General features: G+C 63.2%; 70 protein-coding genes and 4 pseudogenes. 36 read left to right on the forward strand and 38 right to left on the reverse strand.

Annotated elements, in window-relative coordinates; translation table 11 throughout:
* The 9 genes and pseudogenes from AB4Y36_RS34870 to tssB all read right to left on the reverse strand — a co-directional run.
* Positions 1-1,336 (reverse strand): annotated as a pseudogene (locus AB4Y36_RS34870) (type VI secretion protein VasK); the annotation flags it as partial.
* A 41-nt stretch (positions 1,337-1,377) separates the two neighbouring features.
* Positions 1,378-2,613: a hypothetical protein gene (locus AB4Y36_RS34875; RefSeq protein ID WP_368685398.1), complete on the reverse strand. Its 1,236-nt coding sequence runs from the start codon at positions 2,611-2,613 to the stop codon at positions 1,378-1,380.
* Positions 2,614-2,623: 10 nt separating this feature from the next.
* Positions 2,624-2,875, reverse strand: coding sequence for a PAAR domain-containing protein (locus tag AB4Y36_RS34880; protein ID WP_368685399.1), 252 nt, complete (start codon positions 2,873-2,875; stop codon positions 2,624-2,626).
* Positions 2,876-2,977: 102 nt separating this feature from the next.
* The gene (locus AB4Y36_RS34885; RefSeq protein ID WP_368685400.1) at positions 2,978-3,709 is read right to left on the reverse strand and encodes a putative type VI secretion system effector; all 732 of its coding nucleotides are present in this window, start codon (positions 3,707-3,709) and stop codon (positions 2,978-2,980) included.
* A 4-nt stretch (positions 3,710-3,713) separates the two neighbouring features.
* Positions 3,714-6,575, reverse strand: a complete 2,862-nt coding sequence (locus AB4Y36_RS34890) for a T6SS effector BTH_I2691 family protein (RefSeq protein WP_368685401.1) — start codon at positions 6,573-6,575, stop codon at positions 3,714-3,716.
* Position 6,576: 1 nt separating this feature from the next.
* Positions 6,577-7,560, reverse strand: a complete 984-nt coding sequence (locus AB4Y36_RS34895) for a DUF4123 domain-containing protein (protein WP_368685402.1) — start codon at positions 7,558-7,560, stop codon at positions 6,577-6,579.
* Positions 7,561-7,585: 25 nt separating this feature from the next.
* Complete coding sequence (locus tag AB4Y36_RS34900) at positions 7,586-9,943, reverse strand: type VI secretion system Vgr family protein (protein ID WP_368685403.1); 2,358 nt, start codon at positions 9,941-9,943, stop codon at positions 7,586-7,588.
* A 96-nt stretch (positions 9,944-10,039) separates the two neighbouring features.
* Positions 10,040-11,572: a type VI secretion system contractile sheath large subunit gene (gene tssC / locus AB4Y36_RS34905; RefSeq protein ID WP_368602583.1), complete on the reverse strand. Its 1,533-nt coding sequence runs from the start codon at positions 11,570-11,572 to the stop codon at positions 10,040-10,042.
* 73 nt (positions 11,573-11,645) lie between these two features.
* Positions 11,646-12,158: a type VI secretion system contractile sheath small subunit gene (tssB, locus tag AB4Y36_RS34910; RefSeq protein WP_368602582.1), complete on the reverse strand. Its 513-nt coding sequence runs from the start codon at positions 12,156-12,158 to the stop codon at positions 11,646-11,648.
* A 508-nt stretch (positions 12,159-12,666) separates the two neighbouring features.
* Between tssB and tssK the strand changes: the two genes are divergently transcribed.
* From tssK to AB4Y36_RS34945, 7 genes are all read left to right on the forward strand, one after another.
* The gene (gene tssK, locus AB4Y36_RS34915; RefSeq protein ID WP_368685404.1) at positions 12,667-14,019 is read left to right on the forward strand and encodes a type VI secretion system baseplate subunit TssK; all 1,353 of its coding nucleotides are present in this window, start codon (positions 12,667-12,669) and stop codon (positions 14,017-14,019) included.
* Positions 14,016-14,744, forward strand: a complete 729-nt coding sequence (locus AB4Y36_RS34920) for a DotU family type IV/VI secretion system protein (protein WP_368685405.1) — start codon at positions 14,016-14,018, stop codon at positions 14,742-14,744. Before tssK ends, AB4Y36_RS34920 begins: the two co-directional genes overlap by 4 nt.
* On the forward strand, positions 14,741-16,516 hold the full coding sequence (locus AB4Y36_RS34925; RefSeq protein WP_368685406.1) for an OmpA family protein: 1,776 nt from the start codon (positions 14,741-14,743) through the stop codon (positions 16,514-16,516). The genes AB4Y36_RS34920 and AB4Y36_RS34925 overlap by 4 nt, the downstream gene beginning before the upstream one ends.
* Positions 16,517-16,610: 94 nt before the next feature.
* The gene (locus AB4Y36_RS34930) at positions 16,611-17,096 is read left to right on the forward strand and encodes an Hcp family type VI secretion system effector (protein WP_368602578.1); all 486 of its coding nucleotides are present in this window, start codon (positions 16,611-16,613) and stop codon (positions 17,094-17,096) included.
* A gap of 151 nt (positions 17,097-17,247) precedes the next feature.
* A complete protein-coding gene (gene tssH / locus AB4Y36_RS34935) occupies positions 17,248-19,974 on the forward strand; it encodes a type VI secretion system ATPase TssH (protein ID WP_368685407.1) in 2,727 nt (908 codons plus the stop codon).
* Between the two features lie 13 nt (positions 19,975-19,987).
* Positions 19,988-20,419 (forward strand): type VI secretion system baseplate subunit TssE, encoded by a 432-nt coding sequence (tssE, locus tag AB4Y36_RS34940; RefSeq protein WP_368685408.1) that lies wholly within the window; start codon positions 19,988-19,990, stop codon positions 20,417-20,419.
* A gap of 178 nt (positions 20,420-20,597) precedes the next feature.
* The gene (locus AB4Y36_RS34945) at positions 20,598-20,936 is read left to right on the forward strand and encodes a DUF2322 family protein (RefSeq protein WP_342949096.1); all 339 of its coding nucleotides are present in this window, start codon (positions 20,598-20,600) and stop codon (positions 20,934-20,936) included.
* 49 nt (positions 20,937-20,985) lie between these two features.
* On the opposite strand, the gene AB4Y36_RS34950 is transcribed toward AB4Y36_RS34945, so the two are convergent.
* From AB4Y36_RS34950 to AB4Y36_RS34960, 3 genes are all read right to left on the reverse strand, one after another.
* The gene (locus AB4Y36_RS34950) at positions 20,986-22,425 is read right to left on the reverse strand and encodes an MFS transporter (RefSeq protein WP_368685409.1); all 1,440 of its coding nucleotides are present in this window, start codon (positions 22,423-22,425) and stop codon (positions 20,986-20,988) included.
* A gap of 163 nt (positions 22,426-22,588) precedes the next feature.
* Positions 22,589-23,740: a CaiB/BaiF CoA-transferase family protein gene (locus AB4Y36_RS34955; protein WP_342948884.1), complete on the reverse strand. Its 1,152-nt coding sequence runs from the start codon at positions 23,738-23,740 to the stop codon at positions 22,589-22,591.
* 16 nt (positions 23,741-23,756) lie between these two features.
* Complete coding sequence (locus tag AB4Y36_RS34960; RefSeq protein ID WP_368685410.1) at positions 23,757-24,707, reverse strand: hydroxymethylglutaryl-CoA lyase; 951 nt, start codon at positions 24,705-24,707, stop codon at positions 23,757-23,759.
* A 127-nt stretch (positions 24,708-24,834) separates the two neighbouring features.
* On the opposite strand from AB4Y36_RS34960, the gene AB4Y36_RS34965 reads away from it, so the two are divergent.
* Entirely contained in the window at positions 24,835-25,764 is a 930-nt protein-coding gene (locus tag AB4Y36_RS34965) for a LysR family transcriptional regulator (RefSeq protein ID WP_368618657.1), read from the forward strand.
* A 20-nt stretch (positions 25,765-25,784) separates the two neighbouring features.
* On the opposite strand, the gene AB4Y36_RS34970 is transcribed toward AB4Y36_RS34965, so the two are convergent.
* The gene (locus tag AB4Y36_RS34970; protein ID WP_069263667.1) at positions 25,785-26,732 is read right to left on the reverse strand and encodes a LysR substrate-binding domain-containing protein; all 948 of its coding nucleotides are present in this window, start codon (positions 26,730-26,732) and stop codon (positions 25,785-25,787) included.
* Positions 26,733-26,912: 180 nt separating this feature from the next.
* On the opposite strand from AB4Y36_RS34970, the gene AB4Y36_RS34975 reads away from it, so the two are divergent.
* The 10 genes from AB4Y36_RS34975 (at position 26,913) to AB4Y36_RS35020 (ending at position 36,119) form a co-directional block, all read left to right on the forward strand.
* The gene (locus tag AB4Y36_RS34975) at positions 26,913-27,980 is read left to right on the forward strand and encodes an ABC transporter substrate-binding protein (protein WP_368685411.1); all 1,068 of its coding nucleotides are present in this window, start codon (positions 26,913-26,915) and stop codon (positions 27,978-27,980) included.
* A gap of 49 nt (positions 27,981-28,029) precedes the next feature.
* A complete protein-coding gene (locus AB4Y36_RS34980; RefSeq protein ID WP_368685412.1) occupies positions 28,030-29,100 on the forward strand; it encodes an ABC transporter ATP-binding protein in 1,071 nt (356 codons plus the stop codon).
* Positions 29,087-29,959 (forward strand): ABC transporter permease, encoded by an 873-nt coding sequence (locus tag AB4Y36_RS34985; RefSeq protein WP_069263661.1) that lies wholly within the window; start codon positions 29,087-29,089, stop codon positions 29,957-29,959. The genes AB4Y36_RS34980 and AB4Y36_RS34985 overlap by 14 nt, the downstream gene beginning before the upstream one ends.
* Positions 29,960-29,971: 12 nt before the next feature.
* Positions 29,972-30,769: an ABC transporter permease gene (locus AB4Y36_RS34990; protein WP_342948888.1), complete on the forward strand. Its 798-nt coding sequence runs from the start codon at positions 29,972-29,974 to the stop codon at positions 30,767-30,769.
* Positions 30,766-31,908 (forward strand): FAD-binding oxidoreductase, encoded by a 1,143-nt coding sequence (locus AB4Y36_RS34995; RefSeq protein ID WP_069263657.1) that lies wholly within the window; start codon positions 30,766-30,768, stop codon positions 31,906-31,908. The genes AB4Y36_RS34990 and AB4Y36_RS34995 overlap by 4 nt, the downstream gene beginning before the upstream one ends.
* Positions 31,909-31,915: 7 nt before the next feature.
* Positions 31,916-32,290: a (2Fe-2S)-binding protein gene (locus AB4Y36_RS35000; protein ID WP_133179410.1), complete on the forward strand. Its 375-nt coding sequence runs from the start codon at positions 31,916-31,918 to the stop codon at positions 32,288-32,290.
* The gene (locus tag AB4Y36_RS35005; protein ID WP_368685413.1) at positions 32,280-33,710 is read left to right on the forward strand and encodes an FAD-dependent oxidoreductase; all 1,431 of its coding nucleotides are present in this window, start codon (positions 32,280-32,282) and stop codon (positions 33,708-33,710) included. Before AB4Y36_RS35000 ends, AB4Y36_RS35005 begins: the two co-directional genes overlap by 11 nt.
* The gene (locus AB4Y36_RS35010) at positions 33,703-34,884 is read left to right on the forward strand and encodes an NAD(P)/FAD-dependent oxidoreductase (protein ID WP_368685414.1); all 1,182 of its coding nucleotides are present in this window, start codon (positions 33,703-33,705) and stop codon (positions 34,882-34,884) included. The genes AB4Y36_RS35005 and AB4Y36_RS35010 overlap by 8 nt, the downstream gene beginning before the upstream one ends.
* 55 nt (positions 34,885-34,939) lie before the next feature.
* Entirely contained in the window at positions 34,940-35,293 is a 354-nt protein-coding gene (locus AB4Y36_RS35015) for a RidA family protein (RefSeq protein ID WP_368685415.1), read from the forward strand.
* Between the two features lie 160 nt (positions 35,294-35,453).
* On the forward strand, positions 35,454-36,119 hold the full coding sequence (locus AB4Y36_RS35020) for a DUF2278 family protein (RefSeq protein WP_342948893.1): 666 nt from the start codon (positions 35,454-35,456) through the stop codon (positions 36,117-36,119).
* 63 nt (positions 36,120-36,182) lie between these two features.
* On the opposite strand, the gene AB4Y36_RS35025 is transcribed toward AB4Y36_RS35020, so the two are convergent.
* Positions 36,183-38,393, reverse strand: coding sequence for a TonB-dependent siderophore receptor (locus AB4Y36_RS35025; protein WP_368685416.1), 2,211 nt, complete (start codon positions 38,391-38,393; stop codon positions 36,183-36,185).
* 350 nt (positions 38,394-38,743) lie between these two features.
* On the opposite strand from AB4Y36_RS35025, the gene AB4Y36_RS35030 reads away from it, so the two are divergent.
* The gene (locus AB4Y36_RS35030) at positions 38,744-39,055 is read left to right on the forward strand and encodes a hypothetical protein (protein ID WP_368685417.1); all 312 of its coding nucleotides are present in this window, start codon (positions 38,744-38,746) and stop codon (positions 39,053-39,055) included.
* Between the two features lie 129 nt (positions 39,056-39,184).
* Here AB4Y36_RS35030 and AB4Y36_RS35035 read toward each other — a convergent pair whose 3' ends face one another.
* The 3 genes and pseudogenes from AB4Y36_RS35035 to AB4Y36_RS35045 form a co-directional block, all read right to left on the reverse strand.
* The gene (locus AB4Y36_RS35035; RefSeq protein ID WP_368685418.1) at positions 39,185-39,667 is read right to left on the reverse strand and encodes a hypothetical protein; all 483 of its coding nucleotides are present in this window, start codon (positions 39,665-39,667) and stop codon (positions 39,185-39,187) included.
* A 127-nt stretch (positions 39,668-39,794) separates the two neighbouring features.
* Positions 39,795-39,899 (reverse strand): annotated as a pseudogene (locus tag AB4Y36_RS35040) (choloylglycine hydrolase); the annotation flags it as partial.
* Positions 39,900-40,050: 151 nt separating this feature from the next.
* Positions 40,051-40,476, reverse strand: a complete 426-nt coding sequence (locus tag AB4Y36_RS35045) for a VOC family protein (protein ID WP_368685419.1) — start codon at positions 40,474-40,476, stop codon at positions 40,051-40,053.
* Positions 40,477-40,578: 102 nt separating this feature from the next.
* Here AB4Y36_RS35045 and AB4Y36_RS35050 point away from each other — a divergent pair, with 102 nt between their 5' ends.
* The 12 genes from AB4Y36_RS35050 (at position 40,579) to AB4Y36_RS35105 (ending at position 51,367) form a co-directional block, all read left to right on the forward strand.
* On the forward strand, positions 40,579-41,472 hold the full coding sequence (locus AB4Y36_RS35050) for a LysR family transcriptional regulator (RefSeq protein WP_368685420.1): 894 nt from the start codon (positions 40,579-40,581) through the stop codon (positions 41,470-41,472).
* A 56-nt stretch (positions 41,473-41,528) separates the two neighbouring features.
* On the forward strand, positions 41,529-41,888 hold the full coding sequence (locus tag AB4Y36_RS35055; protein WP_368610299.1) for an alpha/beta fold hydrolase: 360 nt from the start codon (positions 41,529-41,531) through the stop codon (positions 41,886-41,888).
* Positions 41,889-42,022: 134 nt separating this feature from the next.
* Complete coding sequence (alr, locus tag AB4Y36_RS35060) at positions 42,023-43,144, forward strand: alanine racemase (RefSeq protein WP_368685421.1); 1,122 nt, start codon at positions 42,023-42,025, stop codon at positions 43,142-43,144.
* A gap of 140 nt (positions 43,145-43,284) precedes the next feature.
* Positions 43,285-44,355, forward strand: a complete 1,071-nt coding sequence (locus AB4Y36_RS35065) for a fatty acid desaturase family protein (RefSeq protein ID WP_368685422.1) — start codon at positions 43,285-43,287, stop codon at positions 44,353-44,355.
* A gap of 43 nt (positions 44,356-44,398) precedes the next feature.
* Positions 44,399-44,707 (forward strand): non-heme iron oxygenase ferredoxin subunit, encoded by a 309-nt coding sequence (locus tag AB4Y36_RS35070; RefSeq protein ID WP_368685423.1) that lies wholly within the window; start codon positions 44,399-44,401, stop codon positions 44,705-44,707.
* 177 nt (positions 44,708-44,884) lie between these two features.
* On the forward strand, positions 44,885-46,117 hold the full coding sequence (locus AB4Y36_RS35075; protein ID WP_368685424.1) for a SpoIIE family protein phosphatase: 1,233 nt from the start codon (positions 44,885-44,887) through the stop codon (positions 46,115-46,117).
* Between the two features lie 14 nt (positions 46,118-46,131).
* On the forward strand, positions 46,132-46,695 hold the full coding sequence (locus tag AB4Y36_RS35080) for a SiaB family protein kinase (protein WP_368685425.1): 564 nt from the start codon (positions 46,132-46,134) through the stop codon (positions 46,693-46,695).
* Positions 46,696-46,713: 18 nt separating this feature from the next.
* Positions 46,714-47,100, forward strand: coding sequence for a DUF1987 domain-containing protein (locus AB4Y36_RS35085; RefSeq protein WP_368618670.1), 387 nt, complete (start codon positions 46,714-46,716; stop codon positions 47,098-47,100).
* A 49-nt stretch (positions 47,101-47,149) separates the two neighbouring features.
* Positions 47,150-47,863, forward strand: a complete 714-nt coding sequence (locus AB4Y36_RS35090) for a GGDEF domain-containing protein (protein ID WP_368602602.1) — start codon at positions 47,150-47,152, stop codon at positions 47,861-47,863.
* 143 nt (positions 47,864-48,006) lie between these two features.
* Positions 48,007-49,137 (forward strand): patatin-like phospholipase family protein, encoded by a 1,131-nt coding sequence (locus AB4Y36_RS35095; protein WP_342948903.1) that lies wholly within the window; start codon positions 48,007-48,009, stop codon positions 49,135-49,137.
* Between the two features lie 227 nt (positions 49,138-49,364).
* Positions 49,365-50,156 (forward strand): DeoR/GlpR family DNA-binding transcription regulator, encoded by a 792-nt coding sequence (locus AB4Y36_RS35100; protein ID WP_368602556.1) that lies wholly within the window; start codon positions 49,365-49,367, stop codon positions 50,154-50,156.
* Positions 50,129-51,367, forward strand: coding sequence for an MFS transporter (locus tag AB4Y36_RS35105; protein WP_368685426.1), 1,239 nt, complete (start codon positions 50,129-50,131; stop codon positions 51,365-51,367). The genes AB4Y36_RS35100 and AB4Y36_RS35105 overlap by 28 nt, the downstream gene beginning before the upstream one ends.
* Positions 51,368-51,506: 139 nt before the next feature.
* Here AB4Y36_RS35105 and AB4Y36_RS35110 read toward each other — a convergent pair whose 3' ends face one another.
* The 6 genes from AB4Y36_RS35110 to AB4Y36_RS35135 all read right to left on the reverse strand — a co-directional run bounded on the left by AB4Y36_RS35110 (position 51,507) and on the right by AB4Y36_RS35135 (position 61,962).
* Positions 51,507-55,154 carry an ImcF-related family protein gene (locus tag AB4Y36_RS35110; protein WP_368685427.1) on the reverse strand — a complete coding sequence of 1,216 codons (3,648 nt, stop codon included), beginning with the start codon at positions 55,152-55,154 and terminating at the stop codon, positions 51,507-51,509.
* Positions 55,135-56,331, reverse strand: a complete 1,197-nt coding sequence (locus tag AB4Y36_RS35115; RefSeq protein ID WP_368685428.1) for a hypothetical protein — start codon at positions 56,329-56,331, stop codon at positions 55,135-55,137. Before AB4Y36_RS35115 ends, AB4Y36_RS35110 begins: the two co-directional genes overlap by 20 nt.
* 83 nt (positions 56,332-56,414) lie before the next feature.
* On the reverse strand, positions 56,415-56,675 hold the full coding sequence (locus AB4Y36_RS35120; RefSeq protein WP_368685429.1) for a PAAR domain-containing protein: 261 nt from the start codon (positions 56,673-56,675) through the stop codon (positions 56,415-56,417).
* A 25-nt stretch (positions 56,676-56,700) separates the two neighbouring features.
* Positions 56,701-57,174, reverse strand: a complete 474-nt coding sequence (locus tag AB4Y36_RS35125; RefSeq protein WP_368685430.1) for a hypothetical protein — start codon at positions 57,172-57,174, stop codon at positions 56,701-56,703.
* Entirely contained in the window at positions 57,171-59,585 is a 2,415-nt protein-coding gene (locus AB4Y36_RS35130) for a hypothetical protein (RefSeq protein ID WP_368685431.1), read from the reverse strand. The genes AB4Y36_RS35125 and AB4Y36_RS35130 overlap by 4 nt, the downstream gene beginning before the upstream one ends.
* A 4-nt stretch (positions 59,586-59,589) precedes the next feature.
* Entirely contained in the window at positions 59,590-61,962 is a 2,373-nt protein-coding gene (locus AB4Y36_RS35135; RefSeq protein WP_368685432.1) for a type VI secretion system Vgr family protein, read from the reverse strand.
* A gap of 602 nt (positions 61,963-62,564) precedes the next feature.
* Here AB4Y36_RS35135 and AB4Y36_RS35140 point away from each other — a divergent pair.
* A pseudogene (locus tag AB4Y36_RS35140) lies at positions 62,565-62,897 on the forward strand (transposase); the annotation flags it as partial.
* Positions 62,898-63,041: 144 nt separating this feature from the next.
* On the opposite strand, the gene AB4Y36_RS35145 reads toward AB4Y36_RS35140, so the two are convergent.
* Positions 63,042-64,139 carry a lactonase family protein gene (locus tag AB4Y36_RS35145; protein WP_368685433.1) on the reverse strand — a complete coding sequence of 366 codons (1,098 nt, stop codon included), beginning with the start codon at positions 64,137-64,139 and terminating at the stop codon, positions 63,042-63,044.
* 53 nt (positions 64,140-64,192) lie between these two features.
* Positions 64,193-65,752, reverse strand: a complete 1,560-nt coding sequence (locus AB4Y36_RS35150; protein WP_368685434.1) for a methyl-accepting chemotaxis protein — start codon at positions 65,750-65,752, stop codon at positions 64,193-64,195.
* Positions 65,753-66,169: 417 nt separating this feature from the next.
* Between AB4Y36_RS35150 and AB4Y36_RS35155 the strand changes: the two genes are divergently transcribed.
* Positions 66,170-67,525 (forward strand): MFS transporter, encoded by a 1,356-nt coding sequence (locus AB4Y36_RS35155; RefSeq protein ID WP_342948908.1) that lies wholly within the window; start codon positions 66,170-66,172, stop codon positions 67,523-67,525.
* 42 nt (positions 67,526-67,567) lie between these two features.
* Here the strand turns inward: AB4Y36_RS35155 and AB4Y36_RS35160 are convergent, their stop codons facing one another.
* Positions 67,568-68,791, reverse strand: a complete 1,224-nt coding sequence (locus tag AB4Y36_RS35160; RefSeq protein WP_342948909.1) for an MFS transporter — start codon at positions 68,789-68,791, stop codon at positions 67,568-67,570.
* Between the two features lie 14 nt (positions 68,792-68,805).
* On the reverse strand, positions 68,806-69,258 hold the full coding sequence (locus tag AB4Y36_RS35165) for a MarR family transcriptional regulator (RefSeq protein WP_342948910.1): 453 nt from the start codon (positions 69,256-69,258) through the stop codon (positions 68,806-68,808).
* An 865-nt stretch (positions 69,259-70,123) separates the two neighbouring features.
* Between AB4Y36_RS35165 and AB4Y36_RS35170 the strand changes: the two genes are divergently transcribed.
* Positions 70,124-73,555, forward strand: a complete 3,432-nt coding sequence (locus AB4Y36_RS35170) for an autotransporter outer membrane beta-barrel domain-containing protein (protein WP_368685435.1) — start codon at positions 70,124-70,126, stop codon at positions 73,553-73,555.
* 76 nt (positions 73,556-73,631) lie between these two features.
* Here the strand turns inward: AB4Y36_RS35170 and AB4Y36_RS35175 are convergent, their stop codons facing one another.
* The 10 genes from AB4Y36_RS35175 to msuE form a co-directional block, all read right to left on the reverse strand.
* Complete coding sequence (locus AB4Y36_RS35175) at positions 73,632-74,237, reverse strand: HD-GYP domain-containing protein (protein ID WP_368685436.1); 606 nt, start codon at positions 74,235-74,237, stop codon at positions 73,632-73,634.
* Positions 74,238-74,382: 145 nt separating this feature from the next.
* Positions 74,383-75,723, reverse strand: a complete 1,341-nt coding sequence (locus AB4Y36_RS35180) for a LuxR C-terminal-related transcriptional regulator (RefSeq protein WP_368685437.1) — start codon at positions 75,721-75,723, stop codon at positions 74,383-74,385.
* 130 nt (positions 75,724-75,853) lie between these two features.
* Entirely contained in the window at positions 75,854-76,774 is a 921-nt protein-coding gene (locus AB4Y36_RS35185) for an aldo/keto reductase family oxidoreductase (RefSeq protein WP_368685438.1), read from the reverse strand.
* A 175-nt stretch (positions 76,775-76,949) separates the two neighbouring features.
* Positions 76,950-77,750 carry an ABC transporter ATP-binding protein gene (locus AB4Y36_RS35190; protein ID WP_069268633.1) on the reverse strand — a complete coding sequence of 267 codons (801 nt, stop codon included), beginning with the start codon at positions 77,748-77,750 and terminating at the stop codon, positions 76,950-76,952.
* A gap of 1 nt (position 77,751) precedes the next feature.
* Positions 77,752-79,116 (reverse strand): ABC transporter substrate-binding protein, encoded by a 1,365-nt coding sequence (locus AB4Y36_RS35195; RefSeq protein WP_368685439.1) that lies wholly within the window; start codon positions 79,114-79,116, stop codon positions 77,752-77,754.
* A 54-nt stretch (positions 79,117-79,170) separates the two neighbouring features.
* Complete coding sequence (locus AB4Y36_RS35200; RefSeq protein WP_368685440.1) at positions 79,171-80,205, reverse strand: branched-chain amino acid ABC transporter permease; 1,035 nt, start codon at positions 80,203-80,205, stop codon at positions 79,171-79,173.
* A 10-nt stretch (positions 80,206-80,215) separates the two neighbouring features.
* Positions 80,216-81,097, reverse strand: a complete 882-nt coding sequence (locus AB4Y36_RS35205; protein ID WP_368685441.1) for a branched-chain amino acid ABC transporter permease — start codon at positions 81,095-81,097, stop codon at positions 80,216-80,218.
* A gap of 11 nt (positions 81,098-81,108) precedes the next feature.
* A complete protein-coding gene (locus AB4Y36_RS35210) occupies positions 81,109-81,888 on the reverse strand; it encodes an ABC transporter ATP-binding protein (protein ID WP_368685442.1) in 780 nt (259 codons plus the stop codon).
* A 99-nt stretch (positions 81,889-81,987) separates the two neighbouring features.
* On the reverse strand, positions 81,988-83,091 hold the full coding sequence (gene sfnG, locus AB4Y36_RS35215) for a dimethylsulfone monooxygenase SfnG (RefSeq protein WP_368685443.1): 1,104 nt from the start codon (positions 83,089-83,091) through the stop codon (positions 81,988-81,990).
* A gap of 26 nt (positions 83,092-83,117) precedes the next feature.
* On the reverse strand, positions 83,118-83,687 hold the full coding sequence (gene msuE / locus AB4Y36_RS35220; RefSeq protein ID WP_368685444.1) for an FMN reductase: 570 nt from the start codon (positions 83,685-83,687) through the stop codon (positions 83,118-83,120).
* 436 nt (positions 83,688-84,123) lie between these two features.
* On the opposite strand from msuE, the gene AB4Y36_RS35225 reads away from it, so the two are divergent.
* Together AB4Y36_RS35225 and AB4Y36_RS35230 are read left to right on the forward strand one after the other, a co-directional pair.
* Positions 84,124-85,350 (forward strand): acyl-CoA dehydrogenase family protein, encoded by a 1,227-nt coding sequence (locus AB4Y36_RS35225; RefSeq protein ID WP_368685445.1) that lies wholly within the window; start codon positions 84,124-84,126, stop codon positions 85,348-85,350.
* Entirely contained in the window at positions 85,347-86,453 is a 1,107-nt protein-coding gene (locus AB4Y36_RS35230; protein WP_069268640.1) for a sigma-54-dependent Fis family transcriptional regulator, read from the forward strand. The genes AB4Y36_RS35225 and AB4Y36_RS35230 overlap by 4 nt, the downstream gene beginning before the upstream one ends.
* Before the next feature lie 36 nt (positions 86,454-86,489).
* Here the strand turns inward: AB4Y36_RS35230 and AB4Y36_RS35235 are convergent.
* A pseudogene (locus tag AB4Y36_RS35235) lies at positions 86,490-87,017 on the reverse strand (monooxygenase); the annotation flags it as partial.

Consider the following 87,017-nt stretch of genomic DNA (forward strand, 5'->3'; position numbering starts at 1 on the left):
CCTCATAGCCGGGCCACAGCACAGCGAGCACGGCGCTGTCGCGATTCAGACCGAAGCGCGCGGTCCAGGGCGCGCCGTCGCGCTGACGGCTCTCGAGCGTATCAATCTGCTTGTCGAGACTGTCGAGCGTCTGCATGCCTTGCCCCGGGCTAAGGGTTCCCGACAGTTTCGCGAGCGTGTCCTGCGCTGCACCGATCGTTGCGCGGTTTGTGAAACCCGATGCCATCGTGCCGACGATCCAGAGGCCAATCGCAGCCGTTGTGATCCAGGCGGCGATCGTGGAAAACGAAAGGCCGACACGGCGGCCGTGAATCTTGCGGCTGTGGTCGGCAACGGTCTGCCAGATCGTGCGCGGTTGCAGCGTAACGGCATCGCCTTCTCCTGCGTCCGCCGGATCTTCCGTGGCTGCGGGTCGCGCCAGTTCCTGCGCCTTGAAAAGTGGTGCAAACAGCAGCCCGTGCACGGCATGGCGCCAGTAGCGCGAGCGGGACGTCTGCAACACGAGTCCCGACAGCGCGCTACCCAGCGCCTCGATGTGCTGCGACAGCAAGGCAGCATAGCGATCGGCCTTGTCGTGGGCGATACGCACGACGCCTGTGTCCGCAAGGTTGTGGCCGAGGTTTCGTAGCGACGCGTCTATTTCGCCGGCACTCACGCGCGAGTTCGACCAGGTGAACCCAATGGCGTCATCAGGACTATCGTATCCGGTGCCGAATTCTGTCACGTTCAGAAGATAGACTGGTGCCGCCCAACGCAAGGAACGGGCGTGTCGTGCGAGCCGCCGGGAGAGGTTGTCGGTGTCGAACGGCGTGCTGCCCGCGCTGCGGTTGCGTGTTACCGCCACGACTGCATCGACCGGACGACGGCTGCGCAAACGGCGAATCTCGTCGAGCCAGTCGGTATCGAGCTTGTCGGTAGTCTGATGCGCGTAGAGCAGAACCGTATCGCCCGCGATCGCATAGCCAATATCCGCGAGCCCCGGCGCCAGGCGTTTGACGAGCGGTTCGTCGCCGGCGACAAGCACCCATCGGTCGGCGTAACGCCAGCGCCAGCCATGCCGATCCTGGAGCGTCGCCTTCAGTGAATCCCGGCGATCCGCATACAGATCGATCCCCGGTTTCTTTTCCCCGTCGACGCGGGCGAGCAGGTCACGGTCGTATTTTTTCGCATCCCGGTGAGGCGCGTGGCGCGAGACGAATCGCCATGCCGCAGTGATCGGTCCGCGGCAAGTCAGCAGGAGGATCCCGATCACCATGACGAAGAAGACCCGACGCCACGGCGACGGATCGAACTGCGCACCGAAAAACCACGCAAGGATGGCGACGAGCGCCGTCAATGCTATGACAAGAATCCAGTATCCGGAGAGCTTGGGCCACTTCATGTGTTCGAATCCGTATTGCCGGTTTGAGCACCAGATTGCACGACGGCATATCGAAGGGTTCCTTCGCACCATGCAGCCAGTTGCGGATGTTTGTTCTGTTTCGTGTGCTCGACCGCCAACGCAAGCGCAAGCCATCCTGCCACGCTTCCCGGGTGACCCAGTGCAGTGTCGATGTCGTGAATTCCGGACAGGCTATCGGTTTTCGAGACCCCGACCGAAAGGTCGGACAGGCTGTTCGTCACCGTCCCCTTGTCCGCGCCTGCAAGTCCGGCCTGCCACAGGTCGCTGACCTTGTCGCCGGTCGTGCGGCCCCACAGCAGGGCCGTAGAGACTGCCGCATCGTTGCTGCCCGCATTGGCTTCGACCGGACGATGCAGATGCGCGACGAACGGAATGTGGCGCCGACCCACAAGCGGAGCCCACCCGAGGACCATGGCGACCGCAGCCTCGGCGCTGTTCTGGGGAGGTGTGTCATGCAACTGGACGCCGACGATCAGCAGGCACTTTTGCAGTGACGGACCGCCCCGGTTATCGAGCCATTCGTCGAGCGCCATGACGCCCTGCCCAGCCGGTAACAAAACTGCCCGGGCGCGGCGCATCTTTTCATCGTCCCAGCAGGTCTGCCATGTCTGCAGCAACGCCTGCTGTTCCGCAGCATCGGGCAACTGCAGCCGCACGCCGAACGGTATATCCAGTGGAATGGTGGCAACAACGGGCTTTATCGCGGTGATCAGATTCTCAAAGCAGCTTTGATAACGGCTCGAGTCCGCACCTACATCAAGCGCGAGTGTGGAGTGCCGCACGCCCTCGCTACCATCCTGCGAAGTCTGTGCTTCCAGCGAAATCGAACCCTCGACAACGCTGGATGCGACGTTACTTGTCCCCGCTCCGCTCAGGTAGGTGTACCCCACCACCGCCAGTGGCTCGCTCGCGAACAGCACCGCGTTTTCGCGGTCTTCACGCAGCGTTTCGTTGTCCGCATCGATGCGGTCACTCTCCTGCTCGAAATAGCAGAGTCTCAGGCCAAAGCAGATACCCCACCCGACAGGCGCAGCGACGAGCAGACAAATCCAGAACAACGCCGTTCCCGTCGGCTCGTTCTTTGGCCAGGCGAGCAGCGTGCTCACCACACCGATGACCACAACCACGATCAGCAGGCCAAGCCAGACGACCGCGCGGGGAGGTGTCGGGCGAGGCTCCGGCGACTGCGAAGGGGGAAGCTTGACCGGCATCGTGACGGTGTCAGTTCAGGCTGGAAATCAGGTGGCAGCCGCACATCGCGCGGTAGCCCTGGCGGGCCACAGGGACGCCGTCGTCGGTCATCGAATCATCACCGTCGATGATCAGGTTGGGCCTGACGTCGGGATGCTTCGGGCAGGACACCTCGTCACCCTTTCGGGCAACAAAGCGGCGATCAAAGCGCATGGTCTTTGATGCGGTGATCACCTTGCCACCATGATCGGTCGAGTCGCCAAGACGGATAAGATCAATCATCAACACACCCCTCTAAATGTAAAACTTATTATGGACTACCACACTTGAAACAGAGTTCATGCCTTTAGCAAACAACCCATGCTCGGCGCATCAGCCGAGACGTCACTTGTAGCGGAAGTACAGCCTGCCGTAGTTGGGCAATTTATTCTCACGGCGGTGCTCACGCGAAGTCTTGCGCAGGTCAATATTTTCAACGTCCGGCCAGCCGTAGGTTCGGAATATCGCCTCGGCCATGTACACGAAACCCATCATCTTCCTTGTCGCCCGATAAAACAGGATCCCAAACAGGGCGAGTCCACCAATCAATGACAAGCCCTCAAATATCAAATCTGCTTCGAGATTAGTAATCTTTTCGCCCCAATACAGACAGATCGTTACAATCGAATAAATAACGAAGAATGACCAAAGCATGAGCTTGGTCATGTATCTATAGTGAGCCTTTCTGCCAACCGTCGCGTGTGGGTAGACAGCCACGATCTCGTCTCCGTCGCGCTTGACGGCGTAAGCGATGTAGCGCTCGTCCCCTATCCGCTCGGCAACTATCTCGACCGTATCGCCATTGCGCATCGGCATTAGCCACATCCAGCCCTGCATCTGCTTGCCGTCCAGTTCGAACTCAACCCATTCGGCTTCCTCGTCTGAGTTCATCGCCATATTGGCAAGGCTAATGCCTGCGGCCCCCATTCCCAACGCAGCCGCGCCGACGGCTGTCGCTCCTACTGCGTGCTGTTGAACCTCTGAAAGAATGAAGTCGTGGCTGCGCTTCTCACGTTTAAGATTCGCTATCGTCCCACGCAAAAGTACCGCACCCCGGAAGGGTTCTATATTTGTCATAGTCTTAGCTCACCTTTGCCATGGCATCAATGAACTCCTTGCTCTGCGTAGCCGCATCCTTGTACTGCTCCACATCGTGATCTTGGATCCGGAACGTAGTCTCGCGACCCGTGCCAAACGCACATCGAGAACACCACGATTCCAGTGCGTTTGGCGTAAGCCAGTCGGCGAGCGCCTGTAAGATGATCAGTCCAATTGTTGCTTCCCAACCGATCAACATACCAACAGCCCGTACGCCGGCAATCACCGCGATCCGTTCCGCAAACGCTTCGACGGCGGCCATTACGGCTTCTGTCCCATACCGGGATGCCAGCTTCTTCAGCAAAGGTGCAGCCGAACTGATCGCGTCGATGAAAATCGCTGTACCAGACAGACCGCCCAGGAGAGCTTTTAATCGCAAAGCATAAGCTACGTCATACTGACCTTTTGCGCGTTCGTCCTTGGCCTTCTCCACATCCATCCAAGCCGAAATCAGGACGCCAACGCTACTCAGTGCACCGCCTGTCAGCTTCCAGCCTTGCGACCGGACCGACGCCTTCAATACCGCCTGATACGGAACTATCGCGATCGTAATCACGGACGAGCACAACGAGGCTCCCGAACTCACCAGTTTGAGCCTCGTATCCTTGTCGGGCGCGCCGGCCAGCAGTTTTAAGAAGTTGACCGTTTCAACCAGCAAGGTCACCACCGCGATCCGTCCAAGACGAAGCTGTTTGGCGCCATCACCTTCCACCCTGGTCTTGTCCCACACCTCATACAGCTCCCTGGTGGGAGAAGGTGCTCCCTGAGGTATCGGGCTACGCAGGAACTTACGGGCTACGCGAACACGGTCGATGATCTCGATGCGACTGAGATTTTCCAATACGGCCTGCTTCCGGACGAGGGTAATCGCATCTTCATAGGGGATCCCGGCACGCTGCAGAAAAAGAGTCTGGATGATCTTTTCACCTACGAAGTCGGCCATATTCGCTACGCGGAACTTCTCGAAAATTGCGTCACCGACGGTCATGCCGAATTTGTCGATCTCGAAGCGCTTCAGTAGTGTGCCGATCGGTGTGATCTTCTTCGAATCGGTCTCCAGTGCCAGCGTTGAGAGTTTCTTGTAGTAGCCAGTAAGGGATTTTGTCGAAGCCGCAACTCCGACGACCAGATCACCGATCTTGTCTAGTGGTGTGTTCTTCTTCTCCTGCGCACTCTTGAGCAATCGCCCCAGTTCCTTGCGTGCGTCCATCTGGTTCATCGCCATCACGCGCCAGATCAAACTCCCCTGCTGGGTCGGATCCCATTGCGTAATCAGGCTGTCGACGACGGCCTTACCCTTGGGGGTGGACGTCAGCCCAAACAAGCCCTCCGAGACAATGATCTCGAAGGTAAGGCTGGCACAGAAGTCCGGTGAATGGCAGTCCTCCAGCGTATCCAGCAGCAGCGGGGCCTTGACCCACTGTCCGACGTCGCCGCTACGATCCTCCTGGAGCTGGTACACGGCCGATTGAAGGGCTACGTAGTTCTTCCGGAATGTGTCGATGTCATTGGGACGAAGACGTGCCTTGTACGTCGACCAGTCGTAAGCCGTCATCTCGTTGAGGTTCCTGTCATGGGCGCCAGGCTGCGCCGCAGCATATCTGCGCGCATCATTCATGATGCTGTCGCGATAGCTGCCGGTATAGGCATTGGTCATCTGGCTGTTTCCAGCGCTGCTCAGATTTCCGGCCTGAATCAGGCGGGCTTGATAGCTGCCTGGAATGTTGTTGGCCGCCATCCAGTCCATGTCGTCGTACCAGGCATTAATCTGGTCCACCCGCGAGGGGGCCGCTCCTGCGAGCGCCTTCGCGCGCTGAGCGCCCAGAGCGGCGCGGGAACCAGGGGAACCCAACGCACTCGCATCCTGCGCCTGTTGAGCGAGCCCTTCCTGCGTATCGAGGGCATTCTCCTGGCGTGACTGAACAATCCTGTGTGCGGTGTCGATGTCACGCAGCGCGGCCACCTGGAGAGCCTGCTCGGTATCGTCATCGGCATACTGGTTGAACCACGAAACCGGATCGTTTCTGAATCCGTTCAGCTCGTGCAGATTCCCGACGGCATCCCAAAGCGCCAGCACCATCGGCGGGTAGTTGCCCGCACCCTTTTTCTTGCCGATATCATTCATTACACCGATGAGCGATTTGCTCGCCGAATCCGGTGTTGCCTGCCGGATGTGCAGTGGATAGCGTGTGACTTCAAGCTTTAATACCTCGGGCTTGTGCTTGCCTGCATCGTCGCTGATCTTCTGTTTGATCGGCTGAAGAAGCTTCGGATCGAAACCCGGCATGTATTCAATGACGTCGTTGATGTTCGCCTCGGTCGCGGCAGCCGCGTGCTCATACTTGCCGCCTGCAATCCAATTTGCCGGTTCGATGCACTGCATGCGCTTCGCGCGCAGGTCGGCATTCTGCACATAAAGCCTGAAGATATCGTCGGTCCATGTCTCCCCGGAAAACGCAATGTGGACCTTGCCGCACAGTTCGGGCTGCTCGATGGCGATGATGTCCATAGGCGCAGCCCCGCTGCTTTTCGCGCAGGACGGATGCGTCACGGGCACCGCCGGTAATGGCAGGTTTTGCCGCCACAGACGGCCGTCTTCAGTCACCCGGTAGGCTTCCCAGTAGTTCGCACCGCGGGCGCCCTTTTCGTAAAGCAGATAGATCCAGCCTTCACGCAGAATTCGCAGACCATATTTGTGCTTCGTGAGCGCGATATCCGTCACTCTGGCCCCCGAGATCCCGCCAGGAAGTTTCGCCGCAATGGTCTTTGGTAGAACTGTGTAACGAACGGGAAGAATCGGCAGGCCGCCTTTGTCACAGTTTTTGCAGGGAGGATTCGTTGCCATGTCAGTTTGCTTTGGGATCAGTCAGACGCTGAACGCGTGAGACAGTACCGGTTTGAGATGCCTTGAGCCACGCCCCTCGCTGGATTTCCTGCACAACCAGGGGGGCGAGTTCGCTGACCGCGGCGCAGTAGAGGACGCCCTGAGATACGTTCCGGAATACGGAGGCCATGGCAGGGTGTGTGTCAAAATCGGGATTCCACGCGAGTGCATGGCCCACAAACACAAGCTTGTCTTCATGGTCCTGCAAACCATGCCGTTCCGCGCGTGCGGCGCTACCCACGGCGGTCTGGATTTCCTGCTGCGAAGGCTGTCGTCCGACCTCGTTCATGAATAGCGCCAACGCGCGGTTGACGACGCCGTGCCGATGAAATTCGGCCCACTGTGTGTCATGAAGACGCAGATTCAATTGCGACACGCCCGGCGCCGTATAGAAGGTCAATTCCGCCTGGGCATCGAGGGCATACCACGCCTGCACCGGTCCGAGGAGGCAGCGGCGCTGCGGGGGAGCGAGCACAGGCCACATCAGGGCGAGGACACGCGTATCGTAGAACCGGAGCAGGCGTCGATAGCCCAGGTTGTCGATCTGGATTAGCTGCCCGGTCCAGTGAGCTGCCACGTCCTGCGTCGACTCTGCACCCAGGAGCCAGCCACCAACGCGTTGCCCCTGGCCGCGTGCGACCGATTCAGGTTGCCGATCCGCGAGCGCGATTCTCACGCTCTGCGTGAGGAGGGCCACGCCCGCTTCCGTCGAAGTATCCAGTTCAAGCAGGTAAGGCTCGCTTTCCGCTGGGAAAGCAGCGTGCGGGACAGGAACGGGGGTGCGGTTCATCTGGCTGAAGAACGCGCCCTCGGAAGGGTCATCTTCGAGCTCGCGCAACGACGGATCGACCGCCAGGATGCACTTACCTCCGTTCACCGTGATCGCATTGCGCAAGACCTCGATCAACCCCTGCTCACCTTGGGCATCGGCCACTGGTGCCGTCATTTCATGTGTCATATGCATGGGCGCCTCAATGCAGGAGCACGCTCGACGCGCTGTCGGCTGCGGCAGATGTGGTGCGCCACGAGCAGCCTTTGAGGTCGCCCGACTGCACGGACGGCGCGAGGCGCATCGATGATGCGCCGGGCTTATCCCATGAAGCACACTTCTCCAGAATGTCGCCTGGTGTGCCGTTCTCGATGCGGTTCGCGTTGATCTTGATGTATGAACCACCGGCACCAATCCAGATTTCCCTTGCCGCCGAAATCACGACGCGCCCATCAGTACTAGAGATGGTGACGTCCTTCATTCCGGTCATCGCGACTTCGTCGGATTGCGCAGCAATCTCCACTTTCCCCTTTGCCGCGATGAATTTCAGGCCGAGCGCCTGAGCGAACAGCGAGATCATCTCGCCAGCGGCCACCGTGAAGCGCTTGATGATTCCGAAGTCGGCGTCGCCACCAGCCGTGGCAATCAGGTTCTGATCCGCACTCAGTTGCATGTGCTCACCGGACACGAGACCAACACCCGCAGGCCCGCTGACGAGAACACCCGCCTTTTTGAGCTCGTTCAACGTGTTATCGAACAGCGCTTTCTGCTTCTCGTAATCCGCTGCGATCGCCTGCGAGGCCTTCGCCGCCTCGGAGAGCGACTGCATCTGCTGCATGGCCTGGTCGAGGAGCCCTTGCGCAGGCTCCATGGCGAGCTGCTTGCCCTGCGCGGTATATTGCGCATCGGCGGAGATATAGACGCCCTTTGCGCCGCGGATTGAAACATGCTCGTCCGTGCGCAACTCCGCCCCGCGCCCTCGCTCCTTTTGCTCCCCGTCGACCATATGCCCAAGATTGAGCTCGCTAGCCTGGAACGGCGTCGTCAGGTGAATATGCTCGACACCTTCCTTGTCCTCCATGCGCATCTCATTCTGCGCGGCCGTGCGAATGAGATTGCGCGTATTGTTCAGGTTGTTGACGAGATCGGGATGCAGGCTGTCATGCAGCGCTCCGATGATGATGGGCCGGTTTGGATCCGCGGCCGTAAATTCGAGCGCGACCTCCGCGGAATCGATCAACGGGAAGTGGTGACCGTAGTTGTCGCCGCTGTAGGGCTTGGCAAAGCGCACCGGCCGGCTCGTGCCACCCGGGCTCCATTCGTCCAGATCGAACGGCAGCTTGATGACGTACCAGCCTTCTTCCGTCAGATAGGCATATTTGTAGTTTCCGGGTGACGTGATCCGGGCCGGCAGAATGCCCTTGATTTCCGGTTTCGGGATCGTGTCCATGGATGTTCGCCAGACCCGATCCGAAGGAATCCCCTCGAACGTCACGCGGTACGACTTGTTGCGCCCACCGTGCGAGCGTACCGACGTGATGAAGATCCCGTGTTTCGCATCGACCTGAACCGGGTCGACCAGCACGACCTCCCCGGCTTCCAGCCAGAACGGATTGCCGGTGCCGATAAACGTCACCTGACCCGCGAGGTGAGCCTCGTGCCGCAGGCGGGCAATGCGCTGGCCTTCCCCCGGCGTCTCGTAGTGCTCACCCCAGTGATAGTCGACGGCGTTGGTGGTCTTGTCGCCACACGCCGTGTTCTCCTCGACCAGCAGCGAGACGTCGGCCTGGCGATGGTTGTAGTCGTGCAGGCGCACGGATTGTGGCACGCGCCGGGTACGCCGCCGCAGCGACTTGATCGAGTCGGCACCCACGCTCTCGAGGCCCGAATCACGACGATGCGGCACCGTACGCTGCTTGCGCGCGTACGCATCCAGATCGTCGCCGAACACCATCACCGCGTAATCCTTTTTCTGCTCCCACCGAAACCAGATGCCTTCTTCCGCACAGATGCGCTGGATAAACGCGAACGTCGTCTCGTGGTACTGGGTGATGTACTCGTGCCGCTTGTATGTACCGCGCAGGTTGAACCTGAAATCGACACCGGCCCGGTAACCGTAGTGCCGCAGGGTGTCGGTAATGATCTCTTCGACCGACTGCTTCTGGAACAGCCGGCTTGTCCTGCCACGGTTCAGGTCCGCCATCGCAGGCTCGAGCCTGACGCGGTAGCGCGTCTCGTCGGCGGAGGTCTCGTGCTCATCGAACTTCGTGATGATGCCGTGGACGGCCTGTGCGGGCGGCTTCTTGCTGAACTTTTCAGCGTTCTCGCCAAACATGCGTTGCAGGTGGCCCATGTTCGGGTCGACCGGATCGATGATGAACCGGGCTGGACGCCCGAGTACCTGATCCATCGGAAGACCCGCTATCGGGCTTGTGAATTCAATCTCGTACTCGTAGAGCTGGCTGATCTGGTCATGGCCCGCGAACTTCACTATCGAGAATGGCGCCGGATGGGGCGCCAGCTTCAATTCATAAGCCTGTAACGGCATGAGCCACGACATCGAAAACCTCCCGGATACGCAAAACGCAAAAGCACCGCCGGAGCACCCACGGGCACCTCGGCGGCTTGCACAGAAAACGTCAGATCAGCGCCGGGTTCACCCCTTGGCCTTCGGCATCTGCGACACCAGCGATAGGCCGATGTCCATGCCTTCGACCTGGAAGTGCGGGATGATGAAGAGCTTGATGCGGAAGAACCCGGGGTTGTCCTCGATGTCCTCGACCGTGACCTTTGCCTCGCGCAGCGGGTGCGACGCCTGGAGTTCGTCGCCCGGGTCCTTCATCTCGGTCACCAGACCCTTGATCCAGTTGTTCAGCTCCAGCTCGAGTAGCCGGCGATCCTTGGTCGTCCCGATGTTCTCGCGCTGAATGAGCTTCAGGTAGTGCGCAATACGCGAAAGCAGGAAAATGTACGGCAGGCGCGAATTGATGCGGCTATTGGCCGTGGCTTCTTTTGTTTCGTAGAGCGCAGGCTTCTGTGCCGAGTTCGCCGAGAAGAAGCAGGCGAAGTCGTGGTTCTTGTAGAACGAGAGCGGAATGAAGCCCAGGTTCGCGAACTCGAACTCGCGCGTCTCCGGAATGAGCACCTCCGTGGGAATCTTCGGCTGGGAGCCGGTCCCGAGGTCATACAGATGGACCGGCAGGTCTTCGACCTTGCCGCCCGCCTGCGGTCCACGGATCTGGACACACCAGCCGTTGTTCACAAAGCTGCGCGTCATGTTGGCTGCAAACGCGAAGGAGGCATTCACCCAGAGATACCGGTTGTGATCCGGGCCTTTCACCGCTTCTTCGTAGTTGAAGGCGCGCACTGGCACCGTATCCTTGCCGTACGGCAGGCGGCCAAGCACGCGCGGCATGGTCAAACCTACGTAACGGGCGTCATCGGTATCGCGGAAGCTCTTCCACTTGATGTACTCGGCTCGGTCGAAGTAGTTGCCGATGTCCTGGATGGCAGCGACTTCCTCCATCGTCTTCTTGCCGAAGAACGCCGGGCCTACCGAGCCGATGAACGGCATGTGGGCAGCTGCCGCGACCTTCGAGACGTTGCGCAGCAGGGCGATATCCTGCGGCGAGTTCTCGAATTCGAAGTCGCTGATCATCGCGCTGACCGGCTGGCCGCCAGGCGTGTCGTATTCCTCGATGTACGTGAGGCGATAAAGACCGCTCTGGATGAGTTCGGACGCGTCCTCGAAATCGCGTTGCAATGCCTCTTTCGAGACGTCGAGCAGTTCGATGCGCGCGTTGCGGCGGAAGTCGGTGCGCGAGACCAGCATCTTCACGCCGCGCCAGCGACCCTCGAGCGCCTGGAATTCGGGCGCGTGCATCACCGCGTCAAGCTGGCGACTGATCTGGCGATCGAGTTGCCCGATATGAAAGTCGAGCAGCGACTTGTCGAGGCGATCGACCGGGCGGCTCGACTTTGCCACCAGTTCGAGAAACGCGCCCATGCCGCGCGCGATGCGCTCGCCAGCCGAAGCTTCGGAAAGCGTGTCGCCGTCGCGGAACGCTTCAAGCGGCCGCGCCTCAGCGACGGGTTTGAGATTGATCTTGCTGCACAGCGCGGCGTACACGCTGTCTGCGTCGAGCACTACGGTCTCGGTTGCGCTCGCGGCGCCTTTGTTCTGGCTCATTGCTGTTCCTGTCTGCGTTTGAAACACAAGCTGATTGCGGAAAGCGGTGAATGCCGCTTTGGCCCGGCGCCGTTCAGGCATGCCCTTCCGGCTGGGTAGCAGCCGTCGCTAGCTGCGCCAGCTCGCCGCGCAGTTTGTCGGACAGACGCTTGTCCTTCAGGACCTTCTCGAATTCGCGGCGGAATGTCCCGTTATCCAACAGATTCGATTTGAGGTCGCGCAGCAGGTTGCGCATGGCGAGCAGCGCCTGGAGTTCGGGAATCTGCCGGGCCACCTGCTCCGGATCGAAGTCCTTCAATGAGCGGAACGAAAGATTCACGGGCAATTCGCTGCCATCTCCAGCCAGCGTATTATCGACGCCAAACTTTAGATTCGGCGCATAATCGCCGAGCACGGCATCGAAATTGTTTTTATCAATATTGACCTTCTTTCTTGCGGCGAGCGGTGCATTTTCCGCACCCGCGCTAAAATTAGCGGCAACAAGCAACTTGAGTGGCAGCTCAACCTTCTTCTGGGCTCCGCCGGTGTGAAGATCCAGCGTAATCGACACGCGGCTTTTTGGGATTTCGCGCTGAAAGCTATCCATAGTATGTCTAATTAATTAATGTTCAAGATTCCGCAGAACTTGACGGTCGCGATGCGGTGTCGTGCGCTGCACGTGTGTGGTCCTTCGCCACATGCATGCTCGCAGGGATCTAGTACAGAAGGCACCCCATGGCGTGGTCTCCATTCGTGCGACCTGTTTGCGACGGCCCATTAAATCCGATTACATTCATGCCGTCAATTGGAATTTCCTTTCTCCCTTATCTCTAAATATTCAATTGTTAATTTTTGAATAAAATTCAAAACTTTCCGCAACGGCGCCGACCACAAAATTAGGACTTTCTAAATTGACATCCATCATGCTCCTTTTCCTATACCAATATCGAGATACGCGTTCAGCATATTATTTTTATGCGAGTTGTTAACGTTTGTCAGATCTCAAACTTAATTCAATACAAAATCCGGTTTACCTTGTATAAAGCCGTTCGACATCTCCAATCGAAGCCACTTTCTTAAAGAAGATAAGTACAAACCAAAAGAGACCATCACCAATGCGGATCCATAAACCTCTTTGGCACGACGGCCTGATCCTTTCGCAGCAGCACTTCCAGCAGATGGAGCGCGCGAGCGGATTCGCCGTGCAGCAGTTCGTGGCCGCGGCTTTCGCCGAGCCATGGGGCACGCTGGGTGTCGTCGTGGATGAAGAAGCGCTCAAGACGGGCCGACTGAAACTCGAGCAACTCAAGCTGCGCCTGCCCGACGGAACCCCGTTCGATTCGACGGTCAGCGACGCGATTCCCGGAGGACGCGATCTGACGCAGGGTATCCCCGCGGACCGCCAGAGCTTGATCGTTTACGCTGCGCTCGCGCTGCCCGACGCCAATGGGAACAACTGTCGTTTGGATGAAACCGCGCTCGCGCGGCCGCGGCGCTCCTATCGCGAATTCGTGAAGGTCATGGATCTGAACGGCACGGCCGAGACCGAGATTGCGGTCGAACGCCACGCGCTGCGCCTGCTCTTCGATTTCGAGCCGTATGCCGATGACACAGTGTGCGCGGTTGCGCGGCTCACCCGCGCGCGGAACGGTCAGTTCCAGGTCGATCACCACTTCGTGCCGCCGTGCCTCACGCTGGCCAGTCATCCGCTGCACATCGAGCGACTCAACCGCCTCGCGGACATCCTGCAGGCAAAGAGTCTCGCGCTTGGCGCGCGTCGCAGCGAGCGCGTCGAGCAGGTGACCGAATACGGCGTGGCCGACGTGCAGCTGTTCTGGCTGCTGCACTGCATCCACGCGGCGTGGCCACAAATTCGGCTCTTCTTGACGCATCCCGCGCGGCCACCCGAGCAGCTTTATGTCACCCTCACCCAGCTGGTCGGTGCCCTGACGACGTTCTCCACCGCCGTGCAGCTTGCCGATATTCCCGCGTGGGACCACGAGCACGCCGATAACGTGTTCACGAAGCTGGAATCGATGATCCGGGAACTACTCGATGCAATCATTCCGTCCCGCGTGATCCCAATTGGCCTCACGCGCAAAACCCCGACGACATGGTCCGGACAGTTCCTTGACGAGCGCATCGTCGGTGGTGTGTCCGACTGGTACCTGTCTGTCAACGCGCGCATGACTGCATTTGATCTAGTCGAACAGTTTCCGCGTCTGTGCAAGATCGGCGCACCGGATGATGTCGAACACATCGTCAATTCTGCACTGCCTGGCATTCCACTCAAGGCGGTCCAACGCGTGCCCGGTGCGATTCCGGTGCGACTGGACAACCAGTATTTTTCGCTGGACTCCAGCAGTCCTGCCTACGAGAAAATGCTTGCCTCGAGAGCCTGTCAGATCTATTTGCCGGGGTCCGTCGCTGATGCCTCGCTCGAACTTTACGCGGTGCTGCGCTCATGAAAGTCCTGACCGATCGCCACGACACGCCCGCGTATCTGTCTGAGCCTGGCTTTGTTCGCGCGAGTGACCCTGGCATCCGGGCCCTGCTGCGTGACACCGGACTGCTCGTCACATCACTCGGCGACGACGGGACCGTAAAAAACGCGGAGCAATTCCGCAACGACTGCCGCAAGCTGATCCAGAGGTTCTCGGATGCCCTCACGCAGCATGGCTATCCCGAAGACGTCAAGCACGAAGTCTCGCTGGCGCAGTGCGGCCTGATCGATGAAACGGCGCTACGCCATCTCCCCGAAAGCAGCCGCGCAGCGTGGGCACTCAACCCGTTTCAGGTCGAGCGGTTCAAGGTGCATGACGCCGGCGAATTCGTCATTGACCGGATCGAGGCACGCCTGCGGGAAGCAACACCGAATGCAGACCTGCTCGAAAGTTACGCCGCGATCCTCGGCATGGGTTTTAAGGGCCGCTATGCGCTCGATGGCGAAAGCAGGCTCGTCGAACTCATGGGCGCACTCAACGCGCGCCTGAGAAAGCTTCGCCCGCATGAGGCGCAGTCGTTTGTCTCAGACCGTGCAGGACGCCCGCTTTCCGACTGGTTCCGCCGGCTTTCGCCGTGGGTTTTAGCCGCGGTCGTCTGCGTGATTGCAGCGGTCATCTGGAGTACGTGGGCCGTTGCACTGAATGCGCAAGTCACGCGCGTTCCACCGGCAAAGGTTGCGCAGCCGTGAAGTCAGACCTCCCCTTGCTGACTTCTGCGCCCAACGGTGCGCCGCTTCGCGGCGACGAAGGACTCGATTATCCGTTCCGGCTCCAGGTTATTCTTGCAAGCGCTCTGGCGCTCGTCCTGGTCTGGTTCGTGGCGCGAATCGGACCGGTGCTTGCGTGGCTGCTCTCCTGCGCGGTCCTGTCTGTCGCCATGCTGCTCGTGGTCCTGTCTACCCGCCGAATTTCCATCGCGCGCAGGCAGGGCGCGCAGGTACTCTGCGCACTTGGACAAGCAACCGCCGACATACCGGTCGACCTCCGTACCCGAATGCCGCTCGTGCTGGTGACAGGTGATGATCTGCCCGCACTGTTCAACAGGAATGAAGGCGAGCGTTTCGCCTATGTTGGCGAAGGCGCAATCTGGCTACGGGTGGACAGCCCTAAAGACCTGGCACGTCTGGCCATCGCCGTGAAGCAGTGGCGTGACGGGCGCGCTCCTGATGGCGTCGTGGTCTCGGTCGTGCCGGCAAGATACACGGATGTCGATCTTCTAACTCAGTCACTGCGCGCGGCGCGCCAGGCAGTTGCAGACGCCACGCGCATGCTCGGCGCGCGCGCCCTGCCCGGCTATGTCGCTGTGTATCAGCGACTGACAACCGAAGCCGTTGGGCTTGCCGGGCCGCAATGGCACGGTGTTTCTTCGGCTACCCGCATGGTTGACGCGCAGCGGTTCGAGACCGTGATACGGGCGGCGGAAGACGAGATCATGAGCGCACCTAACCGATGTGTAGCGGCCACGCGGGCCGCCGCACTTGCGTCGCTCATTGGCTGGACGCAACGCGTCGTGCTTCACACGCTTACCGACCCGCGGCAGCCGGCTAGGCCGCTGGCGCTATTCGGTGCCGGCTGGATCGACTGCGGCCCCGCGGGCCGTGCCGGCAGCCCATGGAACGTGGATGTGGAAATGCAGACGAGCGTCGTGCGCAACACGGCGTCGACATCGCCCGCGCCATGGCCGCTACCGCAGCCGCTGATCGAGGCACTGCCTGTGCGGCACTGGAGATCGCCCCGGCTCCTGGCGCTGATGCATGCCCTTGCGATGTTCGCTTGCGCGTCCGGCATCGCGTTTTACTGCGCCGGAAAAAACAATCAAACGCTGCTCGCACGCATTCAAGCCGATCTTGGCCGTTACTCGATGATTCCGGCCGACCACGACGCGGCAAGGCGTGAAGCGCTCAAGACCCTCGTGAACGATCGCGACGAACTTGATCGCTACGCTCGAAGGGGGGTCCCACTCGATCTGTCGTTCGGCCTGTACCGCGGCGCGAGACTTGCCCCGGCGCTCAACGACGCGATCGCTTCCTATCAGCCTCCCCCGCCGCCAGGCGTTCTCACGTTTGACAGCATGTCGCTGTTCGACAGCGGCAAGGCCCAACTCAAAGGCGGCTCGACACGAATCATGGTCAACGCGCTGGAGATGATCAAGGCGCATCCGGACAGGAGGATTCTCGTGGCGGGCCACACGGACAACATCGGTAAACCCGACCGCAATCTGCGGCTTTCAACCGCGCGCGCCCAGTCCGTGCGCGACTGGCTCATTGATGCCTCCGGCATCCCGTCGACGCAATTCGCGATCCAGGGCTACGGCGACACCCGCCCTCTTACGGACAACGACACGGCCGCCGGGCGTGCGAGGAATCGACGTGTAGAAATCACTCTCCTACCTGATGCGGCACAGCCCGCCCCGGCGGCTATCGCCACGCAAACGGCAGCGTCCGGAGCGGCGCCCAGGTAGGGAGGAGCCTTTGTCCCCGAAGCCCAGGCTTCGGGTTTCGCGAGCCCGGTCACTGTCTCCGGGCGATTCGTAGTACGAAAAAGGGAGTTAAGGAATGGCAATTCCGTCATACATGTGGCTCAAGGACGATGGTGGCGCCGACATCAAGGGTTCGGTGACTGTTCAGGGGCGCGAGGGCAGCATCGAGATCACGCAGTTCAACCACGACCTGCATATTCCGACCGACGGCAACACCGGCAAGCTCACCGGCACGCGCGTGCACGCGCCGATCACGCTCGTGAAGGAAACCGACGCGTCGACGCCGTATCTCTACAAGGCGGTGACGAGCGGCCAGACGCTGAAGTCCGCCGAGATCAAGTGGTACAAGATCGACGACGCCGGCAAGGAGAAGGAATACTTCAACACTAAGCTCGAGAACGTAAAGGTCGTGGCGGTCCGTCCGAGGATGCTCGACATCAAGATCCCCGACTACGAGAAGCACAACCACCTCGAGGAAGTCGAGTTGCGTTACGAGACCATCACGTGGTCCTACAAGGACGGCAACATCATCCACAAGGACACCTGGAACGAGCGCTCCTGAGCCCTGCTTCCTGACGATAGTCCGGGGACCGTCATCGCATGACGGACCTCTTTCGCCAGTCCGCACAAGCGGACTGGTGTTTTTGCTGCATCGGACGGCCACTTCCAGTGGCCGCATCCCTTCTCCCTTGGCCCGCACAGCCAGCCACGACATGACCCTGTACAACGACCGAAGCACACATACCCGGGATATCAGCCAGCTCCTGCGCAGGCTCAGTCCGCATTGCACGACCGCGCTCGAGGCAGCAGCAAGTCTGTGTCAGACGCGGCTTGCGGATGAAATCACGGTGGAGCACTGGCTACTCAAGCTGCTCGAGGCCGGCGACGGTGATATTTCCGCAATCCTGGATCACTACGATTTGGACATCGACGCCATATGGAACGCGTTACTTGGTGCCATTGAGCACACCCCGCGCAACCTGCGGGGCCGGCCGAGCCTTTCCCCGCAACTAGCCGCTGTCCTGCAAGACGCCTGGTCTCATGCGCTAAGCCTCGCAGACGCACATGAGACGGAGATCCGCTCGGGACATATTCTGCAAGCGATCGTCGAAGCACCTCACGTTCTGCGCACACGCGCCACTTGGCCGCTGCTCTCCGTGAGCAGCGCGCAAATCCAGCGTCTACTGCCTCGTCTCGGGCCCCGTACCAGCGAAAAACCGCCTGAACTGCCAGAACCGCAAACAGGCGCTATTACCACGGCGTCAGCCGCCGGCAGTGCAGATCGTGCGGAAGAGGCAAAAGCACTGCCGCCGGTGGCGCGCAGCGTTGAGGGTGACGCACTCGCCCGCTTTGCAGTGGACATCACCGGTAAGGCGCGAGATGGCAAGATCGATCCGGTCTTTGGGCGCGATCGCGAGATCCAGCAGATGGTCGACGTGCTCGCGCGCCGGCGCAAGAACAACCCCATCCTCGTGGGCGAGCCGGGTGTGGGAAAAACAGCGCTCGTCGAAGGCCTCGCGCTTCGTGTGGCCGAAGGCACGGTGCCCAACGTGATCCGCGACGTACGGATCCTCACGCTAGACCTTGGTCTGCTTCAAGCGGGCGCTGGAGTAAAAGGGGAATTTGAGCAACGTCTGAAGAATGTGATCGACGAGGTGCAGGCGTCCAGCGTGCCGATTCTGCTCTTCATCGACGAAGCGCATACGCTCATCGGCGCAGGCAATGCCGCCGGCGGCGCCGACGCGGCCAACCTGCTCAAACCCGCGCTCGCGCGCGGCGAGTTGCGCACAATTGCGGCGACCACGTGGTCGGAATACAAGGAATACTTCGAGCGCGACGCCGCGCTCGAGCGGCGCTTCCAGATGATCAAGGTCGATGAGCCCGATGATGACGCAGCGTGCCTGATGCTGCGCGGGCTCAAGAGCCGTTACGCGCGATACCACAACGTGCACATTCGCGATGAAGCGCTCGTGGCCGCCGTCAGGCTCTCTCGTCGTTACATCCCGGCCAGGCAGCTGCCGGACAAGGCTGTCGACCTGATTGACACTGCGGCAGCGCGCGTACGGATGGGGCTCGAATCGCCGCCGGCCGACCTGCAGCGCGCACGCGCTGCCGTTTCAGCGCTGGAGTTGGAACGCTCGATAGTGGAAGACGACGCCCGCGCGGGCATCGTAGAGATGAAGACACGTCAGGCAGAACTCGGCGCGGCATTCGTCGAGGCACAAGCCGCGCTTGAGACGTTGCAGCATCGCTATAACCATGAACTCGCGTCCGTGCGTGCACTGAATGAATTACGTGTTCCTGCATCGGGTAACGAGCCCGGCACCCTCGTGCAGGCACATCAAGCACTCCAGCACATCCAGGGCAAGACACCCCTGATATTCGCCGACGTGGACGCGCAGGCGGTCGCGCGCGTTGTCGCCGAATGGACCGGCGTGCCGGTTGGGAGCCTCGTCGAGGACGAACTACAGAGCCTTCTCACGCTCGAGGCGCAGCTCGCGAAAAGGGTGGTCGCCCAGGACGACGCGCTCGTCGCACTCGCGGAAAGCCTGCGAACCGCCAAGGTCGGATTGAAGACCGAGCACGCACCGCTCGGCGTGTTTTTGCTCGCGGGGCCTTCCGGTGTGGGCAAGACTGAGACCGCACTCGCATTGGCCGACCTGCTGTTCGGGGGCGAGGCGGCACTCACCACGATCAACATGTCGGAGTATCAGGAAGCCCACACGGTTTCGCAGCTCAAGGGCTCGCCTCCGGGCTATGTCGGTTATGGCCGCGGCGGCGTGCTCACGGAGACGGTGCGACAGCGCCCCTACAGCGTCGTGCTGCTCGACGAAGTCGAAAAGGCTCACCGCGACGTGCTGGACATGTTCTACCAGGTATTCGATCGAGGAGCGATGCGCGACGGAGAGGGACGTGAGATTGATTTTCGCAACTGCGTGATCCTGATGACCTCCAACCTCGGCAGTGCGCAGATCGACGAGATGACGGCCGGCCATCCGGACAGCGCGCAACCGGCGCTACTCGATGCCATCCGGCCACAGCTGGTCGCGCACTTCCAGCCTGCGCTACTCGCGCGTTTCCAGACGCTGGTGTACAAGCCGCTCGACGTCGTCGCACTTGGCGCCATCGTGCGTATGAAGCTCGACAAGGTGGCCGCGCGCCTGAAATGTCAGCACGGTGTCGAACTGAATTGCGACGATTCCCTGATTGCGTCCATGGCCGAGCTTTGCCTTGCCCGTGATTCTGGCGCACGCACCGTCGATGCCTTCCTTAATCAGCGCGTACTCCCGACGGTGTCGCGCGAGTTGCTCACCCGCATGGCGAGCGGCACAACGCCAGCAAAGATCGTCCTGTCGAGTTCGGCTGAAGGCAGTCTCACGATTGATTTCGTGGATCAGGCTCAGCCGGTCGCAATCACGACTGAAACAACATCCGGCTAATGGAGCCCTCGCCATGCCGACAGGCCCGTCCCTCTATGACATGCTGCTTGGCCACATCAATGGCGAGGCACTCGAAAACCATGATGACAATACGCTCGAAATCCTGAGCGTCCAGGCAAACATTGGGCGAATCCTGAACACGCGTGCGGGTGCGCTCAAGCATGTGCCCGACTTCGGATTGCCGGACCTGACCGACGTCTACAAGAACCTGCCAGCGTCAGTCCACGATTTGCGCAACCAGATGGAGAAGACGCTGCTCAACTTCGAGCCACGTCTGCGTTCGATTGACATCGAGATCAGCGACAAGCCCGATCCAGGGCTTCTGGTGAGCTTTACGATGGTCTGCCATCTCCGGAAGGCCGGGCTGGTTCGGTTCGGAACTTACTTCGAGCCACCCGGGCGCATGCGTATCGAGCGGCTCGTCATTCGTGAGCCTAAGCGCTAGTGCGTTTTCGATCAACTTGCGCGACAGGGCCTCGAGTCCGAAATGGCACCGCGAGATTTACAGTAGCCTTTCACAGGAAATCGCCACATCGAGCCCGATGCCCGACGGCGCACGCCCCAATCGGCTAAGATACGGCTCCACAAAAGCCATTTTTCGAACCAACGGAGTGTTTTCAGTGATTCAGGCAATTCAACCGGGCGCCGTCTTCAAGGACAATCTCGCACTGCTGCCGGGCATCGACGGCATCGAGCGCATCGATCTCGTGGACGCTCAGGGCAACATCGCCGCGAGCATCGAAAACAAGCCCGGCAAGCAGGGCTCACTCGCGGTCTACCACTATCTGCGCGAAGCTTTCGGCACGCTCGACTCCAACGCCGCCGAGCATGGCCTCGCCGTATTCGCCGAGCACACCGCCGACGCGAGCAACCGTCCGGGCGCACACCCGAACGTCGATCGTCTGCTCGAAATCGCAGCAGGCGGTCCGACGCTGCGCATCGACGTGATCGCCGCAGCCTGAGCGTTGCCTTCGCAGGCGTGCCAGCCGGCGCGCCTCCTTGCCTGGCAACTCAAGCCGAAAGTTCTTCCAGCCGAACGCCATTCGTGCGCGGCCCGAATCCGCCGATCGAAATCATCACCGCGAGCATGCACACGGTGATGCCGGCGAACACACCGCTCACGCCAAAATCGCGCAGCAACGCGGCGATGAGGAAACCCGACATCATCGCGCCCACGCGGCTCGCGGAATAAACGATGCCGTTAGCGCTGCACCGCACCGCAGTGGGGAAAAGCTCAGCCTGATAAGCGTGATAGCACACAGATATGGTCTGCCCCGCCAGACTGATCAGGACACCGAGCGAAATGAGCGCGAGCGGCCCGCGCGCCTGCGAGAACAGCAAGCCGAACACGATCACCGCAAAGGCCGAACCGACGATGAGCCACTTGCGCTCGATGCGATCGGCCACAAGCATCGCGAGCAGCGGCCCGCACGGCAGCGCAATGGCGATCACGACCGCATAGAGCAGGCTCTTGGTGACGGTCACGCCCTGCCCGATCAGGAGCGTGGGCACCCAGTTCGCGAAGCCGTAATAGCCCACGGCCTGGCACAGGTTGAACGCGATCAGCATGATGAGGCGCGCCCGATACGGCGGCTTCCAGAGTTCCGCGAGCGAAGCGCGCCGGTGCGCGGGCAGCACGAGCGTCGGCGAAGGCTCCGGCAGGACCTTGCCGCTTTCGCGCAAGGCGCGTTGCTCCATCTGCGCGATCACCCGTTCGGCCGCTTCGGTTTGACCGTGCGTGACGAGCCAGCGCGGGCTTTCCGGCACGGCGCGGCGCACGAACCACACGATGGCCGCACCAAGCGATCCGGCGAGCACGACCCAGCGCCAGCCGTCGAGACCGAGCGGCGCCTGCGGCACGAGCCACCACGACAGCAGCGCCGAAATGGGCGCCGCAGCAAACATGATCGCCTGATTCAGCGCCATGGCGCGGCCGCGCATCTGCTGCGGGACCAGTTCCGTGACATAGCTGTCGATGGTGACGATCTCGATGCCCACGCCGATGCCGGTGATGAAGCGCCACAGGATCAGCCCCTGCGAGGTATGCTGAAACGCCATCGCCACCGAGCCCACCGAATACCAGAGCAGCGAGAACGTAAAGACGCTTCGTCGTCCGAATCGGTCGGGCAACCAGCCGAAGCAGAAGGTGCCGACGAAAAGCCCCGCGAAGGTCGCGGCGACGAAGGCCCCGATGCCGTCGAAGCCGAAGAATGCATGCGTGGTGGTTTGCAGCATGCCGCTTTTTGCCATGCCCGGGGCGATATAGCCCGTGAAGATGAGATCGTAGACCTCGAAGAAGCCGCCCAGCGAGATCAGCATGACCAGCAGCCAGAGCTGGCGCGTGGCGGGCAGCCGGTCGAGCCGCGCGGAAAGCGCTGCCGCTGCGCGATTGCCTGTGGGTGGGGCCGTGACGGCGTCGAGCGGGGCGTCCGCGCCGAGGGTTCGTTGCATGCTTGTCTCCGTGACGACGCCTCGCCGGGCGTCATTCTTGTGAACGCCGGGGCCGCGAGCGTGCGGCGCGTGCGAGCTTCTGCCGGCTCGTGGCACGCGCAACCGTATGGCAGACCGGCGGGGGAACTGCGAACCTACTGCTTCTACTTCGTCTGCCGCTCGCTCAGGGCGCTGCGTGTGACTTCAGGCCCGCCAGCACCGCTTCGGTATGCTCGCCCACCTTTGCTAGCGGCTGACGCACGCCGGGACGGCGACCGCCCATCATGAGCGGCAGCAGTACGACTTCGGTCATGCCGCCGTCGTCGGTCTGCATCGGCACGAGTCCGCCGCTCGCCTTGAGGTGCGGGTCGTCGAGCAGCTGGTCGGGGCGCACGATCGGCGCGTACGGAATGCCGGCCGCTTCGAGACGCGGCATGAGTTCGGCCACCTGCTGCGTGGCGAGCACGGCGCCGAGACGCTCGAGCAGTTCGGGCCGCACCGCCACGCGCAGCGCGTTGTTCGCGAAGTGCGGCTCGTTGGCGAGCTGCGGGCAGCCGATCACGTCGCACAGCGTCACGAACTGCTTGTCGCTCACCGCGCCGATGAAGAGCTGTTCGCCTTCGGCAAGCGTGAACACGTCGTACACGCTCCACGCCGACACGCGCGAAGGCATGGGCGGCGGCGCTTCGTGCGTCATGGCGTACTGCTGCATGTGCTGCGCGCTCAGGAACACGCAGTTCTCGAACAATGCGCTCTGCACCTCCTGGCCGCGCCCGGTCGCGTCGCGCTCGCGCAGCGCGGCCAGCACGCCGATCGCACCGAACATGCCGCCCATGATGTCGTTCACCGATGTCCCCGCGCGCAGCGGCCGCCCCGCAGGCCCGGTCATATACGAGAGGCCGCCCATCATCTGCACGACTTCGTCGAGCGCGAGACGCTTTTCATAAGGGCCGGGCAAAAAGCCCTTGTGCGAGACGTAAATGAGGCGCGGGTACCGCTGCGAGAGCGTGACGTAATCGAGGCCGAACTTTTTCATCAAGCCGGGCCGGAAGTTTTCGAGCATCACGTCGCACTCGCCGATCAGCTCGACGGCTGCCGCGCGGCCCGACTCGGTGTTGATGTCGAGCACCACGCTCTTCTTGTTGCGGTTGAACGAGCGGAAAAAGCCGATGCCGAGGCCCGGCAAGTTGCGCGTCTTGTCGCCGCCGGGCGGTTCGATCTTGATGACTTCGGCGCCCAGGTCCGCGAGGATCATCCCGCAGGTTGGGCCCATGACCATGTGCGTGAATTCGACGACGCGCACGCCTTCGAGCGGCAAACGGTTTTGCGTATTCATAAGGATCTCAAACTAGTCAGACGTGCTGTGCAATTGCGCCAAACGTCTTCGGCAGGCCGGCGCGCCAGAGCGTGCCGTGCAGCGTTTCGCCCGCCAGCCACTGGGCCACGCGCGTGCGCAGCGCCAGCAGCCGTTCGATGTCGATGCCGGTATCGATGCCCATGTCGGCGAGCATGAACGCGAGGTCTTCGCTCGATGCATTGCCGCTCGCGCCCGGCGCATGCGGACAGCCGCCGATGCCGCCGAGCGTGGCGTCGAAGCGCGTGACGCCCGCCTCCAGCGCCGCATAGACGTTGGCGAGCGCGAGGCCGCGCGTGTCGTGAAAATGCGCGCAGCACAGCCGCTCGCCCGCGATCTCGCGCGCGGCCTCGAAGAGTTCGCGCACGGCGGCGGGATTGGCGTAGCCCACGGTGTCGGCGAGGCTCACGCGGTCCGCGCCCGCGTCGAGCAGCGCCTGCATGCAGCGCAGCACGTCGGCGGGTTCGACGCGCCCTTGCAGCGTGCAGCCGAACGCCGTGCCGATGCCGCCTTCGATCAGCGTCTTCGCGCCGCTCGCGTCGCGCGCGGCGCGGATGCGCGCCACTTCGGCCACGACTTCATCGGGCGTCTTGCGCAGGTTCGCGAGGCTATGCGCCACACTCGCGGAAAGGGGCACGAGCAGCAGGTCCGCTTGCGAGTCCAGCGCTCGCTCGGCGCCCTTCAGGTTCGGCACGAGCACCGAGACGAAGAGGTCCGGCAGCGTCTTTGCGTAAGCGACGAGTTCCGCCGTGTCCGCGAGTTGCGGCAGGAGGCGCGCAGGCACGAACGAACCCACTTCGATCTCGCGCTGGCCGGCTTCGTGCGCGGCGCGGATCCATTCGATCTTGTGTTCGGTCGGCAGCACCGTCTGGATGCTCTGCAGGCCGTCGCGCAGGCCGACCTCGCGTATCACGGCGCGCGTCCGGGCCCATTGAGGTAATGGGGGCATGAGGGTGTCTCCGTTGTTGTCTCCAGCGATGTGCTAACTTTAGGCATTCCGCAAAATACATAAAGCGGTATTTTGGAAGCTTTAGGATTCCAATCTGGAAACGTACAGAACGCAGTCAGGAGACACCGTGCACGACATCGACCTCAAGACCCTGCGCCTTCTCGTGAGCGTGTGCGAGTACGGCAACATGGGGCGCGCGGCGCGCGAGGAACACATCGAGCCCTCGGCCATCAGCAAGCGCATCGCCCAGCTCGAAAGCGAATTCGGCGTGCCGCTGCTCACACGCTCGCGCCGCGGCGTGCAACCCACAGCGGCAGGCGTCGCTCTGCTCGAACACGCGCGCAGCGTGATCTTCACGCTCGAGCGCGCGGCCAGCGACGTCGCCGCGCTCGGCAGCGGCCTCTCGGGCAGCGTGAGCGTGTGCGCCTCGGCCTCCGCGATTGCCGAGGCCCTGCTCGACGATCTCGCGTCGTTCATGCGCTTGCCTGCCTACAAGAACATTCGCGTGAACGTGGAAGAGCGTACCTCGCACGAACTCGTGGAACGTGTGCGCGACGGCGCGGCCTCGCTAGGCGTGTGCTGGGACAACGTTGATCTCGGGGGGCTGCAATCGCGCCCCTGGCGCGAAGACCGGCTGGTGCTCGCCGTGCATCCCGAGCACCCGCTCGCGAAACGCCGTACGATTGCCTTCGAGGAAACGCTCGATTACGAGCACGTGGGCCTGCCGACCTCCACGGCCGTGCATACGATGCTGCGGCAGTCGGCGGCGCGCGGCGGGCGCACGGTCGCCTATCGCGCGGTGGTCTCGACGCTCGACGCTGCGTTTCGCGTGGTGGCCGCCAATCTCGGCATCAGCGTCGTGCCCCAGGAGGTGAGCAACACCTACCGGCGCATCATGGACGTGCACACCATTCCCCTCACCGACGCCTGGGCGCGGCGGCGTTTCATCGTCTGCTTTCGTGCGTTCGACACGCTTCAGCCCGCGGCGCAGCGCATGGTCGAACATCTCGTGGAGCGCGCGGCGCAGAAGAAGCGCGGCGCGAAGAGCAACGCCTGAGCGCGCGCCTCAAGCCACCGTCAAGCCGCCGCTTTCTTCGCGCGTTTGCGCGCGGGCTCGCGATCGGCGGTTTTCATCTGCGCAATCAAACCGTCGTGGTGCTCGCGAAGCACCTCGACGAATTCGGCCACGAGACGCTCGCGCGGCCGATTCGGCGGAAACAGCAGGTATGTGGGGAACAGCACCGCCGGCGAGAACGGCCGGATCGCGATGTCCGGCCCCGCGAAATCGCGCGCGACGATGGGATGCGCGAGCGTCACGCCCATGCCGCAGCGGACCATCTCGCAGCAGATCGCCGTGTACTGGGCCTCGATGGCGAGCACGCGCTCTACACCCGCACGCTGGAACACTTCGTCCATTTGCGTACGCGTGCCGTCGCCGTGGCACAGCGAGATGAACGATTCACCTTCCAGGTCGGCAGGCCGGATCGTGGCCTTTTTCGCGAGCGCATGCGTGGCAGGCATCACGCAGACGGCCGCAACCTTCGAAAGCAGTTCGACCTCGCAGTTCGACGCTTCGCTGATGTACACCGCCACACCCAGATCGCAGAACTGCGAACCGGTCCAGTGGTTCACCGTGCCCGACGTATTCACGTGCAGCGAGACCGTCACGCCCGGAAAGAGGCGGCGAAACTTGTCGATGGCGTGTGGCACGAGCGTGAGCCCCGCGGAAGGCATGGCGGCAATGCGCAAACGCCCGCTGCCGAGATTGCGGATTTGCGCGGCGGCGTTACTGAGTCCCTGCAGGCCCACGTACGCGCGCTCGACTTCGCGAAAAAACGCATTGCCCTCGCTCGTGGGAATCAGGCGGATGCCCACGCGCTGAAACAGCGTAAGCCCGGTCTCGCGCTCCAGTTGCCCGATCAGGCGGCTCACGTTGGGCTGGGAGGTGTAGAGCGCCTTCGCGGCGGCCGTCATCGAGCCTGACACCATCACCGCGCGAAACGCCTCGACGTGCTTCAGATTCAAGGTGATCTCTCCTGGGCTTAACCCTGATTCGTGCGCCAGGGCCTAACCCTGGTCCATATCATTCCCGTATAGGTTGGCATTTTATTCGTATTGGACGATATGGCCAGCCCGGCACAGACTGCGATGCATCGGCGCACTGTCCGGTTCGCCGCTCCCCACATTCGAATGGAGATCGTCGTCATGAGAGCCGCGATGCGCCGTCGTTCAACCTTCCCTCCCAAAGCCGCATTCGTCGCACTTGCCGTCGCCGGCACGCTCGCCGCGGCCTCGCTCGCCCAGGCCGAAACCACGCTGTATGTCGCCAACGTCGGCGGCTCCAACGAGCAGCTCTATCGTCAGAAGATCATCCCGGCGTTCGAAAAGGCGCATGACGTCAAGATCGTGTACGTAGCGGGCAATTCGAGCGACACGCTCGCCAAGCTCCAGGCCCAAAAGGGCCACGAGCAGATCAACGTCGCCGTGATGGACGACGGCCCGATGTATCAGGCGATGCAACTCGGCCTGTGCGGCAAGCTCGACGACGCCCCGGTCATGAAGGACCTCTATCCGCTCGCGCACATCGGCCCGACCGCCGTGGGCGTGGGCATGGTGGCGACCGGCATCGGCTATAACGAACAGGCGTTCAAAAAGCTCGGCCTGCCCGCGCCCGATTCGTGGAAGTCGCTCGAAGACGCGCGCGTGAAGGGCAAGCTCGGCGTGCCGCCCATCACCAACACTTACGGCCTGCATACGCTCGTGATGCTCGCGCGCCTGAACGGCGGCGGCGAGAGGGACATCGACCCCGGCTTCAAGGCCATGACGAAGCAGGTCGCGCCCAACGTGCTTTCGTGGGCACCCACGCCCGGCGAAATGGACGGCCTCATGCAGTCCGGCGACGTGATCATCGCGCCTTACGGCAGCGGCCGCGCGGTGGCACTGCAAAACACCGGCTTCCCGCTCAAGTTCATCTACCCGAAGGAAGGCGGCGTGGCGCTGCAGGTGGCCGCGTGCTCCATTGCCCAGAACGCCCAGCCGCAGCTCTCGCAGCAGTTCATCCAGTTCCTGTTGAGCCCCGAGGTGCAGGCGCAGCAGGCGGCGGACATCGGCCTCGGCCCCGTCAACAAGAACGTCAAGCTCACGCCTGAAGTGGCCGCGCGCGTGCCTTACGGTCCTGACCAGATCGCGAAGCTCACGGCGATGGACTGGACCACCATCAACGAGCATCGCACCGAGTGGACCGAGCGCTGGAACCGTTCGGTCGAGCGCTGATGCGCGCGCTCTCCGCCCCGCACCCAACGCACAGCGAGGACCGACGCTCATGAGCTTCCTCACCCTGCAAGGCATCTCGAAGCGCTACGGCGACTTCACGGCGATCGAGCAACTCGACCTCTCGGTCGAGCGCGGCGAGTTTCTTTCGCTGCTCGGTCCCTCGGGTTGCGGCAAGACGACCACGCTGCAGATGATCGCGGGCTTCGTTACGCCGAGCACGGGCCGCATCATGCTGGACGGCCGCGACATCACAAACGAACGGCCGGAGAAGCGCGGCATCGGCGTGGTGTTCCAAAGCTATGCGCTCTTTCCGCACATGACCGTGGCCGGCAACGTGGGCTTCGGTCTCGAGATGCAGAAGATGAAGCGTGCGCAACGCGCGGAGCGCATTGCCGAGGCGCTCGAACTCGTGCGTCTGCGCGGGCTCGACGCGCGCTACCCGAAGGAGCTGTCGGGCGGCCAGCGCCAGCGCGTGGCGATCGCCCGCGCCCTTGCGATGCAGCCCGAACTCTTGCTGCTCGACGAGCCGATGTCGAACCTCGACGCCAAGCTACGCGAAGAGATGCATATCGAGCTGCGCGCGATCCAGAAACGCCTTGGCATCACGACCCTGCTCGTCACGCACGACCAGGTGGAAGCGATGACGATGAGCGACCGTATCGCCGTTATGCACCGCGGCACCATCGCTCAACTGAGCACGCCGTTCGATGCTTACGAGCGCCCGGCCACGCCCTTCGCTTCCACCTTCCTTGGCCGCACCAACACGCTCGCTGGCGAAGTGCTGCGCCGCAATCCGCGCTGCGCCGAGGTCGAGGTCGGCGGAACGATGCTGCACGTGCCCCATGAAGGCCGCGACGTGGCGGGCGCCGTGAACGTGTACATCCGCCCCGAAAAAGTGCATCTGGCCAACGGCGACGCGCGCCTCAGAGGGCGTGTGACGACGCGCGTGTTCGTCGGCAATCAATGGCTGCTCGCGGTGGAAACCTCACTCGGCAAGCTCCACGTCGCACAGCCCAACCACGGCGCACCGCCGCCCGAGGAAGGCCACGAAGTGGGACTCGCCTGGACCGACGACGATCTGCGCGTGCTCACGCGGGAGGGCACCCATGGCAACGCTTGACGACTCGCGCGCGGGCGCCGCGCCGTGGCTGCTCTCCGCCCCTGCGCTGCTGCTTTTTCTCGCGCTGCTGCTGGTGCCGCTTCTGCTCACCTTCGTGCTCTCGTTTCATGTTTTCAGCGACATCGCGGGTGTGCAACGCGCCTGGACCGTCACCAATTACCTGGAGGTCCTGAGCGATCCCTACTACGGCGAAATCTTCCTGCGCACTGCCGGACTCGCATTCGCCGTCACGCTGCTTTCCGTCGTGCTGGGCGTGCCCGAAACGCTGGTGCTCGCGCGCATGCGCAGACCCTGGCAGTCGGTTTGCCTGCTGATCGTGCTCGGGCCGCTGCTGATCTCGGTGGTGGTGCGAACGCTCGGCTGGCAAATCCTGCTGGGCAATAACGGCGTGCTCAACAACGCGCTGCAGGCACTCCACATCACTGACGAGCCCATTCGCCTCGTCTTTACCATGACGGGCACCATCATCGCGCTCACACACGTGCTCGTGCCGTTCATGGTGATGTCGGTCTGGGCGACGCTGCAAAAGCTCGATCCGCAGGTGGAATGGGCCGGGCGCTCGCTCGGCGCCTCGCCACTGCGCGTGTTCCGCCGCGTGATCCTGCCGCAGATCATGCCGGGCGTGCTCTCGGGTTCGATCATCGTGTTCGCGCTTTCGGCCTCCGCATTCGCCACGCCCGCGCTGATCGGCGGACGACGTCTGAAGGTCGTCGCCACGGCCGCCTACGACGAGTTCCTCGGCACCCTGAACTGGCCGTTGGGCGCGAGCATTGCCGTGCTGCTGCTGATCGCCAACGTGGCGATCGTGATGGGCTGCAGCCGTCTCGCCGAACGCCGTTTCAAGCACATCTTCGACTGAAGGGGCTCCGCAATGAAACGCAACGGATTCCTTGGGCTCGCATTCAACGCGCTCTTTCTCGCCTTCATGCTCGCGCCGATCGTCGTGGTGCTGCTCGTGGCCTTCACGGACAAGGGCTATATCTCCATGCCGTTCGACGGCGCCTCGCTGCGCTGGTTTCGCGCGATCTGGCTGAACGGCGACATCGTCTCGGCTTTCTGGCTCTCGGTGCGCCTCGCGTTCGCCGCGGCCACCATCGGCGTGGCGCTCGCGGTGCCTGCCGCACTCGCCATCGCGCGCTACCGTTTTCCGGGCCGCGGCGCACTGGTGAGTTTTTTCCTCTCGCCGATGATGATTCCTGCCGTGGTGCTCGGCATCGCGTTTCTGCGCTTTCTCTCGCTGCTGAACCTGAACGGCTCGTTCTGGGCGCTCGTCGCCGCCCACGTGGTGATCGTGCTGCCGTATGCGCTGCGTCTCGCGCTTTCTTCGGCGGTCGGCCTCGATCGCGACGCCGAGCGCGCGGCGCTTTCCTGCGGTGCGAGCCGCTTCACGGCATTCCGCCGCGTAGTACTGCCGATGATCCGCACGGGCGTGGCGGGCGGCTGGGTGCTGTCGTTCATCCAGAGCTTCGACGAGCTCACCATGACCATTTTCGTCGCGACGCCAGGCACCACCACGCTGCCCGTCGCCATGTACAACCAGATCGCGCAGACGATCGATCCGCTCGTCACCTCTGTGTCGGCGGTGCTGATCGTCGGCACGATCCTGCTGATGCTGCTGCTCGATCGCATGGTTGGGCTGGACCGCATCCTGATCGGAGAAGCCCGATGACACAAAACTCCACCGCGAGCCCCGACGTGCTCGTGATCGGCGGCGGCCTCGTCGGCTCCGCCGTGGCCTACGGGCTCGCCCGCGAAGGCGCACGGGTGACCGTGCTCGACGAGGACGACGGCGGCTTTCGCGCCTCGCGCGGCAACTTCGGCCTCGTCTGGATTCAGGGCAAGGGTTACGGCCTTTCGCCCTACGCGCGCTGGTCGCGCAGCTCGGCGCAGCGCTGGCCGCTGCTCGCGCAAAGCCTCGCCGACGAGGCGCGCGTGGACGTCGCGCTGCGTCAGCCTGGCGGTTTTCATATCTGCTTCTCGGACGAAGAACTCGCCGAGCGCCACAAACGGCTGTCCACCCTGCAGGCCGAGATCGGCGATTATCCGTTCGAACTGCTAAATCATTCCGAACTGCGCGAGCGGCTGCCTGGCATCGGGCCCGCGGTCGTTGGCGCGAGCTATACGCCAATGGACGGCCACGTCAACCCGCTCAAGCTGCTGCGCGCGCTGCACGTCGCCATGCAGCGGCGCGGCGTACGGCTCGTCTCGGGCGAGCGCGCCGAGCGTATTGCCGCCGGGCCGGGCGGGTTCAGCGTGCAAGGGCGGCGCGGCGTGTATCACGCTGCACGCGTCGTGCTCGCGGCCGGCCTCGGCAACCGTGCGCTCGCGCCGCACGTTGGCCTCAATGCCCCCGTTGCGCCCAATCGCGGCCAGGTACTCGTGAGCGAGCGCGTCGAGCCGTTTCTGCGCTATCCGACCATCAATGTGCGGCAGACCGACGAAGGCACGGTGCAGTTCGGCGACTCGATGGAAGAAGCCGGCTTCAACGACTTCACCACCACGCCGATCCTGCGCCAGATCGCGGCGCGCGGCGTGCGCGCGTTTCCCATGCTCGCCCATGTGCGGCTCGTACGCATGTGGGCCGCGCTGCGCGTGTACAGCCCCGATGGCTTTCCGATCTACGACCAGTCCGAGGCGCATCCGGGTGCCTTCGTCGTCACCTGCCATAGCGGCGTGACGCTCGCCGCGGCCCACGCGCTGCGCATCGCGCCGTGGATCACGGGCGGCCCGATGCCCGCCGAACTGCCCGCTTTCTCCGCGCGCCGCTTCGCGACCGACGCGGCTGCCGAACCGATCCTCGCTCACTGATCCTGCCATGACAGCCCAATCTACCCAGGCGCCCGCGCCGCTGTTCAAGACACTCTCCGACGCCGAAACGCGTGTCGATATCTGGTTCAACGGCCAGCCGCTGTCCGTGCCCGCCGACCGCTCCGTCGCCGCCGCGCTGCTCGCCGCGGGCGTATCGCGCTTTCGCGCGACGCCCGTTTCGGGTGCGCCGCGCGCGCCGTTCTGCATGATGGGCGCGTGTTTCGAATGCCTCGTGGAGATCGACGGCGTGCCGAGCCGCCAGAGCTGCATGGTGCCCGTGCGCGCGGGCATGCAGATCCGCTCACAGGAAGGCGCGCGCGACCTGCCGCCCGAACCCGGCGCAAATGCCGACACGCTCGAGGAGAACGCTCATGCCCGGTGATTATCAAGGCGATGCCAGAGCCGATTTCAATGCGCAAGCCGTCGATGTCGTCGTGATCGGCGCCGGTCCCGCCGGGATGAGCGCGGCCACCCGTTCGGCGCACGCCGGACTCTCGGTGGTCCTGATCGATGAGCAGGACGCCGTGGGCGGCCAGATCTATCGCGCGATAGGCCGCGCCGACGCGCGCCGCAAGGAGATACTGGGCCCCGACTACGCGGCGGGCGACGCCATCGTCCAGGCGTTCGCGCGCTCCGGCGCGCAGCATGTCGCCCATGCCTCCGTCTGGCAGGTCACGCGCGAACATGCCGTTCACTACCTCAAGGACGGCAAAGTAGGCAGTTTCCAGGCCAAGCGCGTGATTCTCGCGAGCGGCGCGCTGGAGCGGCCGTTTCCCATTCCGGGCTGGACCCTGCCCGGCGTGCTCACGGCGGGCGCCGCGCAGATCCTGCTCAAGAGCGCGGGCGAAGTGCCCGCCTCGCCGCCCGTGCTCGCGGGCTGCGGGCCGCTGCTCTACCTGCTCGGCTGGCAATACGTCCGGGCAGGCGTGCCGATTCGCGCGCTCGTCGACACCACGCGCCACGAAGACCGCTGGCGCGCGAAACGCCACCTGCTTGCCGCGCTGCGCTCGTGGCCGTTCCTGAGCAAAGGCCTGCATCTGATCCGCACGCTGCGCGAGGCCAAGGTTCCCATTTTCGAAGCCGCCGACGACCTCGCCGTGGAAGGCCACCAGGGCAGCGACGGCGTGCAGCGCGCCGCTGCACTCACGTTCACGTCGCAAGGCCGCGCGCACCGGGTCGAGGCCGATGTGATCCTGCTGCACCAGGGCGTGGTGCCCAACACGCAGTTCACGCAGGCGCTGCGCGCTACGCATCGCTGGGACAACGGGCAGCTTTGCTTCACACCGCAAACGGATGCATGGGGCGAACTCGATGTGCCCGGCATCTTCGTGGCCGGCGACGGCGCGGGCATCGGCGGAGCCCAGGCCGCGGCGCAGCAGGGCATGCTTGCGGCGCTCGCCGCCGCCGCACAGCTAGGCTCGATCGATTCAGCCACGCGCGATCGCGAGGCGGCCCCCCATCGCGCGGAACTCGAGCGCGTGATGCGCATCCGCCCGTTCCTCGACAGCCTCTACCGCCCGCGTGACGCAAACCGCATCCCCGCCGACAGCACCATCGTCTGCCGCTGCGAAGAAGTGACGGCGGGCGAGTTGCGCGGCTTCGTCGGCCTCGGCTGCCTCGGCCCGAACCAGGCGAAGTCGTTCGGCCGCTGCGGCATGGGCCCCTGCCAGGGCCGCATGTGCGGCCTTACCGTGACCGAAGTGATCGCCGAGGCGCGCAAGGTGCCGCCAGCCGAGGTGGGCTACTACCGCATCCGCCCGCCGATCAAGCCGCTCACGCTCGGAGAACTCGCCGGTGAATGACGCCCGAACTCCTCCCACGAGCGCCGTGCAGGAAGCGGATGTGCTCGTGATCGGCGGCGGCCTGCACGGTTCGAGCAGCGCCTTTCACATGGCGCGGCGCGGCGCGAGCGTGATCGTTCTCGAAGCCGACTACGTGGGCCGACATTCGTCGGGCGTGAACGCGGGCGGTGTGCGCACGCTCGGCCGCCCGCTCCCCGAGATTCCGCTTGCGCTCATGTCGCGCGAAATCTGGCACGCGCTACCCGACAGCGTCGGCGACGACGGCGGCTTCGTTCCTTCCGGACAACTGAAGATTGCCGAGACCGAGGCCGAACTGGAAGAGTGCCGCGAGCGCGTCGCGCTGCTCGAATCGCACGGTTTCACGCACGAAAAGCTGATCGACCGCGAAACGGTGCTCGAACTCGAACCGGCACTGGCGAAGCACGTGACGGGCGGCATCTGGGTCGAGCACGACGGCTATGCGCTGCCCTTTCGCACCACCACGGCGTTTCGCCTCGCCGCGCAAAAGCACAGCGCGCGCTTCTACGAAGGCACGGCGGTCACGCACATCGAGCCGCGCGGCGAGCGCTGGATCGCGCAAACCCCGCGCGGCGCCTTTGCCGCGCGCAAGCTGCTCGTCACGGCGGGCGCGTGGTCGGGCGAACTGGCGCGCCAGGCCGGCGAGCCTGTGCCCGTTTATCCCGAGGGTCTGATGCTGATGGTTACGCACCGCGTGGCGCCCTTCTGCCGCGCGACGCTCGGCGCAACCGGACGGCCGCTTTCGTTCAAGCAGTTCGACAACGGCACTGTGGTGATCGGCGGCAAGCTGATCGGCATCGCAGATCTGCCGGGGCGGCACAGCGAAGTCGATTTCATGCGGCTCGTGAAAAGCGCACAGACCGTCGTCGATCTGTTTCCGCATCTGCGCCATCTGGGCGTGAACCGCGCATGGGCCGGTGTGGAAGCGTTCACGGCCGACTCGCTGCCGATCATCTCGGCGAGCCGGCGTGCCGCGAATCTGTACTACTCGTTCGGCTATTGCGGCAGCGGCTTTCAACTCGGGCCCGCGTGCGGGAAGCTCGTTTCCGAACTCGTGCTCGACGGCGCGCCTTCGCTCTCGCTCGATGCGTTCGCGATCGACCGCTTCGAGCGCCCCGCGGTGCAGGCGCCGCTAGCCGGCGTCGCCGCGCACTGACGCCTTCGATTCCCTCACCCTGTCTCGCCATTACGGCGAAGGAGCTTGCAGACACATGAACGATATTGTTCGTATCGAAACCAATCAGCGCATGAGCCGAGTCGTGAAAGCCGCCGGGCTCGTGTTCGTGGGCGGCCAGACGTCGGCCGATCCGTCGCCCGACGTGAAAGTCCAGACCGCTGCCGTGCTCGCGAAAATCGATGGCTTTCTCGCCAAGGCCGGCATCGACAAGACGCGGCTCGTCTCCGCGCAGGTCTGGCTTGCGGATATCGCGCGCGACTTCGCCGGCATGAACGAAGTGTGGGACGCGTGGGTGCCCGAAGGTTGCGCGCCCACACGCGCGACAGTGCAGGCGCAGTTGGCGTCGCAGCAACTGCTCGTGGAGATCGCGGTCGTGGCGCTGGCCTAAGCGCCGTGTGAAGCTGCCGGCGCCGCCGTGAAAGCGCGTCGACAGCCGCAGTCGAGCAACCGTAAAGCGACGGGGGCACGACATCGCGCGCACGCTGTAAGCGCAAGTTCACGTTCGCGCGGCACAATGGCGAACCCACCCGAACTTAGAGGAGCGCGCGATGGCCCTTCCTTACGGCTACGTCAAGGCGAAAATTGTTTCCGCGCCGCAGTTGAAGGCCACTCGGCGGCCACACGAAGTCCAGTATCACCTGCACTTCGGTGTGACGGTCAACGGCGCGCGCTGGGACATCGCTGTGAACGTCGGCACCACGGACGCGGATGACCTGCTCAAGTACAAGCTCGTGTTCGACTTCAACCACAACGTGCTGACCACGCTCGAGGGCGCGGCCGAAGGCTCGACCGATCTCACGGGCACCGAAGCGCTGCCGGCCATCGACTTTGAGCGCAGCGACTTTCTCGCCAATACGGGCGCGTGGCGCAACAGCGACGTGATGGACGGCTCCGACCAGGTGGAGCCCGTCGCGTCGCTGCAGCGCCTGCTGTTGCGCGCGCAACAATCGTCGCTCGACATCTACGTGTTTGGCCGCTTCTACAGCGAAGGCGACGGCATCCACGACGTCCACATGAACCAGGGCTCGAAGGGCGAGTTCATCCACAAGGCCGGCAACGACGCGAACGACCACAACGACATCTGGCAGGACGGCGCGCTGCTCGTGGACCTGGGCGACCCCGAATGGGCGTTGTATGTGGCGGCGTTCGATCAGCAATACGTGCCCACCGACAATCTCGGCAACCCCACGCCAGATTCGCAGCCGATTTCGTAAAACGGCAAGCGGGCGCATGCCGGAATCCCGCCATGCGCCCGCTCGTTGAAGCGAATCGACCGTTTAGAAGTCGATCTTCGCATTGAGGCTGACCGTGCGCGGATCGCCCGGCGCGATGTAATCGGAATACTGGAACATCCAGTAACGGCGATTCGTGATGTTGTCGATGGCCGCGCGCAGCGTCACGTCGTGGCCGCCAATGCGGGTGAAATAGTTCGCGCCCACGTTCACGAGCATGTAGCCGCCCGTTTCGAGATTGTTGGCTGGGCGCACCTGCGTGCTGCCCGTGAACTTCGCATCCGCGCCAAGCTGCAGGCCTTGCACGTAAGGCACGTCGTAAGTCACGCGGCCCGCGGCGACGAAGGTCGGCGCGCCAGCCACACGATTGCCGTTGTACGACTGTCCCTTCGCGTACCACGTGTCGAGCAGCGTGACGCTGCCTGCGACCTGCCAGCTTCGGCCGAGCCGCACGCTCCCGGCCGCCTCGACACCTTCGTAAATCGAATTGCCGTCCTGCACGTAGACGTTGTCGGCGTTCGCGTAGGCCGCGCCGCGCTCGATGCGGAACAGGGCCGCCGTTGCGCTCCAGCGCTCGTGTTCGCTCTTGATGCCAATTTCATACTGACGCGAGCGCAGCGGACGCAGCATCGCGCCGCCGTTCGCGTAGATGCTGTCCACGATCGCGCCCTGCTCCAGCGCCTCGACGTAGCTCGCGTACAGCGTCGTGTTCGGCTCGAGCTTGTACATGAGCGCGAAGGTCGGCGTGAGCACGCCGTTCTGGCTGTACTGGGACGTCTTTTCGCCCGTGGTTGCGTAGTTGTTCTGACTATAGTTCGTGTAACGCAGGCCAGCGAGCACCGACCAGCGGCTCGTGATCTGCATCGTGTCGCTCACGAACGCCGAAGCCTGCGTGATGTCGCTCGTACGGTACGTTTCGAGCCCGCCGCCCGAATAGAAGCGCCACGGGTTGGGCTGATACAGATTGCCGTTACCGAGCACCGTATAGATCGAGTTCAACGCGTAGTTGTTGGTCTGGTGCTGGTATGCGCCGCCAATCACGAGTTGATGCGTGAACGGCCCGGTCTTCACCTTGCCTTCGAACATGCCCTGCCAGTAAACGTCCTGATGGGCTTCGTCGCCGTTCCAGCGCGCGTCGGTGTAGTCGCCTGCCTGGTTGAGCAGCGTGAGCGTACTCTCGTTGCGGTCGCGCGCCGACTTGCTGTAGCTGCCCGAGGTGGTGAACGACCAGTCGGGCGTGATCTGGTAGCGCACGCCCGCCGTGTAGAGCTGCAGGTTGGTGTTGATGTGCTGGTCGGTGCCGCCGAGCAGGTTGCTGCCGCCGCTGATCACCGCGGGCAGGCTCGACGCCGTGTAGCTGCCCGTGTAGATCGCGGGCGTCTGGCCGCTGGAACGGATCGTCTGGTAGAGCGCGTTGAACCATACCTGCAGGTCGCGCGTGAGCTGGCCGTCGAGTGCGAGCGAAGCCGAGTTGCGGTTGATATCGCCGGCGTTATAGGTCTTGCCCGCTTCCTTCGTGTAATTCAGGCGCGCGCCGAACATGTCGTCCGGGCCGAATCGGCGGCTCAGGTCGACGTGCGTGCTCAGCACGCCGTCCATGCGATAGCCCACGTCGAGGCTCGTGACCGGGTCCTTTTCCGGCCGCTTCGTCACGTAGTTGACGAGGCCGCCCGGCTGCGCGAACCCGTACATGAAGCCGCCCAGGCCCTTGAGCAGTTCCACGCGCTCCAGTTGCTCGTAGGGCATGGTGATGCCGTACGAGATGAACGGATTGCCGTCGATGCGAAAGCCGTTTTGCCAGTCCACCGGCAAACCGCGAATGGTGATGTAGGTGGCCCACGCGTTATAGGCGTTGCTGTTGTTGGTGACCGAGGCGTCGCCGGCAAACACATCGCCGAGCTTGTAGACCTGGCGCTCGGCCAGATTCTCGCCCGTCACGACCGTGGTCGAGAACGGCGTGTCGAGCTGCGAGCGCGTGCCGAGCACGCCGCTGTTCACCGGCGTGTTCAGGTTCAGCGGCGAATCGGCGACCTGGCTTGCGCTCACCTTCACGGCGGGCAGCGCCTGCTCCGTGCCGGCCGCACCGGTTATGGCGGCTCGAGGCGGTACCTTCTGGGTTGTGCTCGCCGCGGCGCTGTCCTGCGTCGATGTTTGGGCGACAGCGGCCTGAGCCGCCGCGAAAGTAAGCCAGGCCGCAATATGCAACGGTCGCGGCAGCGTGCGTCGCGCTTGCCGCGCGTGTTCTCGGTTGTTCATGTCGTTTTGGAAGGGTCGTCTCGCCAGTGCTGGCCGGATACTTCAATGAGAAGCATTCTCATTCTCACTGGCGGGCGATATTAACAAACCCTTACGACTTTTCCTAGAACCCGCGACTCATTCGTCGGATTTGAGGGATTCCCTCGAAATAGTGCTCAAAACGGACGCCAGGCGGCCCGACCATGTCCATTTCGCGCAAGAATCACCGAAAATCGTCTGGATTGGACAGAAGTACGAACGTAGCGCGCTCGCGCCCGGCTTGCTGCTGTGCGTAATGCCCGCGCCTGGAAATACGCTAAGTCGCGTCATAAAATACAGACCCAGTCAGTACATTCACGTGGTGACCGCGTATGAGACACGCTACGTTCCCCGTGCTGATCGTTCTGGCTTCGGTCCCGGCCGCATGGGCCATGGGCTTCGCCGCAGCGAACGAAAACACGGATCTGCCCTCTCCCCAGAGCGCGGCGCCTGCCACGCTACATTGGCCTCCCGCCTCGCCCTCGTCCATCCCGCCGGGCATTTCGCGCGCCGCGTTGCATACGGGGCCCCAGAAAGACGACAAGTCGTATTTCGAAGCGCTCCCGGGCGGCGATAAAAAGCTCGACGACAACGGCGACGGCGCCCGCTTGCGCGGCGATCGTTTCCACTGGCAGCAGCCCTAGCGCCTGTTCACGCGATGTATGCTTGCGCCTGTTCAGCCCAGCACGCTTGCACTCTTACGATATTCAGCTTTCCTGATTATATTTGCCGGCCGCCAGAATGAACTGGCGGCTCTCTGCTGATGCGCGTGCTTACGCTTTCACAGCCGGCGCGTGTGGCGGTGCGACCGCTGGCGGTTGTCCCGATGCAGGCGCTGGCGCATGCCCCGGATAGACGACGATCACAGGCCCCGGCATTGCCCATGCGGGCACCGCGAACAGCACAGGCATCGGTGTGGGCATCGCGAATTCACCGCTGAATGCCGCCTGCTGGAACTGCTGCATCTGGGCCTGCATGGCCCACATCTGCATGGTCATCGCGCGCATCTGCTGCAGCGCCCACGCGGGCGGCGGTCCGCCGCTGCTGCTCCGAACCTGAATGCTACTGGCGCCGTTCGGGCTATGCCAGCTCCACGTGCTGATCTTGACCGGGCCAGCAGAGGTCTGGACCACATGGGCCTCGCCTTGAGCCGGAACGAGGTGGCCGTCGACGTTGACGAAAAGCGGCTGGGCCGCCAATGCGAGGGCCGGTGCGCACACCAGTGCGGCCGCCGCCATAGCAGTGCGAAAACGCATCTCATCCTCCATTGTTCGAGCCTCCACGCGCGGTTTGCGCCGGGAGGCGTCTTTTACTATGTCGAGCGAGAATTAAAATTCGCTTAAAACGCGCCGGTGCCTTTGCATAAATCCACGATTAAGAATCCGTGCGCCAGATCGTCGACGAAAGATTCGGCATGTTGGGCGTGGTGATGCCGAGCGGCACGCTCACCGAGCGCATGAGGCTCATGACGCTCGCCACGCTGAGCAAGCTCGATCTCAAACCCGGCGCGCCCGTGATGAAGCTCACGATCGATTCGGGCCAGGTGTATTCAGGCGAGGTGGCGGGCAATGTCGTGGCGACGCCGTCGTTCAAGTTCATGCCTGCGCCGGCACCTTGATCGCCTCGCGGCCATTCACGCTTATTTGGCGAACAGCTGGCCGATGTCCTTGAAGGCCTTGAATTCGAGCGCGTTGCCGCACGGGTCGAGGAAGAACATCGTGGCTTGCTCGCCCACCTGCCCCTTGAAGCGCACGTAAGGTTCGATCACGAACTTCACGCCGAAGGTCTTGAGGCGCTCGGCCAGCGCCTCCCAGTCGCTCCAGCTCAGCACGACGCCGAAATGCGGCACCGGTACGTCGTGGCCGTCCACGGGGTTCGTGTGCGCATGGTCCTGCGAAGGCGTTTTCGGGTGCTCGTGAATCACGAGCTGGTGGCCGAAGAAGTCGAAGTCGACCCACTGCGCGCTGGAGCGCCCCTCTGCCAGCCCGAATACGCGGCCGTAGAAGTCGCGCGCGGCGGCGAGGTCATAAACGGGAATGGCGAGGTGAAAAGGGGAAAGCGACATGCGTGTCTCCACTGTCGTCGAAAGCGATCCCGCCATGGTAGACAGGCCGAAGTAAAAACAAAATCAATATATAATTTTCCAATACACAAATATTATTGATGAATGATACGCGAACTCAGAACCCTCGTTGCCGTGGCGAGAGAAGGCACGTTCGCCGCGGCCGGACAGAAGATCGGCCTGACCCAGGCCGCCGTCAGCGCACAAATGCAGCGCCTCGAGGCGGAGCTGGGCTTCGCGCTGTTCGACCGAGAGGGGCGCAACGCGCGCCTGAACGCGATGGGCCAGCAGATCCTCGCCCAGGCGCAGGAAGTCATCCGCCTCTATGAAAACCTGAGCTCGAGCGCAGCCGGCCCCGCAGCGACGGGACGCGTCACGCTCGGCGCAATCGCTTCCGTGCAGCGCGCGCTGGTGCCGGAGGCGCTTGGCGAATTCCACCGCCGCTGTGCCGGCTGCCGCACGCGTGTGATCCCCGGCGTTTCGATGGAGCTTCTCAATCTCGTGGATGCGGGCGAAATCGACATGGCGGCCATCATCCGGCCACCCTTCGCACTGCAAAGCGACTTGCGCTGGACCACGCTCGCGCGCGAGCCGTTCCGGCTCATCGTGCCGCGCCATGTGAAAGGCCACGACTGGGCCGAACTGCTGGCGACGCAACCCTTCATCCGCTACGATCGGGCATCGTTTGGCGGACGCCAGGTAGACCGCTTCCTGCGCCGCATGCACTACACCGTGCAGGACCTGAGCGAACTCGACGAACTGGAAGCCATCGTCGGCCTCGTTGCGAACGGCGTGGGCGTCGCGCTGGTGCCGCAAACGTCGGCGTGGCGGCGCTGGCCTGCCAAAGTGCGCGCAATCGATCTCGGGCAGCACACGTTCCACCGCGACGTGGGCCTCGTGCATCGCGCGCCGGGCACGCTGAGCGACCCAGCGCGCCTGCTGATCCAGCTGCTCGAATCGCGCGCCCGCGAGCAACAGCCAGCGGACGAGCCGCAATGAACCCATCATGCCTTGCAGGCCCACCGGAGAAACACACGTGAGCGCCCCCGAGATGCGTGACGAATTGCGGCTTCTCGAGCGCCGCGCGTACGGCGATGACGTCGGTCACGTCCGGCGGCATCGACACCGCGGCGCTCGGCGCGCAAAACTGGCGCGCGAGCGACACGAGCGCCTTCCCGGAGTGGTTCGTCTCGTTCCATACGGACCTTTCGAACCAGATCGCCAGCATCACCCAGCCGGCCCTGCTGCTTTGGGGCGACAACGATCCCTTGAGTCCCGTCGCCGTGGGCGAGCGGCTCAACGCCCTGCTCGCCAATTCCGCGCTGCACGTGGTGCGCGGCGGCGAGCACGATCTCGCGAGCGTCCACGCACAAGCGTTGGCGCCGCTCGTGGATACCCATTTGATGGCGGACTGACCGGATGCATGGCGGGGACGAGCGACAGTCGTTTCAACCAAATTCGTCGAAAAATACATTAAATATAACTGGACGAAAATCAATACGATTGCACAAACCACTAGACCGTCGCCGTCCAACCCACAGGAACGCCTATGCCGCGCCCCATCGTCGCCCGCATTCAACCCGACGCCATCCGTCACAACCTGCAGCTGGCGAAACAAAGTGCCGCCGGCTCGCGCGCCTTCGCCGTGATCAAGGCCAATGCGTACGGACACGGCATCGAGCGCATCTATCCGGCGCTCGCGGGCGCCGACGGCATCGCCCTGCTCGACCTCGATGAAGCCGTGCGCGTGCGCGAACTGGGCTGGACCAAACCCCTGCTGCTGCTCGAAGGCGTGTTCGAACCCGCCGACATCGAGCTGGCCGCAACGTACCGGCTCACTGTGGCCGTGCATTGCGACGAGCAACTCGATCTGCTCGCGGCAGCGAAGCCGCAGCATCCCATCGATATCCAGCTGAAGATGAATTCGGGGATGAACCGCCTGGGTTTCCGTCCCCATGCGTATCGCGCCGCGTGGGAGCGCGCACGCGCGATTCCGTCGATCGGCGCGATCGGCCTCATGACGCACTTCGCGAACGCCGACGACGGCCACATCGACTGGCAGCTCGACACCTTCGACGCGGTGGTGCAAGACCTTCCCGGCGAGCAGTCGGTGTCGAATTCGGCAGGCGTGCTCTGGCACCCGCGCGCGCATCGCGACTGGGTGCGCCCCGGCACGATCCTTTATGGCGCGTCGCCCACGGGCGTGGCGCGGCACGTGCAAGGCTTCGGCCTGCGCGCGGCCATGACGCTCACGAGCCGCATCATCGGCGTGCAAACGCTCGCGCCGCAGGAAACCATCGGCTATGGCCGCACCTTCGAGGTCGACCGGCCCATGCGCGTCGGCGTGGTGGCGTGCGGCTATGCGGACGGGTATCCGCGCCACGCGCCCACCGGCACGCCGATTGCCGTGGATGGCGTACGCACGCGCGTGGTCGGGCGCGTCTCGATGGACATGCTGACGGTCGATCTCACGCCGTGCCCGCAAGCGGGAATCGGTTCGAGCGTCGAACTGTGGGGCGACCACGTGCGCGTCGACGAGGTGGCCGAAGCGTCGGGCACCATCGGCTATGAGCTGATGTGTGCACTCGCGCTGCGCGTGCCGGTGGTCGTGGCCGACGGCGCGGATACGTCCCGCGCAGCGCGAACGAGCGGCGAGCGCGCAGCAGCCTGACGCCGCCGAAAAAGCTCGCTGACGAAATTTCGTCAAACTTCCGGTTGAGCCCCGGCCTTGCGTCACCTATTTTTGTGTTGACACGCGCAGCGCACCGCACGCCGCACGCCGCGCGCTGCCAACACTTCAAGGAGACACTCGTGGCCGACCAGGAGACTCACGCCTACGCGCCGCATCATGCGGACTACCGGCTCATCGGCGGTGCAGGCGAACGCGCGCGCGCAGCGGGCCTCGTCAACGCGGACTGGTACCGGTGCGCCGTGCCGCGCCCCGTGATGAAGCAGTTGATGCAGCGCAGCGACGCGCGCGCCATACGCGACACCGTGATCTGGTATGCGGCCATCGTCGCGAGCGGCGTGCTCGCCGGGTTCCTCTGGCACGCGCATTCGTGGTGGGCCGTACCCGCGTTTCTCCTCTACGGCACGCTCTATTGCAGTCCCGCCGATTCGCGCTGGCACGAAGCGGGTCACGGCACCGCATTCAAAACGCGCTGGATGAACGACGCGCTCTATCAGATCGCTTCGTTCCAGGTATTCCGCTGCGCGACGATCTGGCGCTGGAGCCACGCGCGCCATCACACCGACACGCTGGTGGTGGGCCGCGATCCCGAGATCGCCGCGCCGCGCCCTACCGACTGGCTCTCGCTCGCCCTCAACATCTTCGCGCTCAAGCACGCCTCGCGCGAGTTGCCGCGCATGATCTCCGCTGCGTGCGGACGCCTCGGCGCGGAAGAACAAAGCTTCGTGCCCGCCTCCGAATGGCCCAAGGCCATTCGCGAAGCGCGCCTGAGCCTGCTCGTGTACGCAATCGCGATTGGCGCCTGCATCGGCTTTCGCACCATCCTGCCGCTGCTTTATATCGGCCTGCCGAGCCTCTACGGCGCGTGGCTTTATCTCTACTTCGGCCTCACGCAGCACGCCGGCATGCCCGAGAACGTGCTCGACCACCGGCGCAACTGCCGCACGGTGATGATGAATCCCGTATTCCGCTTTCTCTACTGGAACATGAATTATCACGTCGAGCATCACATGTTTCCGATGGTTCCTTTTCACGCGCTGCCGCGCCTGCACGAAGTCGTGAAAACGGACATGCCGCCGCCTTATCGCAGCAGCCTTGCCGCCTACGCGGAAATCATTCCCGCGCTCGTGCGGCAAACACGCGACCCCTACTATCACGTGGCGCGCCCGGTACCGGGTCACGCCGAAGCCTGAGCCGTTGCGCACACAACGTTCAATATCAATCTGGAGACACTTCATGGCCCAATGGATCGACGCAGCCGCACTCGACGATATCGAAGACGAAGACGTCATGCGCTTCGACCACGGCGGACGCACCTTTGCGATCTACCGCGTGGAAGATCAGGTCTACGCGAGCGACGGGCTCTGCACACATGAACATGTGCACCTGAGCGACGGGCTCGTCATGGGCCATGTGATCGAATGTCCGAAGCACAATGGCCGCTTCGACGTGCGTGACGGCAAACCGCTTTGTGCACCGGTACGTGAGAAGCTCGCCACGTACCCGGCCAGGGTCGAAGACGGACGAATTTATATTGAAGTGTGATGCACCGAAACCTTGCAAAGGGAAGCGAAAAAAACGCGCAAACGTTAGCGTGGCACTCGCCGATCATTATGGTGTATTAAACAAGCCAACTTAGGCGCTTACTCTCGTCCATGTAACGAGAATGTCATAAATAGCCATTAGCGTGCTGATTCTCCATATTAATCGGAATGGATAGTCATGCACCCCGCGCTCGCGCAGTTTCGTCGTCCGGGTCTTCCCGTAGGCCCGCGCAGCGCCGGAGAACTGGCTCTGGAAGTGCCCGCCATCGACGCTTCGGATTCGAATTCTCTCGTCATGGAGATTTTCTATTCGAGGCGCGACATGGCCAGTCTCGCGGTGATCGAAAACGATCGCCCCATCGGGCTCATCAACCGCGATATTTTCATGTCGCAAATGAGCAAGCCGTTTCATCGCGAGCTATACGACAAGAAGAGCTGCATCGCGTTCATGGACAAGGAACCATTGATCGTCGACGCGGCCATGAGCATCGAGGCCCTCACGTTCAAAACCGTTGAAGTCGGCGAAAAGGCGCTGGTCGACGGTTTCATCGTGACGCGCGAAGGCCGCTTCGCTGGCGTGGGCAACGGCTTGCGCCTGCTGTCCATCGTCGCGGAGATGCAGGCGGAAAAGAATCGGCAGATCATGCAGAGCATTGAGTATGCGAGCGTGATCCAGCAAGCCATGCTGCGCGCCTCGCGCGAGACGCTTGCGACCATGTTGCCCGATGCCGCGCTCGTCTGGGAACCGCGCGACGTGGTGGGCGGCGACTTCTACCATTTCGCTGCGTTCGCCGACGGCTGGTTCGGCGCGGTGGCCGATTGCACGGGACACGGCGTGCCCGGTGCGTTCATGACCTTGCTCGCCTCGGCGTCGCTCTCGCAGGCCCTCGAGCAGATCGGCCCGCGCAACCCCTCCGCGCTGCTGGCAGCCGTCAATCGCAATGTGAAGGGCCTGCTCGGGCAAATCAACGGCGCGGGCGACGCCCCGCAGTCCAACGACGGCCTGGACGCCGCGTTCTTCTGGTTCGACGCCGCCAGCCAGGTGCTCCACTTTGCAGGTGCGCGCGTCGCGCTGCATGTATTGCGTGCGGACGCTCAACAGTTCGAAAGCATAGCCGGCGACCGCATGGGCGTGGGCTATGTCGACAGCCTCGCCGATTACACGTGGACCCAGCACGCCGTCGCCCTACCGCACGGCAGCCTGCTGTTCGTTTCCACCGATGGCCTGACCGATCAGATTGGCGGTCCGCGAAAAATCGCCTTCGGCAAACGCCGAACGCTCGACCGGATTCTCGCCGAGCGCGAGCACGCTTCTTCTTTCATCTGCGCGCGCTTGCTCGAAACCTTTGCCGAATGGCAAGGCTCGCAAGCGCGCCGTGACGATGTCACGCTTTTCTTCGCACGAGTTTGAGGTAGTTCACCAATATGTCTGGAATTCTGGATCAAAACTGCTGCTTCTTCGAAATCGCACAGAAGCGCAATTTGCTCTTCTATCACAAAGGCTATTTCTCGCACAGCATCGTCGCGGCGATGAGCGAGGTCGTCAAGCTGCAACTGGAAGTGGCGGGACTGAGCTCGTCCACGCGCAGAAAGATCTTCTCCTCGTTCATCGAGCTTTCGCACAATATCGTGCACTACTCGTGCGAGGCGCTATCGGAAGATCAAGGCCAGGGCGGCGCAATACGCGAAGGCGCGATGTGCATTTCCGCCGAAGGCGAGCGCCACCTCATGGTATGCGTGAATCCCATCGCCACGGCGGCCGTGGACGACTTGCGCAAGAAGCTGGAGCCGCTGCGCAACATGTCGATCGAAGAAATCAAGCAGGCCTACAAGATGTCGCTGCGCGCCGACACGCCTGCCGATAGCAAAGGCGCGGGACTGGGTTTTCTGACGATGGCGCGCGACGCCAGTGCGCCGCTCGAATTCGCGTTTCATCCACGCGAAGACGATACGGGCACCACACTGTTTTGCCTCAAGACCATCATCTGACCAGGGCACGCGTACATAATGGAAAACCTTTTTATCGCCGCCACGGCAACGTCGCCGGAAATCGACTTCCGCTTCGACGAAAACGTGCTGTCACTGCGAGGCGAATCGTATCCCGAGAATGCCGCCGCGTTTTATGCGCCGATCATCGAGCGGCTCAATCTCTGGCTCAAGGATTGCAAAAACGCCGCGATCACGGTCGAGGTCACGCTCACCTACTTCAACAGCTCGAGCACGAAAATGCTGTTCAGCGTGTTCGACGCCCTGGATCGCGCCGCGGCGGCGGGCAACCAGGTGCAGGTGAACTGGTACCGCGACGAAGAAGACGAAACGATCCTCGAATTCGGCGAGGAACTGCAAACCGACTTCACCGCAATCAAGTTCAATGATTGCCCGGTTGCAACGTGAGGATGCTTTGAGGACGACGCGCGTGGAAACGACTGGCTTGCGGGACGCAATGAAGGATCACTACCTCGACCTGTTCCGCAGCGAAAGCGAGGCGCTGGAGCGGGCCCGGATGATTGCCGAGGCTCCGGAGGCGTACGCGCACAGTCATCGCGAGGCGCTCATCGAGCTGATCCATCACTACGAGCGCCTGATGCGCGAAACGCGCCGCCTGATCGGGCGCAGCGATCGCGCCGAGCGCGAAATGCAGGCGCTCACGCAGCAACTGCAATATCGCGCGACGCACGACGCGCTGACCGGCGTGCTCAATCGCAGCGCCGTGATCGAACGCACGGTGAAGGCGCTGCGCGCGAATCGGGCGGTGATGATCCTGCTCGACATCGACGACTTCAAGAAGGTCAACGACGACTTCGGGCACCCGGCCGGCGACAGCGTGATCTCAGGCATCGTGAACTGCCTGCGCCGCATTCTCGGCGAGACCGGCATCATCGGACGCGTGGGCGGCGAAGAGTTCACGGTCGTCTTGCCGGGCTTCGACATCGCCGATGCCTTGCAACTCGCCGAGCGTATGCGCGAAGCCATTGCGAATCACGCGTTCCCGGCGCCGGTGTGTCGCGCCATTACCGCCAGTTTCGGTGTAAGCGACAATCCGGCCGGCACCGATTTCGACACGGCATACGGACTCGCCGATTCCGCGTTGTACACCGCCAAGCGCGGCGGCCGCAACTGCGTGACGTTCGAAGGGCAAATCGCCTCGGCAGGTTGAGGGACGGCGGCCAGTTGGGCCGTTGCCACGCAACGCTCGTCTTTTCCGAACGCCACTACAATGGTGCGGAGAAAACGGCGACGCGTATGAAGAATGCAGGTCACGAAGACGCGCGTCGGTCGAGCAAAACAGCGAGGCGATCGATGACAGCGAAGCAGCCGGCAAGCCTGGCATTGCCAGGGCAAGTCGTACTCGTGTTGCAGGGTGGCGGCGCATTGGGCGCCTATCAACTCGGCGTGTATGAGGCGATGCACGAAGCCGGCATCCATGTCGACTGGGTGATCGGCACTTCCATTGGCGCCATCAACGCTGCATTGATCGTCGGAAACGCTCCCGAGCACCGCTTCGAGCGTCTGGACGAATTCTGGCATCGCGTCACGGACCGCACCCGCCTCGACGTGGCAGCAACGTGGCCTGGCTTCGCGCCCGGCTGGGACAAGACGTTTGCAAAGCTGATGATCATCGGCGGCGGCATTGCCGGGTTCTTTCAGCCCAACCCGGTATCGTGGTTCGGTCCGCTCGCACATCTCGGCGTCGATCGCGCGTCTTATTACAGGATCGCCCCGCTGCGCGACACGCTCGTTTCCCTGGTCGACTTCGAATTGCTGAACGCCGGGCACCCGCGCCTTACCGTGGGCGCGGTAAACGCCCGCACGGGCGCGATGCGCTATTTCGATTCGCGCGACCAGCGCCTGAATGTCGAACACGTCATGAGCTCGGGCGCACTGCCGCCCGCGTTCCCGGCGGTGCGCATCGACGGCGAGCCGTACTGGGACGGCGGCATCTACTCCAACACGCCGGTCGAGGTCGTGCTGGACGACAAGCCGCGCCACAGCTCGGTGATCTTCTCGGTGCAGGTGTGGAATCCAGCGGGCCCCGAACCGCAAAGCATCTGGCAGATCGCAGAACGGCAAAAGGACATTCAATACGCGAGCCGCACCGAAAGCCATATCGCACGCCAGCAGCAGATCCACCGCTTGCGCCACGTGATCCGCGAACTGGCGAAGCGCGTGCCCGCTGACGAGCGCGACGCACTCGATGTGAAGGAACTGGCGGCATGGGGCTGCGAGACCACCATGCGGCTCATCAAGCTCGCGGCGCCACGACTCGACGGCGACGACCAGTTGAAGGACATCGACTTCACGCCGTCCGGCATTGCCGCGCGCCGACGCGCGGGCTACGAAGCCGCCATGCGCGCGATCGACGCAAGACCCTGGGATGCCCCGATGGACCCGATAGAAGGACTCAGCGTCTACAGCGCGGACGAAGAATAAAAGAAAGCGATAGAGCACGAAGCCCATATCGCCCCACTCTGGCGTGGTTTTCCGCGTTGCGCCGAGCCCGAGATATATATCCTGCCGACCACCCCTGATCGGGTGCGTGAAGCGATGCGCGCCGCACACTCCGCTGTCGGTTGCATCCATTTCCCGTTTACGATACTTTATGCTCGTTTTTGCTCGATTTGACGAGCAAGCCAACGAGCAAGCGGGAACCGAAACCCATGCAACGAACACGGCTGGAGGCCAGTGAAGGCCTGCTCCCCGACGAGCGCGAGCGCCTGATCCTCGAAACACTGCGCGCCGAGGGCCGCGTGCTGGCCACCGAACTCGCCGCGCAGTTCGACACCTCGGAGCACACGATCCGGCGCCATTTGCGCGACCTCGCCGAAGCGGGGCATTGCAAGCGCGTGTATGGCGGAGCGCTGCTCATCTCGCCCGCCAACAAACCCGCCTCCGTGCGCATGCGCGAGCAACTGCCCGCCAAGGCGCGCCTTGCGCGCGCCGCCGCCGCACTCGTCAAGCCGAACCAGGTAATCCTGCTCGACGCGGGCTCCACGAACGTCGAGATCGCTGCGGCCCTGCCCGAGAACGCCGGCCTCACGGTCGTCACCACTTCGCCCCAGGCTTGCGTGCGCCTGCTCGAGCGCCCGGGCATCGAAGTCATTCTGATCGGCGGGCGTGTGAGCGCACAGGCCGCGGGCGCGCTGGGTGCGACGGCGCTCTTGCAGATTCAGCAGATCAAGGCCGATCTCTGCTTTCTCGGCGCGTGCGCGCTCGATCCGTCCGAAGGCATCGCGGCCTTCGATGCAGAGGATGCCGAAATGAAGCGCGCGATGGTCGCGGCAAGCGGCCAGATCGCGGCAGCAGTCACCACGGAAAAGCTCATGACATCCGCGCCCTTCGTCATCGCGCCGTGCGCCTCGCTCGACTATCTGGTCGTCGATGCTGATGTGCCGAAGCTCCATCTGAAACAGCTGAAAGCCGCATGCGGCGACGTGACGGTGGCGCGATGAGGCCCCTGCGCGAACGCTACGCCGCCACGGCGGTCTTTCTGGCGAACGGCTTCGGCATTGGCGCGTGGGCCGTCGAGGTGCCGCGTGTGAAGGACAAGCTGCTCCTTGGCGACTCCCTGCTTGGCGTCGCTCTGTTTGCCTTCGCGCTCGGCGCCATCGTCGCCATGCCGCTTGCGGGGCGTCTCGCGCCGAAGTTCGGCAGCGGCCGCGCGACCGCCCTGCTCGGCGTGCTGTTCGTCGCCGCGTTTCCCTTGCCTGCGCTCGCGCCCAACGCGGCGCTGCTGTGCGCCGCGTTGCTGCTGCTCGGCGCGCTCAATGGCGCGCTCGACGTTTCCATGAACGGCCATGCCAGCGCAATCGAAAAAATCTGGCATGCGCCCATCATGTCGTCGTTTCACGCGGCCTGGAGCGCGGGCGGTCTGGCGGGCGCGGCCGTTGGCACGGTGCTGCAGAAAGCAGGATTCGGTGTGCTGAGCGGGCTTGCGCTGCCCGCCATTCCCATCGCCGTGCTGATCGTCGGCGCGGCGCTGTTCTCGCTGCGCGACGTAGGCACGCGCCCGGAGGCTGCGTCGGGCGGCGGCTTCGCGCTGCCGCAGGCGGGCGTCGTCAAGCTCGCCGCGCTCGCGTTCCTGTGCATGATGACCGAGGGCGCCATTGCCGACTGGAGCGCCGTGTACCTGCGCACCGCCTTGCCCGCTCATGCGGATAGCGCGGGCATCGGCTATACGTCGTTCGCGTTCGCGATGGCGGCCTGCCGCGTGGTGGGTGACGCGTTCGTACGGCGGCTGGGCGCGGTGCGCGTAGTCGCGCTGGGCGGCGTGCTTTCGGCTGCGGGCCTTGCCGCCGTGCTCGCTGCGCCGGCGCTCGCCACAGCAGTGGTAGGGTTCATCTGCGTCGGCATTGGGCTCGCCAACGTGGTGCCGGTGATCTTCAGCGCGGCCGGGCGTACGACCGATCCGCCCGTGACCGGCGTGTCGATGGCGGCGACTGCGGGTTATGCGGGCTTTCTCGTGGGACCGCCGATCATCGGCTTCGGCGCGGGACTAGTCGGGCTGCAACTCGCGCTCGGCGTGCTGGTGCTCGCGACGCTCGCGGTATGTTTTGCAGGTAGTCGTGCGGTTCGCGATGTCGATGCGTCGCGCGGCGAATCGGCAACGCATGCGCTGGTGCGCAAAGATTCGCGCGACGCCGATCGTATCGAGGCGGACTGACCTGCGTTCGCCCCGCGCATCGAATATCACCACAAGATCCGGATATCTCCACCCAGGCGCCCTGCGTAGCGCATCTCCCCAACGAATTTCGTCAGGAAAGGATTCGCCCGGTCGGCCGGGTACTTCTTCCACGGTCCGGTCATGGCTGCAATTCCGGGGGCAACGGTGGCAGGGACGGTAGTCCGGAGATCTGCCCGGCCCGGTCCGCTATGAAAATGCGCTCGGGCATCCGGAAGCCGCGCAGCTTGAGCAAGTCGAGCGGTCCGGCTCCCGCCTGCGTGCGCAGCACGTAGCGCAGCGGTGCCGTCTTGCCCTCAGCCCTATCGCTGGCAGTGCTGGCCGCTGCAGAGGCCGCGGAAGCGGCCTTCGCCGCGTCGCCACCTGCCCCGCCGTTCCAGACCAGCTCAAAGCGCGTATCGTCGAGCGGCTTCACGCGGGCCTTTTCAAGCATGCGCAGGAACGCCCAGTCACCTGTCGCGTCGAATGCGATGCGCGTGCCCGCATCCAGCGACTGCCAGTTCAACGACGCATGGCCGTTCAGGCCATTGCCAGGCCATGCCAGCGGCGACCACGCTTCGTGCTGATTGAAGTAGACGACCTGATGGCTGTCGACCGTCAGTTCCGTGCGCGTCACGGTGGGCGTCGGCTGCGGCATCAGCTCGAAGTGGTAACCGGCCTCGCCCTGCGCGTAGAGGCGGGCGCCGAGCGGACCGATCAGCCGCAGCATCGCGAGGAACCTCGGATCGAACTGCAGGGACTGCGGCGCGAGTTCGTTCGGCAGCCACTGGTCGCCCTGACGCTTGAGCACGCCGGCCAGCTCGATGTCGATGAAGCGGTTGATGAGTCCCGTGTCGGGGCGCACGTAGCGACCGAATTCGGCAAAGGACGCATCGGCACTTGTCGACGCGAATGGGTAGCGTGAGGCAAACGACGACTGGAACGGGGCTGCCACGGCAGCGCGCCATGCGTCGTTCAGGCTCGCGGCGGCGGGCTGCAGGACCGCCTGCCAGGCCGCATCGAGTGGCTGGACGAAGAGTGTCTGCCCGAAGCCTGCCCACTGTGCGCCCAGGCTCGCGGCGGTCAGCGCCGCATCGTCGCGCGCCTGCGACAGATCGGAGAGCTTGCCCTGGAAGATCGCCTGTGCGATCGAGCGCGCCATCGCCTGCGCGTCCGGGCTCTCCTGGATCTGCTGCAGTTTCAGGCGCACGGTCGTATCGGCGGTCAGTACGCGCGACAGGCTCACGCCGCTGAACGCCGCCGCATTTGCTGATCTGGCCGCGCTGCCTTGCCCGGCGGCGGCACTTCCATTGGCGTCACCCATCAGCGCCAGCAGCGGGCCAAACGTGCGGTCCAGCGGATTGACCACGGGAGCCTGCACCGGGTCGCTGTCGCTCCCGCCCAGCAGCCCCTGCGCCTTGCGCACCAGAGTGTCGGTCAGCGCCCGCGAGGGACGGCCTGCCTCGCCCTGGTACTGCACCGACTTCATGACCGCCAACAGCGGCGAAGTCTGCGCATCGGTCAGGCGCGTGAGCTGGTCGATCACGCCCGAGAAGCTGGTCGCAGGAATCCACTGGAAGCTGTTGAGCATGGCCGCCCAAGCTGCCGTGTAGTCCGTGAAATACCGGTCGCGCAGGCGCTTTCTCAGCTCGCCGGCATTCTTCCTTGCGTCTAGTGCAGCCTGCGCCGCGTCGACCGCGCCTTCCACGGCGGTGGCACTGATTCGGGCGGTCGGCTGGTCGCCGGCGAGCACCCAGTCGCCCTCGACATGCTGTCCTTTCACGGCGTCGTCGATGGCCTTTTCGATCACGCCCTCCCACGCTGCACGCGTGAAGATGCCCGGCACCGTCTGCGCGGTCGTCAACAGACCGTGCGCGTCCGCGCCAGCGAGCAGCGTCGCGAGGGAGACATCGGCGTACTTGCCGCGCGCCTCATCAAGCACACGCTGGTAGAGCACATCATCGCTCGCGGCAAGGCCGATCTGGTTCACGAGGGTCGAGCGCATCTGCGTGACGAGCTGCATCGATGCGTTGATGCGCCACTCCGGATGCGCCTTCAGGTGATCCGACCAGAACCCGGCGAGCTGCTGCGAAGTGTCAAGCCATTCACCCACGCGCATGCCAGCCACGGCGGGCCAGACCGCCAGCATCTGCGCCTTCAGGAGAGGCGCGTAGGTGCGCGCCGGGGTGGCGAGCATCAGGTACGCCTTGAGACGGTCGTACGCGAGCTGCTGCGCGTCGTGACTCTGCTGTTCGTCGGCGCGAACCTGCGAAAGCTGCGCGAGTTGTCCTTCCAGCGCCTGCACGACCGGCTGGCGCAGGTTGCGGGCGGCCACGTTCTGGTAGGGCCGCCACAACGCAGCGAGCAGGTCGTCGTTGCGCGACAGGCCAGCGCGCAGGTACCACGGCGCCCCATGCTGCTGGCGATATTCGAGCATCGCGATTTCATTCTGCAGCGCGAGCTGCGCGAGCAACGCGCGCGGCGTGCCGGGCGTATCCGCGAGCGCCTGGGCTGCGGTCGTTTCTGCATCCTTGACGAGTGCCCGGTTGCCCAGCCCCGAGATCACCATCAGCATGATCCACACGATGGCCCCGATCACGACGCACCACGCAAGCACATCGGGCCAGTGCAACCCAGCGCGGCGACCTCGATAGTTCGGCATGGAGACCGCAATCTGCTGCCACACCGGCAGCAGGGCACGCGGCTGCTCGCGTGTCACTTCGGCCGCCGGCACCGCGGTCGCGGCCCCGGCGGGTGCGTCGTCACCATCATTGGCCACCGGCACCGGCACGACGGTCGTCCCCGGAAAGACCGGTGCGAACAGGACACCCGCCAACGGCGCGCGCAGCCAGTTCGAGGTGGCGAGTGCGCGCAGGTTTCCACCAATCCGTTCAGCGTGGTCGCTAATGTACTTCGAAACTTCCATCAGCCAGGTTGCCTTCTCCCGCGTATAAAGGCGCACGCCAGCGTCCGCCGACCATTGCTCGACCGTGGTCAGCAACCCAGGCGCTCTGGTGGCCGCCTCCTGCGCCTGCCTGCACGACTCGTTCGGCATGAAGGCACCGACCGCGTCGAAGCGTTCAGAAAGGCTACCCTTCGTCTCGACCGGATGCAGGAACGTGACGGGCGCAGCCCAACCAAGCGCGGTCGCGATGCCCGAGAGCGTGCGCGGCAATTCGGTATCCATATCGTCTGCACGCGCGACATGCACCACGCCATCGACCGGACGGCGACGCAGCTTGCGGATCTGACCCAACCACTTCGCCGCCTCGATGCCGTCCGGGCAGGCGTGCACGAGGAACGTTTCGCGCACGTGCATGACGCCCGCCTGCTTGAGTCCCGGCGCGACCTGTTCAATACGTTCGTCCGTGCCGTTCACCAGCAGCCAGCGCAGGCGACGTCGCCAGCGCCAGCCGTGCGAAACCCGTAGCTCTTCGTACACGTGCTGCAATCGCGCATCGCGCTTGAGCGGCTTCGCAGCCTTCGTGCGGTCGCCGGTTTCAGAGCGGAACAGTCTGGCAGACCCGCCGTATGCGCCCGTCGATACCGCGAACAGATGGATGATCACGACGACAATCAGCACCATCGGGATACTGATCAATAGCCGCGTGCGGGGTGCGCCATCCGCGATGCCAAGGCGGTCATTCCCGAACCAGACCAGCAGAAGTGCGGCGATGGCGAGGACGAGCGCCGCCAGGGGCATGCCCCAGATCGCCGCTCGGCTGGAAGCCGGTTTGCTGGCGACGGATTCGGGCTCCATGTTCTTCAGATTATTTTGGGGCGTCATCATGCGTGGAAGCGTTGGTTTGTTCTGTGGGTTTGACGTAGAGGATGGCTGACTGCAGGCCATCGACAATCAGTTGCGGGCCTTCCGTTGCGCCGGCCTCAATGGCAGCCGCAATCGCCAGCAGGCCGCTTGCCGCGCCCACGTTGCCGACAATACGATCGAGCCGGCGCTGTGCAGCGTCCTTCGACGCGACCTGAAAACCGGCGGCGGCGAGGGCGCGGTCGCAGTGCTCAACCGGGCGCGTGATCCAAGCGCGCGTCACCGCTGCGGTCCTGGCCTTGCCCCAGATCGCGGCATTCGCAAAACCGTACCCGGCCTCAGCATCGCTTGCCTGGACTGGACGGTGCAGCGCAGCCTTGTGGCGGACTTCCGGCGGGAGCCTGAAGTAACCCGGATCGAACAGCACGGCGGCACAACCTTCGGAACAGCCTTCGTCGATGGCATCGTCGTACCAGGCTGCGGCGACCGCGAGAAGCGGACGGCTCGCGCGCTCGTCGAGCCACCCGTCGGCTACCAGCAGACCATCGATCGCGGGGACGGCCTGAACATCGAGTGGCGGTAGGGCGGCCAGCCGCAGTACCTCCCGAAGCTGGGCCAGGCGCAGGGCCGCAGTCTCCGCCCCGGCCAGCACGCGTACCTGCGGCCAGTACGGCTTTTCGTATCGGGTCAGCGCCTGCATATTGCTGACCAACGGTTCAAGCGCAACACGGATCATCTGGACAGCAGGAGCAACCTCCACTAGCACGCCTGCGTCGCCGCCCTCGCTTTCCTCTTCTCCCACCACGGGCAGCCCGGCCAACAATGGGTCATGGTCCTCAAAGCGGTTGCAAAAAACCTTTCCCGAGCCGTGTCGGGCGCTCTGCATCTTCAGGAGCGACTGTTTCGCCGCAAGAGCTTCGGCAAGGGATTTGCCCGCCAGTGGCAGGCAATACCCAGCACCGACTACATGCAGCGGGCGCTGCGCGAGCCGGATTTTTTCCGCAAGCCAGCGGTCGCGATGATGGTTGCGCCAGTACGCGCGATACCACAGGACCTCATAACCTGCCCGGGCAAACCCGAGCAGAACCAGGAACGCGCCGTTCGGTGCCCCGAACATCCAGTTCCAGAACTCGAGGCCACGCGCAGGTTCACTCTTCGGCCACGAAAGCAGCACGAATACCGGACCGAACACGTTACACATGAACCACGTCACCGCCCATGGCCAGAAACGCATCCTGGGCGGATATCCGCTGGGGCGTCCAGCGGGGGAAAGATCGACCGGCATTACTCGATGTTGAAATTCATGAGTGACGAGAGCAGACGGCAGCCGCAGGCGCAGCGGTAATGATGGAAGGCAACCTCCTTGCCGTCGCGATCGGGAAATTTGGCGTAGCCCTCATCAATAGTGGTTGGCCCGTGCTGCTCGCAGATCGCGTCGTCGCCCTTGCGGGCTAGCGGAAGACCCATCACCTCGAACCACGGTGAGCCGCCTGTGACTTCGCCACCGTGTTCGAGTTTGTCGCCTTTACGGATAGGAGATTGCATAGATTAGTCAGGCCTGTCGTCGATTTCAGTTATGTATAGGTACGGTGCGCGAGAAAATAAATGCTTGGCCATTCCAAAAATATTGATTCATCGAATAGTCCGGATTATCTGGATCGCTGACACTGTACTCAAGAATCATCGGTATTCCGGCCTTGTTGACCTGGACCTTGACGCCGGTTCCATACGAGATAAATTGGAATGCGTAGTCGCCATTTCTTTCCGCGAATACGCCGGTGTAGGAGTTGGTCGCCGTCAAGGTCGGCTCAACTAGACACACCGAGAGGACTTGTCCGTGGAAGCGCTCTTCATATCGTTGAAATTTCAACCCGGCCTTGAAATCCACCATGGAGCACGAGTCGCTTGCGCCACAGATAAATTTTTGCATTTCCGCGTCTGCGTACAGCTTTTCTGCCATCTTCGAGCGTTGCGCCTCAGTCCCGCAGGCGCACGCCAGCTGGGAGAAGCAAAGCAAGACAATCAGGATGAAAATATTCTTCATGGTCGCTGCTTCTCCAGCGAGACTTGAATCGTATGCGTGGTCGGAATGTATCTTTTCTTCGGATGGTGCGTAACAGGGTCGAAGACGGGCTGGCCGTTCGCGTCCAATACAGGCTCCATCGCCGAATTTCTCCGCCAGACAAAAGAAATCTGTTCCGAGGACCCACCTTCAATCAAATCCAGCAGGATGTATTTGATGTAGACAAACGACTGCAGCCGATGGTCGAGGCCATTCACGTTTTGATTGGGCACATTGCCATTGGTGGACTTGGACGCTTGCACTGCTGTATCGATCTGCAGCCCACCTGCATCGGTTGTCTTAATGGTGTTCGTTGCCGTGGCGGTCATTTTTCTGCAGGTCCAATACAAGGCGGCGCTGTCGGCACAGTTATGCCGGTTGAACGTCGTATTCGTATCGGCCATCAATACATCTGGGTTCCACTTGATACTTGAAAATTTTGCAGGAACAGACGGATCAGCCGGAAACTTCCTGAATTCACCGTACTTTGAGTAATTCGGCATGTGCGTCAGCTGAATCAAGCCTCGCCCATAGTAGGGACTATAGGGCTTGTTCTCGCCGTGGTACTCACGCACGGCCTTCAGCCACCCGGATTCCTCCATCAATTGCGCAAGGAAATGGGTTGCCCTTTCCTTTGTCGAACTGATGCGGTACTTGCGCAGTGCCAAGTTAAACTCCGACTTCCAGGCGTCGCCTCGCGCCAATGCATCATTCCAAGGGCGTGTTGTCGCCACAAATTGCGTTCCGTGAAGTGAAAACACCGACCGCGGGACGCATTGCGCAATTTCCTCGGCAGCGAACCACTCGCACTTTCTGAAATGCCGGATAAATGTCAGCGGATGGAAAAACCAGAGTGGCTGCCCAGCAAGCGGTGTCTTGTCCAGAAACTGAAACTTGCTCAGGAATTCGCTGAATTTGGTGTACCCATCGGGGTTGGTATCTTTCTGCTTGCCAAAGAAACCATACGGGTCGTTCAGGTCCTTGTACCGTTCCGCGTTGTTGGATGGATCCCACTCGCTTCGCGCCTTGAACACCATTCCCTTGAGCTTCTCGTCCACGCCATCTGTGTTCTGCACGTAGCTGGCAAGCCGCAGGTTGATCTCATTGCTATTGTTTGGATCGGCTTCGAGCGGCTGCGCCGATGGCAGCGAATCTTGAATGCCGGTCAACCCACAAAGCGTGGCGTAATCACATCGCCCGGCATCGTTGAACGGCGTGTTGTCACCGTCGACCTTTTGCCAACCCGTGAAGAACGGGAAATCCGCGTCGGACAGCTTCTTGATGGCATCCGGCGCAATATTGACATAGCCCAGCGTGCCGTTTTCGTCGAGCGGCACCGCGATCCAGGTGGCACAGGCTGCCCCGGTCAGAGTCGGATGGTCCGAGAGAATGCGCCCGAACCGCAGCATCTCATAGCCATCGCTCGGACACACCGGATAGAGGGCCATCGCGCGTTCATACAGGTCATATTCGTAATGCTTTTGGGCGTCGTCATAAGGGTCCGCAATGGGGGCGGGCGTGAGCAAGGTCTCGTTGCCACTGCCACCCCTATCGATCCACGCGCGCGTAAAGCGCTGCCCCTTGTTGAACCATGCCTCGACATAGAGTGTGTCCCCTGCGCCAAGCGAGCCGCCCGGCACTCGGGGAAACCACTTCTCATCCACGCCGGCCGGTTGCGGATAAAATTCCTGCGGGCCGGAAATGACGAAGTAGCTGCGCCCCCAGTAGTCGCTGGTGTTCGGCTGAGTCGCTTTTTTCACCCCGATCTCCACCTTGTCGAACCAGGCCGTGAAATCGCCGTCCGCCATGAAGATTTCGAAGTGCAGATGCGCCACGCCCTGATGCTGGCCGACGTAGCCGAGCATGTCCTTGCGGTACACTTTTTTTGTGCCGCCCATCTGGACCGCCCCATCCTTGCCCCCTGCCGTATCGAGCAGCCATTTGGGTAGCGCGTTTGCCGACCCAGTCTGCGGCGGATCGTTAGGCTGGGGCACGATGTGCTCCTGGCTGGTCATGTCCAGCAAGTGCATGTAGAGCGAGTAGTACGTGATCGTGCGCCCGTCGCCAGTGTCGGTCTTGTGCCGCAGTAGTACGAAGCCGGCATTCGAATTCAGCACCGGCTGCCCGGTCGTCGAATCGGTCGTGCCGTCCGAGATGGCGTTCTTGCAGACCCGGTACGCCACAACATCCCCATCAGCGATCGCGCGGACAGGTTCCGTCTGCTCACCCGGGTTCAGATGGATGGCGCAATGAGAACGCCGGTCGAAGGTGACCGGCCAGGCCCCGTGATGGCCGATCTCGAACTGGTCGATGAGGTCCATCATGGGGTCCGGCTTCGACGCGTCGCTGGCCGTCAGGCCCGACGCCGGAAGAAAGGGAGGGCTGATGATCATGGCTTCAATGAGATGACGAATACGTGTCTGAAATCTTCAGACTGCTTTTCGGCAGGATGGGCAATTGCGCCGGCAGGTTATCGGGGCCAACGAACGTGAACGAGCCTGCCTTGATGGTGAACGCCCCGGGACAATGGAACGTCATGTTGCCGTTCTCGATCACGAGCGAGCCCCCGCCGCTGTTGAGCGCGATCTTCGTTTTCGCGGCCAGCTGAATGTCTGCGCTTTCGCTGGCCATGCGTACCTGCTGCTTCGCGAACAGGTCCATCCCGTCCGTCAGCGCCGAGGCCGTGAACTTCCCCTTCGCGGCGGTGAGATTGATACCGAGCCTGTGCGCGCACAGCGAGATCATGTCACCCACCGCCATACGCAGGCGCTTCGCAATACTCACGTCCAGGTCCTTGCCCGCGGTCACAATCACGCTTTCGCCGGCCGAGTGCTGGAGCGATTTCGCCGTCACGAACGCCATGCCGCCGGGCGCGCTCGCGAGCAACCCCGCGTCGCGCAGCTGGTTCAGGCCGTCGAGCAGCGCCGACTGCGCGGCACGATCGGCCGGATCGCCCCCGGCCTGCGTCGTTGCCGCAGCGAGGTCCGTCACACGCTGCAGCGCGGCCTTGAGCTGGGCGACGGCGGCAGGCATCTCAAGGTGCGGCGTATCCGTTCCGGCTGCAGCGTCCGCCGTGAAGAACAGACCCTTCGCCGCCCGCACCGCTCCCCACCCCTGGGTCGTCGCCTCAAACCCGTTCCCGCGAGGAAGCTTTCTGCTGTTAAGCAGATATCCCTGGTTGAAGGCCGACTGGCTGTACACAGTCGCAATGCGTGCGCTCTCCTTGCCCTGCAGATCATTAAAAACGACCTCTGCGCCGAGCAATGGCGAGCGCCAGATGGCATAGCTATACAACGCATCGGTGCCCCTAACCGGATCGCGGTGGGCGTAGTCGTGCAGAGCGCCGGTGATATGCATGCGGTCCACGTCCGCATGCGCGGCGTCCAGCAGCACCTCAGTCCCCGGTAGCAGCGGCGCGTGCAAACCGCCCTGATCCGATGACGACACACGCACCAGGCGCAGCTTCAGCAGTTGCCGGTCGGTGTTGCCCGCACCCTGCAGGAACTTCGGCAGAACGGGATAACGACCGTGCTCGTCCATACAGCCGTACGGCGTCGAATCAAAAGTTGTTACAACGCCTACGACGGGACCTTTCAGAAAACGCCAGTCCCGCTCGAAGTCGAAACGAGGCCGGTACGTCAGATGCGCGGGCATCGCCTTGAAGCGGGCGTGTGCAGGTGTCGTGCGGCTGCCTTTCATGACCATCGACGTGATCACGAACCCGTATTCGGCGCGCGGCACCTTCACATTGGTCGTCTTGACCACGACGCCCGGCGCAACGCCCAAGGCGTTCGTCGTACCGGAAAGCGTCACCTGCCGCGCGATCTGTTCGTCGCGCCGCATCTGCGTGAGCGCCTCTCCTTGCCGCTGTGTCAGGTGGAACTCCGCGCTGCGGCTGACCTGTCCGAACACCGAGCGGTCGCCTGCTTCACTTGAGACGTTCGCCGTCGCCCGTAGCGGATCGTCCGGCGTGCGGTAGTTGCGCTCATACAGCTCAATCGTGGCGGGCACGAGGGTACGCGCGTCATTGAGCGACAGCACCGCTTCGTGGCACCCGGCCGAGAGGCCCGAATCCGCGATGAGCGGAACCTCGACCGAACGAATATAGGCACGCGGATTATTGGCAAAGACAATCGTATCGAGCTGGCCACTCTTGCCGCGCCCCTGCTTGTAGAACCAGAAAACGCCCTTGCGGCGGCAGTGTCGGGTGATGAAGCTCCATAGGGACTCCTCATACATCACCACCTGTTCCATCTTCTCCAGCAGCCCTTCGATCTGGAATTCCACGTCGAAGGCGTCGAAGTTTTTGCGGTCGACCAGTGCCTGCCGGATCATCTCCTGCAGCGTCACGTCCTTGAAGGTATCGGACTTGATGATCCGCTTGCAGAGAGCGGCAAAGCGCGGCTCGATGCGCAGCCGGTAGGTGGCTTCGTCGCGACTTACGCCGATACGCTCGATGCGCGTGATCACGCCGTTGAAGGTAGCTGCTTCATGATCGACGGGTTCGACATAGCTGACCGAGGGCACCGCCACGCGTTCGTCGATCTGCAACCCCGCGCGCCGTCCGACGTACTCTTTGCCGTCGAGATCGAGCTGCGACGAGGTCACCGTCACATCTGCCGTATAGTCCTTGCAGAATCCCCCGCGCACCCGGAACTTCACCACATCGAGGTCGTGTTCGAGAATCCCGACCCAGACCCGCAGACGCTGGCTCAGACGCGCGCTCGGGTGGCGCAGAGCATCGGTAAAGCTTTTCGTCACAGCATTCATTCACACATCCCATTCCGGTTGAAAGGCACGAGGTCAGATCGTTGCTTTCGCAGCTATCGGCACCGAAATCTAGGGGTGGGAACGGAAACGCGTCAATCATATTGAACGGAGACGTCGGAATTAATCAACGGTTATGTCAAACAATGACAAATTTGACTCATCTCATTTTTCGAGATGCGATTGAGCGGTAATGGCTGCGCAATCGAGTGAAAGGGGGAGCCTTTCACAAGTTCCCCGGGTAGAACAGCGATTCGGCGAGAGCGCGCCGCCAGTTCGCCCCTTCAGGACAAGAGTCCGCGCGTCGCCTTGTGCTCCGGCACGGTCAACACGTGCAGTAATCGCTATCCGCGATGTCGTAGGCGTGGCCTCAAACGCAGACGAACGCGCGAGGCCTGCGCAGTTCAGGTACGCCAGTACTGACTCGTTAGCACCGTGATTACGTGTGCGATATACGACGCGCCAGTTATATAGGACTTCGAATTAACGATTCGGCGTCCCTTGGCCGCATCGGATGGTGTCCAGGCAAGTACGGCGACGTCGGTGGCCGGCGCTTCAATGTTGCGCACGCCGCTCTAACGACGGCAATGCCTGCCTCCGCTGAACACGGTCAGGAAACGGGTGTGTACGCCGACGCCGGCTATCAGGGTATCGAAACGCGATGCCAGACGAACCCGGTTCGCTGGCATGTCGCGATGCGGACACGCCAGCGTCGACAACTGGCCCTGAACGATCGTCTGGACGCGATATCCGACTAGATTGAACGCTTGAAAGCGGGCATCAGCGCCAAGGTTGAACATCCGCTCCGCGTGCTCAAGCAGCAATCTGGCTATACGAAGACCCGGTACCGAGGGTTATTGAAGAACACCGCGCAGATCACGAAACTGTTCGCCCTGGGCAACCTCTGGATGGCACGCAAGGCTTTACGCAATGCCTGAAACTGAGGTTCAGGCCGCGAGTCGCGGCACACGGATGTCGTCACGCCTCAAGAGCGGACGACCAGTCTGCCAGCAGGCTCTTACGGCTAATACGACTCACTAGTAAAAAATCAGTGCTCCCAAAAGGAGTGGTGCAGACCCTCCCTAGCTGTTCGAACCGTCGAAATCCACCACTTCGACCCAGTTCGCACCCTTGCCCACCGGGTACTTGCCAAGCTCATGCAGCGCACCGCTCTTCACATCGATGCGGTACGCGCTCAGCGTGGGCGAGAGTTGGCCCACGGCAAGCAGATACTGGCCCGACGGATCGATATTGAAGCCGCGCGGCTGCTTCTCGGTGGCGTACGTGCCGATGCGCGTGAGCTTGCCCGTTTGCTGGTTCACGCGGTACGCACCCAGCGTGCTCGACGTGCGCTCCGAGATGTACAGGTGGCGGCCATCGGGCGTGAGGTGGACATCGGCGCCCCACGGCTTGTCGCCGGAGAAACCGGCGGGCAGGATCGAGATCGTCTGGATCGGCTTGACTGTATTGTTCGCCGCGTTGAAGGCGAGCACGTGCAGCTTGCCGTCGAGTTCGTCGATCAGATAGACGAAGCGCTGGTCCGGCGAAAACTGGAAGTGACGGGGACCGGAATCCTTCGGCAGCGAGTAAGCGGGCTTCGCGTCTTCGGTGAGCGCGCCCGTCGAGGCGTCGAATTTCAGGCGCAGCCATGCGTCGGCGCCGAGCACCGAGGCAAATGCGTAGCGGTTGTCCGGCGAGGTGCGAATGATGTGCGCCATCGGGCCCGTCTTCACGGTTTGCAGCACGTCGCCCACCACACCGTTTTCGCCGATGTGGTTCACCGCCAGCAAATTGCCGCCGTACGAAGCGGAAAGCAGATAGCGACCCGTACCGTCGGTGGAAACATAGGCCATGCTCTCCGCGAGCGGCGCGCGGCCGAGTTCGACGAGACGGCCGTCGAGAGGATTCACGGCGAAGCTCACCACGCGATACGGCTTCGAGCGCAGCGCTGCATACAGGTGATGATGGTCGGGCGAGAACGCCATCGGCATCACCGTGCCGCCCACGGGCACGGTCTCGACCGTCGCCAATGCGCCGTTTTGCGCATCGAGGCGAAACACCGAAATGTCCTGGCTGTCGGCGTTCGACACATACACGTAGCTAGCCGCATGCACGGCCGCCGATGCCGCGAGCCCGAAAACAGCACCCACCACGCTGCGCAAGATTGCCTTCTTCTTCATGTCGTCCTTTCTGGTTTGTTAGTTCTATTGATTGGTCTTGCGCATATCCATCCTCACGCAAGCGCGCCGACGCGAAACACCGAAACTGCTTCCCTCATCGATTGCGCCTGATGCTCGAGCGCGCTTGCGGCGGCAGCGGCCTGCTCGACGAGCGCGGCGTTCTGCTGCGTGACCTGATCCATCTGACTCACGGCCATGCCCACCTGCTGAATGCCTGTGCTCTGCTCGGCGGTGGCCGTCGTGATCTCGGCCATGATGGTGGCGACGTTGCGTACCGAGTTGACGATCTCGCTCATCGCCTCGCCTGCCTGCGCGACGAGCGCGTTGCCGTTGCGCACGTCTTCCATCGAGGCGCCGATCAGCTCCTTGATCTCGCGTGCGGCGCCTGCACTGCGCTGCGCGAGCGTGCGCACTTCGCCCGCGACCACGGCGAAGCCGCGTCCCTGCTCGCCCGCGCGCGCCGATTCCACGGCGGCGTTGAGCGCAAGAATATTGGTCTGGAACGCGATGCTGTCGATCATGCTCGTGATCTCGGCAATCTTCTGCGAGCTGGCGCTGATGTCCTGCATGGTCTGCACGGCGCGTCCCACCACGTCGCCGCCGCGCTGCGCGAGTTCGGCCGCGCCCGTGGCGAGCGTGCTGGCCTCGGATGCGTTCACGGAGTTCTGCTTCACCGTGGAGGTGAGTTCTTCCATACTCGCGGCCGTTTCTTCGAGCGAGGCGGACTGTTCTTCCGTGCGGCTCGACAGATCGAGATTGCCCGCCGCAATCTCGCGCGCGGCCGTGTGAATTGCGTCACAACTGTCGCGCACGCCGGCCACGGTGTGCGAGAGCCCCGCCTGCATCCGTCGCATGGCCGCGAACAGCACGCCGATTTCGTTGCGGCCTGCTTCGGGCACGCGCACGGTGAGATCGTTCGAGGCAATGCGATCGAGCACCGCCGCGGCGTCGGCCAGCGGGCGCGACACGATACGCTGCAAAGCAAAATGCGTGACGACGACGAGCGCCAGCGCGATGGCCACGCCCACGCCCACGAGCGTGACGATCCATCCATAGCGCGCGTTGCCGTCGTCGAGCGTCGCCTCGGCGAGCGCGTTGGCGAGCTTCTGGAACTTCTCCACGTTCACCGAATAGGCTGCGCCCGCGGCGGTGATGTCGGTGTCGTTCACTGCCACGTACGCGGCCGTGTCGCCGTTGCGCAGCGCGTCGGTGGCGCGCGTGAGCGTGTTCGAGAGTTGCGCCGCCGACTCGAGCAACTGCCGCTTGAGGTCCGCGTCCATGCCGTCGAAAGCCGGCGCATTGGCGAAGGCCTGCGTCTCGCTCGTCGAAAGCTCGAAGCTGTGGGCCGCGCTCTTCAGCGCGGAGTCGCGCGTCGCCGTGTCGTTGCGTTCCTTGAGCGCGCTGTAGCCGCGCACGAGCGCCGAACGCGTGCGTGTGGTGTCCTTGTAGGCGTCGTTGACCAGAATGGTCTGACGCGCGATTTCATGCAGGCGTTGGGCGCTGGCGTTCGACTCCCTGAGCGAGAACACGCCCGCGAAGCCGCCAATCAGGATCATCACGCCAAAGATCACCAGCACTGCAAGGAGGCTGGCTCGTACCGTCGTGTTGCGCATGTTGCTTCAATCCCCGGTTTCCATGGTGTTCTTCTTTACGGCTCAAATGCCGGAGTCTTGAGGGGCCAATCGCCATGTTGTCCAACAACTTGGCCGCATCATCCATAATCGCGCGACTATCCTGAAAATCGAGTTTACCCTGAGGCCGACTCAAGAGGCATACGGTCCGGTTGCATCGGCTTCCCGGGCGTTGTACGATTAGCTCAGACAACTAGTCACGATGTCAAACAACTTTCTGACAACTGACTGAACAAGTAGCGAATCAGGTCCACAAACAGAACGCGCTTGACGCGAGTCAGGCGCGTTCTTGCGTAAGTAGATGCGGCGTGCACGAGGCGCGCCGTCCGGAGACAGCAGAGGCAGGCCGCGGCGTGAGCGCAGCGGCCTGCCTCTCGCGCACGAGAGAGGTCGATCCACATGTCGTTGAGCCGCACCGCCACGCAGTCCGATGTCGCCAGGCGCACCAGGGTGCGCTACCTGATCCTCTCGCTGATCTTCATCATCACCACGCTCAATTACGCTGACCGCGCCACGCTCTCGGTCACGGGTTCGGCCATGCGAACCGAGTTCGGGCTCGACGCCATCCACATGGGCTACATCTTCTCGGCGTTCAGCTGGGCCTATGTGCTCGCGCAGGTGCCCGCGGGTTGGGTGCTCGACCGCTTCGGCGCGCGCAGAGTGTACGCGGGCAGCATCTTCCTGTGGTCGCTGTTCACGCTGCTGCAAAGCTCGATTGGCCTGCTCGGCAGCGCGGGCGCAGCGATTGCGGGCCTTTTCGCGCTGCGCTTCGCGATGGGCGCGGCCGAAGCGCCCGCCTTCCCCGCCAACGCGAAAGTCGTGGCGAGCTGGTTCCCGGCGAAAGAGCGCGGCACGGCGTCGGCGATTTTCAATTCGGCGCAGTATTTCGCAGCCGTCGTGTTCACGCCGCTCATGGCGTGGCTCACGCATGCGTATGGCTGGCATCACGTTTATATCGTGATGGGCGTGGGCGGCCTCGTGCTCGCCTTCGCGTGGATCCGCTTCATGAAGAATCCGGCCGATCATCCGGGCGTGAACCAGCAGGAACTCGAATACATCGAGGCGGGCGGCGGCATAGTGAACGGGCATCAACACGCAGCGCGCGGCGAGCGCAGGGAACGTAAGGGCGCGAACTGGGCGGTCATCCGCCAGCTGCTCGGCAACCGCATGCTGCTGGGCGTCTATCTCGCGCAGTACTGCATCAACGTGCTCACGTACTTCTTCCTCACGTGGTTCCCGATCTACCTCGTGCAGGCGCGCCACATGACCATCCTGAAGGCTGGGCTCATTGCTTCGCTGCCGGCGATCTGCGGCTTCCTGGGCGGGGTGCTGGGCGGCGTGGCTTCGGACGCCCTGGTCCGCTCGGGCCGCTCGCTCACCATGGCGCGCAAGGTGCCGATCGTCGGCGGCATGGTGCTCTCGTCGTGCATCGTCGGCTGCAACTACGTGAACAGCGACTGGATCGTGGTCGCGCTCATGTCGCTCGCGTTCTTCGGCAAGGGTCTGGGCGCGCTCGGCTGGGCCGTGATCGCCGATACCGCGCCGCGCGAAGCCATCGGCCTCTCGGGCTCGATCTTCAACATGTTCGGCAATGTGGCCGGCATCGTCACGCCGATCGTGATCGGCTATCTCGTGGCGGAAACCGGCTCGTTCAACGGCGCGCTCGCCTTTGTCGGCATCAACGCGATCGTTACGGTGATCAGCTATCTCGTGATCGTGAAGGACATCAAGCGCGTGGAGTTGAAGCCCGCCTGATAGTGCGTGATTGCGCGTGCTTGTGGGTAACCGTGCGGCGCGCTATGGCTTCTCGTGGGCCCGCCGCGCGAGCGTGCGGGCCGCGACGATCGCCGCCGCGAAGCCTGAAGCCGCGCCGACCAGCAAGGCCCAGCGCGGCCCCCAGTGGTCGGCGACCCACCCCACGATCGGCGCACCGATGGGCGTGCCGCCCAGCGCCACGGCCAGCCGAATCGCCAGCACGCGGCCCCGCATGCCGGGCTCGGTGGACAGCTGCATGAGGCTGTTGGTTTCGGTGGTGAACGTGAGCGCCGCGATGCCGATCATCACGAGCGCGCCGCCGAACCACCAGTAGCCCGGCGCAACAGAAGCCAGCACGCAACCCACTCCGAACGCCGCCGCTGCGAACAGCAGCGAGATGAAACGCGGATGGCTGCGCCCCGCTCCGAAGAAGGCGCCGCTCATGGTGCCCACCGCCATCATCGAAGACAGGAGTCCATAGCGTCCCGCGTCGGCGTGAAAGACGTTCACGGCCATCGTCGAGATGAAGATCGGAAAATTCAGCCCGAAGGTGCCGATCAAAAACAGCATGACGAGAATGGCCCGCAGGTCCGGACGCGCCCACACGTAGTGGAACCCCGCGGCAATCCCGCCCTTCGCGGGTTGCGTACGTCTTGCCGAACGCAGTTCGTCCACGCGCAAACGCGTGAGCGAAACCAGTACGGCGACGAACGACAGGCCGTTGAGCAGGAAGGCCCAGCCCACGCCCACCGACGCAATGACGATTCCCGCCACGGCCGGGCCTAACATGCGCGCGGCGTTGAACGAGGTGGAATTGAGCGCGACGGCGTTGGAGAGATCGGCGTCGCCCACCAGCTCCGAGACGAAGGTTTGCCGCACCGGCGAATCGAATGCCGTCGTGCAGCCGAACAGGAACGCGAACACGTACACGTGCCAAAGCTGCACGAGCCCCGTTGCCGTGAGCACGCCCAGTGCAATGGCCAGCGTGCCGAGCAGCGCCTGCGTGACCATGAGCAGCTTGCGCTGGTCGAAGTGGTCGGCGGCGAAGCCCGACCAGGGCATGAACAGCATTTGAGGGCCGAACTGCAAGCCCATCACGATACCGACCGCCGCTGCGCTGTGATGCGTGAGCCCGGTGAGCACGAGCCAGTCTTGCGCCGTGCGCTGCATCCACGTGCCGACGTTCGAGACGAGCGCGCCAGCGGACCACACGCGATAGTTGTAAGTCCTGAGCGAACGAAAGAATCCGGATGCTGGAGCGCCCATGTGACCGCCTCGCCTTAGTCGGCCACGAGCCGCTTGAGCAGTTCGACTGCCGCGGCTAGCTGCTGTTGCTCGGCGGCCGAAAGGCGCGTGTCGATCCTGCGCGAGAGCCAGTCCTGGCGCGCCGCCCGCCCTTCCTTGAGCCACTCGCGAAAGGCTTGAGTGAGCGACCAGAGCGTTTGGCGCCCGTCGTTCGGGTCGGGTGCGCCGCTGATATGGCCCGCCGCCTCGAGCGGCGCGATGAGCGTCCCCATGGACTGCGGGCGCATGCCCTCCGCGCGCGCGAGGCTCGACACCGTGGACGGCCCCTCGCGCTCGAGTCGCTGCAGCACGGCCATCTGGGAAGGCGTGAAGTCGCCGAGGATCGCCTGCTCGCGAAAACGGCGGCGCAACTGCCCGACCAGTGCGCGCAGGTCGCCGGCAAGTGCCGCGGCAAGGTCGGGAGGGGGAGTTTGGGCGCGTTCGGTCATCCCCGCATTCTAGGTGATGTGAAGGTAAACTGCAAAGATAACCTTCACATCTCCAGTGACGTGGAAAGTACGCCCGAACGTATCGTCGACGTGATGCGAAACAATTGAGTCTGTCGCGAGTGCGTCTTGTTTTTTAACATCCACCTGATCTCGATTTGAATACTAAATAAGTAATCAATCGGAATGCCGTGCTTCAATTCCTGAAACAATCATATTCTAAAATCAGCACGGGAATAGACGCCAAAAAGAACCAACCGAAAACGCGCCACCGATAATTCGAATGAAAACCCTTCCCAGATGTAATGTTTTGTAGTATTTCGTCTATACGTCGGCTTCGGTTTAGTTCGGCAACAGGTGCCGGATGGGAGATTGCAGAGACAAGCGGCGGCTCTTGGGGAATCTATTCTATTTAGTATTCCTCATTCAATGTCTGGCGCGCCAGACGAACAGGATGTCGTGCCGTGAAGCGCCTTTTGCGACGGCGGTCTTCGTCGCGCCGACCTTTGGAGGCGAGATGCGCAAGAAGAGGCACTACGGCCACAGGCGGTGTATGGATCGTTCCGCGCTCCGTGAGGTTTCGCGCACATATCATTCGGGGCGGCGGCGCGTCATCCCCGCGTCCATTAGCGCATGGCTCGCGCTGTGCGCCGCGACATCAGTCCACGCGCAATACGACGTTGTGGTTGGCCCCGGCAGTTACAGCTACTCCCAGAAGTTCAATAACATCAGGGGCCTGATTGTTGGTTCAACAACGATCGACCCGCAGCCGCCGTATCCAGGTCAACTGGGCGGCGCTGGTGTGTCGGTCGAACCATACGGCTCAGTCGTCATCAATCCAGATGCCGGGTCACAGCCCGGCAATGTCATGATTTATTCGCATTATGTGAATGGTGCACCCAACGATGGCCTGTACGTTTCGGGTGGCGCGCTGACGATCAACGGCAGCAGCCACGGCTACGGCACCTATGTCTCGACCGACGGGCAACAGGTGCACGGCATCTACGCGCCCTATTCGGGCTCGGCGACGACTCCCACTACGCTCGACGCCACCAATCTCTATATCACGACCGCCGGCAACTCGGCAGATGGAATTCGAGCCTACAGCACCACATTTGGCGCACCCGTCATCACGCTGCGAGATTCATCGATCACCACATCGAGCGGCTACACCAATGCGTACGGCGTGCGCGCTTATCCCTATTCCGGCACAGTCGGCCCGACAATCAACCTCATCAACACCGACGTACGCGCGCTGGGGACGTCGACATACGGAATCGCTTCCTCGGCGTCCACGATCAATCTCACCAACGGTTCGGTGTCGACCGTCGCGCCCAGCGCCTACACCACATACATCTACAACGCCTCGACGCTCAACGCGAACGGCACGCTTTTCAGTTCGAGCGGCACATCGGGTATCGCGCTCTATGAGAGCGGCGCCTCGACAGCCGCCCTGACGAACGCGCAGTTCTCGACCACGGGTGACAATGCGCACGGCATCTACGACACCGCTTCGACATTCACTGCACAGGGCGGCTCGATCAAGACCACGGGTTCGGGCGCGCTCGGAATCTGGCTCACGAATAGCGCAAGGGCAACACTCAACGGAATGGGCGTTTCAACGGGAGGTGCGACGGGTTATGGCATCTATCTGGGCAACAGCGCCAGCCTCGAGATGCAGGGCGGCGGCGTTACCACCTCGGGCAGCACGGCGCACGGAGTCTGGGTCACGGGCGGCAGCACCGCCGCGATCGAAGGCGCAACGATCAGCACGAGCGGAACGACGGCGCGCGGCGTGTACGTCAGCGGCACAGGCTCGAGCGCGACGCTGACGAACGACCACATCTCGACGACGGGCAGCCAGAGCCCCGGTGTCTATGGCGCGACGGACGCGACCGTGACAATGCAGGGCGGCAACGTGTCGACGGCCGGGCCGAGTGCATACGCAACGTGGTTCGCAAATTCCGTGCTTGCCATGCTGAACGGCACCGCGATCCGCAGCGCGGGAAGCAACGCCTATGGCCTGCTCGTCGGAGGCCTCAGTGCGAGCGCCAGCGCCACCGATGTCACGATCACGACAACAGGCGCGGGTGCCGCGGGTTACTACGTCTGGGCCACGGGTATCTTGCAGGCCAACGGCGGCAGCGTGTCGACGAGCGGAGCGAACGCGGCGGGCGTAGTCGTCGACGGCCTGTCGAGCGCGACGCTCGCACGCGATGCCAACGGCGCGGGTACGAGCGTGACCACGAGCGGGAGCGGTTCGCATGCGGTGCGCGTCACCAACGGCGGCACGCTGAACGCCAACGGTGCATCGCTGCACGCGACGGGCGACAACAGTAACGGCTTGTATCTTTCGGGTAGCGCAACGGCATCCACAGCGGCAAACCCGGTTGCCGACACGCATCCCGCCACGCCGGGCGTGACGCTGGCCGCCGCACTTCCCGTCTTGCGCGCGGGAGAGCCCGAGGAAAACGTTACGCTCACCAACACGACGGTGCAGGCGGACAAGGGCGCGGGCATCCTTGTCGCGGGCGGCGTGGCCAACGCGGCGCTCACGGGATCCGTGGTCACGGGGGCGAGCGCAGCGCTCGATGCGACGACGGCCTCTCTCCCCTCGACGCTCACCGTCAATGCGGACAGTTCGACGCTCAATGGCACGGTACTGACCGACACGGACAGCACGACGACGCTGAACCTCACGAATTCGAGCCGCTGGAATGTGACCGGCGACTCCACGGTCTCCACGCTGACGAACGCGAACAGCCTGATTGACTTCCAGGCGTCGTCGGCGCTCGGCACGGCGCGGACCTCCGCGTCCTCGTATCGCGTGGTCAATGTGACCGGCAACTACAACGGCACGCAGGGCACGGTCGCCGTGAATACGTGGCTCAATGCGGGCGGCTCGTTGAGCGCGCAATTTACGGATCGTTTGCTCATTGCGGGCAATGCATCGGGTGTCACGTATGTCGACGTGAAGCCGGTTCCGGGCAGCCCAGGCGGACTCACGGCGCCGACCGGCGTGATCGGCCCCAACGAGGGCATCTCGGTCGTGCAGGTCGCGGGTGTTTCGGCACAGGGTGCGTTCCGGCTCGCGGGCGGCTATGTCGTCGCGCCGGAGAGCCCATATGAATACGCGCTCTATGCCTATGGTACACAGTCATCGCATGGCAGCGCCGACGACACGCAGCGGCTAGTCGGCAGCGGCGGTGAACATTGGGACTATCGCCTGCAGAGCGTATATGTAACGCCGGAGGGGCCGGTCGATCCTGTCGACCCGGGCCCAGGACCGTTGCCCCCCTCGCCCGTGCCAGAAGAGGAGGTGCGGATCCCCCTCAACGCACGCCCGGCCGTGGTTCCGCAGGTGGCCGCGTATCTGGGGGCGCCCGCCGCGTTTCTCTACGCCGGCCTGATCGATATGGACTCGTTGCATCGCCGCCTCGGCGAGATCCGCGACGACAGCGATCTTGGTCGTGACGGCGGACCCGCTGAAATGTTCTTCCGCGCATACGGCGGCGACTTCAATTATTCGTCGAACATAGGCTTTCAGCAGTTCGGTTACAACATGTTCGGCGACTACAGCGCGTTTCAGTTCGGAGCGAATGCGTTCAGGTTACGCAACGACAACGGTCTGTGGCGATTCGGACTGGCTGGTTCGGTGGGCTGGCTCCATTTCGAACCCGAGGCTGTCGATGGTCCGAGCAGCAGCCGCTCGAACACCTACCGGTTATCTGGCTTTGGCACCTACCAGAGCCGGCAGGGCTGGTATTTCGACGGCATTCTCTCGGTAGGCTGGTTCAATGGCGACGTCGACACAACAGCGAGAGGCCAAACCATGAAACTGCAGGGAAACAGCTACGCGGCTTCGCTGGAAGCCGGCTATCCGTTTGCGCTGCCGTATCGCATCAACATCGAGCCCCAGATCCAGCTCGTCGGCCAGCATCTGAGCTTCCACAACTCGTTGGATGCAGACGATCTCGACATCAATATCGGCTCGCAGAATCAGCTTACGGGGCGCCTCGGGTTGCGTATCACACGCCCCTTCGACGTTCACACCGGGCGCGTCACACCGTATGCGGAAATCGACGTGTTGCACTCGTTCACGACTGGCACCAACGTGCAGATCAGCGACGTTCAGTTCGCGAGCGGCAAGATGGGAGACGCCCTCCAATATTCGCTCGGCATCAACGGCACCTATACGACCAACCTCTCGCTCTATGGCCGCGTGTCCTACCAGCAGCAGATCGGCAATGGCGGATTCCGCGGATGGCTCATCAATGGCGGCGCGCGATGCGTGTTCTAGCTAACCCTCCGGTTCTTCGCAATCCGAATCTGCACTTTGAACTGCAAACCAACGAATATCAACGAGCCCACACAGGCTACGCCGGGCAGATCATCAGGAGCCGGGACGGCAGAGAAAGAAACACATCGGCGAGGTACGAGTCGAACAGCGCGCCGCGACCCTCCGAGATGATTGCGCGTGCCGATTCATGAGAACGCGCGCGGGAATACGCGCGATCGTGAACCATCGCATCGTAGGCGTCGCAAATTGCGACGATGCGTGCCCCGAATGGGATTTCCTCCCCCTTGCGCCCTTCGGGATACCCCGAGCCGTCCCACCTTTCGTGGTGGAAGCGACAAATGTCTTCCATCGTTTGCTTCGCCGCCAGTGGAACGTTGACCATCGTGCGCGAAATCATCGCAGCACCTGCAACGGTGTGCGTTTGAATGATGCGGAACTCCTCGCTTGTCAGGCGCTGCGGCTTCTCAAGGATGTTCTCCGGCACGACTAGCTTTCCGATGTCGTGGAACAACGCCGCCAGTGCAAGCAGTTGGGGATCGCATCGATCATGGCCCGGTGCGCCTCGAGTTTTCCCCGTCAACTCTGTTGCGAGGTAAAACGTATAAAGCGCAGTCCTCGTGCTGTGGGCAATGAGTTCTCGCATCGCAGGGTTACCCATTTGCATCAGGAAGATCGTGTTCATCTTGATGGCCTTTAGGCGATTCGAAGATGAGCAGATAATGACCCTGCCAGGCTTACTGCAATATTGGCGATCCCTGATTTTCGTGTAGGGAAGGCACTACACCAGCCGCCTTACGCACGGCACTGACGCTTCACGCGGGACTCTGTCACGACCCATCCAGGGGCGCTGTTGTGTTCCTGTTGCTCTCCGTTCGCAGCAACGTCATGGTCAGAACAGTCAAGGATGATCCGGTCTGGTCACTCCTCCGTAATTTCGCGCCAAGTGCCGTCGCCATGTGCTGTTGGAGTTGCTGCCCGGTTTGCGCGACATGTACGCCGATGTTACTGGTATCGTCCCGCCGTGCATTCGGGCTCTTGCCTTCGGAACCTATCTCCACGGCAATATCGACCATGCCGCCCGTGCGCAGCGTGGATGAAAAACGCAGGGGCACAGTGGCGCCCGGCCCCGCATTGCGGATGGCTTCATAAAGGAGGGTGGAAAGCAGTTGCGCGTAGCCGTCGATATCGACCCAAACGAGCGTGCCGCCACGCCCCTGAAATCGTGTCGTGACACGTATGCCCAGCGGTGTCGCATCGCGCTCGACCGTCGCGGCAACCTCCCGCGTTAGCTGCCGAACATCGCTTCGCTCAGTGCGTGACTCGTGCCGCGGCTCATTCGAGGCCATCAGTGCCTGAAGTTGACGCAGATGCATTTGTGCGACGAGCAGCCGTCCGCGCAGTTCCCCTGACGATCCGCAATCCGCCTGAGAGCCCCCCTCGCCTGAATCGAGAATAGCCAGCGCACGCGTGATCGACTCGCCGATCACCTGGCCAAACGTCAACGCGTGCGCCGCTCGCGCTTCCCAGATCTCAAGCGTTGCCGCGCATGCGTCGCGCAGTTCGACGAACATACGCTCCGGCCCGCTCACGTTGAACGTGCCGCAGATCATCTTCGTGAAGCTTCCGGCATCGTCGAGGAGAGGCGCCCCCCAGTGAACCCCGATCGCCGTCTGGCCGTCGGCCACGCCGACTGCGTCGACGCGATACGGCACACCGCTCGCAACCGTGTCACAAAATGCCGATTCCACGCGGCGCGCGGTTGCCTCGTCTGCGCCCAGAGCGCGGGCCTGCTGAGGCAGATCAGCATCGTAAAGGTCGGCGCCACGTTGCCCGAGCAGCGTCTGCAAATGACGGTTAGCAAACACGATGCGTCCGTCCATCGACCGGATGGAAACGGCGTAGGGCAATGTGTCGAGAAGCGCGTGCGTATCGCCTGACGGCTGGGTTGCCGGGGCCGACGCCGGTTCGTACCCCGAACTGCCGGGGTGCTCTATTTCGATTGTTGAGATGAGTCCGTTGCGACGCGCGACTTCAGCCAGTTCGATGAGAGACTTCGCCCCGAGCTTTTCCATCAGCCGCGTCTTGTACGTGCTAACGGTCCGGTCGTTGAGCGCCAGCTCGTCTGCAATCCTGCGAATGCGATATCCCTTCGCCGGTTCACCCCGCACTGTTCGATTTCCCGCACAGCCTATTCTAATCAGATGGGATTATCGGACAATTCGAACGCGCCCATACATACAACGTTCCCGGCTACGGGCCACGCCGTAGACATTCTCCTGTGCGCCTGCGGCGATCGATTCATGCGATTGTCTTCTGCCCTTTCCCAATCGCGTCCAGTTGCGCCAGTACCTCACCGGAGAGCTCAAGCGTCTGCGCTGTCATGTTCTCGCGTAGATGCGCAAGCGACGATGTCCCCGGAATCAAAAGAATATTTGGCGACCGGTGCAGAAGCCACGCTAGCGCAACGGCCATCGGCGTGGCCTCGAGCATTCTTGCGATGTCTGACAGCGCTGAGGACTGAATCGGCGTGAAACCGCCCAGCGGGAAGAACGGCACATAGGCGATACCGCGTGCCGCCAGCGCATCGATCAACCCATCGTCGTCGCGGTGCACCAGGTTGTAGTGGTTCTGGACACAGACTATCGGTGCGATCTTTTCTGCATCGTCGATCTGCTTCGCTGTCGCGTTGGAGATGCCGATGTGGCGCACGAGCCCGTGCTCGCGCAGTGCGGCGAGCGCTTCCATTTCCCGTTCGACGGAGCCTTCGGCGGGCTTGTGGACGTCGCCCATGATGCGCAGATTGACCACGTCGAGCGTGTCGAGCCCCAGATTGCGCAGATTGTCGTGCACGGCGCGCTCGATGTCGGAGGGCTCCAGCGCGGGCAGCCAGGCGCCCGTGCCGTCGCGCACCGCGCCCACCTTGGTGACGATCGTGAGATCGTCGGCATAGGGATGGAGCGCCTCGCGGATGATCTGGTTCGTCACGTGCGGGCCATAGAAGTCGCTCGTGTCGAGATGGTTTACGCCGAGTGCGAGCGCCTCGCGCAGCACAGCCACGGCAGCCGCGCGGTCCTTCGGCGGGCCGAATACGCCGGGGCCGGCAAGCTGCATGGCCCCGTAGCCCACACGGTTGACGGTGCGGCCGGCGAATGGGAACGTGCGCGCGGGTTGTGCGCGTTGTTGGGTCTGGGCGGGGGAATGGTTGGACGGCTGCGGCATGTCGTGCTCCTCGTGAACGGATGGCGCCAGTATGGGCGCTGCCGCGCCGTTCGATAATTCCCTCAGGTTCGCACGGGGTGTTCGAAATTTTGCACAATAAGATGACGGGCTATGGGAATTGAACGACACCCGAGCCGGGCACTTCTGCGTTTCCACACCATCGCTTGGGCACATATCAGCCAGTCAAAGCCTGTCTCGCGCGCCCGGAGCGGCGCGCAATGTAATCGACCGCTGCGCCGCCAAGGTATGCGTCGTGCAGCACGTCGAGGCGCGCGAGCTCGGCTGCCGATCCGTGTGCAACCACGCGACCGCCTTCGAGTACATAGCCATGCTTTGCATAACGCAGCGCCATCGTCGCGTTCTGCTCCGCGAGCAGAAAACTGACCCCCTCGTCGCGGTTGAGCGCCGCGACGATCTCGAAAATTTCCTCGACGACCATCGGCGCAAGCCCCATTGAAGGCTCGTCGAGCAGCACGAGCGAAGGACGCGCCATCAGCGCACGGCCGATCGCCACCATCTGCTGCTCGCCACCCGACGTCAATCCCGCCAGCGACTGGCGCTTGACCTTCAGACGCGGAAAGATCCCGTAGATCCGCTCGAGATGGGCCTCGATCTCAGCCCGTCGCGGCCGCCTGGCGAACGATCCGATCCGCAGGTTTTCCTCGACTGACAGGTGCGCAAAGCAGCGCCGCCCTTCAAGCACCTGGACAAGTCCGCGCTCGACCAGTGTCCACGGCTCGACGCGCGCGACATCGTCGCCGCGATAGACGATGCGACCGCCCGTCAGTTCGCCACGCTCCGCGCGTACGAGGTTCGAGATCGCCCTGAGCGTGGTCGTCTTGCCCGCGCCGTTGCCGCCGAGCAGCGCGACGATCTCGCCCTCGGGCACCGCCAGCGACACCCCGCGCAAGGCGGGGATGATCTGGCTATAGGTCACGGCGATCTCGTCGACCTGCAGGATCGGAGTGCTCGTCATGTTAGAGGTCCTTGCTGCAATCGCGTGGCGTAATGCCCTTTTCCTTCGCGTACGACAGCGCAGACTTCTCGATGATCGGACGTAGCAGCTCGCGGTCCGCCTGCACCCAGTTGCTGATCACGTTCCATTTCCGGCCGTCCCATTGCTGGAAGCGCACGGCACCGCCGCCTTCGTGGTCCGCGCAGGTCAATTTGAGCGGCTGCACGAGGCCGAGTGCGCCGAGTTGCTTGAGGCGCGCATCGTCCAGATCCAGATGCTCGAAGCCCCAGCGCACCTGCTCGCCCGTGAGCGGCTTGTTGCCGAACTTGCGCTGCGCAACGCGCACCGCCTCGACGTTGAGAATACCGTTCACCACGCCCAGGTTGTAGTAGACGGTGCCAAAGCGCGCCGGGTCCTTGAGGTTGCCGTTGCCGGGCTTCACCACGTACTGGTTGATCGCCTGCAGCACCGGGTAGTCCGTGCCCGAGGGGTGCGTCGTGATCGAGATGAAGCCCTTTGCCGCATCACCTGCGGGCCGGACGTCTTCCTCGGAATTGCTCCAGATGTTGCCGATGATGTGATCGACCGGATAGCCGACCTTCTGCGCGGTCTTGATCGCTACTGGATTCATCACACCCCAGCCGCGCAAGATCACCCAGTCGGGATTGATCTGGTGAATCTTCAGCCACTGCGAACCCTGTTCGTTGCCAGGATGCGGCACTTCGATCTGGGTCACGTCGAAGCCATATTTCTTCGCGAGCAGATCGACCACAGGAATCGTTTCGCGGCCGTACGGCGAACCGTGATATAGCACGACAATCTTCTTGCCCTTGAGCGCGGCGAGACCACCCGAGCGCTGCCCGATGTAGTTGACGATCGCGGAGACCTCGCTGTACGGATTCAGCTGCAGCGGGAACACATAAGGGAACACTGCACCGTCGGTCGAATCGGTGCGGCCATGGTTGATCGTGATGAGCGGGATCTTGTCGGCCGCCGAACGGTCGAGCGTCGCGTAAGCGATACCGACCGACAACGGGTTCGTAGCCGCGGTCGGCGCGCCGTCGGGGCCGCCGCTCTTCAGGCGCTCATAGCATTCGACGCCCTTCTCCACCACGTACTCGGTCTCGCACTCCTTCCACACGAGCTTGACGCCGTTCACGCCCCCGTCGCGCGCGTTGATCAACTGCAGATAGTCGATGAAGCCGCCGAAGAAGCCGCTGCCACCGGCTGCGTAGGGGCCGACCCGGTAGCTTTGCAGCGGAAAATACTCCTCACCCGCCGCATACACCTGAGGCAACGCGCCAACGGTGAGCGCAAGCGCGGCCACGAAAGCCGAGGACCACTGTCGCCACTTGGCGCGAGAGGGACGAATATCATTATTTCGCATAACAAAATATTCCTTGAACGATAAAAGAAACAATAAGGCGGGGAGATTAACGGCTCAGGATTGCTTCGGCCGACGTTGACGGACGATCTGCACGAGTCTCGCGAGGCCTTCCGGTTCCTTGATCAGAAAGACGATGATCAGCGTACCGAAGACGATCTTCTGCAGGTTCTGCACCTGGTCTGCGCCGATGCCTGCGTGGGCCAGCGCGCCAGCCGCGTTCGAAAGCAGGATCGGCAGTAAAACGATGAAGGCGGCGCCAAGAAAGTTGCCCGAGATGCTGCCCATGCCGCCGATGATGATGATGAACAGCACCTGGAACGAAAGATTCAGGTTGAAGCCGTCCGGCTCGATCGTGCCGAGATACGCGAAGGCCCACAGCGCGCCGGCGATGCCAAGCACGAAGGAACTCAGCGCGAAGGCCAGCAGCTTGCTGCGCCCCACCGGGATGCCGATCACGCGCGCGGCGGCTTCCATGTCGCGTACAGCCATCCAGCGCCGGCCAAGTTCGCTGCGCACGAGGCTCGCGCCGAATGCGAACAGCAAGGTCGCGACGCCGAGCACGAACAGGTAGCGCGACACCGGCGTGTCGATGCGCCAGCGACCGATCGCGAGCTGCGGCGCGCTCAACACGCCGGACGTGTCGTAGTTCGAGAACCACCCCACGCGCGTGAACAGCCAGACCACGAAGAACTGGGCGGCCAGCGTCGAGACGATCAGGTAGAAGCCCTTGATACGCAGGCTCGGCAGTCCGAACAGCACGCCGGCCGCGGCGCTGACCAGGCCGCCGAGCAGCAGGTCGACCGGCAGCGGCAGCGCAGGCACACGTACGAGCAGGTTGTAGGTCGCATAGGCGCCGATCGACATGAACGCGGCCGAACCGAGCGACAACTGCCCCGCATAGCCGGTCAGGAAGTTCAGTCCGAGTCCGGCCACGGACAGGATCAGAAACGGCACGAGGATCGCGTTCAGCCAGTAGTCGTTCGCCGCGAGCGGCACGCCGGCAAACGCGACGAGCGCGCCCGCAAGCGGCACCGCCAGCCGGCGCAGGTTCAGCCGGCGCGGTTCGGCGAGGGGACGGGTCAATTCCATCAAGGTTTCCTTAAACGCGCTCGACGGCCGCCTCGCCGAACAGGCCGGACGGGCGCGCGAGCAGGAACAGCATTGCAAGCAGATAGGGGAACCAGTTCTCGATGCCGTCGCCGATCACGCTCCCGACATAAACCTCGGCCAGCTTCTCCGTTGCGCCGACCAGCAGCCCGCCGACGATCGCGCCGCCGATCGACGAGAAGCCGCCGATGATCAGCACCGGCAGAGCCTTGAGCACGACGAGCGAGAGCGAGAACTGCACGCCGAGCCGCGCGCCCCAGAGCAGACCCGCAACGAGGCTGACGAAGCCAGCCAGTGCCCAGACGATGGCCCAGACGCGCGGCAGCCGCACGCCGACCGCGAAGGCGGCGAGCGGATCGTCGGCCACGGCCCGCAGCGACAGGCCAAAACGCGAGCGCTTCGCGAGCTGCGACAGCGCAAGCACCAGCACGCCCGCCGTGGCGGCCGCGAACAGGTCGAAGCGGCTCACCATTACGCCGCCCAGATGCAGCGGCCGGTCGTCGATGCCGAGATCGAGCCCGTGCACCTGCGCGCCCCAGAACAGCTGCGCCGCGCCTTCGAGAATCAGGCTCAGACCGAGGGTGGCCATGAACAGCACGATCGGCGCGCGGTTGACGAGCGGGCGCAGCACGAAGCGGCCGGTTGCGATCGCGATCAGTACGAGCGCGGCGAGCGTCGCCCCGAACGACAGCCACGGGTTCCAGCCGCGCTCAACGAGGCTCACGTAAGTCAGCGCACCGAACAGCACGAGCGAGCCCTGCGCGAAGTTGAAGATGCCCGACGCCTTGTAGATCAGCACGAAGCCGATCGCGACCAGCGAATACATCACGCCGGCCAGCAGTCCGCCCACCAGCACCTCGAAAAAGAATTGCATTGCGCACCCTCTCAATGACGTGTGCCGAGATAGGCCGCCAGCACATCCGGGTTCGTGCGGACTTCGTTGGGCCTGCCGTCGGCAATCTTTTTTCCGTAGTCGAGCACGACCACGTGATCGGACAAGCCCATCACCACGCCGATGTCGTGCTCGATCAGCACGACCGTGACGCCCAGATGCTCGTTGGCATCGAGCACGTACCCGGCCATCGCGTGCTTCTCCTCGGTATTCATGCCGGCCATGGGCTCGTCGAGCAGCAGCAGGCGTGGTTCGGCAGCGAGCGCACGCGCCAGCTCGACCCGCTTCTGTAACCCGTAGGACAGGGTGCCCACCACGCTGTCGCGCCAGGGCTGCAGATCCAGTGCTTCGATCACGCGCTCAGCGCGCTCGCGCTGCAAGGCTTCATCCCGTGCGGCACGGCCAACGTGCAGTGTCTGCTCGAGCCATGTACTACGGCGATGCAGGTTGCGCCCGGCCAGCACGTTGTCGAACACGCTCATGCGCCGGAACAGCGCGAGGTTCTGGAACGTGCGTGCGATGCCGCGATGCGCGGCGTCGTGCGCGTCCATGCGCCGGTAAGCATGGCCGTCGAAGCGCAGCGCGCCATGCTGCGGACGATAGACGCCGTTGATCACGTTCAGCAGCGAACTCTTGCCCGCGCCGTTCGGGCCGATCAACGCACAGATCTCGCCTGCCGCCACTTCGAAACTGATATCGGTAATGGCCTTGACGCCCCCGAACGACACGGAAATGCCGTCGAGCGCGAGCAGGGCCGTCGAGGCTTGCGTCATGCTGATTCACCCCTTGGGGTGCCGTTTCCCAGTTGTGTTCTTCTGTTTCGTGCGGGCGGGTCTGCTCGCGCGCCCGGCCTCGCCCCGCCGCCGCTTGCGTCAGGCGGCCTGCTTTTCGCGCTGGGCCTCGAGCTCGCGCACGAGCGGCAGCACCTTCTGGCCGAAATACTCGACTTCCTCGATGAAATGCAGGAAGCCGGTCAGCACCAGGTCGACCCCGATCGACTTCAGTTCGACGATACGTTCGGCGATCTGCTGCGGCGTGCCGATCAGGTTCGTGCGGAAGCCGTCGTTGTACTGAACGAGATCCTCGAAGGTCGACTTGGCCCAGTTGCCCTCGCCTTCCGGCGACGCCTTGCCCGCCTCCTTGACCGCATCGCCGAACGCGTGCACCGCCTCGACGTGCGCATGCCTGATGATGTCGTCGAGCACGGCCTTCGCTTCCTCTTCAGTATCGCGCGCGATCACGAAGGCATTGACGCCGATACGCACCTGGTGATTGTTCTGCGCCGCCTTCGCACGGATATCGTCGATCTGGGCCTTGAGATTCTCGGGCGTGTTGCCGTTCGTGAAATACCAGTCCGATACACTCGCCGCGTTGTCGCGCGCCGCGCGCGAGCTGCCGCCCTGGAAAATCTCGGGATGGGGCTTCTGCACCGGCTTCGGACTCAACGTGTAGTTGTTGAAGCGGTAGAAGTCGCCCTTGAACGTGAAGTTGTCCTCGGTCCAGATGCCCTTGAGCGCGCGGATGAACTCGTTCGAGCGGCGGTAACGCTCGTCGTGCTCGAGCCACGGTTCACCGATCGCGGTGAACTCGCCCTTGAACCAGCCGCTCACGACGTTGATCGCGATGCGGCCGTTCGAGATGTGGTCGATGGTGGCGATCTGCTTGGCGACCACTGCCGGATGCCACGGACCAGGCAGGATCGCTGCGAGCACCTTGAGCCTGGTGGTCGACTGCAGCAGCGCCTGGCTAAACGAGACCGACTCGTGCTGATACTCCGCGCCGTAGCCGGCCGTGAAGCGAATCTGGCTCAGAGCATATTCAAAGCCCGCACGCTCGGCGGTCTGCGCAAGACGCTGGTTGTACTCGAGGCTCCAGTCGGTGCGCTGCTCGATCGTGCTGACGACAAGGCCGCCGCTCACGTTGGGCACCCAGTAGGCGAACTTGAGGGCATCTCTGGTTTGGGAAGTCTGGCTCATTGAAGATTCCTTGAATGACTTTGGATTCAAACGGCGAGCGCCGCAGTAACGTTTTCCGCACGCGCACCGACGTACGGTGCCGCACGCTCTACAGCGAGTGCGATACGAGCGCGCAACGCGTCGCTTGCGATCTCGTAGCGATCGAAATCGCTTTCGGAGGCGTAGACGCCGATCGGCAGCGTGTGCGCCTGGAAGAAGCTGAAGAGCGGCCGCAACTGGTGATCGATCACGAGCGCATGACGCTCGCTGCCGCCCGTGGCGGCCAGCAGCACCGGAACATCGATCAGCGCCTCGTGGTGCACGAGATCGAACAGATGCTTGAAGAGGCCGGTATAGGAGGCGCGATACACCGGACTTGCCGCAATCACGAGGTCGGCTGTCTCGATCGCCCGGATGTGTTCTTCGATATCCGCCGGCACCTGCGCACGCGTGAGCGCACCGGAGAGCCGTCCGGCGATCTCGCCGAGATCGATCACGCGGATTTCGACAGGCAGCGCGGCTTCCAGCGCGGACAGCAGCGACTGCACCAGCGCCAGCGTGCGCGACGGCCGCTGCAAGCTGCCCGACACGGCCACGATCTTGTATTTCTTGCTCATGAGGATTCCTTCGTGAATCGGGACGTGTCTGATCGGTCCCGTCATGAGCTAAAGGCAAGGACTGTGCCAAATCGCGCGAACTGGCTACTTACAGATGAACGGCTGACATAGCAGCAGTTTTCGTCATCGAGCGGCTTACCGGAAGGGGAAATGCACCTGATAAGCACATCCCGGCAGCACTCGGATCGATATGCCGACATGTGATGACGCACCGGCAACAGCGCTGCTTCTTCGTTGCTTCCCACGCAGCAGCACTGGTTCGTCACATGAATGGAAGTACTTAAGACGCATGGGTTCGCGTCTCGATGCTGCTAGCGCAGCAGCCTGATTAGGTTATGAGAAATCCTTGCTTCTCTCGAGTGCCAAAACCTTGAACACTGTGCTGATCCTGCAGCACGCATGCGCGTGCAGTGCTGCTTCACCCGATCACACTGCAATGGCATCCACTTCCCTATCGTTGCCGCTGGCCGACGCGCCGGAGGACATCCGGCCCATCCCGCAGGTCGAATCGCCATTGAGCGTCGCCCGGCGTCTTGCTGAACGCTTTGCGCGGACCGCAGCTGAGCGCGACGCGCGCGGCGGCACACCGAAGGCGGAACGCGACGCGCTGCGTGCGAGCGGCCTGCTCGCACTGAGCATCCCTGCGGTACATGGCGGCCTCGGTGCGGACTGGCGCACGACTCTCGACGTCGTGCGCGTGCTCGCGTGCGCCGACAGTTCACTCGCGCACGTGTTCGGATTCCATCACCTGATGCTGGCCACGGCCCGCCTGTTCGGCTCGCGGGAGCAATGGCAGGCGCTGTTCGAACAGACCTCGCGGCACCGGTGGTTCTGGGGCAATGCGCTCAATCCGCTCGACGAACGCACACTTGCGCATCCGCGCGGAGCGTGGCTCGAATTCAGCGGGCAAAAGAGCTTCTGCTCGGGCGCGCTCGACTCGGAAATGCTGATCGTCTCCGCGCGCTACGCCGAAACGCGTGCGTTTCTCGTAGCCGCCGTGCCAACCCAGCGAAGCGGTATCGCGATCGCAGACGACTGGAATAATTTCGGCCAACGCCAGACCGACAGCGGTTCGGTGACGTTCGAACGGGTCCGCGTCGAGCATCACGAGATCCTTTCGGACCCAGGACCGCTCTCGTCGCCGTTTGCATGTCTGAGGCCACTCGTTGCGCAACTGATCCTGACGAACATCTATCTCGGCATTGCCGAGGCCGCGTTCGAGGACGCCCGTCACTACACCCTGAACGAAGCACGGCCCTGGCCCGCCGCGAAGGTCGCGAGCACCGGCGAGGACCCGTACATCCTGAGCCATTACGGCGAGTTCTGGCTCGGACTGGAATCCGCCCGCGCGCTCGCGGACCGGGCCGCTGCAGGACTGGACAAGGCATGGTCGCGCGACACCGGCCTCACGGCGACCGAACGCGGCGAGGTGGCGCTAGCCATTGCGAGCGCCAAGGTCGTGGCCGCACAAACAGGCCTCGACATCTGTACGCGCATGTTCGATGTCGCCGGCGCCCGCGCGACCCATGGAGAGCTTCGGCTCGACCGCCACTGGCGCAACCTGCGCACCCATACGCTACACGATCCGCTCGCCTACAAGATCCGCGAGATCGGCGAATGGGCGCTCAACCGAACCTATCCTACGCCGAGCTTCTACTCATGAACCAACCGCTCTCCCACGCATGGCCCGATGATGCCGAAGCCAACGGCGATGTTTCTGTCCTCACGCTGCCGCACAGGCATTCGCTGACCACCTCGATCCGTGCGCGCGCGCAGGTCTTCGTCGATCCCCGCTCGATCGAACTGCTTGAGCGGATCCAGCTGGTCGCGCCCAGCGACGCAAATATCCTGATCATCGGCGAGACCGGCACGGGCAAGGAACTGATCGCGCGCCACGTCCACAGTCTGAGCGGGCGGCGCGACAAGCCGTTTGTCGCGGTCAACTGCGGCGCGTTTTCTGAAACGCTGGTCGAAAGCGAGCTGTTCGGGCACGAGAAAGGCGCCTTCACCGGCGCGTTCAACGCCAAGCCGGGCTGGTTCGAGGCGGCCAACGGCGGCACGCTCTTCCTCGACGAGATCGGCGACCTGCCGCTGTCGATGCAGGTCAAGCTGCTGCGTGTGCTGCAGGAGCGCGAGGTCGTGCGGCTTGGTTCCCGGCGCGGTATTCCGATCGACGTGCGCGTGGTGGCGGCGACGAATGTCCACCTGCAGCACGCGGTGGCGGCCGGGCATTTCCGCAGCGACCTGTTCTACCGACTCAACGTCGTACAGCTCGCCATTCCGACGCTGCGCGAGCGCACCGGCGACATCCTTCCGCTCGCCCGCTACTTCATCGAGGACTACCGCGGCCGGCTCGGTTACGGGCCAGGCACGATCTCGCCGCGCGCCGAACAGAAGCTGCTCGCGTACAGCTGGCCGGGCAACATTCGCGAGCTTGAGAACGTGATTCATCACGCCCTGCTCGTGAGCCGCCACGACACCCTTCAGGACGGTGACCTGCACCTGTTCTCGTCGGGCATCACGGCCCCGGCTGGTGCGAGCGTGAGTGCGCCGAGCGGCCCGCACTACGCACTCGAATCGGCGTTGCTCGAACTGTTCAACGGCGAGCACGAGAATCTTTTCGAGCAGATCGAGGACATGGTCATGCGCACGGCGTTCGAGTACAGCCACCGCAACCAGATTCAGGCGGCGAAACTTCTCGGCATCAGCCGCAACGTGCTGCGCGCGCGGCTGATCAGGACGAAGGAAATCGCGGCCATCAAATAGCGGCGCCGTCCGCGAGACGGCACCGCACGTTCGTACTCAGGCCGCCTTCTGCCCCTTCGCGGGACCGGCTCCGATCGCCCAAACGTACGGCGGCTCGGTGCCGTTGATTTCGCGATCTCCCACAATGCGCTCCTTGAAGACGATCGGATTGTGCGAGGCCGCCGTGCGGGCGTTGCGCCAGTGGCGGTCGAGCCGCTTCTGCTCGCTCGTGCCCGATGCGCCAAGCGCGTTGAACAGCAGCGTGGTCGCGCGCAGCACGAGGTCGGCAATCGCGCTCTGGCCGCGCGCAGAATCCAGTTCGGCGTCGACGTTCGCCTCGTGCTCGGCGTGCGCATCGCCCCCGAAACGCGCCTCATACGCGCGTTGCGAAGCCTGTGCCGCGCGCACGGCTGTTGCCTCGGCGGCGAACACGAGCGACGAGACCTGGCCCACGACCTGCTGGACCTGCGGATCTTGCGCGAACGAAGGCGCATTGCCATGACTAAAGATGCGCCGGCGCGAACGCACCTCCTGCGAGATGTCGCGCAGCGCGGCGCGGCCCGTGCCCGCGAGCACGGCGAGCAG

This window comes from Paraburkholderia sp. BR10936, assembly GCF_040965735.1.
In the GTDB taxonomy this organism is placed as follows: domain Bacteria; phylum Pseudomonadota; class Gammaproteobacteria; order Burkholderiales; family Burkholderiaceae; genus Paraburkholderia; species Paraburkholderia nodosa_A.

What these genes read in the sequence shown, in the direction of transcription:
- AB4Y36_RS34875 (WP_368685398.1), bottom strand. Translation starts at nt 2,613, where the DNA reads ATGCCGGTCAAGCTTCCCCCTTCGCAGTCGCCGGAGCCTCGCCCGACA.
- AB4Y36_RS34880 (WP_368685399.1), bottom strand. Translation starts at nt 2,875, where the DNA reads ATGATTGATCTTATCCGTCTTGGCGACTCGACCGATCATGGTGGCAAG.
- AB4Y36_RS34885 (WP_368685400.1), bottom strand. Translation starts at nt 3,709, where the DNA reads ATGACAAATATAGAACCCTTCCGGGGTGCGGTACTTTTGCGTGGGACG.
- AB4Y36_RS34890 (WP_368685401.1), bottom strand. Translation starts at nt 6,575, where the DNA reads ATGGCAACGAATCCTCCCTGCAAAAACTGTGACAAAGGCGGCCTGCCG.
- AB4Y36_RS34895 (WP_368685402.1), bottom strand. Translation starts at nt 7,560, where the DNA reads ATGACGGCACCAGTGGCCGATGCCCAAGGTGAGCAGGGGTTGATCGAG.
- AB4Y36_RS34900 (WP_368685403.1), bottom strand. Translation starts at nt 9,943, where the DNA reads ATGTCGTGGCTCATGCCGTTACAGGCTTATGAATTGAAGCTGGCGCCC.
- tssC (WP_368602583.1), bottom strand. Translation starts at nt 11,572, where the DNA reads ATGAGCCAGAACAAAGGCGCCGCGAGCGCAACCGAGACCGTAGTGCTC.
- tssB (WP_368602582.1), bottom strand. Translation starts at nt 12,158, where the DNA reads ATGGATAGCTTTCAGCGCGAAATCCCAAAAAGCCGCGTGTCGATTACG.
- tssK (WP_368685404.1), top strand. Translation starts at nt 12,667, where the DNA reads ATGCGGATCCATAAACCTCTTTGGCACGACGGCCTGATCCTTTCGCAG.
- AB4Y36_RS34920 (WP_368685405.1), top strand. Translation starts at nt 14,016, where the DNA reads ATGAAAGTCCTGACCGATCGCCACGACACGCCCGCGTATCTGTCTGAG.
- AB4Y36_RS34930 (WP_368602578.1), top strand. Translation starts at nt 16,611, where the DNA reads ATGGCAATTCCGTCATACATGTGGCTCAAGGACGATGGTGGCGCCGAC.
- tssH (WP_368685407.1), top strand. Translation starts at nt 17,248, where the DNA reads ATGACCCTGTACAACGACCGAAGCACACATACCCGGGATATCAGCCAG.
- tssE (WP_368685408.1), top strand. Translation starts at nt 19,988, where the DNA reads ATGCCGACAGGCCCGTCCCTCTATGACATGCTGCTTGGCCACATCAAT.
- AB4Y36_RS34950 (WP_368685409.1), bottom strand. Translation starts at nt 22,425, where the DNA reads ATGCAACGAACCCTCGGCGCGGACGCCCCGCTCGACGCCGTCACGGCC.
- AB4Y36_RS34955 (WP_342948884.1), bottom strand. Translation starts at nt 23,740, where the DNA reads ATGAATACGCAAAACCGTTTGCCGCTCGAAGGCGTGCGCGTCGTCGAA.
- AB4Y36_RS34960 (WP_368685410.1), bottom strand. Translation starts at nt 24,707, where the DNA reads ATGCCCCCATTACCTCAATGGGCCCGGACGCGCGCCGTGATACGCGAG.
- AB4Y36_RS34975 (WP_368685411.1), top strand. Translation starts at nt 26,913, where the DNA reads ATGAGAGCCGCGATGCGCCGTCGTTCAACCTTCCCTCCCAAAGCCGCA.
- AB4Y36_RS34980 (WP_368685412.1), top strand. Translation starts at nt 28,030, where the DNA reads ATGAGCTTCCTCACCCTGCAAGGCATCTCGAAGCGCTACGGCGACTTC.
- AB4Y36_RS34985 (WP_069263661.1), top strand. Translation starts at nt 29,087, where the DNA reads ATGGCAACGCTTGACGACTCGCGCGCGGGCGCCGCGCCGTGGCTGCTC.
- AB4Y36_RS34990 (WP_342948888.1), top strand. Translation starts at nt 29,972, where the DNA reads ATGAAACGCAACGGATTCCTTGGGCTCGCATTCAACGCGCTCTTTCTC.
- AB4Y36_RS34995 (WP_069263657.1), top strand. Translation starts at nt 30,766, where the DNA reads ATGACACAAAACTCCACCGCGAGCCCCGACGTGCTCGTGATCGGCGGC.
- AB4Y36_RS35000 (WP_133179410.1), top strand. Translation starts at nt 31,916, where the DNA reads ATGACAGCCCAATCTACCCAGGCGCCCGCGCCGCTGTTCAAGACACTC.
- AB4Y36_RS35005 (WP_368685413.1), top strand. Translation starts at nt 32,280, where the DNA reads ATGCCCGGTGATTATCAAGGCGATGCCAGAGCCGATTTCAATGCGCAA.
- AB4Y36_RS35015 (WP_368685415.1), top strand. Translation starts at nt 34,940, where the DNA reads ATGAACGATATTGTTCGTATCGAAACCAATCAGCGCATGAGCCGAGTC.
- AB4Y36_RS35020 (WP_342948893.1), top strand. Translation starts at nt 35,454, where the DNA reads ATGGCCCTTCCTTACGGCTACGTCAAGGCGAAAATTGTTTCCGCGCCG.
- AB4Y36_RS35025 (WP_368685416.1), bottom strand. Translation starts at nt 38,393, where the DNA reads ATGAACAACCGAGAACACGCGCGGCAAGCGCGACGCACGCTGCCGCGA.
- AB4Y36_RS35030 (WP_368685417.1), top strand. Translation starts at nt 38,744, where the DNA reads ATGAGACACGCTACGTTCCCCGTGCTGATCGTTCTGGCTTCGGTCCCG.
- AB4Y36_RS35035 (WP_368685418.1), bottom strand. Translation starts at nt 39,667, where the DNA reads ATGCGTTTTCGCACTGCTATGGCGGCGGCCGCACTGGTGTGCGCACCG.
- AB4Y36_RS35045 (WP_368685419.1), bottom strand. Translation starts at nt 40,476, where the DNA reads ATGTCGCTTTCCCCTTTTCACCTCGCCATTCCCGTTTATGACCTCGCC.
- AB4Y36_RS35050 (WP_368685420.1), top strand. Translation starts at nt 40,579, where the DNA reads ATGATACGCGAACTCAGAACCCTCGTTGCCGTGGCGAGAGAAGGCACG.
- alr (WP_368685421.1), top strand. Translation starts at nt 42,023, where the DNA reads ATGCCGCGCCCCATCGTCGCCCGCATTCAACCCGACGCCATCCGTCAC.
- AB4Y36_RS35070 (WP_368685423.1), top strand. Translation starts at nt 44,399, where the DNA reads ATGGCCCAATGGATCGACGCAGCCGCACTCGACGATATCGAAGACGAA.
- AB4Y36_RS35075 (WP_368685424.1), top strand. Translation starts at nt 44,885, where the DNA reads ATGCACCCCGCGCTCGCGCAGTTTCGTCGTCCGGGTCTTCCCGTAGGC.
- AB4Y36_RS35080 (WP_368685425.1), top strand. Translation starts at nt 46,132, where the DNA reads ATGTCTGGAATTCTGGATCAAAACTGCTGCTTCTTCGAAATCGCACAG.
- AB4Y36_RS35085 (WP_368618670.1), top strand. Translation starts at nt 46,714, where the DNA reads ATGGAAAACCTTTTTATCGCCGCCACGGCAACGTCGCCGGAAATCGAC.
- AB4Y36_RS35090 (WP_368602602.1), top strand. Translation starts at nt 47,150, where the DNA reads ATGAAGGATCACTACCTCGACCTGTTCCGCAGCGAAAGCGAGGCGCTG.
- AB4Y36_RS35095 (WP_342948903.1), top strand. Translation starts at nt 48,007, where the DNA reads ATGACAGCGAAGCAGCCGGCAAGCCTGGCATTGCCAGGGCAAGTCGTA.
- AB4Y36_RS35100 (WP_368602556.1), top strand. Translation starts at nt 49,365, where the DNA reads ATGCAACGAACACGGCTGGAGGCCAGTGAAGGCCTGCTCCCCGACGAG.
- AB4Y36_RS35105 (WP_368685426.1), top strand. Translation starts at nt 50,129, where the DNA reads ATGCGGCGACGTGACGGTGGCGCGATGAGGCCCCTGCGCGAACGCTAC.
- AB4Y36_RS35110 (WP_368685427.1), bottom strand. Translation starts at nt 55,154, where the DNA reads ATGATGACGCCCCAAAATAATCTGAAGAACATGGAGCCCGAATCCGTC.
- AB4Y36_RS35115 (WP_368685428.1), bottom strand. Translation starts at nt 56,331, where the DNA reads ATGTGTAACGTGTTCGGTCCGGTATTCGTGCTGCTTTCGTGGCCGAAG.
- AB4Y36_RS35120 (WP_368685429.1), bottom strand. Translation starts at nt 56,675, where the DNA reads ATGCAATCTCCTATCCGTAAAGGCGACAAACTCGAACACGGTGGCGAA.
- AB4Y36_RS35125 (WP_368685430.1), bottom strand. Translation starts at nt 57,174, where the DNA reads ATGAAGAATATTTTCATCCTGATTGTCTTGCTTTGCTTCTCCCAGCTG.
- AB4Y36_RS35130 (WP_368685431.1), bottom strand. Translation starts at nt 59,585, where the DNA reads ATGATCATCAGCCCTCCCTTTCTTCCGGCGTCGGGCCTGACGGCCAGC.
- AB4Y36_RS35135 (WP_368685432.1), bottom strand. Translation starts at nt 61,962, where the DNA reads ATGAATGCTGTGACGAAAAGCTTTACCGATGCTCTGCGCCACCCGAGC.
- AB4Y36_RS35145 (WP_368685433.1), bottom strand. Translation starts at nt 64,139, where the DNA reads ATGAAGAAGAAGGCAATCTTGCGCAGCGTGGTGGGTGCTGTTTTCGGG.
- AB4Y36_RS35150 (WP_368685434.1), bottom strand. Translation starts at nt 65,752, where the DNA reads ATGCGCAACACGACGGTACGAGCCAGCCTCCTTGCAGTGCTGGTGATC.
- AB4Y36_RS35155 (WP_342948908.1), top strand. Translation starts at nt 66,170, where the DNA reads ATGTCGTTGAGCCGCACCGCCACGCAGTCCGATGTCGCCAGGCGCACC.
- AB4Y36_RS35160 (WP_342948909.1), bottom strand. Translation starts at nt 68,791, where the DNA reads ATGGGCGCTCCAGCATCCGGATTCTTTCGTTCGCTCAGGACTTACAAC.
- AB4Y36_RS35165 (WP_342948910.1), bottom strand. Translation starts at nt 69,258, where the DNA reads ATGACCGAACGCGCCCAAACTCCCCCTCCCGACCTTGCCGCGGCACTT.
- AB4Y36_RS35170 (WP_368685435.1), top strand. Translation starts at nt 70,124, where the DNA reads ATGATTTATTCGCATTATGTGAATGGTGCACCCAACGATGGCCTGTAC.
- AB4Y36_RS35175 (WP_368685436.1), bottom strand. Translation starts at nt 74,237, where the DNA reads ATGAACACGATCTTCCTGATGCAAATGGGTAACCCTGCGATGCGAGAA.
- AB4Y36_RS35185 (WP_368685438.1), bottom strand. Translation starts at nt 76,774, where the DNA reads ATGCCGCAGCCGTCCAACCATTCCCCCGCCCAGACCCAACAACGCGCA.
- AB4Y36_RS35190 (WP_069268633.1), bottom strand. Translation starts at nt 77,750, where the DNA reads ATGACGAGCACTCCGATCCTGCAGGTCGACGAGATCGCCGTGACCTAT.
- AB4Y36_RS35195 (WP_368685439.1), bottom strand. Translation starts at nt 79,116, where the DNA reads ATGCGAAATAATGATATTCGTCCCTCTCGCGCCAAGTGGCGACAGTGG.
- AB4Y36_RS35200 (WP_368685440.1), bottom strand. Translation starts at nt 80,205, where the DNA reads ATGGAATTGACCCGTCCCCTCGCCGAACCGCGCCGGCTGAACCTGCGC.
- AB4Y36_RS35205 (WP_368685441.1), bottom strand. Translation starts at nt 81,097, where the DNA reads ATGCAATTCTTTTTCGAGGTGCTGGTGGGCGGACTGCTGGCCGGCGTG.
- AB4Y36_RS35210 (WP_368685442.1), bottom strand. Translation starts at nt 81,888, where the DNA reads ATGACGCAAGCCTCGACGGCCCTGCTCGCGCTCGACGGCATTTCCGTG.
- sfnG (WP_368685443.1), bottom strand. Translation starts at nt 83,091, where the DNA reads ATGAGCCAGACTTCCCAAACCAGAGATGCCCTCAAGTTCGCCTACTGG.
- msuE (WP_368685444.1), bottom strand. Translation starts at nt 83,687, where the DNA reads ATGAGCAAGAAATACAAGATCGTGGCCGTGTCGGGCAGCTTGCAGCGG.
- AB4Y36_RS35225 (WP_368685445.1), top strand. Translation starts at nt 84,124, where the DNA reads ATGGCATCCACTTCCCTATCGTTGCCGCTGGCCGACGCGCCGGAGGAC.
- AB4Y36_RS35230 (WP_069268640.1), top strand. Translation starts at nt 85,347, where the DNA reads ATGAACCAACCGCTCTCCCACGCATGGCCCGATGATGCCGAAGCCAAC.